Origin of the sequence: Martelella lutilitoris (genome assembly GCF_005924265.1) — a bacterium.
Lineage (GTDB): Bacteria > Pseudomonadota > Alphaproteobacteria > Rhizobiales > Rhizobiaceae > Martelella > Martelella lutilitoris.
The window spans coordinates 1-115343 of record NZ_VCLB01000007.1 but is presented as its reverse complement, the minus strand read 5'-3'; the positions used below and the strand labels follow the sequence as shown (position 1 = coordinate 115343).

The following is a 115343-nucleotide window of genomic DNA, read 5'->3' as shown; positions in this document are numbered from 1 at the left end:
GCCAGGAGCAGGTGCTCCAGCGTCGCATATTCATGGTGCCGGTCATTTGCATAGGTCAGAGCCTGATGCAGCGCCTTTTCGAGACTGGGGGAGAATGTTGGCACGATCAGATCCTCACTTCTTTTCCATGACACATTGCAATGGGTGTTGGTGCTGACGCGCAAAATCCATGACCTGACTGACCTTGGTCTCAGCCACCTCATAGGTGAAAACCCCGCATTCGCCCACGCCGTTATTGTGGACATTCAGCATGATGCGGGTCGCCGCCTCGCGATCCTTCTGGAAGAAACGTTCCAGAATATGGATTACAAACTCCATTGGTGTGTAGTCATCATTCAACAGGAGAACCCGGTAGAGGCTGGGTTTCTTCGTCTTTGGCTTGGTGCGCGCGATCACCGCCGTTCCGCGGTTCGGATTGCCCCCATTCTTGGAAGGGTCGTTCTGCATCCGGATCGACATCGCGATCATTCTTACTAACTCCGTGCGTCCTCTAGATTTTAAGCCGCGTACATCAGCCTTTTGTTGACGTTCATATCTGTATGTACCGCAACCGTTTCAAGCTCCCTGAGACTGATCCAATCTTAATGCCGATCTTCCGGGCTTGTCATTAAGAAAAAATACCGCGCGCTGGTGCGCCCTTCACCCCTCACGCCGTTGATCGTCTCCGAAATTACAATGACTACAACCCAAGGGTGACAAATCGAACAAAAACAAACATCACCCAGGGCGACGCAATTGCTGAACTTGGGTGCCGCAATACCACGAAACGTTACGCATCGAAGAGCGAAACGTTTCGTGTCGCCAAATTTGAGGCGTTGCATCGAACATATGGATCGCGAGGGTAAAGCAGCGGACGCACTGGCCGCCCTCTTTCAGAGCCCCGGCCTCGCCCGACCTTGCTCAGTTGCAGTAGGTTCTGCCGGACGAACGCTGCTTCAAATCAAAGTGAAAATGATCATCATGCTTGGGATAGCCGGGGCCCAGCACCGTGTTGAAATACTCGCATCCGCTGGCGCGGACGGATTTCAGAAGGCCCTTCTCCCGGAAGGCGAAGAACCCCTTGGGAGAAACATCGATCGTCTTGCCTGTATTGAGCGTGAAGCCGCCGATATCAATGGCATTGCCCTTCGAGTGTTCCGACATGGTGCGCGAATTGGTGCCGTTGTTCACGCGACGGCAGGAATAGCCGCCCATGGTCTCGATCGATTTCAGGCCGGTGAGATAGCGCACCCGCACGGCCGGCGCCACATCGGCCTGAACCCACTGGGCGAAGGCGAGCGCGGTCTCGCAATTGACGGTTACGTCCGGCGAGATCGCGATATTGCCCGGCAGTTTCTGCAGTTTCACCGGATAGGCAATGCCGCACTGGCTGCCCGATGCGATCGCCTCGACTTCGGAAAAAGTGACGCCCATGGCGTTGAGTTCGCTTCGGCATTGCCGCTCGGCAAGCGGCATCAGGCCCGGTATGCGGTTCTGCTTCGGCTCGGCCATGCTCCCCTGCCCTGCGTCCGTCCCCGCACCGGGGTCGACGTGGGGCAGGAGCGAAGCCGTATTGATCGGGTCGATGCCCGGATCCTTCGCCGCGTCCGTCTGCGCCTCGGCGCTCCGCGCTTCGGTGTCGGCGATGGCGGCGACGTCGGTCCTGTCTTCGGTTTCGCTGAAGCCGAGATAGCTGTCGATCGGCAGGCCGGCGGAGGTCTCCGTTTCGGCAATCAATTGCTCGATGCTCTGCGGCGGCGGATCATCCTTTGCCAGCTCCGCCGCAGAGGGCTGCGGCGCCGGCGCGGAAACCACGGCAGCAGGCTTGGCCTTGGCCGCCTCGCTGCGGGTGACCACCTGGGTATCCTTGGCGCTGGTATCGACCGAAAACGAGGTCATCAGCCCGCCGATCGAACAACCGGCAAGAACCAGGGAAATCGCCGTGCAGGAAACCGCGTTTCGCAGATGAGAAAAAGACGCCATACCGTTCATCGTGCCCAGGGGTTGAAACCTGAGGGCGAGTAAAACAGACATATGTAAACAAATGCTTTGCCGCGCCGCACTTCGAATGAGGCTGCTCTTGCGCGGGGGCCTGCGGGCGGTAAATTGCGACGAGTCTGGCCGCAGGAGAAGAATCAGTGACCGAAAGACCCAAGGGCGATCTGACGCTCAGAACCGTGGCCATGCCGGCCAATGCCAACCCGGCCGGAGACATTTTCGGCGGCTGGGTGATGTCGCAGATGGACCTTGGCGCCTTCGTCGCCGCCTCGGAACATGCCGGCATGCGCACGGTCACCGTCGCGGTCAACTCGATCACCTTCGAAAAGCCGGTCAAGATCGGCGATACGCTCTGCGTCTATACACAGTTCAAGAAGATCGGCCGCACCTCGATGACGGTGAATGTCGAAGCCTGGGTGCATCGTCATGACCGGCCGCGGCGCGAGAAGGTGACGGCAGCCGAATTCGTGATGGTGGCGATGGACGAAAGCGGCAGGCCCGCGCCCGTTCCGCAGACGAAACAGCCGTCCATCAGCGAAGTGGACAATGAGGCATGACCGACCAGACCGCAGCCCCCCAGCGCCCGCCGCGTCTGTTCCTGCGGCGTCTGGCTGCGCTTTTCATTGACTTTGTCATCTTCGGCATTCTCGCCACCTTCGCGGTCGGCGCGCTGTCATTGGCGAGCCCGCAGCTGAGGGATGGCGTCGCCAGCTCCTTCTTCCACACCCGCATCTGTCAGCCGGCGGACAGAAGCCTGCCGGTGTTTGCCGAGATCGAACAGAACTGGCCAGAAACGGAGGACGGCGACACGACAGTGAGCGCGCGGTCCTGCACGGTCGACAGCTTCTTCCTGCCGCAGAAGCGCCTGGCCATGGTCACCGAGAGCCGCACCGGCGAAGACGGCGGCACCTTCACCCGCTCGGTATCCATCCAGCTTGACGAGAACGGCGATCCTGTCTTCCCCTCGCCGCTGATCGAGCGCGCCGTCTCCACGCTTCAGCTCCTCGCCTTCCCGCTGGCGCTCGCGCTGTCGACGATCTTCCTCGGCTGGACGCCCGGCAAGCGGCTGATGTCGCTCCGCGTGACGACGGATGCGCTGGCCAAGGACCCGCCGCCGCTCTCGCCGGGCAAGACCATCACGCGGGAATATCTGAAGTTCTGGCCCCTGATCGCCAACAACCTTTTCCAGTTCGTCATTGCCGCCAACGCGCCGAAGCCCGCCTCCGTTTCCGAGACCGTCGCCCTGCTCGAAACCGTGGGGACCGACCAGCGCGCCATTGCCGACATCCTTGTGCTCAACGCCGCCACGCTTCTGGTCCTGTTCGTCTGGTGGGTCTGGCCGTTTGCCCTCTGGCGCGGCCGCATGCTCTATGACGGCTTCATCCGCGCCTATGTCGTGCTGAGGAACTAGCGAGGATCGCGACACTTGGTTGATATGCTGATCCAGAGTAGTTTAGGCGATCCGAGGTCCTATCCGGCTAATCTGCAAACCCGGTTCATCCGAGCATGACGCGTCAGTATCGTGTGATCGTCTGTTCATCGCGCTGACCTTTGCAACCTGGCGCCTCAATTACATGCAGAATATTGAAATCTCTTATGAAAAACGTCTTTTCCCTCCCGAAGGCGAGCCCTGGCTCGAAACACGGGACGGCCTGAAATACTGGCTGGTGAAACGCGAGCCGACGATCGGGCTGCAGATTTCGGTCCTCACCGAGGATCCAAGTATTTCGATGCACAGATATGGCGGTGGCGGACGAGAGGACTGTGGCAGCTTTCTGTTCTGCTACAAGGGATTTCAGATCGGCTTTATTGATCATGAGTTGGGAGAGGCGTGCTGGCCGTTGCCGCCCAAGAGTCTCCCCGAAGACGTGGAGGAGGGACGGCGGACGGGAACCGTCATTCTGAGGATTACGGCTGTCGGGACGCCGGTTTTCGATTGCTCCGCGCACTATGCGCGCGACCGGGACGGAAAACTGATCAAGGATGCTCGGGGTCGGTATGTCCGGAAGGGGCCGTACTACCGAGCCGCTACGGATTACAGCAGGGCGCCAACGGACCTGACCGGCTTCAACTGGCAAGACTTCCTGGCCGAATGGCGATACCGTTTACGCAGATCGACGGGTTTCGGGAAGAAAAGCTCAGCTTATGTCACCGGTCTCAGCTGGAAAGACTACTGCGCGGGAAAGCGCGACCGGTTCCGTTCACGCCGGCAGCAGGAAGAGATGTTGTCGATCTGGCCGAATCTGTTCACCGGTATGAGGGGGCAGCTCGAAATACTCCGTCCGGGAGCGCGCAAGACACTGCCGAATGGCCGCCCGGTGCCAAAACGAGTGATGCGCTTTTCCGACGACGTCATCAGGCAATTCGAAACGGGGGAGCTGATCGATGGCATATGCGGAGAATCAGCAGAACTGAATCCTACAAAAATCCCGTTTAAATGAACCGTGGTGATAAGGTGAAAAAAGTAATAATTCTTGCTTTATCAGTATTTTCTTTATCTTATTTCTTTTACCCATATGTTCTTGAATTTCGAGTCAGAAGAAATATTCCGCCGGGCATCAATATCGAAAAAATGGTATATTTTCATCGAGAATTTCTCAGGTGTACAGCTGCTGAAATCGATATATCTGACGATATCAAGTTCGATTTCGATAGAAATTTAATAAAAGCATCAGAGAGCGCATTAAAAGATCTTCGAAAAAAGAGGAAAGAGGAAAACATAGGTGTTTATGTGTTCCCGGATGGGAAATTCGCTTACTTTTCCGACGCCTCTCTCATCGATGTTGCAGGCCGCATTGAAATAGCGGGCGATAGAAGGCTGGGGCAGCATATATCAAATCAGATATTTTCTGGTAGATCTTGCTTTCCTGACGGAGGCGGCAATAAAGAATATTTGAGCTTTCGAACTAAATTCACCCAAGCTATGACTGACAACACGGGAATTGTCATATTTGGCGAGGGATTTCTCGGCGGCGTTATGGTTCTGTTCCCTGAGGACCGAAAACTATTTTATTTTGGCCCATAGTGGTGCGAAGAAGCACTATGCCAACGACATATGAATTGACGGACGCGAGAAGAGTCTTGATTGTCTGATCAAATCGGTTCGCCCCACCTGGGTGATCCGTCAAATGTTGCTTATTTGTTCCGATTTTCCCAGCCCGCCCCTTTTCTTTTCTGGCGTGTGGCTCCATATTCGCCCCATGGCCAGAACACCCAGGAAATTCCCCGAAAAGCCCGGCTTCGAGGAAGCGCCGCAGGCGCCCTTCGAGGGCGAACGTTATGACGGCTCGATGAGCGACTGGCTCGAAAATCTCGAGCGCGAAGCCGAGGCCGAGACAGCCGACTCACAGCGCAAGCTCGCTTCCCGCGCCGGCAAGCATCGCAAGAAGGCCGCCGAAAGCGGCGATGCGACCGCCGGGCGGACATCGCGCGGCGTCTCGATCGGCGCGTCTTCCGACCCGAAGACGCGCGCCGCCGCCGGTCTCAATCCGGTTTCAGGTGTCGATGTCTCGCTGGAAGACGCGAAAAATCTTGCTCCCGGCGCAGTGACCGCGACGGTCGATGCGCTCTCCAAGCTGATCGAAAGCGGCAATCCGCTGTTCAAGGACGGCAAGATCTGGACGCCGCACCGCCCGGACCGTCCGGAAAAATCCGAGGGCGGCATCCCGATCCGCATGGAAACGGAATACAAGCCCTCCGGCGACCAGCCGACGGCAATCCGCGATCTGGTCAGTGGCCTCAATGACGGCGACCGCAGCCAGGTTCTGCTCGGCGTCACCGGCTCGGGCAAGACCTTTACCATGGCCAAGGTGATCGAGGAGACGCAGCGGCCGGCGGTCATTCTGGCGCCGAACAAGACGCTTGCCGCGCAGCTCTATTCCGAATTCAAGAACTTCTTTCCGGACAATGCCGTCGAGTATTTCGTCTCCTATTACGACTACTACCAGCCGGAAGCCTATGTGCCGCGCTCGGACACCTATATCGAGAAGGAATCCTCGATCAACGAACAGATCGACCGGATGCGCCACGCGGCGACCCGCGCGATCCTTGAGCGCGATGACTGCATCATCATTGCTTCCGTCTCCTGCATCTACGGTATCGGCTCGGTCGAGACCTATACGGCGATGACCTTCCAGATGTCCGTCGGCGACACGCTCGACCAGCGCCAGCTTCTGGCGGACCTGGTGGCCCAGCAATACAAGCGCCGCGACATGGATTTCCAGCGCGGTTCATTCCGTGTGCGCGGCGATACGATCGAGATCTTCCCCGCCCACCTTGAGGATGCCGCCTGGCGCATCTCCATGTTCGGCGACGAGATCGACCAGATCACAGAATTCGACCCGCTGACCGGGCAGAAGACCGGCGACCTGCAATCGGTGAAAATCTACGCCAATTCGCACTATGTCACGCCGCGCCCGACATTGAACGCCGCCATAAAATCGATCAAGGAAGAGTTGAAGGGACGCCTTCAAGAGCTTGAAAAGGCTGGACGTCTTCTGGAAGCGCAACGGCTTGAACAACGCACGCGATTCGATATCGAGATGATGGAGGCGACCGGGTCCTGCCCCGGTATCGAGAACTATTCGCGCTACCTGACCGGTCGAAGGCCCGGCGAGCCGCCGCCGACCCTGTTCGAGTATATTCCCGACAACGCGCTCATCTTCATCGACGAGAGCCACGTCACCATTCCGCAGATCGGCGGCATGTATCGCGGCGACTTCCGGCGCAAGGCGACGCTCGCCGAATACGGCTTCCGCCTGCCCTCCTGCATGGACAACCGGCCGCTGCGCTTTGAGGAATGGGACGCGATGCGCCCCGATACGATCGCCGTTTCGGCCACGCCCGGCGGCTGGGAGATGGAACAGTCCGGCGGCGTTTTCGCCGAACAGGTGATCCGTCCGACCGGGCTGATCGATCCGCCGGTCGAGGTGCGTCCCGCGAAGACGCAGGTCGACGACGTGTTGAGCGAGATCCGCGACGTTTCCGCCAGGGGCTACCGCACCCTGGTGACGGTGCTGACCAAGCGCATGGCCGAGGATCTCACCGAATATCTGCATGAACAGGGCATCCGCGTGCGCTACATGCACTCCGATATCGACACGCTTGAGCGCATCGAGATCATCCGTGACCTGCGCCTTGGCGCTTTCGACGTTCTGGTCGGCATCAACCTTCTGCGCGAGGGCCTTGATATCCCGGAATGCGGTTTCGTCGCCATTCTCGACGCCGACAAGGAAGGTTTTCTCCGTTCGGAGACCTCGCTGATCCAGACGATCGGCCGCGCGGCCCGCAATGTCGACGGGAAGGTCATTCTCTATGCGGACCAGATCACCGGCTCGATGCAGCGGGCCATGGACGAGACAAGCCGTCGTCGTGAGAAGCAGCTCGCCTACAATGAAGAGCACGGCATCACGCCGGAATCGGTCAAGGCCCGGATCTCCGACATTCTCGATTCGGTCTACGAAAAGGACCACGTCCGCGCCGATATCGGCGCCAAGGGCGGCAAGGGTTTCGCCAAGGATGGACACCTTGTCGGCAACAATCTGCAGGCCCATCTGGAGGCGCTGGAAAAACAGATGCGCGATGCCGCCGCCGATCTCGATTTTGAAACCGCCGCACGGCTGCGCGACGAAATCAAGCGGCTGAAGGCCGCCGAGCTCGAGGGCATGGACGACAAGCTGGAGAAAGCGGAATCGCGCCAGTCCGAGGCTGCACCGAAATCGTCGGGCGATGAAGGCGCCTCCTATTTTGCCCGACCGTCGCTCGATGACATGGGCCCGGGCACCGACATGGCAAAGCCGCTGTTTCGCAAGAACACGCTCGACGAAATGACGGTCGGACGCACGGAAAAGCCGCGCGGCGGCGATGCGAAGCCGGTCAAGCGCGGCAAGATCGGCGCGGGCTCCTATGAGGATCCCGCCGAGCAGAAACAGCGCGGCCGGCGCAAGAGCAAGACCGGAAAACCCGGCAAGTAGTCGGGCCCGCGCTTCATCCCCGCGGCAGTTGTGCGGCATCGGCGATGCATGTACGGTTGCGCCAGTTCAATCGAAGAATGGTTTTGGAAATGACTGAAGCGAAATACGGCAATGTCGGCGAACACGTGAAAACGGCGTTTGCGAATGCCGAGGCAAATCCCGCCCCTTATCGGCATTGGCTGGTCAAGGACCTGTTTCCCGAGGCTCTGCTTGCCGACCTTCAGGCCCTTGATTTTCCGCGGCCGGATCTCGGCGGCGTTTCCGGCACGCGCGAGGTCCACAACAAGAGCCGGCACTATTTCGACCAGGAGAACAAGGCGAAGTATGACAGCTGCGCGGCCGTGGCGGCGGCCTTCCAGTCCCCGGATGTCGCCGGTTTTATCGAAAAGACCTTCGGCACCAGTCTCGAAGGCTCCAACCTCCGGATCGAATACGCTCAGGATACGGACGGTTTCTGGCTGGAGCCGCATACCGATATCGGCGTCAAGCTTTTCACCCTGCTCGTCTATCTTTCCGACGAGCCGGGGCATGAGAAGCTCGGTACCGACATCTACGCCTCCAAGGAAGAACATATCGGCCGCTCGCCCTTCGGTCCCAATCTGGCGATGATCTTCGTGCCGGCGGACAACACCTGGCACGGATTCGAGAAACGGCCGATCGAGGGCGTGCGCAAATCGCTGATCATCAATTACGTGAAGCCGGAATGGCGCGCGCGCGAACAGCTCGCTTTTCCCGAAGATCCGATCCGCACGGCCTGACGCCGCCTGCCGATCAGGCCTTGCGGCCGTGCGCCGCGAGGCCGCGCCTGATCGCCGCGGCGATCTCCTCGGTCGCATCCACCCGGTCATAAACGTAGGGGCGCAGCGGGCCATCGAAGGGCCGCGTCTGCCCGGCCTCCTCAAGGCGACTGAGAAAACCCGCCAGCTTCGGGTTGAGCGCATAAGGGGCGAGCGGAAACACCGGCTTGCCGGTGGAAAGCGCTTCGCTGACCATGTTGTGGGAATCCCCCGTCACCGCCAGCATGTCGCAGAAGCCGAGCAGCGCCCGGTAGGGATTGGCCTCGTCCGGCGACCAGATCCAGTGCGGAAAACCGGAAAGCCGATCCCTCAGCGCCGACATCACGGTTTCCGGCGTGCGGCGCGACTGGGTGACGATAATGCTGCCCACTTCATTCCTCGCGTGATCGATCTGCGCCATGAAATGGTCAAGCGCAGCACTCTCATCGCGCGTGCCGGAGACCGGATTGCCGATGAGGAGCCCGAGACGGGGGGATGGTAATTCTTCCCAGACCTCCGGGCGCTCGGCTGCCGCTTCGGCAATCGCCTCCTCAGTCAGCGGATGCGGACCGGTATCGGTCACCAGCACATTTTCGGCGCGAAACCGGTCGTGGCGCGGCATCCAGATCAGGTCCGCCGCCGATGCGCCGATGCGCGGATCCTTCAGAAACACCGTAAAGGTTTTACCGCCGGAGGCTTTCTTAACCGCCTTCAGATAGGGCACCATCCGCCTGCCGCTGGCAATCGCGACATCGGGAAAAGGCGGCGAAATCGGGCTGTCAGGCCGACCGGGCCGATGCTTCGGCGGGACCGGCCCATGCGGCATCCACCATTCCCAGGGCTTGCCGGGCTGGATCACCTTCTCCTCTGCCTCGGCGCCGAGGCGCGAGACGACGCCCAGGCACTGCACCCGGTCGCCGATCTTCCCGTCCGTCAAAATCCAGATCTTCAAAGCTTGTCCCCTGCGTCTCGGGATACGGGGCCACACGCCCTCCCCGCTTGTGGCGCGAGGGGCGGACGGCCGTCAAGGCGCGTCCGCCGCGCATGCGGGACGTTCCAGCAGCGGGTTATGCCCTCCGCGGGCAGAATTCAAGCCAGAAGCCGGTCAAAAATGGATCGCGCGAAATTATCCGCCGTATGCTCGGCGACGAAGGCCTGCGCATCCTCGCGCGAAATCGCCGGCTCGCCCTCGATCGCCCGCGCCAGCGCTTGCGGGTCGGTCGTGTCGGTGGTCGTGCCGAGCCGGTGCAGGCGCGCCTGATAGCCCATCAGGCCGGTCTCCTGGGCAATTACCGGCTTTCCGGCCGCAGCGGCCCAGAACAGCACCCCGGACGAGCCCACATGGTTCTGGTAGGGGGCAAGCACCACATCGCAATTGACGACCTCCTGCGCCAGTTCCGCGTCGGTCACGAAGCGGTCCACCAGCTCGATCGCCATGTCGGGGTTTGCGGACCTGCATTCGGAAAGCGCCGCCTCGATCTCCGCCCTGTCCTCCCCGGCGATGCGTCCGACCAAGCGCAGGGCAAGACCGCGCTGCCTCTCGGGCGCGATATGGCGGATCGCGCGCAGCAGCGTCACCACGCCCTTGCGGCGGGAGAGCGCGCCGAAGATCAGCAGGCCCCGGCGGCCGTCATCGCGGGACTTGCGGCCAGGCACCGCCAGCAGCGAGAGGTCGGGCGCGGGATCGGGCGAAAACAGCAGCCGACCGGCAGTCATCCTGTCGCGGGCCGCCGTCTCGTCGAGCGTGAACAGGAAGGGCGTGGCGCGGCGCCGGGAGGCGAAATACATGGCGCGGCGGCGCGCCGTATCCACCCTGCCCTTCAGGGACGGCCTGAGGCCGAAATGGTTCGGCGGACGGAAGATGATGCCGGTGATGATGCCGTCGACGGGCCGCCGGTCGACGCAGGCGCCGAGCAGCGCGTGGTCGAAGGCCGGAATGAAACAGACGCCCGGCCGCTCGGCAAGCAGCCGCCGCGCCTTGCCCCATTGCGCAAGGCCCCGTGCGACAAGGCTTCCCTCCATCAGGGCGCGCATCTCGCCGTCCGGCAACGGATCGATCGAAAGCGCCGGATCGCCCCTGAGGGCCGCCGGCAAACGCTCGATCAGCGCCGCGCCCGCCGCCAGCCGCACCGGCATGCCCGCCTCGTGGCGCAGCAGCCGCTCGAGCAGCCAGGTGGCCCAGATGGCGCTGTGCCCCTCGGTCTTGGGTTCAAAATAGGTGAAGGTTTTCATCGCAATGATCCACGCAGAGGGCCGCCCGAGGTTCTGGAGCGACCCGAAATCGCGACCGCAGTCAGGAAAAAGGCGAAACTGATTGCGATCGAGATGTCCAGAAAGACATAGGCCCTGAAATAAACGAAGAGACTAAATGCTGAAAAACAGGCGAGATAGACAGGTACGTTTACGAACTCCTGACGGAACAAATTATAAAAAAAGAATGATACATAAGCTACCAACAATATCAACATTACAAAAATAGAAAAGTGATAATTAAAGAAAATAAATGAATTATCCAATGTATTTCCAGCCCAAATATCTGGATCTCCGATACTGTATTTTTGACCTATCCCTCGTGGCCACCAAAATTTTTCAAAATTAAAAATATTTTTTGCGTAATAATAATAAATACGATCACCCTCACTCCTATACACCCCGTTCAATGTAGCAGCGGTTTTTAAAACGAGCTGATACTGATAGTGATAAGGTATACCTGCGGATTCCATTAGATCAGCTATTCCGTATAGAATATTTGTAACCCCTTTCTTTGACGCAAAGCCAAACATCAGCACAAGGGAGAAAACAAGTGATAACAGAAAATAAAAAATCAAAGAAAGAGCTCGACCCGTTACCCTACGCGTCAAAACAAACAAATATGCAACAGTAGCCGCAGCTGTGAGAATAAATACTTGCCTAAATGCCACAAACAAAAGCATATAAGAACATAAAATCAATGACAAGAAAACCAATTTGGAATTCCTGTATCTCATAGAAATTAATATCATTGGGAACATATAGTAAACCGGGGTAAATTGCTTCCCAGAGACACTCGCACTCTCAGCATAGCTAGGAATAATTCCCACAGATCCGACAAATAAATACAGAGCGGTTCCCGCTATCGCAAAAAAAGATGAAAAATAAATGAATTTTTCAACACTATCACTATCAGATTTGTTTAAAATATACGTAAATATAAACAGAATATACATTGATCTGACGTCAGAATACACGCCAAAAAAGGGTATCCCCTTTACAATACTAATCAAAGAAAAAGGAAAAATAAATATAAAAAACAAAATTGTAAATAAAAAAATCCTTTTTACAAAGGCAACCTTTACTTTGAAAAAAAACACGAAGTAAAGGGCGCACAAAAAAATGGGAGCTTCTGCCATATACCCAAAAGGGGTAGAGAATAAAAAATTACTGAACCTAGAGAGTACAAAGACGCCGAAAATACCACAGAAAAAAACCAAGCGGCTATCAGAATGCTCCTTGAAACCCGCATTATTGCGTATTCTGCTATGCATCAACTCAGTCATGACTTGAAAATCTATCCAAAAAGAGAATTATGCATTTGAGCGCTACGGATAGTCAGACGGATCTAACAAGTAACTTTTTCTTGTAGATCAAAGTCACCGCGAACAAATAAGGCACACCGAATATGACTGCGCTGGTCATCAGATTAACCCATGCCAAACCCGAAACGCGCATCGTCTGAGCGTACCAAGCCAGCAGTGCAACGCCTACGAGAAAAATAGATAAACGCGTCCACGCAATAAGCTTCAGGCTTGACCGAACAACATTCCAGCGCCGTTCGCTCCACCATAGGATCATTCCGACGTGAATGACACCCGAAAGAACGAATACCATTGCATACCATACAACGGAGCCGTCACCTATTTTCAAAGCAGCAGCGCCGAAGATGCAAACGAACGACAAAGTAGCCGCTGTAGTGTAGGCTATCTTACGTGCGTCACCAAGAGCTTGAAGCGCCCAAAAGAAGGGTATTACCGGGCACTGGATCAGGAAGGCAATTGCCATCAGCCGCGTCGAATAAAGCAACTCGTTTGTCGCACTTTCTCCCAACCAAACGTCCAGGAATAACTGGCTTAGTGAAAGTAGCACGATAAAACCGGGTACCACTATGACCATTTGGACAAGAATGCCGTCGCGAATCAAATTTCGTATACCGCTGGTATCGTTAGTCGTCTGAAGTTGACCAAGCCCGGGCAACAGAGCTCTCTGCGCCTGGCCTATCGAGGAGTTGATCACAGATGGAATTCTAATAGCCACAGTGAAAACGCCGAGTGCAGCTGTCCCGCCAAAAGAAGCCGATAGCATCCGCCAAGTAGGCTCCTGCGCTTTCTGCAATATGTGAGCGACGCCAAATCCTTTCGACATACTTCTGACATCACTGAAGTTCGTCTTTGACGATTTCGATACGGTCCAATCACTTAAGAACTTATAGGACAGAACTAAGTCTAGTAGTATCTCTACAAATGAACCTGCGAAAAAAGAAAACCCGAGAAAAGCAAATGGATTGTCGAAATATGCATGAAAAAAAAATATTATTACGATAGCTTGCACAAGTACGCGCGCAATCACTGTGGCGTTAAACCAAAACTGCTCGTGCGATCCGAGCCTTAGACTTATTAGCCATCCGCCTAGTACCTGTATTGCTCCAGCACAAGAAGCAAAAGCGAATCCAATCAGCTTGTCGCTGTGCTGATGCATGACGAAAGACAACAGGTACAGCAATAAAAGAACCGGAGTGACAACAGTCAAAAACCTTGAAATCAACCAACGTATTATAGGAATTGTGGCTAGAGGACCATCGATCGCCATTTTTCGAGTCAGGGCATTAATAAAACCGAAATCAAGAATTGTAATGTACATGACTACTGCGCTCAAGAGGCCCCAGATGCCGACCAGTTTAAAGCCGCCATTTTTAGTGAGCCACGAGATAAGTAAAATATTAGTCGTTGCAGTTACCAAAAAGGATAAAACAATTATAAAGGAAGATCGTAAAAAATTACGCCTTACCTTTTCCACTGTAGCTTCAATCATTATTTTTTTCCATGAAAACGCAACTTCATAATTATTTTTGTATCGAAATCCTCCTAGGAATTACAGAAGGGCAGGTCAGCTGGCAAAATTGGATTAGCGTTTTACACAAAGTATAAAACCTCAAAGGCTTTAGTCTTTCAGAAAAGCCTCATACGCATCCGCAACGCCGTCCTTCAGCGAGCGGGCGCGGTTCCAGCCCATGGCGTGCAGCCGGCTGCTGTCCATGAGCTTGCGCGGCGTGCCGTCGGGCTTCGTGCTGTCGAAGGTGAGCCGGGCTTCGTAGCCGACGACCGCGGCGATCGTCTCGGCGAGTTCGCGGATCGTCACCTCCGCGCCCGAGCCGACATTGACATGGTCATAGCCGGAATATTCCTTCAGCAGGAACACCAGCGCGTCGGCGAGGTCGTCGCAGTGGAGGAATTCGCGCAGCGGCGTGCCCGTGCCCCACACGACCACCTCCGCGGCGCCCGCCTGCTTCGCCTCGTGGAACTTGCGGATCAGCGCCGGCAGCACGTGGGAGGACTGCAGGTCGTAATTGTCGCCCGGCCCGTAGAGGTTCGTCGGCATCGCCGAGATCCAGTCGCGGCCATATTGCTTGCGATAGGCCTGGCACAGCTTGATGCCGGCGATCTTGGCGATCGCATACCACTCGTTCGTCGGCTCCAGCGGCCCGGTCAGCAGGGCGTCTTCCGGAATCGGCTGCGGGGCCATCTTCGGATAGATGCAGGACGAGCCGAGGAACAGCAGCCGCTCCACGTCCGATTCATGGGCCGCGTGGATGATGTTGCTCTCGATCATCAGATTGTCGTAGAGGAAATCGACCGGATGCGTGTCATTGGCCAGAATCCCGCCGACCTTGGCGGCGGCGACCACGACCACATCAAGCTTCGCCTCCGCCATGAAGGCGTGCACTGCCTTCTGGTCCACCAGATCGACCACGTCGCGTCCCGCGGTAACGATCTCGCATCCCTCGCCTTCAAGACGGCGCACCAAGGCGCCGCCCACCATGCCGCGATGTCCGGCAACCCAGACCCGCTTTCCCGAAAGGTCGTAGCTCATCCTCAACCCTCCAGACTGACGGGCAGATCCAGCCCGTGCGCCTTCAGGAGCGCGTAGCGCCGGGCGGCCTTGTGATCGGAGGCGACCATCTCGCGGCACATCTCGCGGGCCGTGATCTCCGGCACCCAGCCGAGCTTTTCCTTCGCCTTGGTCGGATCGCCGAGCAGCGTGTCCACCTCGGCGGGGCGGAAATAGCGCGGATCGATCCTGACGATCACATCGCCGACCTTCACATTCGGCGCGAGGTCGCCCTCGACATGGGAGACCGTGCCGATCTCGTCGACGCCCTCGCCGGAGAATTCAAGGCTGATCCCGAGGTCCGAGGCCGCCCAGGTGATGAACTCCCTGACCGAATACTGAACCCCGGTGGCGATGACGAAGTCTTCCGGCGCATCCTGCTGCAGCATCATCCACTGCATGCGGACATAGTCCTTGGCGTGTCCCCAGTCGCGCAGGCTGTCGATATTGCCCATGTAAAGGCAAGGCTCCAGGCCGAGCGCGATGTTCGACAGGCCGCGGGTGATCTTGCGCGTGACGAAGGTCTCGCCGCGGCGCGGGCTTTCATGGTTGAACAGAATGCCGTTGCAGGCATACATGCCATAGGCTTCGCGATAGTTCACCGTGATCCAGTAGGCATAGAGCTTGGCGACCGCATAGGGGCTGCGGGGATGAAACGGCGTCGTCTCGCGCTGCGGTATTTCCTGCACCAGGCCGTAGAGCTCCGAGGTCGAGGCCTGGTAGAAGCGCGTCTTCTTCTCCAGCCCGAGGAAGCGAACGGCCTCCAGCAGCCGCAGCGCGCCGGTTCCGTCTACGTCGGCGGTGTATTCCGGCGCCTCGAACGAAACGGCGACATGCGACTGGGCGCCGAGATTGTAGATCTCATCGGGCTCGATGTCGCGAATGAGCCGGGTCAGGTTCGAGGTGTCCGACAGATCGCCGTAGTGCAGCCGCATGCGCGCATGGTCGAAATGCGGATCCTCATAAAGGTGATCGACGCGCTGGGTGTTGAAAAGCGATGCGCGGCGCTTGATGCCGTGTACCTCATAGCCTTTTTCAAGCAGAAATTCGGTGAGATATGAACCGTCTTGTCCCGTTATGCCCGTGATAAGTGCTTTTTTCATTTTACCATTGATTTCCAATATTGAACGCTCAACCCGAATCCGGATCCCCGTGCTCGATACAGGGAATAGCCGAAGAATACGATCAGGATTAAAGGCGTGTTTCCCGAAAAGGATTTAGTATGAAAACGCGAGGCTTGCCGCCAGAAACCATTGCTCTTGAAATTACTGAGAATACCGTCTTTGTCCCATATTTTCGAAACACTAGCCGTTGTCCGGCCGTTTGTAAAATCAATTTGCCGCTTCGGACGCCGCGCCGCGCCTGCCCCGAGGGCCGCCCGGCGGAAAAGTCCGGCGATGAAACGCCTTAGATGAACGCTCTGCGACGATCTGCCGAATAAAGTTGACGGGCAAAGGTTTGAAACCTCTGAAAGGAGCAAACAAATGACCGACCAGCCAAACGACGGCCCAGAAGGCGGGCAAGGCCGATCCGGGGGACTTCAGTGCGGCGCTTGATCGCGCCGTTGAGACGCTCGATCGGATTTGTCGAATGAAGCCTTGCACAGTGCTGCTTGGGAAGGGTCATGTAGGCGAGCACATCCTGTTCGGCACTATCCATCGGCGCGGCGCGTTTCGGCGCCTTCGGCATGATCTGGTCGGCGACATTGCGCCATTGGGTGCGTTCTTCGGCCACATCGGCCCGTTCCAGACCTCGATGGAATCGGCAAGATCGAAGGAAAAACCGTAGTGGTTGCTGGTGACGGGATGGTTCGCGGACCAGTGAACATCGCTCGCCCTCCACATGGACGTCGTGATCCGTGATCGTCAGATAGTCGAAGCCGAGGCGCTCGGCAAAGCCAATGATCTTCCCGACCGGATTGTTGGTCGAATCGGCGCTGTGGCAGGAATGCAGGTGCCAATCCCCTTTAGCCAGACGCCCTTCCCGTCAAACCCTGAACTGTTCAATGCCACTACGGCGGTTCCCTCCTCTTCGCCGGTTGCACGGTCCCACCCGAACCGGTTTGCTTCCGTTTCAACGGCGATGATAGCCGCTGTCCGGAGCGGTTTTCCATCCCGGACAGCCGATACGGCGAAACGACCTGTGGACGACAGCGCGCGGCGCTTCGGACCGGCACGCCGCATCGGCGCGGCGGCGACCGGGACAGGCGTTCGGCTTGACATCCGCGCAGCCGGACCGCAATATCCGCACACGGAAACGGGCCGCAATTTGGCCCGCTTAATTTGTGCAAAAATATTACTTTAAAACTATTTCAGTCATATTTTGTGGAGTCGACCAAGGGCATGAATATTGCTTTCGTAGGTTGTGGATTCGTGTTCGATATTTACATGAAGACCATCCGAGCGCATCCCGAACTGCAGATTGCGGGCGTTTTCGATGTCAAGTCCGAGCGGATGCGCAAAGTATCGGATTATTACGGTTTCAGGACATATGACAGCTACGAAGCCCTGCTTGACGACCCTGACATTGATGCGGTCGTCAATCTCACCAATATCGGTTCGCATTTCGAAGTCTCCAAAAAAGCCCTGATGCGGGGCAAGCATGTCTACTCCGAAAAGCCGCTGACCACCGACCTGGCGCAATCGCGGGAATTGTTTGAGCTGGCTACCGCCCATGGGGTCCGGCTTTACGCGGCGCCGAGCAATATTTTCAGCGATTCCGTGCGCACCATATTCGATGCGGTCGAAAAGGGACGGATCGGCTCGCCGCGGCTGATCTATGCGGAACTGGACGACAACCCGATCCATCTGATGGAGTTCGAGAAGGTACGCAGCGCGACTGACGCGCCGTGGCCGGTGGTCGAGGAAATCAACGAAGGCTGCACCTTCGAGCATGTGGGATATCACCTCGTATGGATATGCGGCCTGCTCGGCCCGGCTGTTTCCGTGACCGCCTTTTCAAGCGAACTGCTTCCCGCCAAATCGCCGCTCGTTGCCGGCTTGTCGGGAACCCCCGACTACTCCGTCGCCAGCCTTTCATTTGCCAATGGCGCCGCCGCGCGCATTACCTGCAGCGTCGTCGCGCCGCGCGATCACAGGATGCGTGTCATCGGCGATGCCGGCGAGGTGAGCGCCGACAGCTACCGCCACTACCAGTCGCCGGTCTATCTCGAGACATTTTCCAAGCGAAGTCTGAGCGCGCGGAAGCTGCATACGCTGCGGGCGCACCCCCTTCTCGGAAAGCTCTTCGGCATCGGCGGCAGGCGCCAGAAACTGGTGAAGAACTGGAAGTCTGCAGCCGTTGAAAAGGACCAGCAGATGCGCTCGTCGCTGCGCCAGCGGCTGATCGAATTCGTACGCCGGCGCGAGGTTTATGCTCAGGACAAGCTCGTTGGCGTGGCGGAAATGGCCCGGGAGATCGAGGCCGACGAGAAACAGTTCCTTTCGCCGGACTTTCTTCTGCACCTCAACGAGCTGACCCTGCTCATACAAGGCGCCGGGCCGGACGGCGTGGCGGTCAAGCCCACGACAAGTTTCGAACCGATCGGATCCATTCCGGGCTCAATCCGACCGTGATCTGGAAGCCGGCAGAAATGCGGCGGAAGCTGTCAGCCCCTACTTCCACCACCTTGAAAAGGACTGGCCAATGATCAGCCTTTCGACCTTTCAGGCCGTTTCCCGCCTGTCGCCCCGGATGGTCGGCTACCACCTGAAACGGCTCGCCCGCAACAAGCTGGCGCCACGCAGGCCCGAGCACTACGCCCGCAGGATCGACCGTCGGGCAGCCGGCGTGCCGCCGCTTGCGCCCGGCAGTCTGAGCGAGCAATCACCGGCCGCCTCGATGGCCCAGGCCGTGGCCGCGTTCTACAGGGAGGAGTACCGCAACCATATCGACGATGCCGCCCGGGGTCGTTTTTCCTTTTTCGGGCAGGACGTCGATTTCGGCGGGCCAGCCACCATCGACTGGCACCACACCGTGGCGGCCGAGAACGATTTTCATCTTTGGCGCATGAAGCTCGCCCATATGGGGTTCATCTGCCCGATGCTGATCGACGGAGAGACCCTTCACCACGAAGCCGTCGCCGAAATGCTCGCCGGATATCGCGCCCAGGCGCGCTTCGACCGTCCGGGCTGTTTTTCGTCCTACTGGTTTCCCTACAGCGTGTCACACCGGATCCTCGCCCTGCTCAGCGGTTATCTCATCGCCCGGCGGCAGGATGCCTTGCCCGCGGCGCTTTGCGGCGACATCGAGCAGTTCCTGCGCTGGAACGTCGCTTTCGTGGAAGAGAACATCGAGCATGAGCTCAAGAACAACCACGTCGAGCGCAATCTTGCGGCGCTCTGCTTCTACTACACCCATGCCGCAGACGTGCCGTTCGGGCTGAAGCGGAGGCTTGATCGCGACGTTGCCGGCATCATCCGCGCCTGCATTCTCCCCGACGGTCTCCTCGCCGAACGGTCCGCCATGTATCAGGGGCTTTCCGTGATGGCCCTGCAGGTCTTCTCGCAAACACCCTTTCTGTCCGAGAAGACCCGCGGGCTTGCCGCCGAACGTCTCGAGCGCGCCAAACGGGCGTGGTCGTTCATGACCCATCCCGACGGCGAGATCGCGCTGTTCAACGATTCGTGGTTCGGCGAAGTGCCGCCCGCCCACAGCGTCATCGAACCGGCGCGCTTCGATGCCAGGGAACTTCTGCCCCAGGCAGGATATGCGAGACTGGCTGACGGCGGCATCTTCGCTCTTCTTGACGCCGGACCGATCGGACCGCGATGGAACCCGGGACACGGCCATGCCGATTTCCTCTCCGCCGAAATCGATGTGGCGGGCCTTCGCTTTGTTACGGATCCGGGGACGTATCAATACTCCACCGGTCCGCGTCGGATGTACGAACGCTCGGCGCAAAGCCATAACGGGCCAAGCTGCAAGGGACTGGAACCGGTCAGTTATTACGGCTGCTTCCGCGTCGGGCGGCTGGCCGAGGCGCGGCTGGTCGAGGCCGAAGCGACAGACGGACGCGCGGTGGCGGGAGAGCTCCAGCTTCCTGACGGCCTTAAGCTCCGGCGCGAACTGCAGCTCATTCCGAATGGGCTCGCCGCCGCGGATCGCTGGCAAGGGGTGTGCACAGACCCGCGCGTGCGGCTGACCATACCGCACGAGTGGGAGGTGAGCGGTCGCGGTCAGCGGGAGGTCGTCTTTCTCCGCGAGGATGTTCGCGTGCGCCTTGAAGTTCTGCGCGGCAGGATCGCGGATCTGTCGACCGGGCAATGGGCGTTTCGCTATCTCAAGAGCAGCGATGCCCATATTCTGGTTCTCGAACCCGAAGAGACACCGGGCGGCGCAGACCTGTCATGGCGCATCACGCACCAGATCAATGTCGCCGCCTCAACCGAAAGCGCATCCGTTCCCGCCTCATGAACCAGGTCACATCCGATATGACATCATACGCACAGACCGAGGAGCACGAAGCGCCTCCGCTCAACCCGCCCAGAATTCTCTTTCTGTCGAAGGTCCTGCCCTACCCGCCGGCCGTTGCCGGCGACGCCGTCTATTCGCGCGGCGTGATCGAAGCGATAGCGGGCGTCGCGCCGTTGACGGTGCTGTGCGCGGAAAGCGGCGCCGCGCGGCGCGCGGTCAAAGGCGTCGACTGGCACGTGGCTGGCCCGCAACGCGAAGGTCGGGCCAAATCGGTCCTCTCGCGCTGGCCGCTGATCGCATGGAAGGGCGCGACGCCTCAATGGCATGCCGAGCTGGACTCCCTGCTGACGAAAGACTGGGACGTCATCATTCTCGACAATATCGGCACGGCGCATGCCCTGCCGAAGCTCGAGGCCTATCGCAGATCCCGCCCCGCCGTGCGCCTCGTCTACCTGTCGCACGAGCAGGAGTATGAAGTCCGGCGTTCGAAATACGGAGCCTACGGTCTCAGCCCTGTTGCACGTTTCGCGGCCGCCCTCGACCTGAACAAGGTCCGCCGCCAGGAAGAGAGATTGCTGAAGCGAAGCGATCTCGTGACCGTGATCAACGAGAATGATGCGTCGGCATTCCGCAAAATAGCGCCGCGGCAAAACTACTTTCTTCTGACGCCGGGATATGACGGGCCGGTGGCGGAAGAGCGCCGCATCGATTCCGCGGTGCCGCGCCGCGTACTTCTCCTCGGCGGTCGCAGGGCGCAGCAGAAACGGCAGATATTGCTGGACTGGATGAAGGTCGGCTATCGCCCGCTCACGGAAGCCGGCGTCGAAATCGTCATCGTCGGCGACATGGACGAAGCGCTCAGCGCGACGCTGAAGGCGGACTATCCCCAGGCCCGCGCGTTGGGTTTCGTCGATGACCTGGGCGCGCTGATCGCATCCGCGCGCGCCGGCATCATTGCCGATACCGTGGGCGGCGGGTTCAAGCTGCGCCTGCTGTCACACATCTTCCAGCGCCTGCCGATCATCGGCCTCGACGAAGCAATCAGCGGGCTGCCGACGGCGCGCGGCGAAGGCTATCTCAGCGCGCCAGACCTCGCGTCCCTGAGCGACCTCATCTGCGAGACGATCGACGACACGGAACGCCTCGACGCGTTGCAACAGACCGCCTTCGAAGATTGCGCCCAGAGGTTTTCCTGGGAACAGCGCGCGCGGGATCTGCTGAAGACTTTGTCCTGAGCCGACCGGACCTTGAAGCTGCGCCAGAGCATCGGGCGATGCTGAGGAACTCCCCGATGCTCTGCAGCGCTGTGCGTAGATTCGGACGCACAAAGGACGCTCTAATCTATTGAATCGGCGCATCGTGCTTTCGGAAAATCGATTCCGATTTTCGGGCTAGCGCGCGTAGCTGGCGGCTGCACGCAAATGTTCCGTTTTCGTCGTGCCGACGAGGGTGACGGCCACATCGCTGCGGGCGACCATTTCGGGAATGCGTTCGGCCGCGAACGCGGCGACGGAAACGCTGCCGGAGATCGCCTTCGGTCCGCCCAAAACCTCGCGCGCCACAATCGCGACGCCCTGTTCCGCTGCGCGCAGCATCGCCGCATCGAAGCTGGCGTCGCCGGGATGGAGCGGCACCTGCAGCACCTCGACGCGCGGATCCGCGAGGGCGGCCATCATGGCGTCCGGATCATCGACCGACGCGCCGATCCACCGGGTCTTGCCGGCATCGCGCGCCTTCTCAAGCGCCTGCATCGCCTCGCCTGCCTTCAGAACCTCGGCAGACGGACTGTGCAGCATGTAGATGTCGAGCCGTTCGCGCCTCAGGCGTCGCAGGCTTTGTTCGAGGCTGGATGTCAGGAACGGGCCGTCCCAGCGCGTGGGCATCGGGTTCGAACGGATGCGCGCGACGCCTTCGCGGGCGCTGCCGGAGCGCCGCGCCACCTTGCGCAGCATCCCCTTGAACGGCACCAGGGCCCGCTTCGTCAGCGACAGGTATTTTCCGCCCTTGGAACAGATCACGCAATCTGTCCGGTCACCGAGAACTTCTCCGAGATAACGCTCGCTGTCGCCCTGGGCATAGATGTTTGACGTGTCGAAGAAACGCACGCCCTCATCGAGCGCGGCACGCAACAAGGCCCGCGCTTCATCGCCCGTGCTGCCGTTCACCGAGCCGAGCCTGCTGCATCCAAGGCCGAGCCGCAGTGCGTCATCAGGAATAATCGTGACCATGTCGTGCTCTCTCCTCTTTCTTGCCTGTCGATGCGATGCGCGCCATGTCCGCTTTACGGCGAAACAAAGGCCGGCTACCGCGATTTGGCGGGATTCCAGACGGCGAATGTCTTGCCGCGCATGGCGCGAAAAACGCCCTGCAATGTCGCGAGCAATGCCAGAATGATCTCCATCAGCGAGGCCACGGGGCCATGCTGGGCCTTCAGCCCCAGAACCACGAACGCGCCAAGGACGACAACGCCGGCAAGGAACAGGTACCAGGAAATCATTGCAGCCAGAACGGCGGCGATCGCCACGCCCAGCAGCAGGAAGAACCCGCCGAACCAGCGAACCATTTTCCGCGATGCATATTTGAACATGTCCAGGCGCCGCATTTTCTTCAGTTGCGGAGAAAGGAACAGATGGGTGTGATACGCACGGGCGGCGATGCGGACCTTCCGGGCATATTCCTCGCTTCGCAGGGCCACCAGGCGTTCGTAGGCGATAACGTCTTCCACCTTGATCAGCCTCTTGCCGCTGAAGACCGCGGCCATGGATACGGTGAGGTCATCCAGAACCGTATCCGGAAAGCTTGGATAAAGCGCCCGGCGCAACGAAAAGATGGAGCCGTCTCCGCCCATCACGTTGCCGGTGCGCGACTCCTCCTTTTTCAGATACTCCTCGAGCCGCCAGTACAGCGATCCGACGTTGGCCGTGGTCGAATCCGTACCGCCGAGATAATGCAGAGATCCACAAATGCCGCCCACGTCCGGATCGGCATACCAGGCCATCAGCCTGTCGATGGCATCTTCCTTCAGCAACACGTTGGCGTCGGTGAAGATCATGATGTCGCCGGTCGCCATCGCAGCGAGCCTTTTCATGCCGTGCGCCTTGCCGTTCCGCCCGCCGCCGCGAACAACCGTCAACAGGTCCTTGCGCGCATCGAGCTGCTCGAAGGTCGAATCGGACGACCCGTCGTCAAAGGCGAGAACCTCCAGATCCGGATGGCGTTCCTTCAGCTTCTCGATGTTGGCGATCTTCTCGCCGATAACCTGCGCTTCGTTATAGGCGCAGAATACCAGGGTCGCAGACAGGTTGTTTCCCTCTTCCCGCAAGATCGCGCGTGAAGGCAGGCGCCGCAGGATGAGCGGATAGATCGCATAAGGATAAACCACGAGGAATATGCATACCAAAAGCAAGATTGAAAGGATGGCAACAATCACTGATGTAAATCCTTATGAAACCTGTCCGAAAAAAAAGAAGATCGATAATCGTATATTTACTCAAATGAACCGCGCGAATCCGACTTCCACCGCTTAAGAGCCGAAGCCAGCATGTCCGGCTTGGCCTGCCCCTGCGCTTCGAGCCAGCCGGGAATGATATCGGTCGAGCGGACGAGTTTCGTCACCCTGTCGGGATGAACGCCGAGCCCCATTGTGGAGAAAGGCTTCAAACCCATCGCTACCATGCTGACAACGAAGCGCGGCAGAAGGAAAGTCCGCGCATCGTGGAACTCCACAGTCTTGAAGGTCTCTACGATTTGTTCAAGCGTGTAGCGCTCCGGGTAGCAGCCGTTGAAGAGAACATAGCGTTCGTTGAGGGAGAGCGCATAGTTGACCGAGGACAAAAGGTCCTCGACGTAATAGCACGCCTTGATCGTGTCTTTCCTGCCCGGATAGACAAAGAAGCCTTTCTTCAGCAGCTTCGCAAGGCGCGTGAAATTGCCGCCCTCCCGATGACCGAAAATGACGGCCGGCCTGACGATCACCAGACGGTGCTGTTCATTCTCCTCGAGCCAGGCCCGATGAATGCCTTCGGACAGCCATTTCGACCAGCCATAGGCCGATTCAGGCGCCGGCGCGGATTCCTCCGTCTTTGCCTCTTCACTGGGTCCGTAGACGGAAATAGAACTCGTGAAGACGATCGTCCGGCAGTTCTTTCGCCGGGCGAATGCCGTTACTTCCGTCGCGCCTCGGATATTGGTCTCGTAATATTCGTGGGTTTCGTGCCCCGGCGTGGTGTGCACGGCGGCAAAATTGTAGATGACATCCGCATCCTGGTCGAATTCAAAGCCGGACAGGTCGCGTACATCGCCGGTGATGTAGGTCACGCCCTCTGTCTTGACCTTGGGTTGCCGGATATCCACGCTATAGATATTGGAGTCTGCCTGCTCTGAAAGGGCCCTTATGAGATGGGAGCCAATGAAGCCAGAACCACCAAATACCAACACGTTTTTCTTATTCATTTCGGCTCTCCGGACGCCTCGTATCAATCACTGTTGAAGATGTCTCTCGTGAAGACCTTGTCACGAACATCGTAGATCTCATCCTTCAGCCGGTTGGCGACGATGACATCGGAGATCGACTTGAATTCATCGATATCCCTCACGACCTTCGAGTTGAAGAAACTGTCGTCGAGCAGGGATGGCTCGTAGACGACAACGTCGATGCCTTTGGCCTTTATCCTTTTCATGATGCCCTGGATCGAGGACTGACGAAAATTGTCGGAACCGGTCTTCATCACGAGCCTGTAGATGCCGACGACATTCGGCTTGCGGGAAAGGATCCGCTCGGCGATGAAGTCCTTGCGGGTGCGGTTCGCGTCGACAATGGCCTTGATAAGGTTCTGAGGCACCTCGGAGTAATTCGCAAGAAGCTGCTTGGTGTCCTTCGGCAGGCAATAGCCCCCGTAGCCGAAGGACGGGTTGTTGTAGTGGCTGCCGATGCGCGGATCGAGCCCGACCCCCTCGATGATCTGTCGCGTATTCATGTCATGGGCCATCGCATAGCTGTCCAGTTCGTTGAAAAACGCGACACGCATGGCAAGGTACGTATTGGCGAACAGCTTTATCGCTTCGGCTTCCGACGGATTGGTGAAAAGGACCGGCACGTCCTTGGTGACCGCCCCCTCCTTAAGCAGATCGGCGAATGTCCGCGCACGGTCCGAATGCTCGCCGACAATGATCCGCGAAGGGTGGAGGTTGTCGTAGAGCGCGCGCCCTTCCCGCAGGAATTCCGGCGAAAAGATGACCTGGTCCGTGGCGAGGTCCGCACGAACCCGATTGACGAAACCCACCGGAACCGTCGATTTGATGACGATCGTCGCCTGACGGTTGACCTCGATGACAGACTTGATGACGCTGATCACCGAAGACGTGTCGAAATGATCATTGCCGGGGTCGTAATTCGTCGGCGTCGCCACGATCACGAAATCGGCATCCCGGTAGGCGGAAACGCCGTCCGTGGTGGCGACGAGATCGAGTTGCCTGTTCTTGAAGAAATCCTCGATGTCATGGTCTATGATCGGGCATCGCCGCTCGTTTACGGCAGCCACCCGCCCCGGATCCAGATCAACGGCCACGACCTGATGCTTCTGGGCAAGCAAAGCGGCATTCGAGAGACCCACATAGCCGATACCGGACACTACGATTTTCATAGTCAAATCTCTTTAGCTCAAAATGTTATATTGCAGCGTAATAGAAAATACGAACCCGATCCGGGACCGGCATCAAAACTCAAGCCTTCCCGGAATGGGAAGGAAAAATCAAAAAACGCGCCGGCTGATGAACGCCTAGCCGGCCCGCGAGCTACCCCAGCCGACAAAGAACGGATTTGCGAAATCGCTGTCGGAATCCTGGTTTGTCTTTCCATAAGGCAGGCTGGCGTTGTCCAGGCCAACCGTGATGCCGCCGGCCGCACGCAGAACCGCGTCGCCAGCGGCTGTATCCCACTCCATCGTCCGGCCGAAACGCGGATAGACATCGGCCAGCCCCTCGGCGACGATACAGAATTTCAGGGAGGACCCCACCGAGGTGAAATCGGAGACCCCGATCTCCTTCATGAAGGCTTCGGTTTCCGGGCTGTTGTGCGAGCGGCTGGCTACGGCGACCAGTTCGCTGCCTTTTTCGCGCACCCTGATCGGCGCCGCCGCCGTGACCGCGTCGTCCGCGATCACGAGCTTTTCAGCCCCGTCCGCGACCGTGCGGTAGGCGACACCCTTGGCAGGCGCATAGACGATGCCGGAAACCGGAACGCCATTCTCGATCAGCGCGATATTGACGGTGAAGTCCTCGCGCTTGTTGATGAACTCCTTCGTCCCGTCGAGCGGATCGACAAGGAAGAATGATTTTCCGGCAATATCGGGCACCCGGCCGGCGGCGACCGATTCCTCGGCAACCACCGGAATATCCGGAAAAGCCCCTTCGAGATGGCCGAGGATAATCTCCTCGGCCTTTTCATCGGCAATCGTCACCGGAGAGGCATCGTCCTTGTAGGAAACATCAATGCCGTTCTCGTAGACATTCATGATCGCCCTGCCGGCCTCGAGCGCGGCGTCCAGAAAGACCTGGTCCATGCCTGCCATTGCCCTCAGTCCTTCCGCTCGAGCTTCGACAGATATTCCTCGATCCGGCCCGCCAGCTCGAACGGCTCGTGGCCGACGGTGTGCAGATGGATCTCGGGGTTTTCCGGCGTCTCATACGGCGAGGTAATGCCCGTGAAGTTATCGATCTCGCCGGCCTGCGCCTTCTTGTAAAGGCCCTTGGGATCGCGCTCGGCGCACACTTCCAGAGGCGTATCGACGAAGATCTCGACAAACTCGTCCTCATCCATCAACTCGCGCGCCAGCCGTCGCTCGGAGCGGAAGGGCGAAATGAAGGAGACCAGCACGATCAGGCCGGCGTCGGCCATCAACCGCGCGACCTCGGCGACGCGGCGGATGTTTTCCACGCGGTCTTCGGCGGTAAAGCCCAAGTCACGGTTGAGACCGTGGCGGATGTTGTCGCCGTCAAGCATGTAGGTGTGCTTGCCCTTGGCGTGCAGGATCTTCTCCAGTGCATTGGCGACCGTCGACTTACCGGAGCCGGAAAGTCCGGTGAACCAGAGGACGGCGGGTTTCTGCGCCTTGAGCTCGGCATGCGCCTGCTTGTTGACCTCGACGGCCTGCCAGTGGACGTTCTGCGCGCGGCGCAACGCGAAGTCGATCATGCCGGCCCCAACGGTCTTGTTGGAGAGCCGGTCGATAATGACGAAATTGCCCGTCGTGCGGTTGTCCTTGTAGGCATCGAAGACGATCGGGGCCTGGGTCGAGATGTTGCAGACGCCCACCTCGTTCATGTGCAGGGCCTTGGCCGCTTCATGCGCGAACGTGTTCACGTTGACGTGGTATTTCAGCGCCGTCACCGTTGCGGGCGTCGAGTCCGCCTCGGTGCGCAGGATGTAGGAGCGCCCCGGAATCATCGCGTCGGCATCGAACCAGATCATCTTGGCCTGGAACTGGTCGGCCACATTCGGGCGCTCTTCCGGCGCAACCAGGATGTTCCCGCGCGAAACCTCGATCTCGTCATCGAGCACCAGCGTGACGGCCTGCCCCGCTTCCGCGCGCTCGAGATCCCCATCCATGGTCGAGATCTGCCGGACCTTCGAGGCCTGACCCGATTTGGCCACGGTGACCGTATCGCCGACCGCGACCTGGCCCGAGGCGATTTCACCGGAGAAACCGCGGAAGTTCAGGTTGGGACGGGTGACGAGCTGGACCGGCATGCGGAACGGCTTCTCGATCAGGTCGGATTCGACCGGAACGGTTTCGAGATGGTCCAGCAATACCGGACCCTGATACCAGGGCATGTTCTGCGACGGCATGGTGACGTTGTCGCCGTAGCGGGCGGACATCGGGATCGGGACAATCGTCTCGAAGCCGAGATCCTTGGCAAATTCCAGATAGTCGGCGACGATCTTGTCATACACCTCCTGCGAATAGTCCATCAGGTCGATCTTGTTGATCGCGACCACGATGTGGCGGATGCCAAGCAGAGAGGCGATGTAGGAGTGACGGCGCGTCTGGCGCAGAATGCCCTGGCGGCTGTCGACCAGCACGATCGCAAGATCCGCGGTCGAAGCGCCGGTGGCCATGTTGCGGGTATATTCTTCGTGGCCGGGCGTGTCCGCGACGATGAACTTGCGCCGGGCTGTGGCGAAGAAGCGATAGGCCACATCGATCGTGATGCCCTGTTCGCGCTCGGATTCAAGCCCGTCGACCAGAAGCGCGAAGTCGATGTCCGCGCCCGTGGTGCCATGCTTGGCGCTGTCGCTCTCGAGCGAGGCGAGCTGGTCTTCGAAAATCAGCTTGGTGTCGTAAAGCAGGCGTCCGATCAGCGTCGACTTGCCGTCGTCAACGGACCCGCACGTCAGGAAGCGCAGAAGCGATTTCTTTTCCTGCTCGGCGAGGTATTCGATCATGTCGCCGGAAAAATCGGTCAACTCGTTCATCAGAAATACCCCTCGCGCTTCTTCTTCTCCATCGACCCGGCTTCATCCTTGTCGATCATGCGTCCCTGGCGCTCGGACGTGCGCGCCGTCAGCATCTCGCGGACGATCCCCTGAAGGTCATCGGCTTCGGATTCAACCGCGCCGGTCAGCGGATAGCATCCGAGCGTGCGGAAGCGCACCATCTTCTCCTCGACCTTCTCGTCCGGTCCGATGGGCATGCGCTCGTCATCGACCATGATCAGCGCGCCGTCTCTTTCGACGACCGGCCGTTTCGCCGCAAAATAGAGCGGCACGATCGGGATATTCTCCTTCATGATGTACTGCCAGATGTCGAGCTCGGTCCAGTTCGACAGCGGGAAGACGCGGATCGATTCGCCCTTGCCGACGCGGGTATTGTAGGTCTTCCACATTTCCGGACGCTGGCTCTTAGGGTCCCAGGCATGCTGGGCATTGCGGAAGGAGAAGATGCGTTCCTTGGCGCGGGATTTCTCCTCGTCGCGCCGGGCACCGCCGAAAGCCGCATCAAAGCCATATTTGTCGAGCGCCTGACGCAGACCGACCGTCTTCCAGATATGGGTATGGGTATTCGAACCATGATCGAACGGATTGATCTTGCCTTCCACGCCCTCCGGATTGACATGCACGAGGAGATCGATCCCGAGATCCTTGGCCATCTTCGCGCGAAAATCATACATCGCCCGGAACTTCCAGGTCGTGTCGACATGAAGGAAAGGAAACGGCGGCTTGGCCGGGTAAAAGGCCTTCATCGCCAGATGCATCATCACCGACGAGTCCTTGCCGATCGAATAAAGCATGACCGGACGAGAGAATGTCGCAGCGACTTCACGGAAAATATGGATGGATTCTGCTTCCAACCGTTGCAGATGCGTAAGGGACATTTCTATTCCTGAAATTGAAATTCAAAACCGTCTTAGGGATAGACCTTTAGAAATATGCAAAAACTCTTAAATCAACAAAATACACTGCAATTATTATAACAATGCGATGCGGGACAAGAACATCCGTATCGAAATTTCATACAAAATAGAGCGGCGTGACGCTGACAGCAAGCCAGACCGCTTTGAAAATCCGCAGAGTAAAAATCGCCTTCAAAAGAATTTGCCGTTCTGCACGGATATTTTCACATAAGCCGGGCAAACGCAAGCCGACAGGTTGTCCGGCTGTCAGGGACGCGCGGGCGAAGGCGACGGGTTCGCCCGCAACCCTCATTTCGCCTGCGGCCCAAACACGCCGGCCATGGCTTTTGCGGAGGAATTTTGATAATCCTGTGCGACGTACAGCGATAATTTATTTCAGTATTCTATTTCAGGTTGCGACGCAGTGGATCATTTCTATCTGATTTCGACGTTCATCGTCGTGCTCGGGGCGATCGTCATGTTCGCTCTCGACAGGTTTTCCATCGATGCCATTTCGCTCACCGTGCTTTCGGCGCTGCTTCTGATCTACGGCATCGTCCCCTACCAAGGCCCCGATGGCGCGACGCTGAGCCTGACGGAATTGCTCTCGGGCTTCTCCTCGCCGGCGCTCGTCACGGTCCTGGCGCTTCTGATTGTGGGCAAGGGACTGTTTGCCACAGACGCGATGGAGGGAATCACGAGCCATGTCGGCAGGCTGTGCGGCCGTCGACCGCGCATGGGCGTGGCGTTGATCCTCGTCGTGGCCGGCTCGATCTCGGCCTTCCTGAACAACACGCCGGTGGTGGTCATCTTCATTCCCGTGCTCACCTCGCTTGCCGCGACATTCCGCCTGCCGGCCTACCAGATCTTCATGCCGCTGTCGTTCATCACGATCCTCGGCGGCATGACCACAATTATCGGTTCCTCGACGAACATGATCGCCGCCGGCATCGCAGCCGAAAGTGGCGTTGAAATCGGACTTTTCGATATCTCCGGCATGGGCGTGATCCTGGCGCTGATCGGATATGTCTATGTCCTTTTCTTTCTGCCGCGGCTTTTGAGCGCGAGACAGACCGAACTGCGTACGAGCAACGAGGGTGACGGTGCCCAATTCATCGGCGAAATCGCGATTACGGCAGGAAGCCGGTTTTCCGGCCTTTTGCCGATTTCGGGCTTTTTTCCTCAACTGAGACCATTCTCCCTGCACTCGATCGTTCGCCGATCCGACGGTGAGGACAAGGTGCTTTTGCCGCCGTTCAGCGAAGAACTGAGGCTCCAGCCGGACGATCTTCTGCAGATATCCGGCAATCGCAAGGCCTTCATGGACCTGATTGCCGGCGGAGAAGCCGTCACCTTTGGTGAACCGGAAGAGGAAACGCATGCCAATGCAGGACGCAGGCAAGGGCCGCATTACCATCTGGCGGAAGCCGTCATCGCGCCGGGATCACGGTTTGAAGGCAGGACGGTTCGGTTTTGCGGCATTCAACCGCGCTTCCATGTCACGATCGTGGGCGTACGGCGCAAGAACCGCATGGGTCGCGGCCCTTTCGGGTTTTTGCGGCTTGAGGCCGGCGACACGCTGCTTCTGGGCGGGGCAGAGGAAGACATCATGTCGATGCGCGGCAATCACGATATCCTGCTGCTCGAACATTCGGCCCAGTCCGTGCCGCCCCGCAGCCGCGCCCTGACATCCTTCATCATTTTCGCGGCCGTCGTCGGGCTGTCAGCCCTCGAGATCTCGCCGATTGCCGTCAACGCCGTGCTTGGCGCACTGGCCATGATCGCGACCGGATGCCTGACCCTGCAACAGGCGGCGCGCGCCTTCGATCGGCAGATATTTCTCCTGATCGGCTCATCGATAGCGATGGCCACGGCCCTGGAAGTGTCCGGAGGCGCGGCATTGATTGCCCAGGGCGCCATCGCGCTCGCCGGCGGCTCCTCCGCCGTGATCGCGATCACCATCCTGTTCATCACGGTCGCGATCATGACGAACATTCTGTCCAACAACGCAGCCGCCGCGCTGTTCATGCCGATCGCCATCAACATGGCCCATCAGATCAACGCTCCGCCGCTGGCCTTTGCCGCAGCGGTGATCTACGCGGCGAATTGTTCGTTCGCGACGCCGATCGGCTATCAGACCAACCTGATGGTCATGGGCCCGGGTCATTACAACTTCTCGGACTTTGTGCGGGGCGGCCTTCCACTTGTCGTCATCATCGCAATCGCTTTCGCGCTTCTGGCGCCGCTCTACTATAACCTCTGAGCAGATGAATCTAATATATTGTGATTTATGATAATTCGGCCATTTCAAGTTTTGTGGTCATTGGCTGAATAGTTGCGGATCAACGGAAACGAATTTAGTCAGCGCCGAAGAGATCGCGCGTAAAGACCTTGTCAGCAACATCGCGGATTTCCTCGGCGAGCCGATTGGCGACGATGACATCCGCCCGTCGCTTGAACACCTCAAGATCATTGACGACCGGCGACCGAAAGAAATCAGTGTCAGCCAGTGTTGGTTCGTGCACGACGACCTCAATGCCCTTTGCCCTTGATACGCTTCATGATGCCCTGCACCGACGATTCGCGAAAATTGTCAGAGCCGGCCTTCATCACAAGCCGGTATATGCCGACCGTGCCCGTTTTTTTTGGCGATGATTCGCTCGGCAAAGGTCAAAGGCGCGACCTATGTGCTGGGCCGGGGCGGCAGGCCATATGAAAGCGGAGACAGCATGTCGGCCATGTTCAAGCGATGGAGCGTCGATGCGGGCCTGCAGCATCTTTCGGCCCACGGCGTGCGCAAGGGCCTCGCCGAACACCTCGCCGAGCTCGGCTGCAGCCAGTAGGAAATGGTGGCAATCCTCGGCCATTCCGAAGCAAAGGCAAGCGAGAGGTCTACACCCGCCGCGTCGAACGCTGGAAACTCGCAGTCAACGCCATGCAAAGAATCAAAATGCCCCACGCATAGTTCTGACGTGGTCCAATTCTGCACCTAACTAACTGATATAGCGATATTTAATTTTGAAAATGGTGCGGTCGAGAAGACTCGAACTTCCACGGGTTGCCCCACAGCGACCTCAACGCTGCGCGTCTACCAATTCCGCCACGACCGCATCGTGGTAGGGCCGGTTTGTGCCGGCGCCGCTGCATGTAGCAAAAGCCTTCTCAGCGCACAAGCGTCTGTGACGGTTTTTTTTCATTTCTGCGGGAGAAACTTTTGAGGGACCGATGGCCGCCGGTTTACCCCCGCGCTTTCGCCTTGCCGCAGGGTGCGAAATCTGCAAGGAGAAGGCCGAAGGACGGAGCCATGGAACGACGCGAAATCGATTTTGTGATGCATGCGGAAGCCGGCGCGCCGCCGGTAAGGTGGCGGGTTTCGGAGGGGCTTGTTCCCTATCCCGAAGCACTTGCCGCCATGGAACGGGAAGTCGCTCTGATCGCGCGCGGCGAAGCGGACGAGCTTGTCTGGCTGGTCGAGCATCCGCCGCTCTATACGGCCGGCACCAGCGCCAACGCCAGCGACCTTCTGATTGCCGACCGCTTTCCCGTCTACGAGACCGGACGCGGGGGAGAATATACCTATCACGGTCCCGGCCAGCGGGTGGCCTATCTTATGCTCGACCTGAAGCGGCGGCGGCGCGACGTCCGCGCTTTCGTCGCGGCGATCGAGGAAACCATCATCAAGACGCTCGATATGATGAATGTGCGCGGCGAGCGACGCGAGGACCGCGTCGGCGTCTGGGTGAAACGACCGGAGCGCCCCCCCCTACCCGATGGTTCGCCCGCGGAAGACAAGATCGCCGCGATCGGAATTAGGCTGCGCCAATGGGTCAGCTTCCACGGCCTGTCGATCAATGTCGAACCCGAACTCGAACATTTCGGCGGAATCGTGCCCTGTGGCATTTCCGGCTACGGCGTCACAAGTCTCGTCGACCTCGGCCTGCCGGTGACGATGGAAGACGTCGACATCTGTCTGAGGAGGGCCTTCGAGGAGGTCTTCGGCGCGACAGCGCCGGACCAGACTTGAGGCTTCAGTGCAGCGTCCGTCCACCGGTGACGGTAAAGCCGAACGGGCCGGGCCGGCGCGGCCGGGTGATCGCATCGGGATAGCGACCCGCATGGCCGACATGGTTGACTTCGATGACGACGTCCTTCAGGTTCAATCCGATCTGACGGCTGGTCGAGTGGACCTTTTCCTCATCCCCGGAAATCAGCCAGAGCGGACGAACCCCCAGATAGCCTGCGATCCTGACGAGCCGTTCCAGCGATGGCTCGGAGCGATCACACTCCCAGTTTCGCACCGTCTCGCGCGTCACCCCCAGGCGACCGGCGAGGTCCGCCAGACTTAATCCGGCGCGCTCGCGGGCGGCGAGCAGCCGTCCCCCCAGCGTATCGTCGCCGTAAAGTTCCTCTTCCATTAATTTCGGCCTTTCCATCCCGTTGGGCGTGCCGGATTGTCCGGTTCTTGCCTCCCTTCATAACCAAACGCGGGCAAAAGTGCCAGTCTGCGCGACAGCGGGGCGCGATGAACAGAGAAATGGCCGATCTCGCAGACTTGTGCTTGCGGATCAACGATCGGCCATGCCAAAGATTGACGGATAACAAAGGCGATATGGAGAGACACCGATGGATGTGCGTGCAGCCGTAGCAGTCGAAGCAGGAAAACCGCTCGAAGTCATGACCGTTCAGCTTGAAGGCCCGAAGGCAGGTGAAGTCCTGATAGAGGTGAAGGCGACGGGCCTTTGCCACACCGATGACTTCACGCTTTCCGGCGCAGATCCGGAAGGCATCTTCCCGGCCATTCTCGGCCATGAAGGCGCCGGCGTCGTCGTCGATGTCGGACCCGGCGTGACATCGGTCAAGAAGGGCGATCATGTCATCCCGCTCTATACGCCGGAATGCCGCGAATGCCCCTCCTGCCTGTCGCGCAAGACCAATCTCTGCACCGCGATTCGCTCGACCCAGGGCCAGGGACTGATGCCGGACGGCACGTCGCGTTTCTCGCTCGATGGCAAGCCGATCCATCACTATATGGGCTGCTCGACGTTTGCGAACTACACGGTCCTTCCGGAGATCGCGGTCGCCAAGATCAATCCCGACGCGCCTTTCGACAAGGTCTGCTACATCGGCTGCGGCGTGACAACGGGCGTCGGCGCGGTCATCAACACGGCCAAGGTGGAAGTGGGCGCGACCGCCGTCGTGTTTGGTCTCGGCGGCATCGGCCTCAATGTTATCCAGGGCCTGCGCCTTGCCGGCGCCGACATGATCATCGGCGTCGACATCAACAATGACAAGAAGGAGTGGGGCGAGCGGTTCGGCATGACCCATTTCGTCAATCCGAAGGAAATCGGCGAGGATGTCGTTCCCTATCTGATCAACCTGACCAAGCGCGGCAATGACACGATCGGCGGCGCCGACTACACCTTCGACTGCACCGGCAACACCACCGTCATGCGCCAGGCGCTCGAATGCTCGCATCGCGGCTGGGGCAAGTCCGTCGTCATCGGCGTTGCCGGCGCCGGCCAGGAAATCTCCACCCGGCCGTTCCAGCTCGTCACAGGACGCTCCTGGATGGGCACGGCCTTCGGCGGCGCGCGCGGGCGCACGGACGTGCCGAAGCTCGTCGACTGGTACATGGACGGCAAGATCGAGATCGACCCGATGATCACGCACCTCTTGAAGCTGGAGGACATCAACAAGGGCTTCGACATGATGCACAAGGGCGAGAGCATCCGCTCGGTCGTCGTCTACTGATGTCATCGCTCACCGTCGATATCGCCCGCATGGACGCGCTCACTGCGGGCGAACTTTATGACGTGCTCAAATTGCGAGTCGATGTCTTCGTGGTGGAGCAGAACTGCCCCTACCCGGAGCTCGACGGCAAGGACGCGGATGCGCTTCACCTGCGGCTTCTTGAGGACGGCAAGCCGGTTGCCTATGGCCGGATTTTTGCGCCCGGAACGGACAAGAAGGCGCGCATCGGCCGTATCGTCGTCGCTCCCTCCCATCGGGGCCAGAAGCTCGGCGAACGCCTGATGAGCGAAGCCATTGCGGCCTGCGAAAGGCTGGCGCCCGACGCGTCGATCGCGATTTCCGCCCAGGCGCATCTCGAGCGCTTTTATGCGGGCTTCGGTTTCGAGACCGTGTCGAAAGAATATCTGGAAGACGGCATCCCGCATATCGACATGGTGCGTGATTCTGCAAGGATCCAAGGGAAAGCCGCTGGATGATCTATGTCGATGCCGATGCCTGCCCGGTAAAGCCCGAGGTCATCAAGGTTGCCGAACGTCACGGGCTGCCGGTCACCTTCGTCGCCAATTCCGGCCTCAGGCCTTCGCGCGATCCGATGATCCGCAACATCGTCGTCTCCGGCGCCTTCGATGCCGCCGATGACTGGATCGCCGAACGCGCCGGCGCCGGCGACATCGTCGTCACCGCCGATGTGCCGCTTGCCGAGCGGTGCGTGGCAGGCGGCGCGCTCGTCACGGGGCCGACCGGCCGGCTGTTCGATCAGGCCAATATCGGCATGGCGCGGGCCATGCGCGACCTTGGCCAGCATCTGCGGGAGACCGGCGAGAGCAAGGGTTACAACGCCGCCTTCTCGCCGAGGGACCGTTCGGCCTTCCTGCAGACCATGGAACGGCTCTGCCGGCAGGCGAAATCCATTCAAGCCAAGCGAGAAGACGAAACAAAGGGAAAACCATGAATATTCTGTCCGAAAACACGGCCTTTGGCGGCATGCAGGCCGTCTTTTCCCATGATTCGGAAGCCTGCAATTGCGAAATGACCTTTGCGGTTTTCGTGCCGCCACAGGCGACCGAACGCCCCTGCCCCGTCCTCTGGTATCTCTCCGGGCTCACCTGCACCCACGCCAATGTGATGGAAAAGGGCGAGTATCGACGCATGGCCGCAGAACTGGGCCTGATCATCGTCTGCCCGGATACGAGCCCGCGCGGCAAGGACGTTCCCGATTCGCTGACCAACTGGCAGCTCGGCCAGGGCGCGGGCTTCTATGTGGACGCCACCGAAAGCCCCTATGCGCTAAACTACCAGATGGAGACCTATATCACCAAGGAACTGCCCGCGCTGATTGCCGGCAGCTTCCGCGCCGACATGGACCGTCAGGGTATTTTCGGCCATTCAATGGGCGGCCACGGCGCCATGACCTTCGCGCTGAAATATCCCGGCCGCTACAAGAGCTGCTCGGCCTTCGCGCCGATCGTCTCGCCCTCGACCTCTCCCTGGGCGCAGGGCGCATTCGAGAAATATCTCGGAACCGACCCGGATGTCTGGCGCAAGCATGATGCCTGCGCGCTGGTCGCCGCCGGCGCCCGCTTTCCCGAATTCCTGATCGACCAGGGCACGGCCGACGGTTTTCTCGAGGAAGGTCTGAAGCCCTGGCTGTTTGAGGCGGCGGTCAAGGACACGGACATCGCGCTGACGCTCAGGATGCACGAGCGCTACGACCACTCCTACTACTTCATCTCCACCTTCATGGACGACCATCTGCGCTGGCATGCGGAGCGGGTGTGAGGGGCTCGGCCGGTATTCGCCATGAAATGTCGTGACCGCGTTTCTTGAGTGCTTCGCAGCAATCAATCTCCTCCCTTGAGGGGGAGATTACGGGGCCAGACCGACGCGTCGCCTACCCCAGCGCCACGAACAAATCATGCGCGGCCTTCATGTCCTCGAACCGCTTGGCGCGGCGGCGGGCGGCTTCCTCGTCATGGCCCCAGAGCTCGATCGTCCAGTCTTCCTCGAGATTGCCAAGCGCCCAGGCCTCATCCAGCGTCAGGCGGCCGCGCGCCAGCGCCAGCGTCACCAGGGCCGAGCCGGTCAGCGTCGTCATCACATGTAAGGCGCCAAGCTCGAACGGCGCCCGGTGATGCGCAAGCGCCCTGCGGAAGGCCTCAAGGCTTTCCGCAGGCTGTTCGGCGAACATGACCCCTTCGACCAGCACGAAGCGCGCGCCATATTCCTCGGCCACCCAGTCAAGCACCGGCCCCCAGCGCTCCGCCTGCCGGGCAACGAGTTCCTCCGGACTTTCCGCGCGATAGAACAGCATGTCATTGCCGGCATAGCTGACGATTTCCTCGAACACCGCGTCGGCGTTGACGGCCACGCCGTCAATGATCGTGTTGGCAAGCCGCGTCATCGGCATCTTCGCCGGGTCGATGACCTTTTCCTGCGCCTGCCATTCGGCGCGCACATGTTCGGCGGCGGCCTCCGTCGGCAGGATCAGCGGCTTTCGCGACGGGGTCTTGACCGGTCGGCCGTCGAGCTTCACCGCAAAGCCATCGCCCTCCGGCGCGACGGTTGCCTCCGCGTAGAATTTCTTCGGCAGTTCGGCGCGCATCAGCTCCTGCGACCGGCGGATGGGATCATTGGTCATCATGCACCCTTCAGAACGAATTTCAGAATGTCATCCGGCGTCTCGGCAATCGCCGCCGCCCCCGCCAGCTTCAGCGCATCCGGCGCGCCATAGCCCCAGGAAACGCCGACAGCGCCGGCGCCGGCGGATTTCGCCATCTGGATGTCGAACACCGTATCGCCGATCACCACCGCCTGTTCCGGTCGCATGCCCGTCTCATCGCAGCATTCCAGCACCATGGCCGGGTGCGGCTTGGAGGGGCAATCATCGGCCGTGCGCGTGGTGATGAACTTGTCGGCATAGCCATGGGTCTTCAGCATATGGTCGAGCCCGCGCCGCGACTTTCCGGTGACAGCGCCGACGAGAATATCGTCCTGCAGGAAGAGATGCGACAGCATGACGGCGATGCCGTCATAGAGCTTCTCCTGCATGGCCGGGTCGCGCCGCACTTCGGCGAACAACGAGCGGTAGTAGCCCATCATGTCGCGGCATTCGTGATCGACCTGATCGCGGCCCAGGAGCCCGGCGATTGCCACGTCGAGCGTCAGGCCCACCGTGCCGCGCGTGGCGTGCTCATCGGGCGCGTCGTGGCCGAAGGCGCGGAAGGTGCGGGCCATGGTCTCCTGGATGATCGCCAGGCTGTCGACCAGCGTTCCGTCACAATCAAAAAGCACCAGCTTCATGGGAGCACTCCCGGCTCAGACAAGTTTCAAGATCTCTTCCGGATGCCAGACGATCGCACCCGCTCCGGCATCCTGCAGATCGGCGATCTCGCCGTAACCCCAGGCGACGCCGATCGCATGGGCGCCGGCCTTCGCCGCCATTTCCATGTCGAAGACGGCATCGCCGATGATCACGGCGTCGGCCGGATTGAAGCCCGCTTCCGCGCAGCATTCAAGCACCATGGCAGGATGCGGCTTGGAGGGACAGTCATCTGCGGTGCGCGAAACGGTAAATCGCGGCGCCAGTCCGTGCAGATCCAGAACATGGGTCAGGCCCCGGCGCGAATTTCCGGTGACCGCACCGATGGCGACGTCGCCGCGCGCGGCAAGGCCGTCGATCAACTCGGCAATGCCCGGAAATAGCCGCTCCATCATATTGGGATCGGAATGGACTTCGGCAAAGAGCGACTTGAACTTTACCCGGACCGCCAGAACCTCGTCGTCGATCCGGTGCCTGCCGAGCAGCCGGGCGATGGCGTAGTCGAGCGAGAGGCCGATGGTCGTCTTGGTCTCGGCAAGGGTCGGTTCGGGGTATCCGAAGGCGACAAAGGCGCGACGCATGGTCTCATGGATGCGCACGGCGCTGTCGACCAGCGTGCCGTCGCAGTCAAACAAAACGAGCTTCATGTCAGTCCCTGTCTCAATCCTTGTCGAGATCTTCGCGGTCGGCATCAAAGCCGAGAAGGTTCCAGCTCTGCACCATATGTGGCGGCAGGGGCGCCGTGACCTTCAGCCTGCCGCCGTCGGGATGGGGCACATCGATATGGCGGGCATGCAGATGCAGCCGCTTCTGGATGCCGCCGGGAAATTCCCAGTTCGGATCGTCGTCGAAATATTTCGGATCACCGATGATCGGGTGGCCGATATGAAGCGCATGGACGCGTAGCTGGTGGGTCCGCCCGGTATAGGGCTCCATTTCCAGCCAGGAAAGCGTGTGGGCCGCCGTATCGATGACACGGTAGTAGGAAACCGCGTGATCGGAATCGGGCTCGCCATGCTTGACGATGCGCATGCGGTCGCCGTCCGGCGTCTGCTCCTTGGCAAGCCAGGTCGAGACCTTGTCTTCGCGCTTGCGCGGCACGCCCTTGACCAGCGACCAGTAGGTTTTCTTTGTGGTGCGTTGACGGAAGGCCTCGGTCAGCGACTGCGCGGCGCGGCGCGAGCGGGCGACGACCAGAACGCCGGAGGTGTCGCGGTCAAGGCGATGGACGAGGCGCGGCTTCTCGCCCTTCTTGTTGGTCCAGGCCTCGAGCATCTTGTCGATATGACGGACCACGCCCGAGCCGCCCTGCACCGCCAGACCGGCCGGCTTGTTCAGCACGAAAACGCGCTCGTCCTCATGCAACAGCATGCGCGACAGAAGCTCGCCGTCGGGCGAGTGCTTGAGATCCCTGCCCGGTATCGGGCCTGACGTCTTCGGGTCGACATTCATCGGCGGGATGCGAACCATCTGGCCGGGCTCGACGCGCGTGTCGCTCTTTACCCGTCCGCCGTCGACGCGAATCTGGCCTGAGCGCAGCAGCTTCTGCAAAGCGCCGAAGCCGAGCCCCGGATAATGCAGCTTGAACCAGCGATCGAGGCGCATGCCCGCCTCGTCCTGATCCACCTTGATATGTTCAATACCCGCCATCGTGCGAAAACCCTTCATTGAAGCGTGGCTTCTATCGCATGACGCGCCGGAATGAAATGGGTTTAGAACACCATCCGGCCGATCGCGAGGCCTGCGAATACGGCGGCCAGGCCCAGCGCGACGCTGGCGCCGACATAAACGATCGCTGGCACGTAATCGCCGCGCTCGATCATGTTCATCGCATCAAGAGAGAAAGACGAGAATGTGGTGAAGCCGCCGAGAAAGCCAGTCACCATGAACATGCGCATTTCTGCAGACTGGTTCAAAAGGCGGGCCACGGCTTCGACCAGAAGTCCGATCAAAAGCGAGCCGAGAACATTGACGATAAATGTCCCCCAGGGAAAACCATGGCCGATAACGCGAATGGCGAAGACGCCGACAAGGTAGCGGCATGCTGCGCCAAGCCCGCCGCCGACGGCGGCGATCAGGGCATGAGAGACGATCTGAGGCATTGCGTTTCCTTCCAGTCCGACCGCAGCAATTCCCGCATTAAGCCGATTGCGGGCGCGGCGCATATACGCCTCCCATGCGCTCTGCCTGAATAATGTAAACGCCAGCCAGATTGCTTCAATATCCTAGCTTGGCTTTGCTTCAATTCACAAGCCTCGACGCGCGCTTCGCGGGACTTGCGCCAATTTCGGTGCACCGGCAGGCCGTGCCCTCTTGCAAAACCCGCCACAACTTGGATAATCCCTTTCAAAATTCGCGTTGGGAGAACCCGTTTGCAGAAGCGGTGCCGAAGGAGCAACTGCCCCGGAAACTCTCAGGCCAAAGGACCAGCGCGTGTTTCTGAACTCTGGAGACAAGGCCCGGCGCAAGCCGGGACCGGCCGAAGGGATAATAATCTCAGGCAAACGGGACAGAGGGGGCTCATTCGTATCGGGCATGTCGCACACGCCCGCCCCTTTGAGCCGGCGTTTATCAACGCAATCCGGAGGCACGTCTTGGTCTCGCAAGAACCGCTAGAAAAAACCCCGCTTCACGCGCTTCATCTGGAGCTCGGCGCCCGCATGGTGCCCTTCGCAGGCTATGACATGCCTGTGCAATATCCGATGGGCGTGATGAAGGAACACCTGCATACCCGTGAAAAGGCAGGCCTTTTCGATGTCTCGCACATGGGCCAGGTCTGGCTGAAACCGCGATCCGGCAATCTCGCCGATGCCGCGATCGCGCTGGAAAAACTGGCGCCGGTCGACATTCTCGGCCTCAAGCCCGGCCGGCAGCGCTATGCCTTCTTCACCAATGACAAGGGCGGCATTATGGACGACCTGATGGTGGCCAACCGCGGCGATCATCTTCTGGTCATCGTCAACGCCGCCTGCAAGGATGCAGACCTTGCCCATATGAAGGCTTATCTCTCCGACCTTTGCGAGGTTGAGACGCATTTCGAGGACAAGGCGCTGCTGGCGCTGCAGGGTCCCAAGGCCGAAGACGTGCTGGCGCCGCTCTGCGAGGCCGTGACCGAAATGAAGTTCATGGATGTGCGCGCCTGCGAAGTTCTCGGCGTCACCTGCGTGATTTCACGCTCTGGCTATACCGGCGAGGACGGTTTTGAAATCTCGGTACCGGCCGAAAAAGCCGACGAATTGGCCCGCGCGCTGCTGGCGCATGAGGATTGCGAGCCGATCGGCCTCGGCGCGCGTGATTCGCTCAGGCTGGAAGCCGGGCTCTGCCTCTACGGTAATGACATCGACACGACGACGACACCGGTGGAAGCCGCGCTCGTCTGGGGCATGCAGAAGGCCCGCAGGCCCGGCGGCGGCCGCGAAGGCGGCTTCCCCGGCGCAGATATCATCTTCGGGCAGCTTGCCGACGGCGCGAAGCGCCTGCGCGTCGGGCTGAAGGCGGAGGGCCGCGCGCCGATCCGCCCGCCGGCGAAACTCTTTGCCGATGACAAGGGCGAAACCGAAATCGGGAATGTCACCTCCGGCGGTTTCGGCCCCTCCGTCGGCGTGCCCGTTGCCATGGGCTATGTGGCGGCAGACCACGCCGAGACCGGCACGACCATCTATGCGGAAGTGCGCGGCAAGTACCTGCCCGCCACCATCACCGATACCCCCTTTATCAAACCCACCTACAAGCGCTGAGCGGGATTATTTCATCATGACCATCAAATTTACCGAAGAACATGAATGGCTTAAGATCGAGGACGGCATCGCCACCGTCGGCATCACGGCGCATGCCGCCGAACAGCTCGGCGACCTGGTTTTCGTCGAACTGCCGGAAGTCGGCGCGACCTTCGAGAAGAATGACGACGCCGCCACCGTCGAATCGGTCAAGGCCGCATCGGACGTGTTCTGCCCGCTGGCCGGCGAGATCACCGAGGTCAACGAAGCGATCACCGACAATCCCGAACTCGTCAATGCCGAGCCCATGGAGGGCGGCTGGTTCTTCAAGCTGAAGCTCGCCAACCCCGCCGACGCCGACGCGCTGATGGACGAAGCGGCCTACAAGGAGTTCATCGCCTGATGACGACGCCCGCCGAATTCCAGTTTACCGACTACCAGCCCTACGACTTCGCCAATCGCCGCCATATCGGCCCCTCGCCCGTCGAGATGGCGAAAATGCTGGAGACGATCGGCTATGACAGTCTCGAAGCGCTGATCGACGACACCGTGCCCGCCGAAATCCGCCAGGAGCAGCCGCTTGCCTGGGGCCCGGCGATGACGGAGCGCGAGGCGCTCGACAAGCTGCGCGAAACCGCCAACAAGAACAAGCCGATGATCTCCATGATCGGCCAGGGCTATAACCCGACCATCGTGCCGCCGGTGATCCAGCGCAACATTCTGGAAAACCCGGCCTGGTATACCGCCTATACGCCCTACCAGCCGGAGATTTCGCAAGGCCGCCTCGAGGCACTCCTCAACTTCCAGACGATGATGGCAGACCTTACCGGCCTCGACATCGCCAATGCCTCGCTTCTCGATGAGGCCACGGCTGCGGCCGAAGCCATGGCCATGGCAAACCGCGTGGCGAAATCCAAGGCAACGGCCTTCTTCGTCGACGAGAACTGCCATCCGCAGACGATCGCGCTTCTGAAGACCCGCTCCGAACCGCTCGGCTGGGAGATCATCATCGGCAATCCGTTTACCGATCTGAAGGCCGACGAGGTTTTCGGCGCGCTGTTCCAGTATCCCGGCACCCACGGCCATGTGAACGACTTCACCGATGTGATCGCCGCCCTGCACGAGGCGAAGGCCATCGCGACGGTCGCAGCCGATCCGCTGGCGCTGACGCTCTTAAAATCGCCGGGCGAGATGGATGCGGATATCGCCATCGGCTCGTCCCAGCGCTTCGGCGTGCCGCTCGGCTATGGCGGTCCGCATGCCGCCTATATGGCGGTGAAGGACGCCTACAAGCGCTCCATGCCCGGCCGCCTTGTCGGGGTATCGGTGGATAGCCGCGGCAACCGCGCCTATCGTCTGGCGCTGCAGACCCGCGAACAGCATATCCGCCGCGAAAAAGCGACGTCGAACATCTGCACCGCCCAGGTGCTGCTCGCCGTCATGGCCGCCATGTATGGCGTCTTCCACGGGCCGGACGGGCTGAAGGCGATTGCACAGCAGGTGCACAAGAAGGGCGTGCTGCTCGCCAAGGGGCTGGAAGCGCTCGGCTTCACCGTCGAGCCGGAAACCTTCTTCGACACGATCACGGTCGAGGTCGGCGCGTTTCAGGGGCTGATCCTCAGGAACGCGGTGGAAAACAACGTCAATCTGCGCAAGGTCGGCGACACAAAGATCGGCATTTCCGTCAACGAGCGCACCCGGCCCGCCCATGTGGAAGCGGTGTGGGAGGCCTTCGGCGGCAAGTTTACGATCGCCGAGTTCGAGGCGGATTACCGTCTTCCGAAAAGCCTTTTGCGCACAAGCGTTTACATGACGCACCCGATCTTCCACATGAACCGCGCGGAAAGCGAAATGACCCGCTATATGCGCCGCCTCGCAGACCGCGATCTGGCGCTCGACCGGGCGATGATCCCGCTCGGCTCCTGCACGATGAAGCTCAATGCCACGGTGGAAATGCTGCCGATCACCTGGCCGGAATTCGCCGATATCCACCCCTTCGCGCCGGAGAACCAGGCGCTTGGCTATCGCGAGATGATCGAGGATCTGTCGGACAAGCTCTGCCAGATCACGGGTTATGATGCCTTCTCCATGCAGCCGAATTCGGGCGCGCAGGGCGAATATGCGGGGCTTCTGACCATCCGCCGCTTCCACCGCGCCAATGGCGATGCGCATCGCGACATCTGCCTGATCCCGACCTCGGCGCATGGCACCAACCCGGCCTCGGCGCAGATGGCGGGCATGAAGGTGGTGCCGGTCAAGTCGCGCGACAACGGCGATATCGACCTCGATGATTTCGCCGAAAAGGCCGCGCAGCATGCCGACAATCTCGCCGCCTGCATGATCACCTATCCCTCGACCCACGGCGTGTTCGAGGCGACGGTGAAGGAGGTTTGCGCGATCACGCACAAATATGGCGGCCAGGTCTATCTCGACGGCGCCAACATGAATGCGATGGTCGGACTTTCGCGGCCGGGCGATATCGGTTCGGATGTGAGCCACCTCAACCTGCACAAGACCTTCTGCATTCCCCACGGCGGCGGCGGGCCCGGCATGGGGCCGATCGGCGTCAAGGCGCATCTCGCCCCGCATCTGCCCGCCAATCCGGCAACGGACCGGACAAGCGGCGCGGTCTCGGCCGCCCCCTTCGGCTCGCCCTCGATCCTGCCGATCTCCTGGAGCTACTGCCTGATGATGGGCGGCGAAGGGCTGACGCAGGCAACGCGCGTGGCGATCCTCAACGCCAACTATATCGCCGCACGGCTTAAAGGCGCTTACGACGTGCTCTACAAGTCGGAAAAGGGCCGCGTGGCGCATGAATGCATCATCGACACACGACCGCTGAAGGATAGCGCCGATGTCTCCGTCGACGATATCGCCAAGCGCCTGATCGACTGCGGCTTCCATGCGCCGACGATGAGCTTCCCCGTCCCCGGCACGCTGATGATCGAGCCGACGGAATCGGAGACCAAGGCCGAGCTCGATCGTTTTTGCGATGCGCTGCTGTCGATCCGCGAGGAAGTCCGCGCCATCGAGGAAGGCCGCGCCGACCGTGTCGACAACCCGCTGAAGAACGCACCCCACACGGTGGAAGACCTTGTGGGCGAATGGACCCACCCCTATTCCCGCGAGGAAGCCTGCTTCCCCCCCGGCGCCTTCCGCGTCGACAAATACTGGCCACCGGTCAACCGCGTGGACAATGTTTACGGGGACCGGAATCTGGTGTGCGCCTGCCCGCCGATGAGCGCGTATGCGGAGGCGGCGGAGTAAGCGAGCAAGCCACAGGGAGGAAGTCGAAGGGGTGGCGGAAACGCCACCTCGAAAGCGGTTAACGATATGAATATTTTAGCTTATTTTCATCCTCGGGTATCGCAGACGGCAAAAACCAAGTTCCACATATAGCGAAATGTAAGTACCTCAAAACCTCAGGAATGCTGCGATGCGGGTGAAATATAATAAATGCGAGCAAGATCAAAGGATCAGCCCGAAGTAACGACGGCACATGGGGAGTTTCGATGTTTGAGGCTTCCTGCTGAATATCTGACCAATTGTATGGAAATGGCATCTGCCTTGAAGTGTTTTTTCCTCTAGGTACCCGCCAAAGGCAAAACGCCCATGAGCTTTCCGGATAGAAGGCATTGTGAGAGATTCGAGTAATTTCTGGCCAAATGGCCTTGGCTAGGCTCTTTAAGTTTGACCTTACAAAACAATGTAATAGGCCTTCAGCGAAGAAAGAGGATTTTGACTGTATCTCAGTCGATAAATCCTTTCCGTTCAAATTTAGTGCCGATTTCAATTTCATACGCAGACAATCATCAATGTTATAGTAAGGAGGAAATGAGTAATTTCTATTTTTATTTTCACTTACTATCCAGTTTATGATATCAAATATCAACAAATCTGGCCGTTGCGATGCATCTTTTATCCACATACCAAAGCAGTAAGTTAAAACTTGAGGTATGGCGGCCTCGCCCCATATTTCTATTTTGGTGTGCTCGGGGCTGAGAAAATTTTTCAATGAATCCCGTTGCTGAGATGAAAGTCTGAATTTACTATCTGCTCTTTTGTCTTCGATATCGAGAAGCGACAGAAGCGATAAGGTTTTTAGCGCGCGCGCGTTCCACAAGTATCGATCAGACAATCCGCCACTCTGCAGATATATACGATTTATATCAAAATCTGAACTGCCTGCATTTGAACGAACCGCTTCAGAACGCCTTTCAACTTCGTCGAATAAATCCAATATTGCAGAGAAAAACGCCTCACGTGCTACATCGAAAGACCTCTGCAGATTTTTTGAAGGGGAAAAAGCATAGCGTTCCAGCGCTCCAGCGTAGAAAGCCATAAGCGTGACCCAGCAAGCGGCTATAGCTGTATGATTTTTACGACGAACGTAGTTTCTAATACAAAAAGAGATATATAGCGCTGACGATATTAGAGATCGCTCAAATGAAATCTTATTCCTCCCTTCATCTTTGACCGTTATGCTTAAAATTATATCAAGGGCAGATGAAATATTATCCAGCTCCGGAAGACTCTTTCCATCCACATTATACATTTTAATTATATTCTCGTGAATCGAAAAATCATTAGGCCAAAAGTTGTGTGAGTATTTTATCGCCCAACTAAGAATTTGTCCCCGAGAAATAATTTCTATTTTTTGCTTAGAGTCAAATCCCCTACTCTTTAGCGACTCATTGAAATCACTGATAGATCGTTGGACCTCCTCCTCGACCTCACCATTCGTCACGAGAAAACATCTATGGGGACCTTCCGGGATCCCCGGATACTTGAGCGGGTACTCGACAAGCTCTTTAAGCTGGGAACTGATTTCGCGGTATTGATTGAGCGTCAGCCGCCCCCCGGGATTACCTTTAAGTTGAAAGCCACAAGGTATACCATCCGGCCCTATAGTTATAATATCTTTTCCAAGTTCCATGGCGTTGTGGCGGGTCGAATGCATAATTGTATGCCCCTCGCCGATTAGCATCTGAAGGAATGCCGCTTGGTAACCTCGTTCGCCGATGCTATCCAACCAGTGTTCGATTAGATTCTCGAGCACGCCATTCCTCCTTCTTTTTTTTTTATTTTATTGAACTTTTCTATGAATTCAGGGTTATCAGATGCCTCAATAACTTCCTTAGCTCTTGCTGCCATCGTTTCGCCTACGACAAGCGTCGGCATCCTCGGTTTGCCGTTGGCATCAAATTCGATTTCGATCTTATCTAGCATTTCCAAAACTAAATCAGGTGAAAACGGTCGTTTCTTACCGTTGATCACATTGCCTGTCTTTTCGGTCGTTCTGTCGATGAGTTCAAACAAGAGTTTTGATTGATCGGCAGCCAAAGACTTGGCGACAGGCAAGAAACACCCCAATATCTCTTCAAGCGAGCCGTAGAGCAATGTTTTGGCGGGGACGGAGGTTTCTCCAGAAATAAGATGCAGTTCCTCCTCCTCTTTGTCTCCATCTTCTCGCAAGATAGCAGTTTGATGGCCTTCAAACATGCGATAGCGAGCAACTTCTCCAAGCACGGGGGAGCCAGATCTCACGGTGCTCTCGATAAACATGTTAACAATTTCATCTATTTCATTTTCGAGTACCTTTGTTGTTTCCAACATCATCGGCTCCACAAAGTCTGCTGACTATTTTCACGGCACCAAAAACTCAAACGGCGCCGCTTCCTTCATCAGCCCTGCCACATCCCCGCCCGGCACGGCCGGATCGTTCAGCCCCAGCGTCTTTGCCGGAGCTCCCTCTGAAAGATCGAAATCCGCAAGATCGACCCAGAAGACCGACGGGTTGATGACGGAGTCGAAATAGTAGCGGCGGTGTTCGTGTTCGGCGACCGTGCGCCAGAGGGTGGAGGCGATGTTGGGTTTTTCGGGGTCGGCCATGCCGAGCGGGGTCGAGATCGCGCGCACCTGCGAGAACACGGAGGCGAGCGCCGCGCGGCGGTCCTTCAGCGGCGTGGCGGCCTTCAGGTTGTAGCTGGCGCGGGCGAAACGGTCTGCGGCGGTGATCGTGCCGGGCAGAAAACTCTTGCCGCCGACAAGGTCCCAATAGCCGTTGATGGCAAGCTGTTGGTCATAGGTCGGCGAATTGGTCATCACCTTGTAGTCGCGGCCATGATGGATCGAAAGCTTGCCGCCGACGAATTCGAACACGGCGCTGTCGCCGGAGGCATCGGAGAGCGCCAGATGCACATTGGCGGGCATGCCGTTCGGCGCATTGCCGGTGATGATGGTCAGCGGATCGCCCTCCATGGCGGCAACCGCCTCGGCCACGGTGGCGAAATTGTCGAGCATATATTGCAGCCAGGCGCCGACGGAGATCAGCGGCTTGTCGCGCGCTTGCGGATCGCCATAGGACGATTCCACCAGATAGAGCATGTTGCCGGCAAGGCCCGCCTCGTTCATGCCGTCGGAAGTGGCGAGATTGTAGATCGCGACGATCACCGAGCCGTATTTGGAGGTCCAGGAGGCAGACCCCTCGCCCACCCCGCCATCGCGAGCCATCCCGCGCGGAAACACCCAGAGATCGGACTGCATTGTCACATCGCGCCAGTCCATCGAGCGGCCGGTGATATAGGTTGACGTTCCGGTTTCATAGAAGATGCGCGTGCACATGGGAATTCCTCCGCCTGACCCTGATTTTGTGGTTGACTGAGGCTAACCCGATCGTCTTCGACCGACAACGCTATTTGCGCTTTATCCTAAAAATGGCTCCGCCTGGCGACAAAGCGCGCCAGCATCGGCCCGAGCGCCATGACGAAGAAGAAGCGCGCGATCTGCATCGACATGACGAAGGCGACGTTGACATCCGTCGAGGCGGAGATGATGGCAACCGCATCCGCGCCGCCGGGGCTGGTGGCGAGATAGGCGGAAAGCGGATCGATCCCGGCGAATTCCACCAGAAGAACGGCGAACACGGCGCAGATCGCCACGAGCGCCAGAATGGACGCGAGCACGCGCGGCAGCGCCCGGCTGGCATGGCGGATGACGTCGCGGTCAAAGCGCGCGCCGATGGCCCAGCCGACCAGCGCATAGGAGACGGCAAGCAGGGGCTGCGGCAGTTCGATGGTGACGAAGCCCGAAACATTGAGCGCCGATCCGATGATCACCGGCACGATCATCGCGCCCGCCGGCAGGCCCGAGCGGCGGCCGACGCCGACGCCGATGACGACGAGCAGGAGCGTCTGCAGCAGCGCCTGCCAGTCCGGCGTCGCCAGCCAGAGGACGGGCTCGGGCGCCCCCTCGCCGCCCACACCGGTCCAGACCCGCGCGATGGTGGCGGCGACGATGGTGACGATAACGACGCGGGTATATTGCATGAAGGCGACGAGGCGCATATCCGCGCCGAAGGCGCCGGACATCAGCGTCATAACGGTGGCAGCGCCCGGAAAGGCGCCCCAGATCGCCGTCGTGCCGGGCAGAACCTGAAGGCGTGCCAGAAGCCAGCCAAGCGCCACGGCGGCGAAGACGACGGACAGGACGCCGACGACGAAGAGCGCCCAGTCGTGGCCGATCTCCTGCACCACCGGCCATGTCATGGTCCGCGCGATCAAAAGCCCGACAACGCCCTGCGCCAAATTGAACGGCAGGCGCGGCACGGCGATGCGCGCGCCGAAGAAGGAAAAGGCAATGGCCGAGAGCATCGGCCCGAGCAGCAGCGCTGCCGGCAGCCCGGCAAGCGAAAGCAGGATGACAAAGGCGACCGAGACGGCGACGAGACCGGGCCAGGCCCAAGGGGTCGCGCCGCGCGCCGTTCCGGAAGAGGCCTCAGCCTCGGGGCTTTCCTCCTCCGGTTCGCCTGCCGATGTCATTTCATACTCTGCCTTTGGTGCTGCGTCGCGCCTTATCTACACTCGGACCCTCGATCCGCCAAGGGCGATCGGCCGCGATCGCGCAGCCAAACGCCTACATGGCGCAGCCCTTGCGGCGCATGGCGATGTCGATCGCGTTGACCTTGCCCTTGGCATAGGCGATCGCGTTTTCCTGGTTGCCTGCGCCCTCGGCCGCGACCGCGCCGAGATTGGCGCCCATGACGCGAAAATCGCCGACGATCTCCTCGTCCTGCAGGCGGGAGAGTTCTTCCAGCCTGTCCTTTTCCGAAATCATGAGCGCGGAAAGCTGGTCGCAGCTCGCACCCTCATACTCGCTCGGCGAGACGGGCATGGCGCCGATCGTATCGGAACGCTGGGTGCAGCCGGCGGCAAGCACGGCGAGAGCGAGAATGGGGGCGGTCATGCGCATGAAGGTTACCTCGGTCGAAAAAGAGAAATCGGTCAATCAACGCTGCTAAACCGCAACGGTTCCGGCAGCGCCGTTTATCATAGCTAAATAGGCCCGCCGCTTGCGGAAGAAAGCGGCGGGACCGCGCTTTTTTTTCAGGCGGAGAGCGACGGATCAGCCAGAATGTCCGGGTCGAGGGCGGCGCGGCCATTCGTCAGGTCGCGCAGCAATTCGGCGAGCGGCACGAGCCTTCTGTCGGGTACGGCAAGGCGGAACACCGCGCCGTCCGCGTCAAAATCCCGCGCGGCCGTGACGATGTCGTCGAAGGCCTCCAGCCGCGATTCGACCAGCGCCAGATCGGTAAAGGCGATCGCGACGGAGAGCATGGTGGTCGGGATGATCTCTTCCTTCTCGGCCGCGCGCAAGCACTCCGCGGCACTGCCGCCATAGGCGCGGGCAAGCCCGCCCGTGCCGAGCTTGACGCCGCCGAACCAGCGGGAGACGACCACCGCGACATTGTCCACCTCCTGCCCCTCGATTGCCTGAAGGATCGGCTTTCCGGCCGTTCCGCCAGGCTCCCCGTCATCGGAGAAACGGTAATCGGCGCCAATCCGCCAGGCCCAGCAATTATGGCTGGCATCAGCGAAGGCATTCTCCGCGATGAAGGCCTTCGCCGCCGCCTCGTCGGCAATCGGCGCTGCGATGGTGGCAAACCGGCTCTTCTTGATCTCGCGCTCGGCTGTTGCGGGACGGGTGAGCTTGAACATGGCATTCCGCGTGGTGGACGTTCAGCCGTTTGAATGCCACATACGCGGTGAAGTCAAGCGCGGGCCCGGCGGGCCATGATCCGCCCGGTCACAAAGGTGCTGAGAAAGCCGGTCAGGCCGGTCGCGAACGTGCCCCAGGCCATATCGACGCCGACGACAGTCCATGACCAGTCCTTCAACGTCGCCATATTGGTCAGGTCATAGGTGCCGTAAGCGATGAAGCCGAAAGCCGCGCCGTTGACGAGACCCTTCAGCCAGGAACGCGCCTTCACACCAGGGTAGACGACAAAATAATAGATGCCGATCAGATACATGAAATAAAAACTTAAACCGGCATTCCAATTTGGCGAAGCCAAGAGCAACTGGCCGATCTCCGCCTCGTAGAAGCTGAAGGCGACCGTACCGAGCCAGATGAAATCGAGCGCGGAAAAACAGGCGGCCATGACGGCGAAGGCGATCAGGTAACGGGTCATCGACCTCTCCTCATATGCCCAGGAATGGCTGGACGGCGCGCATCATGCGGCTCTTGAACCTCAGCGGCGCATCGGTGACGATCAGACAGATACATTCGCCATCTGGCGTCACCACCGGCTCGTGAACCGTCTCCTCATCCTCTTCGTCAAGGTCTCCGGGACCAAAGGCCTCGCCTTCGCAGCGATAACAGCCCTTCAGGATCAGCGTCAGCTCGCGCCCGCCATGGCCGTGTTCGGGTAAAGGCCGCCCGGGCCCGACGCGCAGCAGCTTGACATTGAGATCGCCATCAACGGGCACCTGGTATTGCGCAGCGCCAATGCCGAGGCGACGCCATTCGACCGCATCCAGCGAACCGCCGATATAGGAGCGAAGCGGTTCCGGGATCGTCCGGTCCACGTCCTTGATCGTTCGGCGCGCCGGCTTTGCGTCGCTTTCGGGCGCTCCGGCCGGCTCGGCTTTCAGCCGCAGCAGCATGGCCTCCCAGCTTTCTCGTTCGCGCTCGGGCGTGGTCTCAGGCGCGATACTCTCCATCAGCGCGCCGCCTGCGGCTTCCATCAGCGACAGGCGCTTGCGGCAATCGGGGCAAAGCGCGAGATGCGTGGCAACCGCCAGGCTCCAGCCTTCTTCCAGCGTGCCGGCGGCATATTCAAGCAACAGGGCATCCGAGATGTGGTGGTTGATCGGGGTCATCGGTCTTCTCCAAGCGCCGCCCTCAGTCTGGAAAACGCGGCTCGGATCCGGGACTTGACAGTCCCGAGGGGCAAATTGGTCTTTTCGGCGATCATGCTGTGGGAAATATCCTCGAAAAACGACATGCGCAGAAGCTCGGCCTGTTCCTCCGGTAAGCTGGCAAGCGCCAGCCGGATCCGTTCCGCGCTTTCATCCTGCTCGAAATTGACGTCGGGCGTTTCCGGCGCATCGGGCACGAAGGCGGGGTCGGTCGGATCGAATTCGGGGCGCTTCGCCTTGCGCAGATTGTCGATCATCACATTGCGGGCAAGGGTGAAAACCCAGGCGGAGGCGTTGCCGCGCTGGGGATCGAACAGCGAGGCCTTGCGCCAGACCATCATCATGGTCTCCTGCATCAGTTCCTCGGCCAGTTGCCCGTCAAGCGCGCGTTTCAGCATGAAGCTGCGGATACGCGGCCCGAAATACACGAACAGCCGCTCGAAAGAAGCGACATCGCGAGACCGTCCGGTGCGCACCAGACAAAGCGTCATTTCTTCGGCCGACATTTCCGCCAAGGCTGGGCCTTTCGACTTTGGCTTCCGCATTCCCACAATCAAGGTCGCCGCCCTGTTTCGGGCAGCGCTGGAAACCGTGCCGGCGGCCGGCATATGATGAGCAAGGTCTGTCATGCCTGCTATAACGGCGCGGTTTTCCAACCGGATTGAAGGGTCCAACAAATTTCTTCCGATTTCAATCCGCCCGGCCGCCGAACACGTTATTCAGGCTAAAGATCAGAGGAAAACCGCGCATGCATCACACGCTGGACAAGGCCCATCGAAAATTCCGCGCCGACAGGAAGATCGCCGTCATAGGGTCCGGCATTTCCGGCCTCTCGGCGGCATGGCTCTTGAGCAAATCCGCCCATGTCACGCTGTTTGAGGCCGATAGCCGCCCCGGTGGTCATTCGAACACCGCGGACATCGTAATCAGCGGTCGCCACATACCGGTCGACACCGGCTTCATCGTCTACAACGAGCGCAACTATCCAAACCTTACCGCACTGTTTTCCCATCTCGGTGTTGAGACGGAAGAATCGGACATGTCCTTTTCCGCCTCGCTCAACAATGGCGCATTCGAATATGGCGGCACAAACATTGCCACCATGCTGGCGCAGAAGTCCAATATCCTGCGCTTCAGCTTCTGGCGTATGGTCTACGATATCTTCCGCTTCTACCGCGAGGCGCCGGCGGCCGCGAATGACAGCGCCGCGCTGGACCTGACGCTCGGGGACTATCTCGACTCAAAGGGCTATTCCAGACGCTTTGTCGAAGATCACATCCTGCCGATGGGCGCGGCGATCTGGTCGACCACGGCCGATCAGATGCGCGCCTATCCGCTTGCCGCCTTCACGCGCTTCTTCGAAAGCCACGGGCTTCTGACGCTCGTCGACCGGCCGCAATGGCGCACGGTCTCCGGCGGCAGCAGAAGTTACGTCACCCGCATGCTGGAGCAGATCAACGGCGATATCCGCCTTTCGACGCCGGTCCGGCATATCCGCCGCTTCGACAACGGCGTGCGCCTGACGCTCGACCACAACGAGGAGCAGGAGTTCGATGCCGTGGTCGTGGCCACACACGGCGACCAGGCGCTTGCCATGCTGGCGGATGCCGGCGAGAATGAGAAGAGCCTCCTCTCCGCCTTCCGCTACACCGTCAACGAAGCCTATCTGCACAGTGATGCTGCACAAATGCCGAGGCGGCGTAAGGTCTGGTCGAGCTGGAACTATCTTGAACGCAAACGCGCGGATGACATATCGCTGTGCGTCACCTACTGGATGAACCGGCTGCAGAACATTGATGAGGACATTCCGCTGTTCGTGACGCTGAATCCTGCCGAGCCGATCAAGGCGGATGCGATCCACGCCCGCTACACCTATGCCCATCCGCTGTTCGACCGCGCCGCGATCGAAGCCCAGCGGGATCTCTGGCAGATTCAGGGCCAGGGCAATGTCTGGTATTGCGGCGCGCATTTCGGCAGCGGCTTTCACGAGGACGGGTTGCAGTCGGGCCTTGCCGTGGCCGAGGCACTCGGCGGCGTCCGGCGGCCCTGGTCGGTGGAAAACGAATCCGGCCGCATCCACTTGAACCCGAACCTGGTCGCCGCCGAATGAGCTGGAACTCCGCCCTCTACAAAGGCGACGTCATCCACCGGCGCCACCGGCCAAAAACGCACCGGCTGCACTACCGCGTGTTCTCGCTGCTGATCGATCTGGATGAGTTGCCGAAGCTTGACCGCGCGCTGCGGCTCTTCGGTCACAACCGCTTCGCCCTCTTCAGCGTCCATGACCGCGATCATGGCGCGCTTGACGGCGGCGGGCTGAAATCCTGGGCGCTAGGCGAAGTCGAAAGAGCCGGCATTTCCGCGCCGGTCACCCGCGTCGAAATGCTTTGCTATCCGCGCATTCTTGGCTATGTCTTCAATCCGCTCACCGTCTATTTCTGCCATGGCAAAGATGGCGACCTCGTCGCGATCCTCTACGAGGTCTGCAACACGTTCAAGGAGCGGATGACCTATGTGATCCCCGTCGCCGATGACCATCGGCCAGTGCGGCAGACGGCGGAAAAGCAGCTTTACGTCTCGCCCTTCATCCCGATGGAATGCACCTATCACTTCTCCATCGCGCCGCCCGGCGAAACCGTTTCGGTGCGCATCAACGAAAAGGATGGCGAAGGCCCGCTTCTGTTTGCAGCCTTCAGCGGTAAGCGCGACGCGCTCTCCGACCGGAAACTCCTCTCCGCCTTTGCCGCCTACCCGCTCATGACTGTAAAAATCATTGCCGGCATTCACCTCGAAGCTTTACGACTGTTGATGAAGGGAATACCGGTATTCAAACACCGGCCATCCGCATTGCGCGTTCAAAGCGTTGTCGCGGGCGGCCCGTCGCGAAGAGACAAAGCCGATGACCGAGATGCATGAGCAGGACGCACCGCAAAAGAGCCTGAAACTGTGGCAGAAGCCGATCGCCGGCATGGCCGCCAGGATCAACACAGGCTCTCTGACGCTCCGTTTCCCCCATGGCCGCAGCACCTACGTCTCCGGAGCCAAGGCAGGCCCTGCTGCGGAAATCCGACTCAACAACGCCCGCCCGCTCTTCCGGCTGCTGAGCGAGGGCGACCTCGGTTTTGCCCGCTGCTATATCGACGGCGACTGGGACACGCCGGATCTCGGCGCGGTCATCGATCTGGCGATCGCCAATGAGGAGGAATTGTCGAAGACGCTTTCCTCTTCCTATCTGTTCACCCAGATGAGCCGCCTGCGCCATCGTCTGCGCGCCAATACAAAAACGGGCAGCAAGCGCAACATCGCCTTCCACTATGACCTCGGCAACGCCTTCTACAAGCTTTGGCTCGACGAGACGATGACCTATTCGAGCGCGCTCTACGAAGGCCGCGAACGCTCCCTGCCGGAAGCGCAGACGGCGAAATACGACCGCATCCTCGCCTGTCTCCAGGTAGGGCCGCAAGACCGGATCCTGGAGATCGGCTGCGGCTGGGGCGGCTTTGCCGAGCATGCGGCCAGAACCACCGGCTGCCACGTTACCGGCCTGACGCTTTCGCAGGAGCAGGCAAAATTCGCCCGCAAGCGGCTTGCCGACAATGGCCTTGCCGCTCAGACCGACATTCGGCTCGAGGATTACCGGGATTGCCGCGGCACGTTTGACAAGATCGTCTCGATCGAGATGTTCGAAGCCGTCGGCGAGGAAAACTGGCCTGTCTTCTTCGAGACGGTCAATCAGCGGCTGGCGCCCGGCGGCACGGCCGTTATCCAGTCGATCGCGATCGAACATCACCGCCTCGACGATTACCGCAGCAATCCGGACTTCATCCAGCATTTCATCTTTCCGGGCGGCATGCTGCCTTCCATCGAAACCTTCCGCAAGGGCGCGTCGAGCGCCGGCCTGGCGGTGAAGGACCTGTTTTCCTTCGGCAATGATTACGCGCGCACGCTGCTGGAGTGGGAGAAGCGGTTCCTGTCGGAATGGGAGGCGATCCACCCGCTCGGCTTCGACGAGCGCTTCCGTCGGATGTGGCGCTATTATCTCAACTACTGCGCCTCCGGCTTTAGCGCCGGGCGGATCGATGTCGCGCAGTTCCACCTGATGAAGCCGGCGATCTGACGGTCAGTCCGGCCGCTCCGCCCTCGGGAAGCGCAGCATGATGAAGGCTGCAAGGGCAGCCGCTCCCGTGACGTTGAGGAAGGCGAGGCTCCGCATGTCGTCTTCTTCAACCGGCATCAGCGGCGCTCCGATGCGCCCCTCAAGCGCGACAAAAAGGACAAAGATCGCCGCGACAAGCCCGCGCGAAAGCCAGACTTCCGAGCGATAGAAGGAAAGTCCGGCCAGCATCAGGCATGCGAACAGAAAAGCGAGCGTCTCGCTTTCTCCGCCGAGAATCAACGCGATCGCCAGTGTGTCAACAATGCCGACAATCACCATGCCGAGACGGGCCGCGCGCCCCTTGCCGCTGCGCGACAGATGCCAGACCGCGAGATAGAGCGGCATGGTCAGCGCCGTCAGCAGGGAGAGATGAAACGCGCTTTCGGCCAGGAACCAGACATAGAGCGGATAGACCGGTTTGTTGAGCGCCAGCACCAGGGCCGTTGCGCCGGCCGCGCTCGTCAACGGATCAGCGCGTCGGGCTCCTTCCCGACCGGGCTTAGGAATTGACGTCATTGGACTTGTTCAAACCCTTGCCAAGGCTGGATTTTCGGTCGTCTGGAAACCAGGGAAAGAAGGCGTTGACGCGTTTCTGATAAGCCTTGAAGGCCTCCCCGCGCGAGCTCTCCATGTGTTTTTCCAGATAGGGAATGCCGGAAACATGATTGAGCAGCCAATACATCATCAGCGGCGCAAGAAGCGACAGGATGAACGGCAGGATCGACTGAAAGCCGGCAAGCGCCAGAAGCGGCCAGGCGCACCACCAGGTCCATTCGAAGAAATAGTTCGGATGACGCGAATAGCCCCACAGGCCGATATCGCAGACCGTCTTGCCCTCCGGGCTTCGGCGCTTGAACTGTGAAAGCTGCCAGTCGGCTGTTCCCTCGCCCGCGATCGCGATCAAGGCCACGACGAGGGCCAGTCCGTCGAGAATGCCGGGAAAGGGCGCCGGGTTGAGGATTGCGCCATAGATCGACAGCGCCAGGACAAAGGCCGCGAAGGCCTGGATCTGCAGGAACCACAGCAGTCGCGGCCCGGCTCTATGACCCCATTCCTCAATCAGCGCGGCATAGCGCGGGTCATCCTTCTTGCCGGCGCTGCGCGTGGCGATGTGGCCGGCAAGCCGCAGGGCCCAGAGCCCGACGAGAACGCCGGCGAGCCACTTGCGCGCCGGATTGCCGCTCTCCGAAAAGACGATCACCGAGAGCCCGCCAAGGCCGGTAACGGCGGCCCAGATCGTATCGATCCAGCCGCTGTTACCGGTCAGCCTCTGAACGGCCCAGGCAACGGTCATGCCGAGGCAAAGCCCGATGAAAACGAAAATCAGCAGTGATAAAGACACGTCGCCCTCCGGAAAAATGCGGTTCACACATCTCTACGGAGGGCGCGTCAGGACGGATTGCCTTTGGAAGCTCCATCCTATTGAATCCACGCATCGTGCTTTCCGAAAATCGATTCCGATTTTCGGGCCGATGCCCTAGCCCGGAGAAAGGCCGCGCTGTTTTTCCGAACGGCGGCGCAGCAGCTCAAGCACCGTCAGCAGGATGATCGAGATTGTTACCAGGATCGAGGCGACAGCCAGGATCGTCGGCGAAATCTGTTCGCGCAACCCGGTGAACATCTGCCACGGCAGCGTCTTCTGCGAAGCGGAGCCGACGAACAGCACGACGACCACCTCGTCAAACGAGGTGATGAAGGCAAACAGCGCGCCGGAGATCACGCCGGGCAGGATCAGCGGCATCTGCACCTTGAAGAAGGTGGTGACCGGATTGGCCCCGAGGCTCGCCGCCGCCCGTTCCAGCGAACGGTCGAAGCCGACCAGCGTCGCCGTCACCGTGATGATGACGAAGGGCGTGCCGAGCACGGCATGCGCCAGAACGACGCCCCAATAGGTGCCCTGAATGCCAAGGCGCGAATAGAAGAAATACATGCCGGCGGCCGAGATGATCAGCGGCACGATCATCGGCGAGATCAGGATCGCCATGATGGCCCCGCGATAGGGCACATGGCTCTGTGACAGACCGATGGCGGCGAGCGTGCCGAAGCCGGTGGCCAGAAGCGTCGCGGCCGGCGCGATCATCACGGAGTTTCTCAGCGCCTGCTGCCAGTCGGGATTGGTGAAGAAATCCTGATAGTGCTTGAACGAGTAGCCGGCGGGATCGAAGGACAGCATTTCCGGCGTGAAGGTGAAGAAGTCCGTCGCGTTGAAGCTGAGCGGAATGATCACCAGGATCGGAAAGATCAGGAAGAAGAAGATCAGTCCGCAGATCACCCGGAAGCCGTAGTGCCAGACGCGCTGGCCGGTGGTCATGTATGGGGGCAGTTTGGCCATGGTCCTTCTCCTATCCGAGCTTCACATTGTCGATGCCGACGAGCTTGTCGTAGATGACGAAGCAGAGCAGCACCACGACCAGAAGCAGCGTGCCGAGCGCGGCCGCCAGGCCCCAGTTGAGAGAACTCGAGATATGGTAGGCGATCCGGTTGGAGATGAAGATACCGGACGTGCCGCCAACAAGTTCAGGCGTGATGTAGTAGCCGATCGACAGGATGAAGACGAGAACGGCGCCGGCGCCGATGCCGGGCACGGTCTGCGGGAAATAGATCCGCCAGAAGGCCGTCCAGTCGGTCGCGCCCAGGCTTTTCGCCGCGCGCACATAGGACGGCGAAATCGTCTTCATCACCGAATACAGCGGCAGGATCATGAAGGGCAGCAGAATATGGGTCATGGCGATGACCGTGCCCGTCGCATTGTTGATCAGCGCAAGCCGTCCGCTATCGGAGACGAGGCCTATATAAACAAGGATATCATTGATGACGCCCTGCTGCTGCAACAGAACCTTCCACGCCGAGGTGCGCACCAGAAGCGATGTCCAGAACGGCAGAAGCACGAGGATCATCAACAGGTTGGCAGAGCGCAGCGGCAAATGCGAAAGCAGGAAGGCGACCGGATAGCCGAGAATGAGGCAGGAGAATGTGATGACCACGCTCAAGACCAGCGTGCGCATGAACAGGAGTAGATAGATGCGCTGATCCTCGGGCACCATTTCAATCCCGTCGGCCGTCATCTGGGCGTCAAGCGCGGCCAGATAGTAGCCGGCGGTGTAAGCGCCCTTGAATCGATAAAGCGTCTGCCAGACATCCAGCGAGCCCCAGTCCTCATCGGCGTCGATGAATTCCTCGCGCGCGGTGGTGGCTTCGAATTCGGGAACCGCTGCGGCAGCCGTCGAAAGCAGCTCGGCCGTCGCACCGGAATAGTCGGCAGCGGCATCTGGATTGGCGATCAGGTCGTCATAAAGCGCCGCATAGACCGGATTCCATGGCTCTTCCTCGGTCGGGCTGTCATTATCTTCCGTCTGGATGACATCGGCGAAGCCGGCATAGATTTCCGCCGTGCGCGGCAGCGCTTCCTTTGCCGCCTCGGAAACCTCGAATGCGGGTTCGGCGACATCGTCATCGCCTGCAGCGGCCCATTCCGCCTGCGCCGAGATCCAGTCTTCCGATGCCATAAGGGAAACCCATGTGGCGGGCTCGACCCAGGTCTCGTTCAGGTCCTCAAACTGTTCGGTAAAGATCTCGCCGAAATCGTCAACACGGCGCCCGGTCTTGCGGAACAGGCTCGACATGCCGGTCATTTCATAGTTCAGCCGTGAGCCAAGACGGGTGTGCTGCTTGCGCTCGGCGGCAATGATCAGGTCGTCACGCAGCGCGGCGAACACGAATTCATCAGGCAGCTGATCGGAAGCCGGGTCCCAGCTTTCCAGCGCTGTCACCGTGCGCGGCAGGGTTTCGGGAACGATCTCGTTCTGCACCGAGCGGAAAAGCATGTCGACAATCGGCGCGGCAAAGGAAATCAGCACGAAAAGCAGGAGCGGCGCGATCAGAAGCAGCGCGCGCATCTTCTGGCGTCTCAGCGCCTTTGCAAGGCTTGCCTTCAGCGGCTTGCCGTCGGAGGTCGTCAGCTTCTCCGCCGTGTTGGAGGTCGTGTCGCTCATGGTCCCCGCTTCTATTGCTGGTTCGGCCTTTGGCCATCATGCTCGACCGTCTGTCGCGGCCTTGGTATGCGTGGTGCGGAAGGGCCGCAGCCGGCCCTTCCGCGCTCTCGTCAGAGCAAATGGCTCTTACTGTACCAGCCAGGCCTGGAACTTGGCGTCCAGGTCATCGCGGTAGTCAGCCCACCATTCGTAGTTGTAGACGAAGACGTTCTTCGAATTCTCCGGAGCGGTCGGCATGTGCGGCCCCATGTCGACGCCGAGTTCGGCATGCTTGCCGACGAGCGGAGCCGAGGAGTTGCGCGCCGGGCCGTAGGAGATGTAGGCAGCCTGATCGGCCAGACGCTGGGTGTCGGTGGCGAACCTGACGAAATCCTTGACCATGGCGAGACGGTCTTCCGGCAGACCTGCCGGAATGATCCAGCCGTCAAGGTCAAACACCTGCGCGTCCCACAGCATCTTGAAGGGCTGATCCTCTTCGACGATCGCCGAGAACCAGCGGCCATTATAGGACGACCCCATGACGATCTCGCCATCGGCGAGAAGCTGCGGCGGCTCGGCAGCAGCCGACCACCAGATCACATCGTCCTTGATGGTGTCGAGCTTGGCAAAGGCGCGGTCCTGACCCTCTTCCGTTTCCAGAACGTCATAGACGTCTTCCTTGGCAACGCCGTCGCAGATCAGGGCCCATTCCATGTTGTTGATCGGACGCTTTTCGAGCGAACGCTTGCCCGGATAGGTCTCGGTGTCGAACATGGCGCAGATGGATTCCGGCTCTGGCGCGCCTTCCGGCAGCAGGTCCGGACGGTAGGCGGCGGTCGTCGAATAGACGATCTGCGGAATGAAGCAGTCGGAGACGATCAGGTCGCCGAAGTCTTCCGAAGCCGGCGTGCCGTCGGGCGCATCGGCCAGAAGCTCGTCCGGGTCATATTCCATGGCAAGACCCTCGTCGCAAAGACGCATGGCGTCAGCGGCGACGACGTCGACCAGATCCCAGGTCACATTGCCGGCCTCGTTCATGGCGCGCAGCTTGGCCACGGCCTCATTCGAGGATTCGTCCCAGACAACTTCAATATCCGGATTCATTTCCATGTAGGGATCCGTGTAGGCGTTCTTCTGCGAATCCTGGTAGGCGCCGCCCCACGAAACGATGGTCATCTGTTCGGCATAAGCTGCCGTCGACGTGGCGAGCGTTGCCGCCAGTGCAAGAATAATAGACTTGGATTTCATAGTCTTTCTTCCCCTTCTTCGAGATAATTGGTCGGACCTTCAAAGTCCGGATTTTGGAGAACCGCCGATCAAGGGGACCGGCAGTTGCTGTTACGCGACGGGATCAAGAGCCTTGCAGTCGCCGGCGGCAAAGCCGATCGTCTGCTGCTTGCCTTCGTGGAGATCCCAGCGTTCGCCGCGATTTCGAACCTTGACGACGAACTCGTCGTTTCCGCACACATTCATGCGCACGCGGATATGGTCGCCAAGATAGATCAGTTCCTCGATCGTGCCGGTAATGGTGTTGGCATGATCATCGGTGGGAACGATTTCGACACGCTCCGGCCGGAGCGAAATGGTTGTGCGATCGCCGACATTGTCGACATTCACCTTGTCGGCAACGATCATCGTGCCGTCATCGAGCTTGACGGAGCATTCGCTGCCGCGAATTTCGGTCACCGTGCCGCTCAGCTTGTTGTTCTCGCCGATGAACTGGGCGACGAACGAATTCTTCGGGTCCTCATAAAGCATGGACGGCTCGGACAACTGCTGCACCACGCCATCGTTGAAAACGGCGACGCGATCGGACATGGTCAGCGCCTCGGTCTGGTCATGCGTCACGTAGACGACGGTGACGCCGAGCTGCTCGTGGATGTGCTTGATCTCGTACTGCATCTGCTCGCGCAGCTGCTTGTCGAGCGCGCCGAGCGGTTCGTCCATCAACACCAGATCGGGATCGAATACCAGGGCGCGCGCCACAGCCACGCGCTGCTGCTGGCCGCCGGAAAGCTGCGCCGGACGGCGAGCGCCAAAATTGCCAAGCTGCACCATGTCGAGCGCGCGCTTGACCTTCTCTTCCTGCTCGGCCTTGCCCATGTTGCGAAGCTGCAGCGGAAAGGCAAGGTTCTCGGCAACCGACATGTGCGGGAACAAAGCGTAGTTCTGGAAAACCATGCCGATGCCGCGCTTGTGCGGCGGCACGTTATTGATGGGCTTCTCGTTGAGAAAGATTTCGCCATAGGTGGCAGGTTCAAAGCCGGCAAGCATCATCAGACAGGTCGTCTTGCCCGAGCCGGAAGGGCCGAGCATGGTCAAAAATTCGCCCGGCGGAATATCCAGATTTAATTTCTTAACAACGAGGCTTTCGCCATCATAACTTTTTTGAACATTATCGTACTTAACCGAAGCACCCCGGTTTTCAGCCATTTTGTCCCCTTGTCATTGTGGACCTTGCGGGCCCCATTCTTGTGCGGGCCTTCTCAAGCAATCCGGCTTCATACTGCAATTCGCGCTGCCTAAATCAACCTCAAATTTTCCAATCGGACAAAGAATGGGCAGAAATCGCCCCGAATTTCAACAGGGATTTGCCTTTTTCTGGGGTTGACAGACTTTCGTCGTAGGCATTTTAGGCTGCAAGAACACGCATTTGGCACAGGAAATACAGGCGCGCCGCGACGAATTACGCGCGACGTTCAATTAAAGTCTTTTGCTTCAATCCGGATTTCAGATCGCGTTGTCGTCGACGTCGAAAGTAACGCTCAGCCCGTCGAAGGCAGGCTCCACATGGTCCGGCGTTTCGCCTGCGACCGTGGCGTAGTCGAGCGGAATATGCATATGCGTGAGGATAGCCCGACGCGCGCCAAGGCGTTCGATCCAGGACAGCGCCTGACCGAGAGAAAGATGGCTCGGATGCGGATGATATTGCAGGGCATCGATCACCAGAAGCTCGAGATCGCGTAGCTTTTCGGCCGAATCGGGAGGAAAATCGCTGACATCCGTGCAATAGGCGACATTCCCCAGCCGGTAGCCGAGCGAGATGATGTCGCCATGCTGCTGGCGGTGCGGCATGAACCGCATCCTGCCCCCCGCCCCGTCGATCTCGACGGCATTTTCAAAATCCTCGATAACATTAGCGCGCGCGATCGGCGGATAGGCGCTGCCTTTCGGCGTCTCCAGGCAATAGGCAAAGCCTTCCAGAATGCGCGCCATCGTCGCCTCATCGGCATAGACGGGGATGCGCTGGCGCTGGGCATGAAAATAGCCGCGAATATCATCGATCCCGTGGATGTGATCGGCATGGGCGTGGGTAAACAGCACCGCATCGATGCGTTTCACGCCGGCGCGCACCATCTGCTCGCGGAAATCCGGCCCGGTGTCGATCACCACCGTCGTCACGCCGCCATCGGGGGCGAACTGCTCGACGAGAAAGGCCGTGCGCGTGCGGCGGTTTCTTGGGTTTGCCATATCGCAGGCGCCCCAGTCGCCGGTGATGCGCGGCACGCCGGGCGAGGAAGCACAGCCCAGAATGGTGAAGCGGCGGCGGTAGACCAAGGTCAGACCCGCGTCATCTTCGAGAAGCAGCGGAACGCGTTCTCGGTGGTGATGTCGGCAATCTCGGCCTCGCTGACGCCCTTGACCTCGGCGAGAACCCGTGCGGTGTTGACCACGTAAGACGGCTCGTTGCGCTTGCCGCGGAAAGGCGTCGGCGCCAGATAGGGCGCGTCGGTCTCCACCAGAAGGCGGTCCATCGGCACATCGGCGGCAATGGCGCGCAGATCATCGGATTTCTTGAAGGTCAGGATGCCGGAAAAGGACACATAGCCACCAAGCTCCACGCCTGTGCTGGCAAGCGCCGCGCCGGAAGAGAAGCAGTGGAGGATGAAGGGAAACGCGCCCTCGCCCGTTTCGTGCCGAAGGATCGCGGCCATGTCGTCATCGGCGTCGCGGCTGTGGATCACCAGCGGCAGGCCGGTCTGGCGCGCGGCCGCGATATGCCGTCTCAGCCCGGTCTTCTGCGCCTCGGCCTTTTCCGGCTGGTAGTGGTAGTCGAGCCCAGCCTCGCCGATCGCCACCACTTTCGGGTGGCCGCTCAAGCGAACCAGATCATCCGTACCGATGTCGAGCTCTTCATCTGCATTGGCCGGATGGGTGCCGACAGAGCAAAAGACGTTCTCATATTTTTCAGCGATTTCAACGACCTGGTTGAATTTCTTCACGCGCGTTGAAATCGTCACCATCTGCCCGACGCCGGCATGCTTCGCGCGCGCGACAAGGTCGTCGCGTTCGGCGTCAAAGTCGGGGAAATCGAGATGGCAATGGCTATCGATCAGCATGAATTCCTATTCCTCGGGCGCAACGTAACGCGGGAAGACCGGCGACGGCTTTTCAAGCGGCGTGCCCGATTTCAACCGGCCCGTCTTTCCCAAATGCGCGAAATCGCGTTCTGTTTCCGGGATTGACACCAGGTCGAGCAATTTCGCCGCCGAGGCCGGCATGGCCGGCTGCAGCAGGATCGAGACCTGGCGCACCACTTCCGCCGTCACGTAAAGGACGGTTGCCATACGGTCCGGATCGGTCTTGCGCAGCGCCCAGGGTTCCTGCCCGGCAAAATAGCGGTCAGCCTCCGAGACGAGCCCGATGATTGCCGCCATCGCCCGATGGATCGCGAATTTGTCCATCGCCTCGCGGACCGTCTCGATGACGCCGTCGGCAGATGCGAGCATCGCTTCGTCCTCGGCCGTCAGCGGCCCGCATTCCGGGATCTTGCCGTCGCAGTTCTTGGCGATCATCGACAGCGAGCGACTGGCGAGATTGCCGATGCCGTTGGCGAGATCGGAATTGATGCGCGTGCCGATCGCCTCGTCGCTGTAGCTGCCATCCTGACCGAAGGACACCTCGCGCAGCATGAAATAGCGGATCTGGTCGAGGCCGAAATGCTCGACGAGATTGAAGGGATCGATGACATTGCCGACGGACTTCGACATCTTCTCGCCCTTGTTGAGAAGAAAGCCGTGGGCATAGACCCGCGCCGGAAGCGCAACGCCGGCCGACATCAGGAAGGCCGGCCAGTAGACCGCGTGAAAGCGAATGATATCCTTGCCGATGATATGAATGCCGGGCCAGTAGGACCACATCGGCCCGGTTTCGTCCGGAAAGCCGAGCGCGGTGATATAGTTGGTCAGCGCGTCGACCCAGACATACATCACATGGTCGGGATCGCCGGGCACCGGCACGCCCCAGTCGAAGGTCGTGCGCGAGATCGACAGGTCCTTGAGGCCCGACTTGACGAAGGAGATCACCTCGTTGCGGCGTTCCGCCGGACCGATGAATTCGGGGTGGTCGTCGTAATATTCGAGCAGGCGCTCGCCATAGGCCGACAGTTTGAAGAAATAGCTCTCCTCCTCGACCCATTCGACCGGGGAGCCGAGCGGTTCGCGGCGCACGCCGTCCTCGCCGAGCGTGGTCTCCCCCTCGTCGAAATAGGCCTCCTGACGCACCGAATACCAGCCGCCATACTTGCCGAGATAGATGTCGCCGTTTTCCTGCATACGCTTCCAAAGCGCCTGCACGGCCTTGCGATGGCGCTCTTCCGTGGTGCGGATGAAATCGTCATTTGAGCAATTGAGCGTCGCGAGCAACCCGCGGAAAACAGCCGAATTGCGGTCCGCCAGTTCGATCGGCGCGATGCCTTCCTTCTCGGCGGTCTGCTGCATCTTCTGGCCGTGCTCGTCCGTGCCCGAAAGGAAGCGCACATCCATGCCGTCCAGCCTGCGGAACCGCGCCAGCGCGTCGGTCGCGATCATGGTGTAGGCATGACCGATATGCGGCGCGCCATTGGGATAGAAGATCGGCGTTGTGATGAAATACTTGTTGTTGTCGCTCATTCCGCTGTCCGTGTGCATGGCTGTCGCGGAGCCGCTTCGCTCCGGGGACGTTCCTGATAATGCGGGCAAGCCGGCATCCGCTGGAAACCGGGACCGGTGCTTGAAATCAGACCGGTCTTAACGCCCCTCCATCAGCGCATCAAGTCAAACCTGCGTCAGGCGTCGGCGCCAGAAGGTTCGAGCGCTGTTCTCAGCCGCGACAGGAGGTCGAGCGCCAGCTGCCTGCGGTCAAGATTATAGGCATCGGCCTCAGCGACATCGGCGGCGATCTCGGAGGACAGGCCGGCCAGCCGTTCGGCGAGACTGAGATTGCCGGCAAACGCCGCCCCGCGCGCACGCACCTTGATGTCCCCGTCGACATGGCCGAGAAGAAAGTCGAAAACGGTCTCGTTCTCGCGCTTCGACACCGTGTCAGCGAGCTTGTGCATCACGAGGCGTGCCTCGGCGGACGTCCCCTTCAGCACGGCGTCATAGGCATCGATGATCTCCAGTCCGCCGTAATTGACCAGCTTCAGCGCCTCGGCCACGCTGCCGTTTGCAAGCGCCGCCATGCGCTCTTCATCCTGTCCGCGCGCAGAAAGACCGAGCGCGCCGAGCGCCGCCTTCAGGTCTACCGCTGCCAGCGGCCGCAGGCGCAGCGGCAGGCAACGCGAACGGATCGTCGGCAGAAGCCTTCCCGGCGCGTGCGAGATCAGCAGGAACATCGCGTTTTTCGGCGGCTCCTCGAGAATTTTCAAAATGGCATTGGCGGCATTGCGATTGAGGTCGTCGGCCGCGTCCACGATGACGATGCGCCAATTGCCCGTTCCCGAGGTCTGGGACAGGAAGTGCCCTGCCCGGCGCACCTCCTCCACCGTGATCGCCGTCTTCAGCTTGCCGCTCTTTGAGTCCACCGGGCGCTTCAGGTGCAGGAGATCGTGCGACGCGCCGGCGATGATCTGGCGCGTCAGCGGCGAGGCGTGATCCGGCGTGATCAATTGATCCGGCGCATCGGCGGGATGGGGAAAATGCAGCACATGGTTGGCAAAGCGAAAGGCAAGCGTCGCCTTGCCGATGCCGGCCGCCCCTTCGAGAAGAAGCGCGTGATGCCCCTTGCCGCTGCGATAGGACTGGGCGAGATAGGCTTCCGCCTCGCCGTGGCCGAAGAGATGGCGATTGCGCGAAGGCTCGACGGCGCCCTCCAGAAGAAGCTCGTCAGCCATCGGCGCCGCCCCTGAGACTGCGGGAGGCAAGCGCTTGCGACACGACCCGCCAGACCACCTCGGCAACGGTTTCAGGCGTGGCCGCGGCATCGATGACCCGGCAGCGCTCCGGCTCGGCCTCGGCAATGCTTAAAAACGCCTGTCGGCGCGCCTCGTGAATGGCGATGTCGTCCTTCTCGAAACGGTCCGGGGCACCGGCAAGCGCGGTCTCCGGCAGCCGCCTGCGTACCCGCTTCAGCCCTTCCAGGGCATCGAGGTCGAAGATCAGCGTCAGGTCGGGGCGAACGCCGCTGACGGCAACCCGCTCCACTGTGGCGACGAATTCCGGGGCCAGCACGCCGGAGGCGCCCTGGTAGGCCCTTGAGGAATCCATGAACCGGTCGCAGAGCACGATCTCTCCGGCGGCGAGCGCTGGACGGATAATTTCCTCCACGTGATCGTTGCGGGCGGCGGCAAACAGCAAAACCTCCATGCCGACGCCGAAAGGCTCTGCGGCGCCGGAGAGCAGAACGTGGCGCACGGCCTCCGCGCCGGCCGAGCCGCCGGGCTCGCGGGTGACGCGCACCTGATGGCCGAGCTTGCCGAGGCGTTCTGCGAGCAAGCGGATCTGCGTCGATTTCCCGACGCCTTCCCCGCCCTCGAAACTGATGAAAATGCCTTTTTCAGCCATGCCGCTCGCTGCCTTTGTCCCGACCATCGCCGGTTTAGAGGAATTCGGCGGCCGGAAAAAGCCCTGCGGGCGCAGGACCTTACTTTTTAAACGGAATGGGGGCGACGACGGGCAGGCTCGCATCGTCGGTCAGGATCGATTCCGCCGCCTGGCCGGCTGCGTTTGTCGGCGCGTCCGGCACGCTGTCGACGAGCGCCAGCGCCTCCTGCGGCGCCTTTGCGGAGGCGACTGCCGCGACCTTCATATTGGCCGCCATTGCCGCCGGTTTCGTCTCGGCCTTGTTGTCGACAAGGGCCATCAGGGTGTTGGAACGCTCGGCCGTCGGCTTCGTCTCCACCTGCGCAAGCTGAACCCCGCCTTCGCCGAAGCGGGCGGGATCGACACCTTCCGGCACAACCTTTTTCTCGTATGAAGCGAGAAGATAGTCCATGTCATCGGGCGACTGCGGCGCGGGACCGATATAGTCGATGCGCACATCGGCAACGCCCTCTCGGGTCATGTCGAGCATTTCCGCCGCCTTTTTCGACAGGTCGATGATCCGGCCGGAAACGAAGGGGCCGCGGTCGTTGACGCGCACGATGACGGAGCTGTCATTCTTCTTGTTGGTGACGCGCACATAGCTCGGCAGCGGCAGCGTCTTGTGGGCCGCCGAAAGGTGGTTCATGTCGTAGGTCTCGCCATTGGCGGTGCGCCCGCCGTTGAAGTTCGGACCGTACCAGGAGGCGAGCCCCTCCTTGGAATATTTCTCGACATGTTTGGGCGTGTACCACTTGCCCTTCACCTGATAGGGCTTGCCGATCTTCTGATAACCGAGACTGGTGGAAGTCGCGGTTTTTTCCGCGGCGGTCTCCGTGGCGTCCTTGACGTCATCCTTGGTCTTGTCGGATGTATCTCCAGTGGTCGTGCAAGCACTCAGCATGGCTGTCACGGCCAACATTGCGACCGAAGCGGATAACCGGAACTCTCTCATGCCAGCAATTCTTCCATTTGTCTTGACCGGCCGGCGGAAAAACCTCGCCTGAAACCGCCATCTTGAAATTTGGATATCGTCCCCTATCGAGAGACTTCGTGGCCTCTTTAAGGCGCGTAGCAAATTCGCCCGCCCCATTCAACCCGTAATTGCCGAAAGCCCGGCAGCCACAGCCTTCATCTCGGCATATTGGCACGGACGGGTTGATACGGCATTGACCGGTGCAAGAAAGCGGTGATAAAGCGCGGAACGCTGCATCGACGGTGGTCGCACAATCCGCTAACCGGGATCGCAGCGGAGGAGTGGCCGAGCGGTTTAAGGCACCGGTCTTGAAAACCGGCGTGCGTGAAAGCGTACCGTGGGTTCGAATCCCACCTCCTCCGCCATAGGACTTTCAGGCATTTTCAAAATAAGCGATAGAAAACAATTTGTTAGGTTAATATCCCCGATTTCAAAGCCTTTCATTCTTCGTTTTCGCTACACAATATGCTACACATTCCGCTCCACAATGACTACGGGAGCGCGCGATGTCGGTCATGCGACGAGGTTCGGTATTCTATATCCGGCGGCGTGTTCCGGCGCGGTTTGCTGCGGTCGACACCCGCGATGAGATCTGGCTGAGCCTCCACACCGATTCCGAGACACAGGCCAAGGCCAAGGAAGCTTTGATCTGGGCCGAACAGATCGAGGCCTGGGAGGCCCGGCTTGCAGGTGACACGGAGGATGCTGAGCTGCGGTTTCAGGCTGCCACGGAGCTGGCCCAGCGCCGTGGCTACCGCTACCTGACGGTCGAGAAGGTGGCCGCACTCCCCAGAGCCGAACTTCTTTCGCGTATTGAAACGGTCGATGCGCAGAGAAGCGAGCCGCAGGAGGCTGCGGCGCTGCTTGGCGGTGTTGCCGAGCCGGCAATCACAGTCCAACGAGCGCTGGAGCTTTACTGGCCGCTGGCCAAGGACCGTATTGTTGGAAAGAGCGAGGACCAGCTGCGGTGCTGGAGAAATCCCCGGATCAGGGCCGTCAAGAATTTCATCGATGTCTGTGGCAACCTCGCGATCAACCAGATTTCTGGCGACGATATGCTCGATTTCCGAGCGTGGTGGGTCGAGCGGGTTGATGCTGGAGAAGTCTCTCCCGATACGGCCAACAAGGACTTCACCCATCTGGGAGACGTGTTGAAGACCGTCAACCGGATGAAGCGGCTGGGGCTTGTTCTGCCATTGACGGATCTTGCGCTGAAGGCAGGCGAAGCCAAGACCCGACCCCCGTTCTCCCGGGCATGGATACGTGATGAACTGTTACGGCCGGACGCGCTTGATGGGCTGAATGAGGATGCTCGTGCAATCCTGATTGCCATGATCAATACGGGAGCCAGGCCGAGCGAGCTTGCCGCGCTGACGCGAGATGAGATCCACCTTGATGCCAATATCCCGTACATTTCGATCGAGCCCATCGGACGGCAACTGAAGAGCAAGAATGCGCGGAGAGTTATCCCCTTGCTTGGCGTTTCACTGGAGGCGATGCGGCAATTTCCTGATGGCTTCGAGCGATACCGGACAAAGTCGGCAGGGCTGAGCGGGACCATCAACAAGTATTTCAGGGAAAATGGCCTGCGCGAAACACCGGCACACACCCTTTACTGCCTGAGGCATTCATTCGAGGACCGCATGCTGGCGGCCGGCATTGACGAACGGATCCGCCGGGATCTGATGGGGCATGCACTCTATCGCGAGAAGTATGGTGCTGGCGCGAGTCTGGAACAGATGAGCGAACTACTTCAGCCGATCTCATTTTGAGCGAGCAGTAACCTTGCACGATTTACGGCACTGTTCGACGTCTTTTCTTTCTCACGCTCGATCTCCCGCTCGAGACGCTCGAAAATCGGCACGTAGACCGGGTCCGTGTCGATCAGCCTTGCCACAATCATCAGGGCGTCCTCCAGCCGGGCAAGCTCGTCCTGCCCTGCAGGCGAGCAGGAAGACGGTCGGCGATATTGCCGACCTTCCGTCCCATGCAATCGGGTCTGCTCTTCCTGTCCCTGCGCCATAGGCCCCACGCCAATGCCTTCCTGCGGCATGACTTTCGTGTTTTCTGATGAGCCGAGTCTGACGGGACGGGAGAATTTTATCCATTCCAAAATTCACGCCAAATAACTGAAAATGTGGATAGATTCCGGAATTGTTATGAATTATTCGTCGTCGAGCGAGCATGACCGTTTCTGGCCGTGAAGGGGCGTTCGCTGGGACGCGTTTCGGCGATGTCTGATATAAACCGGATACGGAGCCTAGACCTGTGCAATCTGGGCCGTTTCTCCATGCTGCGTCGGGCTATCTGACCCGACGCCGTCGCGGTATGCACAAAGCGATTCCCGGTCGTTCCGGCTGCGCACTGATTGACTGCAGGCTGTCGCGCGGCGCGACAATCAAGATGAGATTCCGCGACAAACAGAATGACATGTTGCGTTGTGGGTGTGTCTGAGGAAGGTCGTAGCCTGACCGGGGGTAGCGTCAGTCACGAACAATTTGCCCAGACGGATGAAAGGCGGACTTTTGTTACCACCGCATCCTCAACGCGTCGGCGTCGGTGGATAGGCAATTTTTCTTTCCGTTTTGTTTTTTCACAGAAATCGAGCACTTTTGATTCATCAAGGCTCCTCGCACGCCGGGGGTAAAATTCCCTTTGAACCGGAAAGCGGATGAAGTTCATGGCTGGACGCCCAAGAAAAGCCGAAGCGGAAAAGAGCAAACAGAGGGAGGTCTGGATTGCAGATTGTCGTTGGGAGGAGATCCGTAAGGAGGCAGACGATGCAGGAATGTCGATCTCAGCCTATCTCCGCCAGAGGCGTACTGACCGCCCGATCAGCGCCAGGCAGGGATTGCTGATCATCGAGACCTTGCAAGCTATCCGGGATCGGCAGGACCATCTTGTCGATGTGATTGATAGGAACGGCGGGAATGCTGAAGTGCTTCAGGCGCTTCTCCGACTTGAGCGTGCCTATGATCGTGTCGTTGACGGCTTGGTGTTCCGATGATCCTGGGATGGTCGCCGCATAGCGGAGCGGATCTGCGGAGCAACCTGATGGCAGCGATCCGGTATCTGATCGCGCAGCGCGTAACCAAGGACATGAACGGGCAGCGCCTTTCTGTTCTCCGCGACCCTGCGCCGGAAGTCCTGATCAGTGACCCGCGGCTCGTGCTGGCTGCGATGCAGCTTTTGGAGACCAAGCATCGCTATTCGGTAGCGACCCTATCCTTTGATCGCAGCGATATTGATGTCGCCGCATTCAATGCCGGTGATGCCGCCTCGCGAATGCAGGTTGGCCAGACATTGAACCTCTTCTTCAATGTGGCCTATGCCGGGCTGCCGCAGAGAGCCTGCCTTCATCCGCTTGTCGGCACGCACACGCATACCGGCCGACTGGAGGTCAATATCATGCTGCCTCGGGCGGTTTTGAAAGCAGATGGTAGCCCGCGCGCCTATAACGCCAATCCGCCCGGGAAAGTCAGTCGCGGCCTTTGGGATTCCTTTCGTGATACGGTCAATGGTCGTTTCGAGTCGGCAGACCCTCTTTCACCGCTGCGAAAGCGTGATTTCGCAATGACCGACAGGCAGCTAAAGCAAAGACGCGAGGCCGAGCGGAATGGCAATGATCCTGGCGCCGATATGCGTGACAGGATCATCGAGATTGCCGCAGCTCGTTTTGACTATACCCGCATATTTTCACGGGAAATGCTTCTTGATGCGATTGCGCCGGAGCTGTCTGAGCTCGGCATTCGCGTCAAACGCAAGAATCTTCGTACGACAACGTTCACAGGACCCGGTCTGGAACGTGATATCCGGTTGTCCGGCTATGCCTTTTCAGATCTCTTTCGCGAGGAAGACCCGCGACATAGCCTGTCGATGGGCGAGCGTCTGATCGAAAGAGCGGACGAGCTCCGGCGGGCGCCATCACTTTTGGCCGAGGGAATGGAAAGGCGTGCGGCGCTCAATCGGTCCCGGTACCACTATCCGGATACGGTGCTGGAACGACCCGGTGATATTCTACGCGGACCAGGACTTTCACTGCCGGCCTGCCATCAGGGCCATCTGGCGCTTTCCGGCACCTTGTTCAGGCAGAGGTTCAAAAGAGCTGCAAGCCATATCTGGACAGAGCGGGACGGCGAGACAGCGCCATGGTCGGAAGATCTCCGGATATCGAGCGACCTCGATATGCATCAATCACCGTTGTCCGCAGACGCCAGATCAGCGGGAACGAACAAGATCACGCGTCGGATCGGAGAGCTGTTCAGGCGCCTGCTCGGCCGCCTGATTGAACGGCAGGCGTCTCACCTTTTGGCGAAGTCGCTTTTGCGCCTTGATCAGGCACGGTGGAGATCCCTTGAAAAACGATTGGAGTCAATGAATGGAAAAGAGGAAGGAAGCGCAGGTGAACTGGGAGGAGCTCGGTCGGGACATCAAGCGCCTGACCGCGCTGATCGACCCGCTGGAAATGCTTTTGATGCAGGAGAAAAATCCGGATATCTCGGCCCGGATCGAGCGGTTCATCGACCAGATCCAGCGCGTGGCGGACCAGATGGATCGCGCGGTGACGGCGCTGGAGGCCGATCAGGAAACGCGGCAGAAAGTGAAGCATATCGAGACGCAGATCCTGGCGCAGACACAAGATATATCGGCAATGAGAAACGATCTTTCAAAGGTGTTGGCGGCGCTGGGCCAGCCGCTGGGAACGTAATAGCACCGCCGACAAGGGCAGAGCTGATCCGGAGAGTGGCGGAGGCCGCGGCACAGCGCGGTCAACCCATGCCGCGTGTCAGTTTCGTTGTCTATCAGGACCAGGAGATGCTTCGTGGACAGACCCCCGATGGCCACTTCCTATATGACGGATACCGCGTATTGGACATCGACCGCGACGGCCTTGTGCGTGAGTTGAGGGTTGGGGCAGTGGAGACGACATCACCATTCGAGAATGATGCCCCCGATTCCGCGCCTGACTTGCCGGAATTGTGATATCGGCTCTCTTGGGCAGGGTTAGTCCCCTTCGATCAATCTATTTTCTTTCTTGATGGATTGGTTCCGCCTCTGGCGGAACATTCCAGCCCCTTGCCTGGCCGCGAAGCGGAGTACTGGCTGGAAGCAGCATGCGGGGACCGCATGCTGCCGCGGCATTGCAATAACGCCCTGGCGACGCCAGCGTCGCCAGGGCGTGTCAGAACGGATGCCGCCTTCATTCCCTGAAGAAGAGGAACACGGTTTCAGCAGGATGTCTTTTCCTGGATGGGTACGTCAGCTCCCTTTTTCGTGTCATCTTCATCCGCCCTTGTTCCTTGTTGGTGTGGCGCTGAAGCCTTCGACTGTACGATGACATCGCTTAGGAGGTTTTGGAGCGGGCCACCTGTTAGCTCACGTTCATGGACCAGGTTACGCGCCATCCGCGTCAGGACCTCCTGATGGGCCGCAAGGATTTCGGAGGCGTGTTGCTCCGCCTGCTCCAGGCGGGCTCGAACGCGACGGCGCTGATCGGGATCGCGCAAGGAGATGGTCGCGATATCGCCGAGCCAGGTTGGTCCGTGTTCACCGATACCAAAATTGGTGTCGATCCGGAGGGCCAAAGCTGTCGCCTGCTCGAGATCGGAGCCGACCGGTCCACCGGCGCCCGACGACATATTGCCGAGGATCAGCATTTCTGCCGCACGGCCGGCCATCAGACAGGTCAGAGCGCTTTCGATATCGCAGATCCGCCCCTGGGTCGGCATTCGGTCGATGACGCTCACGCCGCCACCGCCCACCAGTGCCACGCGCTGGACGGTTCCCATTCCCAGCGCCTGCGTGACAATAGCGTGGCCGGCTTCATGCACGGCGATACGCCAGTCGCGTTCCAGGTCCTGCGATGCCGGGGACGGAAACACACGCTCCAGATCGGCAAGCGAGAGCGCGCGATTTGCGGCGCGCGCCAGAGTTCGTGCCTGACGCACCCCGGCATCGATGTCGGCCACCGTCATTCCGGTGCTTCTGCGCGCCAGCGCATCCAGATCCTTAGCGACTAGAGCGTCGTGCTCGAGCTTCTGGCGCAGCATGGAGAGGATTCCTTCACGATCTGGCCGTGGCATCTCGATCTTCAGGTCGAATCGTCCTGCCCGCAACAGTGCCGGATCGAGTGCGTTCGGATCATTGCATGCGCCGAGAAGAATGATACCTTCGCTTTGCATGATCAGATCGATTTCTTCGAGCAGACCGTTGATAGCCTGTCGACGGTAAGATCGGGCATGCCCGTCATCATCGAAGCGACTTCCTGCACTGTCGATTTCATCGAGAAACAGGATTGTTGGTTTGCGCGCTCTGGCGTCGGCGCACGTCTTTCGCATGGCAGCGAGAAAATCTCCGAGGTGTCCTTTGCTTTGCCATTCCGAGAAACTCGATTGCACGAAATACGCAGCCGTGCTGTTACCCATGGCGCGGGCAAGATAGGATTTTCCGGTTCCAGGCGGGCCATAAAGCAACATTGAGCGGGTCATGTCCTGCCACTGACAGTCACCAGCCTGCCAGCGTTTCAGGTCGTCAACCATCATCCGGGCCGCAGCAAGCGCCGGTGCATGGCCGGAGATATCCTCGAGCGTCGGACCGGCCTTCCGGTCAGAACGAGCGACGCTTTTCAATCGCGCAAGGGCTTCGGCAGCGGTTGCCTCGCGCAATGCAGCGCTGATGACGGCAAAGGGCGCGTCACCGATATTGTCCGGCAGTTGCAGCGCCGGATCGGCTTGTCCGTTGATACAGTCCGGATAGCGATGCCGGAAATGAGCACTCATGATGGCCCTGTCCAGGCTCGCAAGATGAACACGAGCAGGCAAGGCCGCCTGAAGGTCCGGGCTGAGACGGATCTGGTCGGGCATCAGGACCAGGGTCGGATATGCGAGATCGAGCGCATGCTGAATTTCCTCCTCGAGATCGCGGACCGCATGGCGCGCCGAAATGCTGTCGCCATCGGCTGCCGGTGCCAGCAGCAGGAAACCGTTCTCCGCCTGTTTCAGGAATGCGGGATCGGATGCCGCAAGGCGACCTGCCGGCATCATGACTGCTGTCATGATCCGCTTGATCATGCTGATCTCTCCGGGGCGCATACCGCTCAGGCAGTTGAGCGCCCGGGGAGCCAGGACCCCGTCCTCGAACGCATTCTCGCTCTCCCAGGTTCTGGCAAGGCGCAGCGCCAGCGATACCGCCCGTTGCGGCAGGTCCGGCGGCTCGATGGACGGCGCTTCCATTTTGTCAGGAATGTCGAGAGCGCTCTCATCCCATCTGTCGTGGTACTGCCGTTTGCGGCCAAGCTTTCCGGATGACGTGCCGTGAAGTCCGTCGAATTCAGGTGACACTCGCATTCTGGCAATGAGACTTTCGGCATAGGTGATCCATGCGGTCATGACATACCTCTTGAGGTTTTGGGCGGAACGTTTCCAATCCGGAACGCGCGAGCAATCATCCGGAAAGTCCGCTTCAGGGAACCGAGGATTGCTCATATGCTTTCCGGATTACCTTGCCGGCAAATCCGGAATGCGGCTGGACTTGATCCGGAATGGTCTGCGGGCGAATCCGGAAATCAGCCATTCCGAAGCGGCATTCCGGATTCAGGGAAACTTCCGGTTACCTGTTCCGGAATGGAGCATTTCCGGGTGGTTGAATGAAAATCTATTCCGGATCAGTTCTGCGTTCCGGAATTCGGCTTTCGGTTTTCGGCGGTGGATCTCACCTTTGCGCCGACCGTCTCCAGCAACGTCAGGATGTTCGGCAAGATCGCCGGCCGGTAGATCTCCGAGACGACATTGATCCAGCCGGCAAGTTCGCCTGTCGGGACAACGGCATCCGGAAAACGATGGCGGACCGTGTTATGGAGCTTCTTCTCGACCTTCTGCGCCTGATGCCCGGTCGGCATCGCCAGTTGGTGGAGGATCCGGGATGATATCTTCTTCGAAAGCCCGAGTTGCCAATGAAGTCTGGATTCCGGATTTTTCGAATAGCCCAATTTGATGTAGGTGCCCTTGTCCGGAACAACGAACTCCATGACATAGATGCTGCTGGGCGCCGCTGACCAGACCTCTCCGCAGCGAGCGCAGCCGAAACGGCCCGTCTCCAGGTTTGCGACCGCAATGCGTTGCTCGTGGCCACATCCCTCCTGGTGCCGGAACACGCGATAATTGGCGCTTCCCTCCGGATCCGGGCCGACGAGCGTCCAACCCCGTTTTGCTGCCAGCCCCGAAATCTTTGCCGTGTGGCATTCCGGGCAGCGGTAACCGGGGCGGCCGGGGACGCGTCCGTCGCGAGCCAGACGCGAAACGCGTCCGAACTGCAATGAGACAACATGACCGCACGGCAATCTGTAGGATCCGTATTTGTGGTTCGTGTCATCCCGGCCGAGCAGCGTGTAGCCGCAGGCGGCAGCTTCCGTTTGGCGGCGATGGTCAAGGCAGGCGGCACATTGCGGCCGGGCCGTTCGAACGACGTAGGCTTTCTGAAACGTCTCGGCGCCACAGGTCATGCACTCCAGCGCAACATGATAGCGGTCCCGTACGCGCCGGCTGATGATGAAGCCTTTTTCGATGGCGGCGATTTGCCAGGCTTGCGGAATTTCGTCGTCATAGGTGGACCAGGCCGATACCGGCACATGACGTGATCGGTGAGGAACATATGGTTGTTTATGTTTGCGTGGCAGACGGCCGCGGCTGTTTTTCTCGGACATCGGTGTCCTCCATTTGAATAGGCATGACTTGGCACTCCCGCGTCCAACGCATCGTTGACGGCGCGGTGTATCCGGAAAGTCCGGGTCACTTATTCGGAAAGAGGCGAAGGAGGATCTCGGAACGGCTGCCGCTAAAGCGTCGGCAGTCCGAGTGCGGTTTCGCCCGGCGGTGCGCTCAGTTCAGCGTCGGCTGTTCCGGAACGTCGGTCCTGTCCTGCAGACTGTCGGGCTGCAGGCGATAGAGCTCAAGCTGAAGCAGTCTGGACAGTACGTCCCGGCCGTGCCTCGCCAGCGCCATATCGGAGGCGGTGCGATGAGGCCCACGAAAGCCGAGTTCCCCGGCATATCGCAGAGCATTGCCGCGGGCGGCATATCGCCCTGCCATTGTCTCGGCCCCCATAAGGTCATCGAGAATGAAGGCGAGTTTCTGCGGCATCTCATCCGAGGGATGGGTGGCCGTAAGAGCGATCATCTCGCGGACGGTATCGGAGAGCGTATCGCCGGCAGCTTCGGCATCATGCAGCCATGCTGCGAATGCCGGATCGAAAACGGCTTTGCCCTCGATCGCGCTTTCGGTCTTCACGACCACGCTCATATGCTCAAGAAGCTTGGGGAAAAGCCGGGTGATTGGTGATGCGCCCCGAGCGCATGCATCTTCATTCGCCGAAGCCGGCGTGCTACGAGCTTTAATAGCCATTTGAACCTCTTACTCAGGTTTAGTGGTTAGGACGCTGGTCGAGGGCGGGAACCCTTGCCAGCGTCCGCAGTTTATGACATAACGACTTAATGATGTCAACATCAATAAGTGAGAGTTTTATGGCGCCACCCAGAAAAGACAATGCTGTTATGACGCTGCGACTATCGCAGGCGCTCTTGAAAAAGATTGATGACCGCCGCCGCAATGAAGCGGATATTCCCACTCGGCCTGAAATGGTTCGGCGAATACTCGAGCATTATTTCAAAGGCTCATGAGGGGGCTGCCGGAATGTAGGACCGCGAAAAGCTTGCGCGGCCTTTGAGGCGATCCCCTTCACGCCTGTCTACCGAACGAACGAAGCAGGTGCCTATGCATTTTTGGTCAGAGTGAGCCCCTGCCTAACAATGAGAAGGCGGTGTCGAGCGACTAATGGCGAACTGCTGCAAAGTTTTCCATTGCTGCGCCGAGGTTCTCTACTATTTCTTCAAGCAGAATGTCAGGCTCTGGCAGGCTATCGAGATCAGTCATTGAGCTATCTTTCAGCCAGAAGACATCGAGGCTTGCTTTGTCTCGCGCGAGCAGTTCCTCACGACTGAAGGCGCGCCAACGGCCATCGGGGTTCTCATCTGACCATGTTGCGGTCCGCTTATGCCGGTTGTCCGGGTTGTAGCAGGCGATGAAATCCTGAAGGTGGGTATAAGTCATCGGTTTCTGCTTGAGCGTATGGTGCACATTCGTCCGATAGTCGTAGAACCATACCTGTGAGGTCTGAGGGTTCTTGCTGGCAGCCCTGTTGTCGAAGAAAATGACATTCGCCTTCACGCCCTGCGCATAGAAAATTCCTGTCGGCAGGCGTAGAATCGTATGCAAGTCGGTGTTTTGCAGAAGTTTCCGGCGGATGGTTTCACCGGCCCCGCCTTCAAAAAGCACATTGTCCGGCACAACGACCGCGCCGCGCCCTGTGGTCTTCAGCATTGTACGGATATGCTGAACGAAATTGAGCTGCTTATTCGAAGTCGTGGCCCAGAAATCCTGACGATTGTAAGTCAGTTCCTCGGTTTCTTGCTCCCCTTCTGCATTCGTGAATGTCATCGAGCTTTTTTTGCCGAATGGAGGGTTGGCCAAAACCAGGTCCACGGTGTCAGAAGGTGATGAGATAAGAGCATCAGCAGGCGACACACTAGGCTCACCCGACATCTCTCCAATGCCATGGAGGAACATGTTCATCAGGCAAAGGCGTCGCGTGCCTGCGACAATCTCGTTGCCGCAGAATGTATCGTTTTTCAGGAATTCTTTCTGTTCACGGTTGAGCGCATAGTTCTCCGGATCCGTTAGGTAATCATGCGCAGCCAGGAAGAATCCGCCCGTTCCGCAGGCCGGATCCGCAATCGTTTCGCCTGGCTTGGGCTGCACACATTCGACCATCGCCTGAATGAGCGAACGCGGCGTGAAATATTGCCCCGCTCCAGATTTTGTGTCCTCGGCGTTGCGTTCCAGAAGGCCTTCGTAGATATCGCCTTTCACGTCGGCACCCAGCATGATCCATTTGGTGCCATCCACCATATCGATCAGCCTGAACAGCTTGGCAGGATCCGTGATTTTGTTCTGCGCCTTGGTGAAAATCTGCCCCAGCATGCCTTTCTGCTGACCCAGTTCGCGAAGCACTTTCACGTAATGTGCTTCAAGGTCGGCTCCGCGCAACGCTGTCAGACTTCCCCAGCTATAGACCTCCGGCACGCCCACATCGCGATTGTATGGCGGTTTCGAGTATTCGTCGGCCATCTTCAGGAAGATGAGATAGGTCAGCTGTTCCAGATAATCGCCATAGCCAACGCCATCGTCACGGAGCGTTGTGCAAAAGGACCAGACCTTTGAGATGATCGGTGCGGTATTCACTCTGTATCCTTTCACACGAGTTCGTCGTGATCCGTTCCCTGCGCAGAAGATCTATCCGCAGCCGACTGGTCGAACTGTGGGGCTTTTTCCATGGCGAGCTCAACCAACTCCAGAAGCTTTGCCTTCCTCGCGGAAAAAAAGCTGGCAAACGCATCGGACCGAAGCTCCTGCACCGGAATACGGTGTGAGTCGAGGATGGCATCCATCTCCGCATCATCGAGACCAACATTCTCATGTGCCTGGAGCGAAACAAGGTATTCGGAAGGAGCCTTGCGGCCGATCATTCGGTTGGCCTTATAGGAAATGGGGGTCTTGTTGACGATAGAGTTAAAGATGTTTGGGGAAATGCCGGCATCTTCACACCATGCTCGCGGAAAGATATGATGAATATCCAAGGCAATATCTTCGCCGTCGAGCTCCTGAATGCTCGCTTTCCAGAAGAAGTCCTTGGCTCCTTCCCGAAGAATCAGAACATTCAATCCCTTGTAGGCGGCGCTGTTTCTTGATCGAAGGGTATCGAGGCGGCTTTCCTGGAAGGCAGCATCACTAATGGTGCGCGGAATGTCGCCGGCTTCCCCTCCATCAATTACCCACCGCATCAGTTCTTCATAGTCGTTGGCAATACGTGTTTCGACGGCACCGCCATAAAGCTCCCCCAGGACCCCGCACCAGAACCAGCGGGACAAGCGGTCGTAGACCTTGGGCTCAAGCCAACGGTTCTCGATCTGCGAAAGAACCGCGGCCAATGGCACCAGCTGTGTACGATAAGGTAGTTCGTGTCCGGCGAAGAAACACTGCTTGCGCATGAACTTGGCAGCCAATATGAAGCCACTTTCGACAGCTGGACCCCACGTCTGATAATCGCTCAGCGACAATGACAGGACTGCCGCCCTTTTTGCGCTGACGGCAGACACCTGTTTTCCGGTCTTACCCGCGGCGATATCTGCTTTTCGACGTTCGGAACTCTGCAAGATCGAAATCGCCTGCAGAAAATCTGTCGGTTCGATCCCCTTGAGGATCGGTTCCCTCGACAGACGTTCTGCCTTGCCTTCGACGTTCCTCAGAAGGCTACCGTACCAGTCATCACGGAGATTAAAATTCTCTGCCGCGAAGGTCGCGGTCACCAGCTCGAAAACCGACAAGGGAACGCCTCCGGTGTTCACCTTCTCGAAGACAAGGCACACCGCTTCCTTCGAGGTGGCCTTGCCCAAGGTAATCGCTGGCAGCTGGTAGCTGCGGAAAGCCGCCAGGACTTGCTTGCGAAACTTCATGAACTCACCGAAACGTTCAGGAGCGTGCTCATGCAAAGCCTCCTCCCACTCGTCCGAGCTCAGGATTTGGGAGCAGGGAAAGTGGAAGTTCTTGATTTCCAACTCCGTGGACGACAGATCCATCACGATATCTCTGTCGAAATTCTGTTTGATCTTACGGTCAGCGGGAACCGAGACAAATGCGTCCTCGATGCGGTCTTCCTCAAGCGCCAGGGAAATGTCGATGTAGTAGTGCCGATCCATGCGCCTGCCCTTCGCATCGAAGGTTTTCACTGGCTTGTCCAGGGCCAGGACCTGGGTGAGCGAGGTCAGGCGTTGCTGTCCGTCGAGGATTAGCTTTTCCGGCTCTGGCAATTTTCCATTGAACTCGACATTCTCAACCGGTCGCACCTGGAAACGCACTTCGCCCCCTGTATCCAGCATCATAACAGCGCCGACCGGAAACGAGCGGGCGATCGAGATTAGCAGCGATCGCACATGCTCGTCGTCCCAAACCCATCCGCGCTGGAAATCAGGAAGCTGGATGACCCCATCGGTGATGTCCTTGAGGACCTGAGGAAGCGGAAGTTTTGTGCTGTCGAATGTACTCATTCTATGTCCCCCCTTCGCGCGCAGCTGAACAGACTGCGAAATTTCTTATCAAATATTTGTTTCTTCAGAGACCGCCCGAAGCTGTGAAGCTTCCCAGTCGCCGTAGTTCTGGTGTGTGCCCTCAAGAATCCAACTCTTGGGGCCGGAGGCTGGACGGCCGGAAACGACGGCGGCCGCCGCGCTGGTGCTGTTGAAGACATAGCTTCGTGAAAAAACGCGCATCGAACCTTGTGGCTGCAAAACACCCTGATCAACCAGTTCACCATACAATTCCTCGTAGGTGGCGTGTTGCGCCGTGCTGGTCCATTTGCCGCGCGCCAGAGAGCCTGCTTCAACAATGAACTTGCCGTCCTCCCATCGCGCACGGGCTTTCACCCCATGGCGTGGCACTTCAAAGGTGAAGTACACGGCGCTCGCTTTGGTCGGCGCCGGTGCGGCTGGGCTGTCATCCTTGGTTTGCTCGGATAGGAAATCGAACCGCAGCGCAGGCAGCACCAGATAGATATTTTCCAGAAAATCTTCCATATGAGCGCGGGCGGCCTCGCTCAGCGGGCTTGCCGTGGCGCCCTGCCCGTTTTCCAGCGCGATCTTGTTGATTTCCCTGGCGTCTGAAAGCATCCGATGTTCAAGATATCGGGCATGGGCCTTGTTCAAAGGCTCCCCGCCTGATGTGATCAGGATCGCCACATCCCACCAGTCCTTTTCCGAGGCGTGCTGGGTCAAGCGCTTTTTTAGCTCGTCGGTTTCGCCGATATAGGCAGTTGCCCTACCATCCTTGTCGCCAACAAGGATGTAAACGCCCGTGCGCCCCGCCTCCGGGCGCGAGATCGCCTCTTTCAGCTGCGTGCGCTGCGTTACCAGAACATGGCCGGACCACTGGAATGGTATCGCGGCCGTGACCATGCCGTCGGGCGTGCCGTCGACGAAGAACAGCTCGATGGAGCGACCTTTCTTCTTGCTCATGCGATTGCCTTCGTTTTACGGGTCACCTTCGCTCTTGTGATCTTTTCGGCCTTGATGCGGGCGAGAAGGTCAGCGGCGGGCTCATCATTCGGGTCTTGCGGAACGAGCTTGCCGGAAAATGCCTGTTTCAGGATGGACTGGCGCAGAACGTCGGCGCGGTTGAGGCCAGCGTCGATCTCGGCCTCCAGCGCATCAGCGGCGGAGAGACGATCGTCGAGGATGCGGGTGATCTCGGCTTGTTCTTCGACACCATAAAGCGGCAGAGGCATCTTCCTGATGTCCTCCAAATGAAGATGCCTCACCGCGACGCCCTTTTCCGCATGGGAAATAAAATAACTGTTTGCAATATGATATACAGCGTACGCGACAAACCGGCTCTGCATTGGCGGCAAAACGGGGATGTTGGCAACACTTTCGAAGAGAGAGAATGACGTCGCAGTATCAACCACTGCGACCCGACCGATTGCTCCACTTTTGGTCAGAAGCACATTGCCCATTTCAACATTGCATCTCTTTGACATTTCAACGTGCTGCGTCTTATCGACAAAACGTGTACTGGAGAAGTCAACCTTGAAGTCTCGGATGTCCTTGGCGGAAATAAAATGGATCCCCGTGTCTGTATATGTAGGGGTCTTGTGAGTGCCATCCGAAATCTGGCCTGACAACTGATTGCAAGCGACCCACGATGTCGATCCAGGAAGCTCTGGCAACTTTTCCAGCCATTCCTTATCCATGAAAGCTTCTGCTTGTCGCCTCGGCTTCGCGGGTCTCTTCCCCTTTTCGCCGTGCTCGCGCCAGTCGGACAGGGCATTTTGCCAGTCGTCGAGGGCGGCTTTGTAGCGGGCGTCGCGTTCAGATCGGATGCGGGCCAGAAGGGTTTCCGGGCTTTCAAGCTTATCAGCGTTGCGGGCGCGCCAGTCGGCGGTCAGGCGGCCCTCAAAAGCGGATTTGAGCAGGGATTGGCGATAAAGGCCAAGGGACGCCCTCGCCTTCTTCAGGTTCTCCACCCCATGGTCGATCTCGTCGAACATCGCCTCGATCCGCTCCACGATCCGGCGTTGTTCGTTCATGGGCGGGACAGGAAACTTGCAACGTTTGAGGAAACCGAAGTGGCGGGAATACCCACGGTTCGGGAGCCTGATCGCAAAATAGAGATGATAGGCGTAGCGGGGCTCGATACCATCTTTTGTTAAAAGGAGTTTCGTCCCATCCGCGCCAGGCGCAAAAGCCCCTTTGACAAACTTCATGCAGCGCGTGTGATCCCCGAACACCAGAACTGGCTTTGGGGACCTGATGAGCGTTGTTTCATCGTCTGTGAAACCACCGATGAAGTCGGCACCCTGATCGATTACTGGCCAAGTGCCAGACTTCAGGTAGTTCTTTGCAGGGACCTTCTTTCCAGTTGAGGCCACGGTTTCGAAAAACTCGTCGAAATTGGCGATTGCCCAGTGATCTGCAACCTTGGGTGTGACAGGTGTCCACTCGTCGGCGACGAGGTCTTCGGTATTCGTCATGCCGACAGCGCCTCATTCATCTCGGTCATGACATCCTCCATCTGATCCCCGAAGAGTTCGTACATCTGCCCCATCCCGCCTTTGGCGTCAAAGGGGGAAAGCTCCAGATCATCACGCTCGATGGTGAAAGAGCTGATCAGGTGATCGCGGATCATGTGCAGCCAGTCCATCTGGGCATCGGAGAACTTCGTCCCCGCACCGGAGTGCCGCTGCATGATCCAGTTCTGGAAATTGCGACGCACGCGGTCAGAGTTGCGGGTCAATGTCTCATCCAGCCCCGTCACCCGCCGGATCAGCGCGACCAGCGCGGTCAGGTCACCGGTTGGCGTGCCACCCTTGTATTCGTCCAGATGCGCATAGGCGCGCCAGACATTCAGCGGCGCAAGGCGGGGACGATCCTCGGTCAGCTTCTTCAGCACCACCTTGATCATCGACAGCGTAACCTCGGAACGCCTTGCCGGTGTGTTGAAGTAAATCGTCAGCGCCTCGATCTCGTCGCGGTGTTCGTTGAGGTAATCCTCGAAGTCCTTGGCAATGGCTTTGGCGTTCTCATCGGCATCGCCGGCCCACGCGGCGGTGATCACCTCGTCGAGCGTGTCATGGTCGATGGTCTGTTCGGTGTCACGGCGGATGGTATCAAGCGTATTGATCAGCGGACCGGTGAAGACGTTGGCGGCCTCCTTGATGCGGTTCTCCCGCGCGGTATTCATGGCAGCGTCATCGGGCTCCAGGTGGCCAGCAGCCTTGGCGTCGGCCTCGACCTTGTCCGGGTCGATGGCATCGAAAAGATCGCGGATAATGGCGGACAGGGACTTGCCTGCAATTTCGGTGACCTTTTCCTGATCCTCGATGGTCAGCTTATGATCCAGCCGCGACAGCCGCCCGGCCAGAGAACTGACGGTTTCCTCCGATCGATCGCCCATCATCAGGTTCATGGCCAGATCCTTGAACGGGATCGAGGGCTTGCTATCGAGCGGCTGGCTGGCGGTTTTCACCGATTTGGTGACGCCAACCGCATCGACGATGACATAATGGGTTTTCGCCTTTGCCGAGGGCGAGACCTTTTTCAGATCATCGGGTTTGAGCACACGGGTGCCCCTACCCTTCATCTGCTCGAAATAGTTCTTCGATTTCACGTCGCGCATGAAGAGCAGGCATTCAAGAGGTCTCACATCGGTGCCCGTGGCGATCATGTCGACGGTGACTGCGATGCGCGGGTAATATTCGTTGCGAAACGCGGTGAGCGACGATTTCGGGTTCTTCGCGCCGTTGGTGATCTTGCGGCAGAACTCATTGCCCTCGCCGAATTCCTCGCGGACGGTCTGGATGATATCATCGGCGTGACTATCGGTCTTGGCGAAGATCAGGGTTTTCGGGAGTTCATCGCGCTCTGGGAAGATGTCGCGCCATTGATCGCGGAATGTGCGGATCACCGTGCGAATCTGGTCGGGCGCCACAACGGAACGGTCAAGTTGGGTGGCTGCATAGGCCTCGTCCACATCCTGGGTTTCCCACCGCTTGGCGCGGGTGGCCCGCTCGCGTTTTTCAACCAGCTGTTCGGCCTGCACGGTCCCGCCGCCCCTGGTCACTTTCGTCTCGATAACATAGACATCATTGCCAACATTCACCTTGTCGGCGACCGCTCTTTCATGCGTATATTCGCTGACCACGTTCTTCTTGAAGAAACCGAAGGTGCGGTTATCCGGGGTCGCGGTCAGCCCCACAAGGAAGGCATCCCAGTATTCGATCACCTGACGCCACAGATTGTAGATCGAGCGGTGGCATTCATCGATCACCACGACGTCGAATGTTTCCGGTGGGAGCTTGGGATTGTAGACAACGGGCTTCGGCGTCTTAGGCCGAAACGCCTGCTCGGCAGGGTTTTCCTCTTCAAAGCTTTCGTCGAGGTCTTCGCCTTTCAGCGTGGCATACATGCGCTGGATCGTCGAAATCACGACCTGCGTGTCACCGGCCATCGAGGGAGATGTGAGACGCTGGACATTGTAGAGCTCGGTGAACTTGCGATTGTCGTCATTGGGAACATAGGCCATGAACTCCTGTTCGGCCTGTTCGCCAAGGTTCTTCGTATCGACGAGGAACAGGATGCGGCGCGCGCCTGCGTGCTTAAGCAGGCGATAAACCTCAGTGATCGCCGTAAATGTTTTGCCGGACCCGGTCGCCATCTGAACCAATGCACGAGGCTTACCGGCCTGAAGCGAGGCTTCGAGATTGGTGATCGCAGTGATCTGACAGCCGCGCAGGCCGTCGGTGTTCAGTTCAGGCAGGTGACTCAAGCCGGTGCGGAAGGAAAACGGGGCATTCGACCAGGCTTTTAGCGTTTCCGGGCGGTGGAATGTGAAGACTTCTCGTGATCTCGGAGACGGATCGCGACCATCGGTAAACCGCGTGATCGTTCCTGTACTCTCGTAAACAAAAGGCAGCGACTTTGAATTACTGACCCATTTCAGCTCGGCGTTGGCATAACCAGCGGACTGTTCCTCCACCGTGGTCAACTTCTCTCCCCAGGATGAGGGCTTTGCCTCAACAACGCCAACTGCCTCTCTATCGACAAACAGCACGTAATCCGCCGGACCAATTTCGGTTTGATATTCACGAACAGCAACGCCAAGGCCCGCATTGAAATTCAGGTCGGACTTGTCCTGTACCACCCAGCCAGACTTCGAAAGTTGCTGGTCGATCGCGTCACGAGCGATCTGTTCCGGGGACTGATTAACGGACGTGGTCATTGTACACCGTAGGTAACTCAAGCTGCACAATGCTATAGACGCACAACCTTCGCAAGCGTCTAAGACCGAAGTTACTGAAAAGCAGCGCTAAAGCAGGACCCGCTTTGGAAACGAAAATGCCGCAAGATCCGATATCAAATGGTCCAGTGTTCAGAGAGCAGAGCAACGGTCGAGCACGATGATGCTGCGAAACCCGCATCAGTCGGACAATAGAAAGTCTGGCCACAAGGAGCGGTCCGGAAGACTTGCGGTTGGAAGGCTCGGTCTGGCCAGTTTATCTTCGGACCTCTCCATGACAATGAGAGCAGCGTCGTGCGCGGAGAGCAGGTTCTCAAAGTCGCTCGGATTCTTCGCACACGCAATCACCACGCTGCTTCCGCCAGCCTTCAACGCAACACGCATGATATCGTTGCGAATCATTTCGAAGGCCAGATCTTCGCGCCCCTCCAGTGCGTCGAACTGGCCCCCTTCCTGCGGCTCCTCAGAACCTTTGACGAGCCTGTCATGCAATAGATGCAGTTCACTTTCATCACTTTCTTGGGGCCAGAGCACACTGTCGGCGAGGTTGCGCTTGCTGCGCATCAGGTCCTGCAAAAGACAATCGAAAGAGCCGCGACCAAGCTTCGGGTGGATGGCAAGTGGGATGTGAACGGTCACCGGCTTAGTCTGTCCAATACGATGTGTACGATCGTTGCATTGCTCTTCCTCAGCAGGCCGCCCGGCCACTGGCGGTGATGAGCGCGCCGTCCGGAACACAGCCGCGAAGCGCGCGACAGCGTGAAGACATGAACATTTCAGCGTTAAAAATGGCGATATAAATCAACACCATCCAAAAAATGGCTAAAATATGGCAATTTTAGGTTGTCAGTAAAGTTAACATATGCTGAAGTATAGATACATTCATAAAAGAAGCTAATTGATATTCATGGAGTTAAGGCCGCTTTACGGTTTTTTCGGAGGAATATTTTGCTTAAAATAAATAAGATGATTTTGTGCTTTTGCCTCACAGGGTGCACGCTTTCCGATGCCGTTCAATACGATGTGTCGGCCTTAAACGGGGCTGAGCGCGAAAAAAACGCGCTTTATTGCCGGAAGAATCCAGCTCCCTCTGGGTCAGAGAAGGGCTCGGATGCTGCGGGGACGGCCAGCAAAAAGACATGTGAAGACCCGAACAAACGGGCCCGTGATGACGAGATAGAATATATGGCGGTGATAAAACAGGCCAATCTGCTTGCCACGGAATATCGGCGCGGCGCGGCCGCAGCCGCACGGGGGCAGGATGTGGGCGCGGTCGGTATTATACTTTCAGCCGGCACCGCCGCCGGCGGCCTGTTGTTCGGCTCCAGTCTGAATTTGGTGAAGGGCGCGGGGCTCGGCGCGGGGTTGATGAACTCGAATATGTCTTATTTTAAGCCTCGCCGAGCACAGATCTCTCTGCTGAGCGCCGCGGATCAGGCCAATTGCGTCGCGGACGCCGGCTCGCCGAAGCCACTTAACGATGCGGACCTGGCCGCAGGACGGCTTAAGATTGAAGCGGCGCTTGGCAAAATTCAAAACGCGCTCATGCTTTCCCTTGTGAAAGATACGCCTGACTATGATGCGTTGGTTGATGCGCTGTACAAGATCGGCACAGCCGGCGCCAGCCGCCAGGCGATCACGGCAGCCGAGAAAACGGGTAACTCGCTCAATGCACTGAGTGCGCGGATCGATGCCTGTTTGTCGCCGATCTGACCGGGCAGCCTCATCCGTCACAAAAAAAGCAAGGCGCGTGCGTAGCGCCGGGAATGCCGCATCTGTCAGAAGAAGAGGAATGGAGCAATGGCATTTCAGTATTTCATGACCCATAAGGGCACGACGCTCGAGCGCGATGTGCAAGCGGATGTCTACCGGTTTAAAACCGATCATATGAGCATCGATGCCGATGGCGCGCCCAATTGCTATCATCCCAATGATGTCAGCGGGCTGGATAAACTGTCATATTCCGGCTATCCGGACGACTGGTCCGGCGTCCTTGTGCCCGACCCGGCCGATCGGACGAAGCCTTATACTCAGAAGAGGGGAACCTATAAAGGCTTCTTTGTATCGCAGACCGCGCTTTGCGATCCCGCAAAGGACGAAACCGATCCGGCCCGCTATGTCGATGCCCGCCATATTCCCTATTGGGTTTTCCCGCCGGAATTTCCGCCCATCAAGGGTACGGGCCGGCTTGGCGATGTCGGTGTTGCCAAAAACATGACCACCGGCGTGACATCGTCCTTCATCATCGCCGATGTCGGCCCGCCAAATCATCCTCTGGCTGAAGTCTCGATTGCGCTGGCCCAGGCGTTGGGCGGCAACCATGTCAATCCGCGCAATGGCGCGGGCAAGCCGGCTGGCGAAATGGCCTATGCCGTCTTTCGCAATGCGTCGGCCCAAACGGGCGGCTGGCCGCTCACGACTGCTCAGATCGACACCATTGCCGTGAAACATACTGCGCGCTGCGGCGGCGTCGGTCAGCTTTTTGCGGGGCTTTGAAGCGCATGTTGTCCCGTAAGGTTTGTTCTTTGTTCTGCCCTCACGGGCGCACCCTGAAGCCGGGCGGCTTTGCATTTCGGTGAAACGGCGAAACCGCTTTGCCACGATCTGAAAGCAACAGAGGGGAATGGTAATGAAACATGCACACAAACAGCAAATGAACCGGCCATTCACGATGGCGCGGCGGTGTTCCGGCCCTTCAGGCTATACGCCTCTCATGCCCTTTCTTCGCGTGCCCGCTCTTGCTGCAATTGCCTTTGCTGCAACCGCCTGCGTCCAAATGGCCGCCAGCGCCGCGGACGAACAGATCATCGCTCCCGAGCAGTGGCATCCCAGGGGCTTCGATGAGCAGGCATACGACTATTTCGGAAATACAGGCGATCATGTTCTTCTGGAAAATCGCAGTGGCGGTGCGATGGGCGCCGTCATCAATCCCATCCTCATCGGCCGTTCCGGGGTCTTTGTAGGCAGGATCGACTGGCGCTACGGTCATGATAATTTTGCCGAAGACAAGCGCTTGTGCGGTCCGGCCTATCAGAAAAACGGCGTCAGCCAGAAGAGCAACAGGTTCGCCGTTGATGCCGGCGACACGGTCACGGTCGCCTTTGCCTGCGAGGCAAGCACGCGCCCGCTCCTCGATGAAGAGGGCGAGGCGTATGGCTTCGCGCGGTTTTACGCCGTTATTGATGCCGCCGCTTACAGGGTTGAGGTGGCAGGGCCCGCCTCGGCGCAGGCGCAGGCAACCATGCCTGAATTGCTGTACTGCCCCGCAGCCACGCCATCCGGCGGCCCTCTGCCGCGCAATGCGCCGCCTGTGAGAAAAGCGACGACGAAGGAACAGGATGCTCAGCCCGTGCCGCGCGATGTGGGTGCTTATGCCCTGGCGATTGTCGGCTTTATGGAGGCAGGCGGGGCCAATCCCTATGCAAATGTCAGCACGCATGACGACCTTTCGCTTGGCTATTTTCAATGGAATGCGGGAACGAGTTCCCTCTACGATGCATTTCTCGCGCGGATGACGCCGGCCGACATTGCGCTTGCGCCGCAGAGCGTGCGAGGCGGGCTGGAAACGCTTTATGCGGTTGCCAAAGGGCGTGCCCGGCGCTCTGAGGGCGCTCGCGTCATTGCCGGCTGGCGCAGCGGGGCGTCCGGGAGCCTCAGTGAACAGGCGCGTGCAGGCCTTGCCACATGGTTGGTCGAGCCCCAGATCATTGCGGTGCAAAACGCGCTGGCGGAGGGCAGAAACAGCAGGCTTGCCTATGCCTATACCCGTCAATGGTTCGCCGAGCAGGGCATCACCGCGCCCACGAAAGCCGAGATCCGCACCACCGACAGTTTTTTTCTCAATCTCATGGTCTACAATGGCGGACGAAAAAAAATGTGGTTCAGGCATGCCCGTGTATTCCGCGAAGGTTTTTCGGACGACGCTGCAATGCTTAGCGCCATTACCGGCTGGCTGGAGAAATGTGATAACTATACCGATCCGAAGACGGGCCAGTCTCTTTACAGCGTGAAGGAGGCAAGGGCCAATGCCGCGAAGTACGCCGGCATGGCAGCGCGCAATCCGGATCGCTTTTCCGACAACCAGTATAATCTCTACAGTCTCGGCTTTCTGCTGGCTACCCGCTCGATGGGCTCTAACGGCGATGTCGGTTTTCCCGGTATTTTCCAGGCCGACGTCCTGCTGCGCTACGGCGTCATCGCATTCGAAACGGGAACGATCCGCCGCGAGCCCTATGAGGCGCTGGCCCGTAAGGCTGCGCGCGCTGCTGCCGCCTCTGCAGGCGACTGAAATGACCCGATCGTCTCACACGCCGGGTAAAGCTGGCGCGGCGCGAGGTCAGAGAGTTCTGCAGAAGGAATGATCGATGAACAGGAGAAGGACATGGCTCTGATCAGAACCAATAATTTCGCTGGCATTCCGCTCTTTTATGATCGCTTCAAACCGGGCGCATACGGCCAGGAAGCTGTCCCGGTGCGCCCATATATCGACCCCGATTTTCGTGTTGCCTGCGATGCCTGCTTTTCAGACATACAGAATACATTCTCAGGGAATGGCTTTCACATCGATCAGATCTGGACCGGCGGCGTCGGACGAGAGGGAAGTGGCAGATCATATCACCACACCAATAGAGCATTCGATCTGGACTGCCTGATATTCAGCGATAAACCGATGTGGGTCGCGACCAGCTTTCCGGCCAGACCCTATCTTTATCTGGCCATTGAATCACTGCTGCGCATACACTTTGGAACGGTCCTCAATTATGACTACAACCATGCTCACGAAGACCATTTTCACTTTGACAACGGGACGAGCGTGGGCTTCAAAAAACACGCGAGAAGCCACGTTATTTTTCTCCAGCACACTTTGGAAAAACTGTTCAACAAGGATGTGGGGGCATCGGGCGTTGACGGCGTATGGGGCGGAGATACGGAAGCGGCGCTGCGTCAGACGCTGAAGGAACTGCGCCTCGGCACTCTCTCAGACAACCTAAATTGGATAAAATACCTGAAAACATGTGCCGACCTTGCGCTGGACACCGAGCAATCCATTGTTGGCGTAGCCGGTGTATAGCTGCTTTGCAGCCCGCCCGCCAAACGGCGCCCCCGCTTGCGGGCACCAGCGGCGTGGCGGGCAGCCGATATGCGAATTGCTCGGCAGACCACGAGTCAGCCCAAAAAGGGCCTCCTGACATGGCCTCGCAGCCGATTTGCGCGGACAGCTAGCCTTCAACTTGCAATGACAGGCTGACAACGACAATTCAATCTGGAGGTATCATGGCAGACGACGGTGAAGACCAAAACACTGGGGCCAAGCGTGCGTGGTGGCGACGCATCTCTGCCCGCCTTCCCTCATTCCGGCAAGTTGCAAAGGGCCTTGGTCTGCTGGCCGTTGCAGTTTTTGTATTCCTGGCCGTCGTGTCCGTCTATAACAGCTCCCAGGCTGTCGATGATTATATCCCCAGGAGCTGGAACGCGGCGATCGAAAAGCTGGGCATTGTCCCGCTCTATCCTCCACAGGAGGATGTCTATGTCGGCGATGTCTTTCTGGCAGTTGAGCCCTCAACGCAGCAGTTCAAGAAACTGCCAAACAACCTGCGCGACGAGGCCATGATGGGCCGCTCGGTTAAAATCGGCCATATCGATCTTTCATCGCACATGGACCGTCCAGACGATACGCGCTATTTCGGCGATACTAAGCTCGAAAAGGATGGCACTCTGTCGATGACGCAGCCCAGGGTCGCCGTCGTGCCGGACCCGTTGGAAGCAGGCAGGGTCGCGCTCTCAAATCTCGTTTTCCCCGCGATCAGCCTTAACCACGGGGCTTCGGCATCGGGCCTGTTGGGGGCCCTCGGCCTTTCGGCCGCCGGTGGCTCTGCAACAAAAATCGTTTTGTCACATGTGCAGGCCTATGGCGCCAATCCGTATGCCGCCCTGGTCAAGCTGGACATGTTTTGCAAGGATGATCTGACCCGCGGCTTCTGCATTGAAGAAATTGCGCGCGCTCATCTCGCCTATATGGTTGGCGATGATATTCTGAAAACTGCCGTGCTCAAGACAGGCGGCAAGGATTACATTTTCGAGATACGGATTTTCATCGTTTACCGCGCCTATCTGACAAGAAGTCTTCAGGTTGGCCGTGCTGATGGTGCCGAAACCGGCCTCTTCTCGGCCGTCCCGGAACGCAAGGATGATGACCAGGCGCCGCTCGACATGACGATAGAGCAGCCGGAGGCCCAAAACGACGGTTCGCAGGTCGCTACTATCGCAGTCTCCGCCGCGAACAACACATCAGCGGTCGAGGCAGGGCGGGGCAGCAAACGGAACTATTGGGTCAACGAGAAATTCATCCGGCCGTTGGTTTTCGGGTACCGGTCGGTTTCCATGAAAATGCGGTAAGAGCCGTGATGAGAAGAAGAGACGCCATGTTCAAGGTCGAAATCGCCTGTTTTCTCGCCGCCTTTGCAGCTACAGGCGCATGGGCTCAAAGCCAGGATGCGCCGCCTATTGAGGATAAAATTTCCGAAGACTGCAAGAGTGATTTTGGAGGGCTTCCCCGGCCGGACTGCCTCTCGTTGCTGAACGAGCCGAGTTCATCTGGCGGCGGCGCCTTCATGGACAAAACCATCAATCTCAACCAGTCTATCTATCTCGGTCTGCCAATAGAGCAATTAAAGGCTGAATCTGGCCGCCAAAGTATCCTGGTCGCGCCTGATCTTGCGCCCGCTGCGCAATAGCGCATTTCGCGCTCAAACGGTAAAGCCGCCACCCGAGAATGAAAACACGGCGACTAGCAACAAAATAGACCATTTTCGCGATTTCTAGGCGTTCATGGAAATGACGCTAAAAGAGTACAGAATGCCAACCAAACATCATCCATATCTGCTCTGAGCACAGCCTCGCTAATACTTTTGCCCGACTGAACGGGTCAGTCGTGCGATTCCTGCATGCAACCAAAGCTACAACTATGTCTATGCGGGCCCCAAGATAGCGCTCGGCATGATAAGCAAGCGACCAAGTATCCCGGATCTACCACGGCTGAGGACCACCGGCCTGAAGCGAAGCTTTGAGATTGGTGATCGCGGTGATCTGGCAGTCGGTAACCGGTGTTCTGGCCCCACCTACCGCGCGGCGTCCTGATCTGAGATTGGTTCTTTGGGAGTGGATCAGGAAGGAGTTTCTCCATGGATGCTACATTGGAGGTTCTCACGGAGGATGGAGGCCGTCGGCGCAACCGCAAATGGCCTGATGCGGTAAAGGCGCGGATCGTGGCCGAGACGTTGCGCCCGGGTGCGACGGTTGCTGCGGTCGCGCGGCGGCACGGGGTCAAGGCAAACCATCTGTCGGCATGGCGGACCTTAGCCCGGCAGGGCAAGCTGATGCTGCCAGCTCCAGAAGACGAGGTCGAATTCGCGGCGATGGTGGTTGCGGCCCCCTTACCGGATGCCGAGCCAAGCGTGGACGAGCCCGTCGAGATCATCGTGGGAACGGTCACGATCCGGTTGGCGGCGGCGACCTCGGCAACGCGCATCGCAGCGATCGCTCATGCGTTGGCACAGACGGCATGATCTTTCCGTCGAACCGCGTCCGGATCATGATCGCGACGAGGCCGGTGGACTTCCGCAAGGGACACGACGGCTTGGCGGCGCTGATGAAAAACGAACTGCGCAAGGAGCCGTTCACCGGAACGGTCTTCGTGTTCCGCGCCAGGCGGGCAGATCGTCTCAAGCTGTTGTACTGGGACGGGACTGGACTGGTGATGGCCTACAAACGGCTGGAGGAGCACAGCTTTACCTGGCCCGCGATCCGGGATGGTCTGATGACGCTGAACCATGCCCAGTTCGAAGCGCTATTCTCGGGGCTCGACTGGCGCCGCGTTCGGGCCGTTGAAACCCGCGCTCCCGAGACGGTGGAATGACTGCGGCACAATGACTCGGGCGTGGGTTTGCGCGCGCCTCCACGGAGCAGATCTGATAGATTGTGCCCATGCTGAATGCCGCCGATCTTCCTGATGATATTGCCGCTCTGAAGGCAATGCTGGTCGCCGCCGAGGCGCGCGACCAACGCAAGGACGTGCGCATCGAGCGCTTGGAAAAGCTGGTGGCCGCGTTCCGGCAAGCCGTCTTTGGCCACAAGTCGGAGAAGCGCGATCCGGAGCAGTTCGAACTGGCGCTCGAAGATCTCGAGGCGGCAATCGCCTCGGTCCATGCCGAGGAAGATGCGGATGTGCCCGCACGTAAACGAAATACCGGTCCGCGTGTTGCCAATCGCGGATCACTGCCCAAACATCTGCCTCGCATCGAAGACGTGATCGAGCCTGAGAGTCTGGTCTGCGCGTGCGGAGGCTGCCTGCACTGCATCGGCGAAGACGCTTCGGAGCGGCTGGACGTGATCCCGGCGCAGTTCCGCGTGATCGTCACCCGCCGCCCGAAGTACGCCTGCCGCGCCTGCACTGACGGGGTTGTCCAAGCATCGGCGCCCGCGCGGCTGATCCCGGGCGGCCTGCCGACCGAGGCCACGATCGCGCATGTTCTGGTTAGTAAGTACGCCGACCATCTTCCCCTGTATCGCCAAGCACAGATCATGAGCCGCCAAGGCGTTGATCTCGACCGCTCCACCTTGGCTGACTGGGTCGGACGGGCTGCTTTCGAGTTGCGACCGGTCTTCAATGCGCTGATCGCGGATCTGAAACGCTCGACCAAGCTGTTCATGGATGAAACGCGCGCCCCGGTGCTCGACCCCGGGCGACGGAAGACCAAGATCGGATACTTCTGGGCATTGGCGCGGGATGACCGTCCCTGGGGCGGCGGCGCGCCACCCGGCGTGGCCTTCACCTACGCCCCCGGGCGTGGCGGTCAGCACGCCGAGCAGATCCTGCATGGCTTCAAGGGCGTCCTGCAAGTCGATGGCTATGCCGGCTATAACCGTTTCCTCAAGCCGGGGCATGACATCAGCCTCGCCTACTGCTGGGCGCATGCGCGGCGCAAACTGGTGGAGATTGCCCGGACCGGCCCTGCGCCGATCGCGGAAGAGGGTGTGAGCCGCATCGGCGAGCTCTATCGCATAGAAGCCGATATCCGCAGCTTCGATCCCGCTTACCGCCTTACGGCAAGGCAGGAACGTTCAGCGCCGATCATCGGCGACTTCGAGGAGTGGCTCACCCAGCATCGTGCCCGTGTCGCAAGGAAATCGCCTCTCGGCGAAGCTCTTGCCTATATTGCCAAATATTGGGACGGACTTTGCTTGTTCCTGATCGATGGCCAAATTGAACTCGACAACAACACCGTCGAGCGCGCCATCCGACCCATAGCGCTGAACCGGAAGAACGCCCTCTTCGCAGGTCACGACGCGGGCGCCGAAAACTGGGCCGTCATCGCCTCGCTAATCGAGACCTGCAAACGCAACGCCGTCGATCCGCACGCCTGGCTGGCAACGACTTTAACGGACATCGCTGGAGGTCACATGCAGAGCAGTATCGCCGACCTCATGCCTTGGAATTACGTCGCCAAGGTGTGATCGGAACACCGGTTACGGCAGTCGCGCAGACCGTCGGTGTTCAGTTCAGGCAAGTGACTCAGGCCGGTGCGAAAGGAAAACGGGCCCTTCGACCAGAGTGTTAGCGTTTCCGGGCGGTGGAATGTGAAGACTTCTCGTGTTTTGGGGGATGGATCGCGACCATCGGTAAACCGCGTGATCATTCCTTTGCTCTCGCTAACAAAAGGCAGGGTCTTCGAATTACTGACCCATTTCAGCTAGGAATTCGCATATCCTGCGGACTGCTCTCCCACCGTGGTCAACGTCTCTCCCCAGGATGCAGCTTTTGACTCAACGACCCCGACTGCTTCTCTATCGACAAACAGCACGTAATCCGCCGGACCAATTTCAGTTTGATATTCACGAACAGCAACGCCAAGGCCCGCATTAAAATTTAGCTCGGATTTATCCTGTACCACCCAACCAGACTTTGCGAGTTGCTGGTCGATCGTGTCGCGGGCGATCTGTTCCGGGGACTGATTAACGGACGTGGTCATTGTGCACCATAGGTAACTCAAGCTGCACAATGCTATAGACGCACAACCTTCGCAAGCGTCTAAGGATGTAGTTACTGAAAAGCAGGTCTTGAACGTGGGGGTTTCGGCTCCCTAACAAACGGGAATTCCTCGGCGGGGTGGTATGTGCCATTGCGATATCGTTCCGGGTTTCAGTTCCCTACCAAACGGGAATGCCTCGTCGGGTGGACCTCTGTAAATATGCTTTTTTGTTTGTCAAAAAGCAATATATTCCATAGACTACTTTCCAATAACTTGCTGAATATCAGTTTTTCGACGGAACGATTGATATTTCGATTGAAAAAATAATTGTATATCATGCGGTTATTTTATTTTCCACGAACCATGGTGAACTGAAAGAAAGCCGCATTTGCCATGACGGAAAAACTGAAGGGGCTGTTCTTAAAAGCGATTGACGAAGTCAGTCTGGCAAGCGCCTTTGCCCGCGTCAAGGACAACGGCGGCGGAGCGGGCGGCGACGGGGAAACAATCCAGGCTTTCGAGCGCTCGCTGTGGCGCAACCTGCAGACGCTCTCGCGCGAACTCTTGCAGGATGACTATGTGCCCCGGCCGGCCCGCGTCGTGGATATCCCCAAGCCTTCCGGCGGAAGGCGACGTCTGCGCATACCGGCAGTGCGCGATCGCGTGATCCAGACAGCCTCGGCCAGTCTGCTCGGCGCGGGGCTGGAACCGTCATTCAACGCGCTCAGCTTCGGCTATCGCCCCGGCCGATCCGTGCAGCAGGCAGTGGCGGCCGTCGACCGGCTGCGCCGCGAGGGTTTCCGTTGGGCAGTGGATGCGGATATTCATGCCTGTTTCGACAGTGTGGCGCATGAACGTCTCATGACGGAACTCGCGCGCTATGTCGATGATCATTACTTCATCAACCTGATCAGCCTCTGGCTCGAGCATTACGGCAGCGGTGGCAGGGGTCTTGCCCAAGGCTCACCGATCTCGCCCGTACTGGCAAATCTCTATCTCGACCCCCTCGACGATGCCTTCGAAAAGGGTGCCGACCGGCTGGTCCGTTACGCCGATGATTTCGTGATCCTCTCTCAGAGCCGGGTTGCGGCGGAGAAGGCGCGGGACAAGGCCGGCAGGCTGCTTGCCCGGTTTGACCTTGACCTGCACCCGCAAAAAACACGGATCGTCCATTTTGACGATGGCCTGCGGTTTCTCGGCCATCTGTTCGTGCGCTCGCTTGTGATCAGCGACCCGTTTGACGCGCCGGACAACCTCAATGCGCTGCCCGAGCCCGAAACCGAAGAGAGTGAAGGCAGCCGGTTTCGGCCTCCCGCCAGGCGTACGCTCTACCTGGCAACGGACGGCACATCCGCACAGATCGGCAGCGGCGAGGCGGTGAACATTGCCGAAGCCGGACAGCTACGCGCGCGCATCAAGCCGGCCGCAATCGACGATATGGTCGTGTTTCCCGGCGCCGAGGTATCGCCACAGGCTTTGCGCACCCTGATGGGCCATCGGATACCGGTGCATTTTGTCGGCTCGGACGGCCGGACCATCGGTTCGGCTCTTGGGAACACGGCTCAGCACGGCAAACGACATCTGGCCCAGGCCGCGGCCATTCTGGATGAAGACCGACGCCTGATGCTGGCGCGACAGTTTGTCGAAGCGCGCGTGCACAATCAACGCGCCCTGTTGCGCCGGCTCAACCGTAAGCGGAAAGACGTCGCTGTGATCCGCGCCTGCGAGGCGCTGAACAGAATTTTGCGAAAAACGACAACGGCAGACGACATACCCGTGCTCATGGCATACGAGGCGCAGGGTGCAAAGGCTTACTGGGCGGTCCTTGGTCAACTTCTGCCCGATGACTGGCGTTTCGAGCGCCGCACCCGGCAACCGCCGAAAACCGGTTTCGATGTGATCCTTTCCATGACCGCAAGCCTGCTGACGGCGGAGATGGGAAACGCCGTGCTTTCGGCCGGGCTGCATCCGGGCTTCGGCATCCTGCACCAAACCGCGAACCGACCAAGCGTGGCCGCCACCGACCTTGCGGAAGAATTTCGCGGGCCCGTGGCCGAAGCCCTCAGCGTTACCCTTGTGGCCCAGCGGGCGCTGATGCCCGGCGACTTTGAAACTGAAGCTGACGGCACGGTAACCGCTGCGGCCGGCGCTACGGCCACCATCATCCGCCACTATGAGCGATGGACACAGCGCCCCGTGCGCGACCCGGGAGATACAGCGGAAAGGCCGGACAAGATCAGTTGGTCCGAATTGATGCAACGCCAGGCACGGCGGCTGGCCGAAGACCTTGAAGGCGGTCAGGGCTACAAAAGCTACAGAATGGACTACTGACATGCCAGAGCAGCGCCATTTCACAGTTTTTTCCTATGACATCAGCGACGACCGCAAACGTCGTAATGTTGCTGCCATACTCGAAGACCACGCCGTGCGCGTGCAATTTTCCGTCTTCGAGGCCTTTCTCACGCACCAACAATGCCAGGCGTTGGCCGAACGGCTGGAACGGCGGCTTGATCGGGGCGACAGTCTGCGCGTTTATGTGGTGACGGCGACTGGGCTCAAGCACAGTCGCAGCTTCGGCGGGCCGGCGATTGTCGATGACAGCGCCCCGTTTCTTTTGTTCTGATCTCTGCTGGAAAGGCGCAATTCATGGAAAGCCGCTACGACGCCCTTTCGGCCAAACTCGCACGGATGGATGGCGCCGCGCTTCGCGCCTTCCTCGCGGAAGTCCAGACGCCGGCCGGCCCTGAAGACCTGCTTGCCGGCTTCACATGGACCACACTGAGCTTTCTCGTCGAGGGACGTTTTTTCGACTGGCAGGGACATGATATCGCCCGCAAGCTGCGCGGCGCGCTCTGGCCGGTTCTCGTGCAAACTGCAAGCGCCGGGGCCATAGCTGGAAAGCCCTGCGGCAACACGCCCCCTAGCCTGCTCGACCTTCTGTGGAATGATGCCGGGCGGCTGCGGCGCGGGAGGGCGATCCCCAAGCCATGGGTCATCAGGGCCGGACCACCGGTCAGGATGGAAGACGGCGTGACCCGCACCGTCATAGAGGTGCAATTGTTCGGCCTAGCTGCCGCGCTTCACGCAGCCATGCGCGATGTCGTCTACCGAACGGTCTCCGGCGGCATCGGCAAGGGCCGTTTCGCAACACGCTGGCGGATTGTCGATGATGCCGTAACGACCCATGAGGGCCTCGCCTGCGAGACCTTCGGGACGGTACTCGGCCTGCAATTGCTGTCACCGCTCAGGCTGACCAGCGACGGCAGGGCGAGCTTTGACTATTCGGCGATGTTGCCAGGACTGATCGACAGGGTCGAAGGTCTCGGCCTCTGGCAGGGCCGCAGGCTGGATTGCGATTTCGGGGCGCTCAGGGCAAAGGCCCGCGCGATCGCCATCGATACGGAAGACAGCAGCATCTACGCCTGGGAACGCCGCTCGACCCGCGCCAATGGCAAAATTCCAATGGAAGACACGCGCGGCATGCTCGTCCTCACCGGAGATTTTTCTGGGCTGGAGCCGTTTTTATCGCTTCTTCCGGTCGTGCACGCCGGCAAGGACACCCGCCATGGCCATGGCTGGTGCGCGCTGCTCTATCCCGCAGACTGAGCGAACATTCAAGCCATTTCCATCACCAGCACGCATCCGGTATCGCCTGAGCGCGACTCCTGCTCCCTTCCAAACGGGAATGTCTCGTCGACAGATGAAGGCGATGGCCTCAATTTCTGCGGGGTTTCAGTTCCCTTCCAAACGGGAATGTCTCGTCGACCGACTAACCAGAAGCCTTTGAACTATAGCCGCTTTTTTTATGGCTTTCCACCCGATCCTGGTTCTCAATACCTCCTCCAACAAAAAAACCTTCTTTCCGGCTATTCAATCTGATAATTTATAATTAACTTTCAAGTATATAGAGAATTTTCCACGAACCAGATCGATGCCAACCGGATGTCGCTAGGCCGGTGCGCGCCCTTAAGGTCGCCTTTCCGCACCCTTGCGCCGGGAGGGACGGCCGGCGCTGAATGCTTCCAAACGCGCGCCATAACCCTCCATTTCCTCGGCGCTCAGGTCCTGACCCCGGCGCTCAGCCGGCACTTCCATGACCAGATGCCGGTAACTTGCCCCACGCTCAGTAATGTCGGCGATCATATTCACCGGCAGCGTGCCGATGACCAGATCGCCCTCCCGAACGGTCTCGATGTCGAGATGAGCAAGCATGTCGATGTCTTAGTAACCCTGACGTTCAAGCCAGTCCCTCGCGCCGGGATGGCGCGAGACAAACAACGTCCGCTCCGATTTCGGCGTGCCGATCCAGTTCTTCGGCGGTCCATCATACCAGGCGCTTGCCAGGCTTTCCCTCGGAATCTTGGAGAAATCGATGACAATGCGACCACAACCGCGGCGCAGCCGCCGCTTCAACCAGGAGTGTTGAGGCTCCTCCATAACAAACCAGCCGTGTTCTTCCGCATTCTTGATCGTCCGCCCCTTTATCAGGCAGGCGCCGGACACGACGCTTTTGACGAATTTCCACAACTCGAAACGGCTGTTGCGGAAGCGATGAGCCTCTTCAGGGACGATCGCCTGCTCGGCGTCACCATAGCCGCGCATCTCCAACACCCAGCCGCGATCCGGGAGCGAGAGAACAAGTCGGACAAGCAACGTCAACCCCGCGGAAACGGCGCCAGCGCCCACGGAGAAGATCAGCCAAGCAAAGAAATTGTCCTCGAACCAGCCGTCCTGAAAGATCATCAGGCCGTGTTGCGCGACCTCAGCCGTTACAGGTTCCATCGATCCATTCCTTGTAAACGAGCCTCGTTATTGTCGAAGTCCCCGGTGTCTCGTCGGCCGACCCGCTTGCGACAGTCTCGGTCCACCCAGTCTCCGCAGTTTCAGAAAGACTGGCAACTTCAGCGACGATCCCCTCTTCTGCCCCTGTCTTTCTCTCTGCCATCGGGCCATGCGGTCAGGCCCTCATCACCGGAGAGCCGACCGAGCGATTGCGCTCGCTCTCCCTTTTTTAGGTTTTCCTGAAACCACCTAAAGGTCTCGCCGTCGGCTGCCTGCTGCCCTTCCAGGCGCGGATAATGGACAGGGTTATCATATCCCTTTGCTGCTTTGAGAAAGGCCGCGATAAAAGGGATGCTCTCGAAGACCTTACCGTCGCCATAGGCGCCCTGCATCGCCTTTTTGAACTGTGCCGTGAGTACAGGCTGGTCGCCTGTCGGCTTTGCCTGTCCGAACACACTGCGGATTGCCGTACGCTTTTCAGCTGCCCGCCAGAAATGCCCCTCGCCTCTTACCTGAAGCGAGCCGAAACCGAGCGGCTTGCCACCGCCAAACCGGTGATAGTGATCTTCCGGCAGGTTAAGCAGCCACAAGAGCGCGCCAAGTTCCTCGCAAGTAAGGTTGCTGAAGGACATTCTGGTTGTGAAAACCGTTCCTGGCCTCACCCAATCCTTCATGGAACGGTTCTGTGAATCGCGCTGCCCCCCTCTGGATTGCTGTCTTTTCGGCCTGCGCCGTACATATTCCCTCTCCTGAGGGCCGTTGTCTGTGCTTGCATCCCGAAGCGCCTTCGCCGCATCCCAATAGCCGTCAATCTTCGAGTTGCCGCGATGATGCGGATAGACCTTCCGGCCACGCAGCCCCTCACCTTCGCGATAGCCCGGCCCGCGTTCCCCATCCGGATAGCGTTCACCGGCAGTATTTCTGGCGCCATAAAACCGCCATTGCTGCGGCTTGGGCTGCCCGAGAATCGCGAGCGGCAGCGAAACGCCATTCTGGTTGCCAAAACGCTCAACCCCGCCCTTTTCGCATGTAATCGGCGCAATGCGAAGCTGTCCGCGATAGGCCCCGTCTCCGGCCTCGTTCGCCCATCCAAACACCCGATCAGCAGGCGAAAGCTCATCAATCTTGGCAGCCGGGTGCAGCTTTTCCGGCAGGAGGTCACGCGGCGACCGCTCAAAAAGCTGGCGCGAGACCAGCACGGGAACCAACCCCTTGATGCCACGCGACAGGTTAGCCGGATCGACGACATCCACGTACAGCATCATGCCTTCCCTCAAAACAGGCGAGCCGGCACCATCGGTGTCGTACACGTGACGCGAAAGAGCCGGGTTGCGGCTGTTGATGTAAGCGTCCGGTTCTCGTCTTGAGCTTTCCCGATCTCGCAGAACCTTTTCGTTTGTCGCCTGGTAGTTTCGTACAAGCTCCGACCATTTCATCTCTATTTCAGCGTTGATTTCGACCCACCGCGGACCTTGATAACTGCCATCGTCGAAAAAGACTCGCTCGTCATGTTTTGTCGAGAAATTCTGATTGGTTCGATAGACATACGCGGGGCAATTCAAGATCGGCGCCGAAAGGGTGGCGTGCTTTCTCGATTGCCATGTTGCGGTCTTGGTCGGTTGACCGTTGGCCTCAGCAATACAGAGGTCTGCCACCCTCCAGAAATCAAAGTCGATCTTTTTCCCATTCTTGACGTCGCTGTAGTGAAGATACGCCAGATTTACACGAACACGCGCGCCGGTTTGGGGCTGCCGCCACGTCTCATTGCCAAAGGCCGGCAGCCACGCGTGCGCCGGCTTGAGGTCGCCCGCTGCATTCTGGTGGATGAAAAGCTCAAGTCCCAGCTTCCCGTCCTTCTTGCTTACCCGAGCGGGGAACCGCGTGTCGGCAGCATCGCGCGCGGCATTGGTGCTTTCCCGGTAGGCGAGCCGTTCCTTGCCATCCATGATCGCGAACCGCGAATTGGTGACGGCTTCGTAGGCGCTGCGCAGCATGCCCTTGAACGCGGTGACGGGCATGACCGGTCTGCCTTCGGCATCCACGCGCGTGCGGAATGTCTTGTGCTCGTTTTGCTCTTCGACATCAAAGGGTTCGGGAATAAGAAGCGGCGTCATCGCTGTCATGGTGACATCGAAGTCGCCCGACCAGAGGCCGTCAATCCAGGCGTGATGACCGGCAGGATGCTTCTGTCCCAGCCCGGCGGCATTTTTCGGCTCGGGCGCCGGAATGAAGTTGTAGGGATTGTGGAAGTCGCGGAGCGTTGTTCGTTGGCGCGGCGCAGCCGATCGATTGCCTTGCCGCGCGTTACGGTCGGCTGCGGCGTTATGCTGCCCGATTTTTCGGATATTCATAGCCATTTTCCGCGCGCCTCCCCCGCTGACCGGATCATCGAAGGTGACCAGTTCCCCGTCGGAGAAGCCAGTGCCGTCGAAATCCCAGTCGACCTTCAGGCGCTCGACACCGGTGTCGATCTCAAATACCGGCTCCTCCGGATCAGGATCAATAATTAGCAGCTTACCGGTTCGCGACATCAGTTCAGGCCTCCCGGTTTGTGTTCTATCGCTTCAATTCTCGAATACGTTGTTCCCAGAAAGCGCGAATTGCCGCATCGATCAGTGTCCGCCGCAAACCACGCCTGCGACATCAAACGCGCGCGTTGCCCATCGGCGATATCGGCGGGCACATCCAGCGTTCCGATGCGGGCGCTGGTCAGCCGTGTCCAGCCGTTTTCAGCAGGTGCAGCCGGCTCGCCCCACAGCAGATGCGGCACAGGGATGTGGAATGCAGCCTCTTCGTTTTCACCCAAGACCGGGGTCATCAGACAGGCACTACCGCTGGCACCCGAGCGCACCCAGCGCAACGTCATGCCACTTTCCGCGAAGGCCACTGCCTCAAATGCCATTGCCGACACATCAAGGCTTGCGCCGTCCGCTGCAAACGCTTCGCCGTCCCGGAAGCGGACAAAACGATAGGCCGTCGGGGCAAAGAAAAATCCTGTCCCTTCAAAGGTGTCTCCGAAAGCGGAACGAACAGCTTGCGCGAAATCGAGGTCGGAAAATCGGCTTCGCACAAGCCTCCCCGCCAGAGCGTCAGGTCTCATGAGCCACCTCCCCTTGATCAAGATAGACGTTCCAGTCTCTCAAGATCGTCGGCATTTTTTCAGCCATGTACGTTGCATCCGCAGCCGCGCGCACCACTTTTCCAAGTTCGACCAGCTCCGCAACACCGGGCAAAGCTTCCGGGACACTGCCATCCAGTCTGAACTCGATCTTGTCCAGGGCTATCCAGCCATGACCCCGCGTCGCGCCATAGCCCAACGGGACTGCCTCGAGAAACATCTCGTTGAACACGCAAAGCAGCAACGCAAGAGCGGCATTTGCATTATTGCCGCACGCCGTTTCAAACCGATCCAAGGCCAGATCAATGCAGATCGGTTCAAACTCCATCCTGTCGAAGGCGAGTGCGGAGAATAGCTTTCCCTCCGCCGGCGCTGCGGTGAAACGGTCAACGGCAACATGAGTGGCGGGAGACGAGGCCCTGAACAAGGCGCCACCGCCGTTGGAAGAAAAGTTCTCTTGTTCAAGCAGTTGATCCCAGTCAGCGCGGGTTACGGAAAAACGCCCTTCAGCACGCACATCATGAAAGTTCAGGGCCGATTTCCCGCAGGCAGGCTTTTTTTTCCATCATAGCCTCAGCTTCCTCGGGCTCCCGGTCACGGCCGAAGAGGGCGACAACCAAGTCGTGCCGGGCAATATACGCTCGAAAACCCTCCCTATCGTCTTTGCCGTATTCACCTTCCTCCGCCAATGTTGCCATGATGCGTTCGGCGGCAGCCCGGAGCGCGCCCTTAACAGACGAGCCCGGCAAGGTCGGTACGACGCGCCCAGAAACCGGCGAGGAAAACGGGTAGGCACCGAACACAAGCGTCTCACCGCTCTCCTTCACCATGACGGAACCGAGCGGCCTCCAATTTAGTTTGATTTCCAGCCGGCCCGGACGGCTCAGTCGTTTCAACCGACCTTCAAGACCCGAGGCCAAAAGCCATTCGCCATTTTCAAATGCGTCAAGAAACGCGGCTGTGTCGTTGAGCGGGAGCTTGCGCCAGTGCAGCTCTTCTGCATGAACCTGCCCCATGCCGCGCGAACTGGCAGCGCCAAGCGCAATCCGCCCCGATTTCAAAGCTTCGGCAATCATGAAGAAAGTGTCGCGGACCGCATCCGCAAACGCCGGATCCGCTGGTATCTCCGCGACCAGGCTGAAACCGAACCGGTTCCCGGACAAAACCGTCTCCCGATCATACTTGATATTGGAGGAGGCTCTTCCCTCAACCCGGTCGATCCACACACCGTCACGCAGCCGCAAGACGGTCTCACCATTGCCGGGCTTCAACAAACAATCATCGAAAAGCAGAAAGCTCGTATAGTCGCCTTCTTGAGAAGACTTTGAACTGCGACCACGAATATTGCCCCAAATGCGATTATGGACCGAGTTGTGAGCAAATGCCGCGCCAGAGTACTCGAAATAGCTGCGCACCGCGCCCGCCAGAGATGAAGCCGGAATATAGACCGTCCCGTCGCCCGATCGCGCTACAGGCTGATCGGAGACCCAGTCATCGGCGCCACCCCAGGTCGAAAGGTCGCTGTCGAGCACAAGATCTCCCTCGAGCCGCCATTTCTCGACAAGCTCACGCGCCATCGGCCACCTCCATCTTAACACCGGGTTCGGATTGCTGCAGGACATGAAGCTGCAGACCTGCGAGAATGAGGGCTGTGCTGGCCCACGAACGAAGCTGTGCTCGCACGCTATCCGCGGCCCCTAGATCGCCAGGTGGCGCCTCCATCTTCGATTCAATCCAGGACATGACATCTCTGTCTGGAAAGTTCCCTATGCCCAAAGCCGCGCCGCTTGCAATCTGCCAAAACTTGCCTGCGGTCGCCGGACCAAGTTTCTCCGTCATGTCATCGCTTGGGCCACCGTCTCGCCGCACGTCCCTCTGACGTCTCTGTCTGCGCAAGATCGTCATTAGGGCTTCCGCCCGCTGCTCTTCCGGAGCAAGGAATATGGCAGATCGAATTCGTCCCAGCATTGCATTTGATGGCTTGCTCGCGTGACCGCACTCAAACCCAAACAGCGATTTGAACAAATCTCGATCGGCAACAACAAGTTCGATCGCCTCCAGGATCGCTTGGCGCCACGCCGTAACTTCTATTCGTCTGGCAGTCTCGCTTTCCTTCCCCTTCACAACTGCCGAACCGTACTTCTGTCGATAGGAAGCACAATCAATGGCCGGATAGAGAAGCATGCCTTGCGCTTCGGCCAAAAAAGCCGGATCGACCGATACGGCTCCAAATCCCTCGGCCTTGCGTTCGCCAAGTCCCTCCTCCGCGATTTTGACGATAAAGTCATTCTTAATCGGTTTGGTGAAACGGAACTTGATCACTGACCCGGCGCCAACGGCCGCGAAGGCCGGCCTAGGCAGGCCAGCTGCGATTGAGAATCCCTCCACATTCACGGCCCGGATGAAGCTACGGGTCGCGGCGTGGTCGCAGAAGGCCGACAGCGTGGTGCCGGCGGCATGATCAATCGCTGCCAGCACCGCCTCGTAATTGGCTGCCGGCGCGAAACTATCGTCTCTCACAATCGCATCCGTATGAAAAAAAAGATCAAATCCGGTGCATTCCCCTGCCCTTTCAGCCGCCGAATTGCCGTTGCCTGCAAGCACAGCAGTGGTTGTAACCCGTCCGTAACCTGAGGCCCGCGCCCGTCCGATGCGAACCTGCCCCGAAAGTGAGCGCAAAAGGCCTTCCTCATCGCCGGCGAGCGACGATCGGATTTTCACCTGGCCACGAAAAACCTGATCTTCCGCGAGCGCCTCATAAACATAGACGCCGCCGATGGCAGATGTAGGCCTCTGGCGCTCATCATCGATTGTATTGTGCGTGAGCATGATCTTTTGGGTCCGGACGGGTACCAGCGCCTTGCCGGCATAGGAAAGGAAGCCATTCCCGAGCGATTTCCGCTGCACATTTGATTGTTCTGCTGCATCTTCCCCGACCACGTAAATTTTGCTGGCTTCGGGGTCTGGCGGATCTTTCGGCCGTTCGAAGCAGGCCGGAGCAACAATTGTGGTATCGCTGCTGCCTGCGGGATAGGCTGGCAAGACGCGAATATCACCCGCAAAGATCGCCTGATCGACGTCGCCCGGCACTTTTAGCATTCGTTTTATTGCCGGCAACAACAGGCTCCCAGGAAGATATGATAGGCTTGTGATGACATTACCCTCGATCCGCCCGGCGGCGAGCAAGGGCTCAAGCAGACGATACTCCACGTCGACTGTCGTCCATGCGCCGGCTTTTGGTTCGCAAGCGTTTGTCAGATTTGCCCTCAGCCCCGGCTCCACCCGTTCTGCCTCCGGCGGCGGTCTCTCAAGCCGTTTTCGGTAATCACCGGCCCGCTTTGAACCGTTCAACGAGAGTTGGACCCGACCGAGGCCCCGGCGCCGTTTTCCGCCGATACGCTCCAGCACGAAACAGGCTGCAGCCAGAAATGCTTCAGCTGCTTCAATCTCTTGTGTGCCTGACAAAGCGACGGTGATCTCTGCCTCGAAGCGCAAGCCGCGCCGTGCAATTTCGTCGAAACGAAGCATGTTCTCGGCTGCCGTGCCGCTGTCCCGGTCGATTTTCACGCCTGGCTTGGCAAATGTCATTGCCTGAACCAACCGCTCACGCGAAGGCTCGGCGGCAATGGAGAAAATGTGCTCGCGCAATACGGGCGACAGGCGCGCGGCAGAAAAATGGACTACGCCTGAGACGGGCCGCTGGCGATCCCCCGAATGCGCCGCTTGCCCCTCAACCACCGGCTGACTTCCGAAAAGATGCGCCGCAAACTCCGCCCAGGGCCCATTGCCTTCCTGATCCAGGGCGCTGGCGACGGTCTCCGCCGCATCGCGCAGCATGCCTTTCAAGGTTGAAGCCGGAATAAACGGGAAGCCATCACCATCGCGCGCTACACGCGAGTCAAGCGCGCCATAGCGTCCGCCGCCTGTCCCGATGTGCCAGTCCGACAGCATCTCGATGCTTAGCCTCAAAGTTTGCGCAATCATGATCGCCCTCCTTGCATGGTTTTGGGCGAAGACTGGTTTTCCGGTATCTGAGTGTCCATGATAGCCATCGCATCCAGAAACATTGTTGCGCGTCCATTCAGCCCGGCCAATTCGTAGAAGAGCTCTGCCAGCGGTTCCGAACTGCGCGCATTGAAACGTTGGCGCGCGGCCTCGGCGACGTCAGGACCCAGCATCACAGCTTCGCGCATTCGATGCGCCTGTCCGCGCGGAACCGCGTCGCCGTGCAGCGTCGCCACGCAACTTTCGAGATCGCACATCGAGCGGAACGCAGCGTGTTTCTCGAGAACATAGGGACCGCCGTGAAGAGCGAAATTCTGATTTCCATTATGATTGCGCAATTGCCCCAGATCGGAGATGCCATCATAGGAAACGTGGAAATCAAGCGCGGAAAGGCCTTGCTTCTTGGGCTCGCTTTTGGCGCTGTCGGCCAGGGCAGCGGCAAGTTCGTAGGCGCGATAGAAGGGATGATGCGGCTTGACGACGGCAATCCCCCCGCCCATGCGAACCCCCGAAAACGCCCTAGAAACGCCGCCAATATCACTGTCGCAAATCAATTGATTGATGGCCTTGTTCTCGGCAGAGGCTTGTCTGAATTTCTCGACAAACGCCCGTGCAAAACGGATCGCGCGCGTGCCATCACAAATGACAGTCAGATCATCGCCGGCAAGCACCAGCGGCTTGATCGGAATCGACGTCCTCGTGCGCGCTGCACCTTCTGCCGCGAAAAATCCCGCCCATGTTTCGCGCGTCGCATCATGCACGGCCTGACGATTGACCTGATCCAACGCTTCCGAGAAGTCCACGTAGTAGCGCCGGTAATCGGCCTGGCTCTTGCCTCCGGCGCGGGCGACGAATTCATCGAACTTCAGAAATATCTGGCCGATTCCGTTGCCGTCGATGTGGATGACCGCGCGCCAGTTTTCGTCCCATCCCTCGTCATCCTCGCCGGTATCATACTGGTGCTGATCGGTTTGCTTGAGACCCAGTACCGCGCGTAGCTGATCCAACGCCGACGGACGGAAAGCGCGTTTCTGAAGTACCGAAAGCGAAAAATCGCGAACGAGCCCTTCGCCTCTCCAGGCCGGATCATTGGCATCGAAACCGGATGCGCCTGCCCCGGAGGAATGACAATCCGCCGCAAAGGGCAACCGCTGCAAATGGGCGAAATCCGGAGGAGCGGCAGCGCGGAGCTGAGCGAGCCTGAGGTGCACGGCCTTCAACGCGCGATGAAAGTCTGCGACACCCGTCTGCGGGTCGTCGTCAACGAGTGCGACATGGGCACCGACAAGCCCCAGTCCGGGCGCCTCGACGAGGGCTCTGCGAGAAACTGCAGCCACAAGCTTCTCGGCGTCGGCGACACTCGCGGCAACAAACAGCGCCTTTCCGGAGGTCAGAAGAACCGGTTCAAGAACCGCCCCCCCCGCATTGATCCGCATAGCTTCTTCGTCGGGCCAGACGCAGCCCGCAAGACGGACCTGCTCCGAGGCACCGGTCATTTCACGCAGTCGGTTCGTTGCAAAGATATAGGCTTGATTTGAAAGCGTTTCGATCAAGACCAAGCGTCTGTCGCCACAGCCTGCCTGCATAAGCCATCCCCTGCTCATTCGAACCCGCAAAGAATACTTTATGGCAATTTCGGGATTGTAAAGAAAAAAAGTTGCAGCGACAGATTGTCGCCCAAAGCGGTTTTTGCCGGAAGTGCCGCTGCGAGCGGCGCAACATCCGCAAGGCCCACGAGAAAACTATTGCTCGACAGACCTTAGTCGCGAAACGAACTGCCCTTCCAGACGGAAGGTCCGTCAATCCCACACTCTCGCTCAACGCTTTGCCGGAACACCAGCGTTTCAGTTCCCTTCCAAACGGGAAGCCCCTTCAAACTTGAGGACCCCTCTCGTCGAAGGAAAGCCCGTTAAGTTTCAGTTCCCTTCTAAACGGGAAGCCCCTTCAAACCGACTAACTATAAACTATTCACAGATCAGCATAAAAAGCAACACTTTCCACATAACACTGATTGTATCGACAGAACGTCTGAACAGTATTCGCTGAATTTCTTCTGAAAAAGAGAATTTATTTAAGAAATAATATGCTTAAACAAATATCCACGGACCTGCCCTTGTCCCCGCCGTTGTTCGGCATGAGCGGCATTGGCGTTCGTGAATACTGCACCTCGGTTTATTCATCGTCCGAGACGCTTGTCGTGTTGATACGCCCACGTTTCAGAGCACGGGAACAGACATGACAGCTATTCAGGAAAAGCTTTTTTCAGCTACCTTTCTGCCGCAACTCTTTTATTCTTGTCGTCAGGGCTGGCATGCGTCAACCCCCTTCAATAACAAGAATAAAACGATATATTAAATAAGTGTGCAATTCGCACCTGTGCTTCGGGATCGAGGACAGCGTTCATTCATAGTTGTACAGTGTCAGTCGGGGGTCAACGTGGAGACAATCTTCACCAACCGGAAGCTTCTCGTCGCGGCATGCCTTCTTGCGCTGTCGGCCATCTTCATCGGCTTGCTGAGCGAGGCCTTTATCAGACTTGTGTTCGAACACGTTTTCACGCCACAGACCACGACGGGCCTCGGACTTGTCGCGCTCGCTCTGCTCTTTCTTTTGCTCTTCCTGCCCGTCGCCCTGCTTACCATGCGCCAGGCAAGCCGCATCGTCGGCAGCACGGTCACAACACTTCCCGATCGCCGAGAGCGGCAACTGAGTTACCTTGTAACCGGGTACTCGCCTATGCCCTCAGAAGCAATCAAGCAGGCGTTGGGTGCGGCGGCGGTCATTGCCGATATCTTGCCCAAACCGCAAGAGCAGTTTTCACGGGCTTACGCTGACCGATATAACGGAAAGGAGGCGCCGAAGTGGAACTGGCAGCAAAATGTGCGGGCCGCGGCGCGACACGGCAAAGCGCTTAAAGCGATTTATGTTTTAAACCCAGACACAGACCAGTTTGGCAAGTTCGAGAAGTTCATGAAACGGGCGCTCGAAGGCACGGAATGCCAGCCGGAGATCATCTGCATCTCCGATGAGCAAAACCCCGGTGATTATTTCTGCCCGACGGATGGGGGCGGCCGCGCGATACCTCCAAGCTACGAAAATTACGACTATGTCTATGCGGGCTTCAAACGAGCGCTCGACCTTATCGGCGGCCGATCCGATATACCGAATCTGCCGCGGCCGCGAACCGTCTTTTTCGGGTCAAAACGCGACGCCATGATTGATCGCGAAACGTGTATTGATATCACACCAGGACCCAAACCTTACTCGGTCGCAGCGGCAATCCTGACCCTCAACCGGGATCTGAAGTTCAGCTATGTGACGAAAGAAGGGGAAGTCTTGTTCTACGACACGCATGTCAGCTTTTCCGGCGAGTGAGCAACGATTGCCCTCGGGTAACCGATCTTTCTTCGCAGCATCTAGCAGAGGCGCCAAACTGACCCTCTAAATGTGGCAGAAAGCCATTGATCGATACCCAATCACCTGCGAGAAGCCCCTTTTGGCGAAGTTAAATGTCGGAAACGACTGCAAGCCATTTTGGCGAACTATCCCACGAGTTACTCCATATCGCCGACCAATTTCTGCACTTGCAGACTGCTACACATAAAGCTACACAATTCGCTCAGACATAAAAAACTATATATTTGTTTTTAAAGTGTTATTTTATTTTTACCTATCTTTCTGACGGACACCTCCTCCGCCATCTCTGCTTGCGCTTTGCCACCCTCCAACCCAAAGCGCATTGGCTCCAAGTTCGAACTTCGACCTTCACTCTCCGCCATCACGGTTGGCCTGCGTTTTCTGAAACGTTGCGCTGCGCTCTACGCGCTGCATACGCTGGTCGGTGTACCGGCACTTCAAGTCTCCCCAACCCGTCATTGCTATTTGTCGTTCATGGCCCCAGAGTCGGGCAACGATCCGAAAACTTACGAAACCGGGATTTGTCGTGTAGGATGTCAAAAAGCGGTATGAGACGAAAACTCGTCTCGCGGCTTGCCATAAGGCTTTTCTCCAACGGGAATGAACACATGAACGAATTCGACTATATGGTCGAAGCTGCCCTCTATCCCGGTCGCAAGGCCAAGGGAAACCGCAGCCCGCGCTACAAACGGTTTGAGACTGCCGCGGACGCGGTGCGTTTTGCCGTGGAAGAGCGAGAGGGCTGCAAGCTTCGGGGATCGGTGCTGGAGATTGACGAAAACCGCTACGACGACAAGCAGATCCGGATGCTGTACGACGCGCCGGATTACCCGCTTGCGCGCAGCGAAAAGTGATGGAAGCGCTCGCTCCCAAGGGGCTATCCCGGCACTGTCCGCGCGACTGTGCAGGTGTTGAATGACGACCTTTTCGGTGCGCCATCTCACCGTCTATCGCTATCGACGGCCGGTCGGTTTCGGGCGTCATCGATTGATGTTCCGGCCCCGCGACAGTTTCGACCAGACGCTTTTGAGCTGCACTCTGAACGTTCGCCCGCAGGACGCGCGCATTCATTGGATCCATGATGTATTCGGCAATTGCATCGCGCTTGTCGATGTTGACGTTGCAGCCCCGGAGCTCAGCTTCGAGACCACGATCGAAATTGATCATACGGCGCACATCCCTCTCGATCTGGAGATGGACCAGAGGGCAACCGGCTTCCCGTTTTCCTATGATCCCGAAGAAGCCATCGATCTTGAGAAGACCATCGCGCGGCACTACCCCGACCCCGGCGATGAAGTCGGTCGGTGGGCGAAACGCTTCGTGCCCTATGGCAATACGGCGCGCACCGGCCATGTGCTGATGACGCTCTGCAACGGCATCAGAGAGAGTTTCAGCTATGTCCGGCGCAGCGAATACGGCACCCAGACGCCCGGCGAAACGCTTGGGCTTCGCAGCGGTACCTGTCGCGACTTCGCGCTCCTGATGATGGAGGCAGCCCGATCGCTCGGCCTCGCCGCCTCTTTCGTGACCGGCTATATCTATGTGCCGGACCGCGACGGTTCCGTGACGCTGGGCGGCGGCTCGACCCACGCCTGGTGCCAGGTCTATCTGCCCGGCGCGGGATGGGTGGAGTTCGATCCGACCAACGGCATCGTCGGCAACCGTGATCTCATCCGCGTCGGCATCGCCCGGGACCCGAGCCAGGCGGTTCCGTTGTCGGGCAGCTATGATGGCGGGGCGCTCGATTTCGACGGCATGGAAGTGCAGGTCAATGTCACCACGCAGCCGGATGATATCTGCGCGCCAGTCTGACCACGCCACCGTGGCGGCTTGCAGAGCCGACGCGCCAACGTTCCGGCGAGGACATTGCGAAGTGGGCCCGATTTATTCTGCCGTTCGACCGGGCGGAACGCCGTTATGCCGCGTTACGTCTGTAGACGTGATCGATCAATCAATCAAAGCAAGGGACAGGTACGACATGAAGATACGCGCTGGCTTTCATATCGGCTACGACTGTGAACATCCGACGCCGATGCTGCTGACCCTCAATGTCTTCCC

General features: G+C 59.0%; 103 protein-coding genes, 2 tRNA genes, 2 pseudogenes and 1 riboswitch (1 of these 108 running past the window's edge). Of the genes and pseudogenes, 42 read left to right on the top strand and 65 right to left on the bottom strand.

Annotation, left to right across the window (positions count from 1 at the left end):
- The 3 genes from clpA to FF124_RS13490 form a co-directional block, all read right to left on the bottom strand.
- A protein-coding gene (gene clpA / locus FF124_RS13500; RefSeq protein WP_138749018.1) for an ATP-dependent Clp protease ATP-binding subunit ClpA crosses the window boundary here: on the bottom strand, positions 1 to 104 show its beginning. It extends 2296 nt beyond the left edge of the window; only the first 104 of its 2400 coding nucleotides appear in the window; its start codon is at positions 102 to 104; its stop codon lies beyond the left edge, outside the window.
- Positions 105 to 114: 10 nt separating this feature from the next.
- Entirely contained in the window at positions 115 to 468 is a 354-nt protein-coding gene (gene clpS / locus FF124_RS13495) for an ATP-dependent Clp protease adapter ClpS (RefSeq protein WP_024707881.1), read from the bottom strand.
- Between the two features lie 432 nt (positions 469 to 900).
- Positions 901 to 1962: an extensin-like domain-containing protein gene (locus tag FF124_RS13490; protein WP_187326936.1), complete on the bottom strand. Its 1062-nt coding sequence runs from the start codon at positions 1960 to 1962 to the stop codon at positions 901 to 903.
- Positions 1963 to 2162: 200 nt separating this feature from the next.
- Between FF124_RS13490 and FF124_RS13485 the strand changes: the two genes are divergently transcribed.
- From FF124_RS13485 to FF124_RS13460, 6 genes are all read left to right on the top strand, one after another.
- The gene (locus FF124_RS13485; RefSeq protein WP_425462537.1) at positions 2163 to 2534 is read left to right on the top strand and encodes an acyl-CoA thioesterase; all 372 of its coding nucleotides are present in this window, start codon (positions 2163 to 2165) and stop codon (positions 2532 to 2534) included.
- On the top strand, positions 2531 to 3388 hold the full coding sequence (locus tag FF124_RS13480) for an RDD family protein (RefSeq protein ID WP_138749015.1): 858 nt from the start codon (positions 2531 to 2533) through the stop codon (positions 3386 to 3388). The genes FF124_RS13485 and FF124_RS13480 overlap by 4 nt, the downstream gene beginning before the upstream one ends.
- A 163-nt stretch (positions 3389 to 3551) precedes the next feature.
- Entirely contained in the window at positions 3552 to 4418 is an 867-nt protein-coding gene (locus tag FF124_RS13475) for a hypothetical protein (RefSeq protein WP_138749014.1), read from the top strand.
- Positions 4415 to 5002 carry a hypothetical protein gene (locus FF124_RS13470; protein WP_138749013.1) on the top strand — a complete coding sequence of 196 codons (588 nt, stop codon included), beginning with the start codon at positions 4415 to 4417 and terminating at the stop codon, positions 5000 to 5002. The genes FF124_RS13475 and FF124_RS13470 overlap by 4 nt, the downstream gene beginning before the upstream one ends.
- A gap of 175 nt (positions 5003 to 5177) precedes the next feature.
- A complete protein-coding gene (gene uvrB, locus FF124_RS13465) occupies positions 5178 to 7949 on the top strand; it encodes an excinuclease ABC subunit UvrB (protein ID WP_138749012.1) in 2772 nt (923 codons plus the stop codon).
- 89 nt (positions 7950 to 8038) lie between these two features.
- Positions 8039 to 8707: a 2OG-Fe(II) oxygenase gene (locus tag FF124_RS13460; RefSeq protein ID WP_138749011.1), complete on the top strand. Its 669-nt coding sequence runs from the start codon at positions 8039 to 8041 to the stop codon at positions 8705 to 8707.
- Between the two features lie 13 nt (positions 8708 to 8720).
- On the opposite strand, the gene FF124_RS13455 is transcribed toward FF124_RS13460, so the two are convergent.
- From FF124_RS13455 to FF124_RS20925, 7 genes and pseudogenes are all read right to left on the bottom strand, one after another.
- Positions 8721 to 9677, bottom strand: a complete 957-nt coding sequence (locus FF124_RS13455) for a mitochondrial fission ELM1 family protein (protein ID WP_187326935.1) — start codon at positions 9675 to 9677, stop codon at positions 8721 to 8723.
- Positions 9678 to 9814: 137 nt separating this feature from the next.
- Positions 9815 to 10957 carry a glycosyltransferase gene (locus FF124_RS13450; RefSeq protein WP_138749009.1) on the bottom strand — a complete coding sequence of 381 codons (1143 nt, stop codon included), beginning with the start codon at positions 10955 to 10957 and terminating at the stop codon, positions 9815 to 9817.
- On the bottom strand, positions 10954 to 12261 hold the full coding sequence (locus tag FF124_RS13445; RefSeq protein WP_138749008.1) for a hypothetical protein: 1308 nt from the start codon (positions 12259 to 12261) through the stop codon (positions 10954 to 10956). The genes FF124_RS13450 and FF124_RS13445 overlap by 4 nt, the downstream gene beginning before the upstream one ends.
- A gap of 52 nt (positions 12262 to 12313) precedes the next feature.
- Positions 12314 to 13789, bottom strand: coding sequence for a lipopolysaccharide biosynthesis protein (locus FF124_RS13440; protein ID WP_138749007.1), 1476 nt, complete (start codon positions 13787 to 13789; stop codon positions 12314 to 12316).
- A 129-nt stretch (positions 13790 to 13918) separates the two neighbouring features.
- The gene (fcl, locus tag FF124_RS13435; protein ID WP_138749006.1) at positions 13919 to 14848 is read right to left on the bottom strand and encodes a GDP-L-fucose synthase; all 930 of its coding nucleotides are present in this window, start codon (positions 14846 to 14848) and stop codon (positions 13919 to 13921) included.
- Between the two features lie 2 nt (positions 14849 to 14850).
- A complete protein-coding gene (gmd, locus tag FF124_RS13430; protein ID WP_138749005.1) occupies positions 14851 to 15969 on the bottom strand; it encodes a GDP-mannose 4,6-dehydratase in 1119 nt (372 codons plus the stop codon).
- 433 nt (positions 15970 to 16402) lie between these two features.
- A pseudogene (locus FF124_RS20925) lies at positions 16403 to 16603 on the bottom strand (transposase); the annotation flags it as partial.
- A 105-nt stretch (positions 16604 to 16708) separates the two neighbouring features.
- Between FF124_RS20925 and FF124_RS13420 the strand changes: the two are divergent.
- From FF124_RS13420 to FF124_RS20805, 4 genes are all read left to right on the top strand, one after another.
- Positions 16709 to 17170, top strand: a complete 462-nt coding sequence (locus FF124_RS13420; protein ID WP_138749004.1) for a hypothetical protein — start codon at positions 16709 to 16711, stop codon at positions 17168 to 17170.
- A gap of 38 nt (positions 17171 to 17208) precedes the next feature.
- On the top strand, positions 17209 to 18441 hold the full coding sequence (locus tag FF124_RS13415) for a Gfo/Idh/MocA family protein (RefSeq protein ID WP_138749003.1): 1233 nt from the start codon (positions 17209 to 17211) through the stop codon (positions 18439 to 18441).
- A 70-nt stretch (positions 18442 to 18511) separates the two neighbouring features.
- Positions 18512 to 20281, top strand: a complete 1770-nt coding sequence (locus tag FF124_RS13410; protein ID WP_138749002.1) for a heparinase II/III family protein — start codon at positions 18512 to 18514, stop codon at positions 20279 to 20281.
- A gap of 17 nt (positions 20282 to 20298) precedes the next feature.
- On the top strand, positions 20299 to 21516 hold the full coding sequence (locus tag FF124_RS20805; protein WP_246072426.1) for a glycosyltransferase family protein: 1218 nt from the start codon (positions 20299 to 20301) through the stop codon (positions 21514 to 21516).
- A gap of 156 nt (positions 21517 to 21672) precedes the next feature.
- Here the strand turns inward: FF124_RS20805 and FF124_RS13405 are convergent, their stop codons facing one another.
- The 7 genes from FF124_RS13405 to cysD all read right to left on the bottom strand — a co-directional run bounded on the left by FF124_RS13405 (position 21673) and on the right by cysD (position 29659).
- A complete protein-coding gene (locus tag FF124_RS13405) occupies positions 21673 to 22509 on the bottom strand; it encodes an aldo/keto reductase (RefSeq protein ID WP_138749001.1) in 837 nt (278 codons plus the stop codon).
- A gap of 74 nt (positions 22510 to 22583) precedes the next feature.
- Complete coding sequence (locus tag FF124_RS13400; RefSeq protein WP_210237471.1) at positions 22584 to 23663, bottom strand: glycosyltransferase; 1080 nt, start codon at positions 23661 to 23663, stop codon at positions 22584 to 22586.
- Positions 23664 to 23767: 104 nt separating this feature from the next.
- Positions 23768 to 24733 (bottom strand): NAD-dependent epimerase/dehydratase family protein, encoded by a 966-nt coding sequence (locus tag FF124_RS13395; RefSeq protein WP_138748999.1) that lies wholly within the window; start codon positions 24731 to 24733, stop codon positions 23768 to 23770.
- A 23-nt stretch (positions 24734 to 24756) separates the two neighbouring features.
- Entirely contained in the window at positions 24757 to 25923 is a 1167-nt protein-coding gene (locus tag FF124_RS13390; protein WP_138748998.1) for a nucleotide sugar dehydrogenase, read from the bottom strand.
- A 135-nt stretch (positions 25924 to 26058) separates the two neighbouring features.
- On the bottom strand, positions 26059 to 26850 hold the full coding sequence (cysQ, locus tag FF124_RS13385) for a 3'(2'),5'-bisphosphate nucleotidase CysQ (protein WP_138748997.1): 792 nt from the start codon (positions 26848 to 26850) through the stop codon (positions 26059 to 26061).
- Between the two features lie 5 nt (positions 26851 to 26855).
- On the bottom strand, positions 26856 to 28754 hold the full coding sequence (nodQ, locus tag FF124_RS13380) for a bifunctional sulfate adenylyltransferase/adenylyl-sulfate kinase NodQ (RefSeq protein WP_138748996.1): 1899 nt from the start codon (positions 28752 to 28754) through the stop codon (positions 26856 to 26858).
- The gene (gene cysD, locus FF124_RS13375) at positions 28754 to 29659 is read right to left on the bottom strand and encodes a sulfate adenylyltransferase subunit CysD (RefSeq protein ID WP_138748995.1); all 906 of its coding nucleotides are present in this window, start codon (positions 29657 to 29659) and stop codon (positions 28754 to 28756) included. Before cysD ends, nodQ begins: the two co-directional genes overlap by 1 nt.
- A gap of 436 nt (positions 29660 to 30095) precedes the next feature.
- Here cysD and FF124_RS13370 point away from each other — a divergent pair, with 436 nt between their 5' ends.
- Complete coding sequence (locus FF124_RS13370) at positions 30096 to 31934, top strand: SLC13 family permease (RefSeq protein ID WP_187326934.1); 1839 nt, start codon at positions 30096 to 30098, stop codon at positions 31932 to 31934.
- A gap of 94 nt (positions 31935 to 32028) precedes the next feature.
- On the opposite strand, the gene FF124_RS20705 is transcribed toward FF124_RS13370, so the two are convergent.
- Both FF124_RS20705 and FF124_RS13355 read right to left on the bottom strand, forming a co-directional pair.
- Entirely contained in the window at positions 32029 to 32196 is a 168-nt protein-coding gene (locus tag FF124_RS20705) for a hypothetical protein (protein ID WP_210237470.1), read from the bottom strand.
- A 500-nt stretch (positions 32197 to 32696) separates the two neighbouring features.
- A tRNA-Leu gene (locus tag FF124_RS13355) sits at positions 32697 to 32781 on the bottom strand.
- A gap of 194 nt (positions 32782 to 32975) precedes the next feature.
- Between FF124_RS13355 and lipB the strand changes: the two genes are divergently transcribed.
- The gene (lipB, locus tag FF124_RS13350) at positions 32976 to 33695 is read left to right on the top strand and encodes a lipoyl(octanoyl) transferase LipB (RefSeq protein WP_138748994.1); all 720 of its coding nucleotides are present in this window, start codon (positions 32976 to 32978) and stop codon (positions 33693 to 33695) included.
- Between the two features lie 4 nt (positions 33696 to 33699).
- On the opposite strand, the gene FF124_RS13345 is transcribed toward lipB, so the two are convergent.
- A complete protein-coding gene (locus FF124_RS13345) occupies positions 33700 to 34086 on the bottom strand; it encodes a helix-turn-helix domain-containing protein (protein WP_246072424.1) in 387 nt (128 codons plus the stop codon).
- Between the two features lie 208 nt (positions 34087 to 34294).
- Between FF124_RS13345 and FF124_RS13340 the strand changes: the two genes are divergently transcribed.
- From FF124_RS13340 to fghA, 4 genes are read left to right on the top strand one after another with little or no spacing between them, the layout of a single operon-like run.
- On the top strand, positions 34295 to 35422 hold the full coding sequence (locus FF124_RS13340; protein WP_138748992.1) for an S-(hydroxymethyl)glutathione dehydrogenase/class III alcohol dehydrogenase: 1128 nt from the start codon (positions 34295 to 34297) through the stop codon (positions 35420 to 35422).
- Positions 35422 to 35898 carry a GNAT family N-acetyltransferase gene (locus FF124_RS13335; RefSeq protein ID WP_138748991.1) on the top strand — a complete coding sequence of 159 codons (477 nt, stop codon included), beginning with the start codon at positions 35422 to 35424 and terminating at the stop codon, positions 35896 to 35898. Before FF124_RS13340 ends, FF124_RS13335 begins: the two co-directional genes overlap by 1 nt.
- Positions 35895 to 36374 carry a YaiI/YqxD family protein gene (locus FF124_RS13330; RefSeq protein ID WP_138748990.1) on the top strand — a complete coding sequence of 160 codons (480 nt, stop codon included), beginning with the start codon at positions 35895 to 35897 and terminating at the stop codon, positions 36372 to 36374. The genes FF124_RS13335 and FF124_RS13330 overlap by 4 nt, the downstream gene beginning before the upstream one ends.
- Positions 36371 to 37201, top strand: a complete 831-nt coding sequence (gene fghA / locus FF124_RS13325; RefSeq protein WP_138748989.1) for an S-formylglutathione hydrolase — start codon at positions 36371 to 36373, stop codon at positions 37199 to 37201. The genes FF124_RS13330 and fghA overlap by 4 nt, the downstream gene beginning before the upstream one ends.
- A gap of 112 nt (positions 37202 to 37313) precedes the next feature.
- Here the strand turns inward: fghA and FF124_RS13320 are convergent, their stop codons facing one another.
- From FF124_RS13320 to crcB, 5 genes are all read right to left on the bottom strand, one after another.
- Complete coding sequence (locus FF124_RS13320; protein WP_138748988.1) at positions 37314 to 38060, bottom strand: ATP12 family chaperone protein; 747 nt, start codon at positions 38058 to 38060, stop codon at positions 37314 to 37316.
- Complete coding sequence (locus FF124_RS13315) at positions 38060 to 38722, bottom strand: HAD-IA family hydrolase (protein ID WP_138748987.1); 663 nt, start codon at positions 38720 to 38722, stop codon at positions 38060 to 38062. Before FF124_RS13315 ends, FF124_RS13320 begins: the two co-directional genes overlap by 1 nt.
- A 15-nt stretch (positions 38723 to 38737) precedes the next feature.
- Positions 38738 to 39388 carry an HAD-IA family hydrolase gene (locus FF124_RS13310; protein WP_138748986.1) on the bottom strand — a complete coding sequence of 217 codons (651 nt, stop codon included), beginning with the start codon at positions 39386 to 39388 and terminating at the stop codon, positions 38738 to 38740.
- A gap of 13 nt (positions 39389 to 39401) precedes the next feature.
- A complete protein-coding gene (locus FF124_RS13305) occupies positions 39402 to 40391 on the bottom strand; it encodes an RluA family pseudouridine synthase (RefSeq protein ID WP_138749213.1) in 990 nt (329 codons plus the stop codon).
- A gap of 62 nt (positions 40392 to 40453) precedes the next feature.
- Complete coding sequence (gene crcB, locus FF124_RS13300) at positions 40454 to 40843, bottom strand: fluoride efflux transporter CrcB (protein ID WP_138748985.1); 390 nt, start codon at positions 40841 to 40843, stop codon at positions 40454 to 40456.
- A gap of 247 nt (positions 40844 to 41090) precedes the next feature.
- Positions 41091 to 41180, top strand: a riboswitch (glycine riboswitch).
- A 155-nt stretch (positions 41181 to 41335) separates the two neighbouring features.
- Between crcB and gcvT the strand changes: the two genes are divergently transcribed.
- Genes gcvT through gcvP form a run of 3 tightly spaced genes read left to right on the top strand, consistent with a single transcriptional unit; the run spans position 41336 to position 45724 of the window.
- Complete coding sequence (gene gcvT / locus FF124_RS13295) at positions 41336 to 42478, top strand: glycine cleavage system aminomethyltransferase GcvT (protein WP_138748984.1); 1143 nt, start codon at positions 41336 to 41338, stop codon at positions 42476 to 42478.
- A 16-nt stretch (positions 42479 to 42494) separates the two neighbouring features.
- Positions 42495 to 42860, top strand: a complete 366-nt coding sequence (gene gcvH, locus FF124_RS13290) for a glycine cleavage system protein GcvH (RefSeq protein WP_138748983.1) — start codon at positions 42495 to 42497, stop codon at positions 42858 to 42860.
- Positions 42860 to 45724, top strand: a complete 2865-nt coding sequence (gcvP, locus tag FF124_RS13285; RefSeq protein WP_138748982.1) for an aminomethyl-transferring glycine dehydrogenase — start codon at positions 42860 to 42862, stop codon at positions 45722 to 45724. The genes gcvH and gcvP overlap by 1 nt, the downstream gene beginning before the upstream one ends.
- A gap of 58 nt (positions 45725 to 45782) precedes the next feature.
- On the opposite strand, the gene FF124_RS13280 is transcribed toward gcvP, so the two are convergent.
- The 9 genes from FF124_RS13280 to FF124_RS13240 all read right to left on the bottom strand — a co-directional run bounded on the left by FF124_RS13280 (position 45783) and on the right by FF124_RS13240 (position 53162).
- Positions 45783 to 47516: a hypothetical protein gene (locus tag FF124_RS13280; protein WP_138748981.1), complete on the bottom strand. Its 1734-nt coding sequence runs from the start codon at positions 47514 to 47516 to the stop codon at positions 45783 to 45785.
- Positions 47501 to 48073 carry a hypothetical protein gene (locus FF124_RS13275; RefSeq protein ID WP_138748980.1) on the bottom strand — a complete coding sequence of 191 codons (573 nt, stop codon included), beginning with the start codon at positions 48071 to 48073 and terminating at the stop codon, positions 47501 to 47503. Before FF124_RS13275 ends, FF124_RS13280 begins: the two co-directional genes overlap by 16 nt.
- A 30-nt stretch (positions 48074 to 48103) precedes the next feature.
- Positions 48104 to 49081: a linear amide C-N hydrolase gene (locus FF124_RS13270; RefSeq protein WP_138748979.1), complete on the bottom strand. Its 978-nt coding sequence runs from the start codon at positions 49079 to 49081 to the stop codon at positions 48104 to 48106.
- Positions 49082 to 49167: 86 nt separating this feature from the next.
- Positions 49168 to 50277: an AbrB family transcriptional regulator gene (locus FF124_RS13265; protein ID WP_138748978.1), complete on the bottom strand. Its 1110-nt coding sequence runs from the start codon at positions 50275 to 50277 to the stop codon at positions 49168 to 49170.
- A gap of 94 nt (positions 50278 to 50371) precedes the next feature.
- Positions 50372 to 50743 carry a hypothetical protein gene (locus tag FF124_RS13260; protein WP_138748977.1) on the bottom strand — a complete coding sequence of 124 codons (372 nt, stop codon included), beginning with the start codon at positions 50741 to 50743 and terminating at the stop codon, positions 50372 to 50374.
- 98 nt (positions 50744 to 50841) lie between these two features.
- Positions 50842 to 51453, bottom strand: a complete 612-nt coding sequence (locus FF124_RS13255; RefSeq protein ID WP_138748976.1) for an IMPACT family protein — start codon at positions 51451 to 51453, stop codon at positions 50842 to 50844.
- 53 nt (positions 51454 to 51506) lie between these two features.
- Positions 51507 to 51926: a DUF2177 family protein gene (locus FF124_RS13250; protein ID WP_138748975.1), complete on the bottom strand. Its 420-nt coding sequence runs from the start codon at positions 51924 to 51926 to the stop codon at positions 51507 to 51509.
- Positions 51927 to 51936: 10 nt separating this feature from the next.
- Entirely contained in the window at positions 51937 to 52617 is a 681-nt protein-coding gene (locus tag FF124_RS13245) for a ChrR family anti-sigma-E factor (protein ID WP_138748974.1), read from the bottom strand.
- Positions 52614 to 53162: a sigma-70 family RNA polymerase sigma factor gene (locus FF124_RS13240; RefSeq protein WP_246072453.1), complete on the bottom strand. Its 549-nt coding sequence runs from the start codon at positions 53160 to 53162 to the stop codon at positions 52614 to 52616. Before FF124_RS13240 ends, FF124_RS13245 begins: the two co-directional genes overlap by 4 nt.
- Positions 53163 to 53404: 242 nt before the next feature.
- Between FF124_RS13240 and FF124_RS13235 the strand changes: the two genes are divergently transcribed.
- The 3 genes from FF124_RS13235 to FF124_RS13225 are packed head-to-tail and all read left to right on the top strand — an operon-like array spanning position 53405 to position 56773.
- The gene (locus FF124_RS13235) at positions 53405 to 54766 is read left to right on the top strand and encodes an NAD(P)/FAD-dependent oxidoreductase (RefSeq protein ID WP_138748973.1); all 1362 of its coding nucleotides are present in this window, start codon (positions 53405 to 53407) and stop codon (positions 54764 to 54766) included.
- Positions 54763 to 55572: a DUF1365 domain-containing protein gene (locus tag FF124_RS13230; protein ID WP_138748972.1), complete on the top strand. Its 810-nt coding sequence runs from the start codon at positions 54763 to 54765 to the stop codon at positions 55570 to 55572. The genes FF124_RS13235 and FF124_RS13230 overlap by 4 nt, the downstream gene beginning before the upstream one ends.
- Entirely contained in the window at positions 55556 to 56773 is a 1218-nt protein-coding gene (locus FF124_RS13225) for an SAM-dependent methyltransferase (RefSeq protein ID WP_138748971.1), read from the top strand. The genes FF124_RS13230 and FF124_RS13225 overlap by 17 nt, the downstream gene beginning before the upstream one ends.
- Positions 56774 to 56776: 3 nt before the next feature.
- Here the strand turns inward: FF124_RS13225 and FF124_RS13220 are convergent, their stop codons facing one another.
- From FF124_RS13220 to FF124_RS20920, 12 genes are all read right to left on the bottom strand, one after another.
- Positions 56777 to 57277: a hypothetical protein gene (locus FF124_RS13220; protein ID WP_138748970.1), complete on the bottom strand. Its 501-nt coding sequence runs from the start codon at positions 57275 to 57277 to the stop codon at positions 56777 to 56779.
- A 34-nt stretch (positions 57278 to 57311) separates the two neighbouring features.
- Positions 57312 to 58154 carry a DUF1295 domain-containing protein gene (locus tag FF124_RS13215; RefSeq protein ID WP_138748969.1) on the bottom strand — a complete coding sequence of 281 codons (843 nt, stop codon included), beginning with the start codon at positions 58152 to 58154 and terminating at the stop codon, positions 57312 to 57314.
- A 135-nt stretch (positions 58155 to 58289) separates the two neighbouring features.
- A complete protein-coding gene (locus FF124_RS13210) occupies positions 58290 to 59144 on the bottom strand; it encodes an ABC transporter permease (protein ID WP_138748968.1) in 855 nt (284 codons plus the stop codon).
- Positions 59145 to 59154: 10 nt separating this feature from the next.
- A complete protein-coding gene (locus FF124_RS13205; RefSeq protein ID WP_138748967.1) occupies positions 59155 to 60804 on the bottom strand; it encodes an ABC transporter permease in 1650 nt (549 codons plus the stop codon).
- A gap of 126 nt (positions 60805 to 60930) precedes the next feature.
- Positions 60931 to 62031: an extracellular solute-binding protein gene (locus tag FF124_RS13200; protein ID WP_138748966.1), complete on the bottom strand. Its 1101-nt coding sequence runs from the start codon at positions 62029 to 62031 to the stop codon at positions 60931 to 60933.
- 90 nt (positions 62032 to 62121) lie between these two features.
- On the bottom strand, positions 62122 to 63216 hold the full coding sequence (locus tag FF124_RS13195) for an ABC transporter ATP-binding protein (RefSeq protein ID WP_138748965.1): 1095 nt from the start codon (positions 63214 to 63216) through the stop codon (positions 62122 to 62124).
- A gap of 297 nt (positions 63217 to 63513) precedes the next feature.
- On the bottom strand, positions 63514 to 64341 hold the full coding sequence (locus tag FF124_RS13190) for an MBL fold metallo-hydrolase (protein ID WP_138748964.1): 828 nt from the start codon (positions 64339 to 64341) through the stop codon (positions 63514 to 63516).
- Between the two features lie 2 nt (positions 64342 to 64343).
- Positions 64344 to 65123 (bottom strand): TatD family hydrolase, encoded by a 780-nt coding sequence (locus FF124_RS13185; RefSeq protein ID WP_138748963.1) that lies wholly within the window; start codon positions 65121 to 65123, stop codon positions 64344 to 64346.
- Positions 65124 to 65129: 6 nt separating this feature from the next.
- On the bottom strand, positions 65130 to 66674 hold the full coding sequence (gene metG / locus FF124_RS13180; RefSeq protein WP_138748962.1) for a methionine--tRNA ligase: 1545 nt from the start codon (positions 66672 to 66674) through the stop codon (positions 65130 to 65132).
- Positions 66675 to 66829: 155 nt separating this feature from the next.
- Complete coding sequence (locus FF124_RS13175) at positions 66830 to 67876, bottom strand: DNA polymerase III subunit delta' (protein ID WP_138748961.1); 1047 nt, start codon at positions 67874 to 67876, stop codon at positions 66830 to 66832.
- Complete coding sequence (tmk, locus tag FF124_RS13170) at positions 67869 to 68546, bottom strand: dTMP kinase (RefSeq protein ID WP_138748960.1); 678 nt, start codon at positions 68544 to 68546, stop codon at positions 67869 to 67871. The genes FF124_RS13175 and tmk overlap by 8 nt, the downstream gene beginning before the upstream one ends.
- 79 nt (positions 68547 to 68625) lie before the next feature.
- Positions 68626 to 69465 carry a septal ring lytic transglycosylase RlpA family protein gene (locus FF124_RS20920; protein WP_281285279.1) on the bottom strand — a complete coding sequence of 280 codons (840 nt, stop codon included), beginning with the start codon at positions 69463 to 69465 and terminating at the stop codon, positions 68626 to 68628.
- Positions 69466 to 69812: 347 nt separating this feature from the next.
- Between FF124_RS20920 and FF124_RS13160 the strand changes: the two genes are divergently transcribed.
- Positions 69813 to 69902 (top strand) — tRNA-Ser (locus FF124_RS13160).
- Between the two features lie 141 nt (positions 69903 to 70043).
- Positions 70044 to 71309, top strand: a complete 1266-nt coding sequence (locus tag FF124_RS13155; protein ID WP_138748958.1) for a DUF6538 domain-containing protein — start codon at positions 70044 to 70046, stop codon at positions 71307 to 71309.
- On the opposite strand, the gene FF124_RS13150 is transcribed toward FF124_RS13155, so the two are convergent.
- Positions 71291 to 71590, bottom strand: coding sequence for a hypothetical protein (locus FF124_RS13150; RefSeq protein WP_138748957.1), 300 nt, complete (start codon positions 71588 to 71590; stop codon positions 71291 to 71293). The genes FF124_RS13155 and FF124_RS13150 overlap by 19 nt on opposite strands.
- A gap of 627 nt (positions 71591 to 72217) precedes the next feature.
- Here FF124_RS13150 and FF124_RS13145 point away from each other — a divergent pair.
- The gene (locus FF124_RS13145; RefSeq protein ID WP_138748956.1) at positions 72218 to 72544 is read left to right on the top strand and encodes a plasmid mobilization protein; all 327 of its coding nucleotides are present in this window, start codon (positions 72218 to 72220) and stop codon (positions 72542 to 72544) included.
- 47 nt (positions 72545 to 72591) lie between these two features.
- The gene (locus tag FF124_RS13140) at positions 72592 to 74520 is read left to right on the top strand and encodes a hypothetical protein (protein ID WP_138748955.1); all 1929 of its coding nucleotides are present in this window, start codon (positions 72592 to 72594) and stop codon (positions 74518 to 74520) included.
- Positions 74521 to 74765: 245 nt separating this feature from the next.
- Here FF124_RS13140 and FF124_RS13135 read toward each other — a convergent pair whose 3' ends face one another.
- From FF124_RS13135 to FF124_RS13095, 9 genes are all read right to left on the bottom strand, one after another.
- A complete protein-coding gene (locus FF124_RS13135; protein ID WP_187326932.1) occupies positions 74766 to 76925 on the bottom strand; it encodes an AAA family ATPase in 2160 nt (719 codons plus the stop codon).
- Positions 76926 to 77200: 275 nt separating this feature from the next.
- Positions 77201 to 78238: a GIY-YIG nuclease family protein gene (locus tag FF124_RS13130; protein ID WP_138748953.1), complete on the bottom strand. Its 1038-nt coding sequence runs from the start codon at positions 78236 to 78238 to the stop codon at positions 77201 to 77203.
- Between the two features lie 175 nt (positions 78239 to 78413).
- Positions 78414 to 78821: a hypothetical protein gene (locus tag FF124_RS13125; protein ID WP_210237469.1), complete on the bottom strand. Its 408-nt coding sequence runs from the start codon at positions 78819 to 78821 to the stop codon at positions 78414 to 78416.
- Positions 78822 to 79361: 540 nt separating this feature from the next.
- Complete coding sequence (locus tag FF124_RS13120) at positions 79362 to 80831, bottom strand: class I SAM-dependent DNA methyltransferase (RefSeq protein WP_138748951.1); 1470 nt, start codon at positions 80829 to 80831, stop codon at positions 79362 to 79364.
- Between the two features lie 11 nt (positions 80832 to 80842).
- Positions 80843 to 82693 (bottom strand): GmrSD restriction endonuclease domain-containing protein, encoded by a 1851-nt coding sequence (locus tag FF124_RS13115; RefSeq protein WP_138748950.1) that lies wholly within the window; start codon positions 82691 to 82693, stop codon positions 80843 to 80845.
- A gap of 48 nt (positions 82694 to 82741) precedes the next feature.
- The gene (locus tag FF124_RS13110) at positions 82742 to 83656 is read right to left on the bottom strand and encodes a GIY-YIG nuclease family protein (RefSeq protein WP_138748949.1); all 915 of its coding nucleotides are present in this window, start codon (positions 83654 to 83656) and stop codon (positions 82742 to 82744) included.
- Complete coding sequence (locus tag FF124_RS13105; protein WP_138748948.1) at positions 83653 to 85170, bottom strand: restriction endonuclease subunit S; 1518 nt, start codon at positions 85168 to 85170, stop codon at positions 83653 to 83655. The genes FF124_RS13110 and FF124_RS13105 overlap by 4 nt, the downstream gene beginning before the upstream one ends.
- A complete protein-coding gene (locus FF124_RS13100; RefSeq protein ID WP_138748947.1) occupies positions 85167 to 87917 on the bottom strand; it encodes a type I restriction endonuclease subunit R in 2751 nt (916 codons plus the stop codon). The genes FF124_RS13105 and FF124_RS13100 overlap by 4 nt, the downstream gene beginning before the upstream one ends.
- Positions 87918 to 88115: 198 nt before the next feature.
- Positions 88116 to 88574 (bottom strand): hypothetical protein, encoded by a 459-nt coding sequence (locus FF124_RS13095; RefSeq protein ID WP_187326931.1) that lies wholly within the window; start codon positions 88572 to 88574, stop codon positions 88116 to 88118.
- Positions 88575 to 88883: 309 nt separating this feature from the next.
- Here FF124_RS13095 and FF124_RS13090 point away from each other — a divergent pair, with 309 nt between their 5' ends.
- The 9 genes from FF124_RS13090 (at position 88884) to tnpC (ending at position 97448) form a co-directional block, all read left to right on the top strand.
- Positions 88884 to 89648 carry a flagellar brake protein gene (locus FF124_RS13090; protein WP_138748945.1) on the top strand — a complete coding sequence of 255 codons (765 nt, stop codon included), beginning with the start codon at positions 88884 to 88886 and terminating at the stop codon, positions 89646 to 89648.
- An 87-nt stretch (positions 89649 to 89735) separates the two neighbouring features.
- Complete coding sequence (locus tag FF124_RS13085; protein WP_138748944.1) at positions 89736 to 90431, top strand: glycoside hydrolase family 75 protein; 696 nt, start codon at positions 89736 to 89738, stop codon at positions 90429 to 90431.
- Between the two features lie 133 nt (positions 90432 to 90564).
- A complete protein-coding gene (locus FF124_RS13080) occupies positions 90565 to 92223 on the top strand; it encodes a hypothetical protein (protein ID WP_138748943.1) in 1659 nt (552 codons plus the stop codon).
- A 93-nt stretch (positions 92224 to 92316) separates the two neighbouring features.
- The gene (locus tag FF124_RS13075; RefSeq protein WP_187326930.1) at positions 92317 to 93006 is read left to right on the top strand and encodes an extensin family protein; all 690 of its coding nucleotides are present in this window, start codon (positions 92317 to 92319) and stop codon (positions 93004 to 93006) included.
- A 203-nt stretch (positions 93007 to 93209) separates the two neighbouring features.
- On the top strand, positions 93210 to 94331 hold the full coding sequence (locus tag FF124_RS13070) for a hypothetical protein (RefSeq protein WP_138748941.1): 1122 nt from the start codon (positions 93210 to 93212) through the stop codon (positions 94329 to 94331).
- A 26-nt stretch (positions 94332 to 94357) separates the two neighbouring features.
- Positions 94358 to 94669 (top strand): hypothetical protein, encoded by a 312-nt coding sequence (locus FF124_RS13065; protein WP_138748940.1) that lies wholly within the window; start codon positions 94358 to 94360, stop codon positions 94667 to 94669.
- A 447-nt stretch (positions 94670 to 95116) separates the two neighbouring features.
- Positions 95117 to 95500: an IS66-like element accessory protein TnpA gene (gene tnpA / locus FF124_RS20915; protein WP_138748939.1), complete on the top strand. Its 384-nt coding sequence runs from the start codon at positions 95117 to 95119 to the stop codon at positions 95498 to 95500.
- The gene (gene tnpB, locus FF124_RS13055; protein WP_138748938.1) at positions 95497 to 95850 is read left to right on the top strand and encodes an IS66 family insertion sequence element accessory protein TnpB; all 354 of its coding nucleotides are present in this window, start codon (positions 95497 to 95499) and stop codon (positions 95848 to 95850) included. Before tnpA ends, tnpB begins: the two co-directional genes overlap by 4 nt.
- A gap of 68 nt (positions 95851 to 95918) precedes the next feature.
- Entirely contained in the window at positions 95919 to 97448 is a 1530-nt protein-coding gene (gene tnpC / locus FF124_RS13050) for an IS66 family transposase (protein WP_138748937.1), read from the top strand.
- Between the two features lie 236 nt (positions 97449 to 97684).
- Here the strand turns inward: tnpC and FF124_RS13045 are convergent, their stop codons facing one another.
- On the bottom strand, positions 97685 to 97963 hold the full coding sequence (locus FF124_RS13045) for a hypothetical protein (protein WP_187326929.1): 279 nt from the start codon (positions 97961 to 97963) through the stop codon (positions 97685 to 97687).
- A 564-nt stretch (positions 97964 to 98527) separates the two neighbouring features.
- Between FF124_RS13045 and cas1 the strand changes: the two genes are divergently transcribed.
- The 3 genes from cas1 to FF124_RS13030 are packed head-to-tail and all read left to right on the top strand — an operon-like array spanning position 98528 to position 101569.
- On the top strand, positions 98528 to 100294 hold the full coding sequence (gene cas1, locus FF124_RS13040) for a CRISPR-associated endonuclease Cas1 (RefSeq protein WP_187326928.1): 1767 nt from the start codon (positions 98528 to 98530) through the stop codon (positions 100292 to 100294).
- Position 100295: 1 nt separating this feature from the next.
- Entirely contained in the window at positions 100296 to 100586 is a 291-nt protein-coding gene (gene cas2 / locus FF124_RS13035) for a CRISPR-associated endonuclease Cas2 (protein WP_138748935.1), read from the top strand.
- Positions 100587 to 100609: 23 nt separating this feature from the next.
- Positions 100610 to 101569: a hypothetical protein gene (locus FF124_RS13030; RefSeq protein ID WP_138748934.1), complete on the top strand. Its 960-nt coding sequence runs from the start codon at positions 100610 to 100612 to the stop codon at positions 101567 to 101569.
- Positions 101570 to 101929: 360 nt separating this feature from the next.
- On the opposite strand, the gene csx16 is transcribed toward FF124_RS13030, so the two are convergent.
- The 8 genes from csx16 to FF124_RS12995 all read right to left on the bottom strand — a co-directional run bounded on the left by csx16 (position 101930) and on the right by FF124_RS12995 (position 111421).
- Entirely contained in the window at positions 101930 to 102175 is a 246-nt protein-coding gene (csx16, locus tag FF124_RS20695; RefSeq protein ID WP_210237468.1) for a CRISPR-associated protein Csx16, read from the bottom strand.
- 9 nt (positions 102176 to 102184) lie between these two features.
- Entirely contained in the window at positions 102185 to 102745 is a 561-nt protein-coding gene (locus FF124_RS20690; protein ID WP_210237467.1) for a hypothetical protein, read from the bottom strand.
- 119 nt (positions 102746 to 102864) lie between these two features.
- Entirely contained in the window at positions 102865 to 105276 is a 2412-nt protein-coding gene (locus tag FF124_RS13020; RefSeq protein ID WP_138748933.1) for a TIGR03986 family type III CRISPR-associated RAMP protein, read from the bottom strand.
- Positions 105276 to 105845 carry a type III-D CRISPR-associated protein Csx19 gene (gene csx19 / locus FF124_RS13015; RefSeq protein WP_138748932.1) on the bottom strand — a complete coding sequence of 190 codons (570 nt, stop codon included), beginning with the start codon at positions 105843 to 105845 and terminating at the stop codon, positions 105276 to 105278. The genes FF124_RS13020 and csx19 overlap by 1 nt, the downstream gene beginning before the upstream one ends.
- Positions 105835 to 106380 (bottom strand): hypothetical protein, encoded by a 546-nt coding sequence (locus tag FF124_RS13010; RefSeq protein ID WP_138748931.1) that lies wholly within the window; start codon positions 106378 to 106380, stop codon positions 105835 to 105837. Before FF124_RS13010 ends, csx19 begins: the two co-directional genes overlap by 11 nt.
- Before the next feature lies 1 nt (position 106381).
- Entirely contained in the window at positions 106382 to 107440 is a 1059-nt protein-coding gene (locus FF124_RS13005) for an RAMP superfamily CRISPR-associated protein (RefSeq protein ID WP_187326927.1), read from the bottom strand.
- Entirely contained in the window at positions 107430 to 109847 is a 2418-nt protein-coding gene (locus FF124_RS13000; protein WP_138748929.1) for an RAMP superfamily CRISPR-associated protein, read from the bottom strand. Before FF124_RS13000 ends, FF124_RS13005 begins: the two co-directional genes overlap by 11 nt.
- A complete protein-coding gene (locus FF124_RS12995) occupies positions 109844 to 111421 on the bottom strand; it encodes a Cas10/Cmr2 second palm domain-containing protein (RefSeq protein WP_138748928.1) in 1578 nt (525 codons plus the stop codon). The genes FF124_RS13000 and FF124_RS12995 overlap by 4 nt, the downstream gene beginning before the upstream one ends.
- An 883-nt stretch (positions 111422 to 112304) precedes the next feature.
- Here FF124_RS12995 and FF124_RS12990 point away from each other — a divergent pair.
- The 4 genes and pseudogenes from FF124_RS12990 to FF124_RS20685 form a co-directional block, all read left to right on the top strand.
- Positions 112305 to 113243, top strand: coding sequence for a hypothetical protein (locus FF124_RS12990; RefSeq protein WP_138748927.1), 939 nt, complete (start codon positions 112305 to 112307; stop codon positions 113241 to 113243).
- A gap of 650 nt (positions 113244 to 113893) precedes the next feature.
- Positions 113894 to 114139, top strand: a complete 246-nt coding sequence (locus FF124_RS12985) for a hypothetical protein (RefSeq protein WP_138748926.1) — start codon at positions 113894 to 113896, stop codon at positions 114137 to 114139.
- A gap of 61 nt (positions 114140 to 114200) precedes the next feature.
- Complete coding sequence (locus tag FF124_RS12980) at positions 114201 to 115097, top strand: transglutaminase family protein (RefSeq protein ID WP_138748925.1); 897 nt, start codon at positions 114201 to 114203, stop codon at positions 115095 to 115097.
- 61 nt (positions 115098 to 115158) lie between these two features.
- Positions 115159 to 115343: pseudogene (locus tag FF124_RS20685) on the top strand (hypothetical protein); the annotation flags it as partial.

Bases quoted from the DNA above. Each gene is read 5' to 3' on its own strand.
- FF124_RS13105 (WP_138748948.1), bottom strand. From the start codon at position 85,170: ATGACGAATACCGAAGACCTCGTCGCCGACGAGTGGACACCTGTCACA.
- FF124_RS13230 (WP_138748972.1), top strand. From the start codon at position 54,763: ATGAGCTGGAACTCCGCCCTCTACAAAGGCGACGTCATCCACCGGCGC.
- FF124_RS13335 (WP_138748991.1), top strand. From the start codon at position 35,422: ATGTCATCGCTCACCGTCGATATCGCCCGCATGGACGCGCTCACTGCG.
- tmk (WP_138748960.1), bottom strand. From the start codon at position 68,546: ATGGCTGAAAAAGGCATTTTCATCAGTTTCGAGGGCGGGGAAGGCGTC.
- FF124_RS13020 (WP_138748933.1), bottom strand. From the start codon at position 105,276: ATGTCGCGAACCGGTAAGCTGCTAATTATTGATCCTGATCCGGAGGAG.
- FF124_RS13445 (WP_138749008.1), bottom strand. From the start codon at position 12,261: ATGACTGAGTTGATGCATAGCAGAATACGCAATAATGCGGGTTTCAAG.
- fcl (WP_138749006.1), bottom strand. From the start codon at position 14,848: ATGAGCTACGACCTTTCGGGAAAGCGGGTCTGGGTTGCCGGACATCGC.
- gcvP (WP_138748982.1), top strand. From the start codon at position 42,860: ATGACGACGCCCGCCGAATTCCAGTTTACCGACTACCAGCCCTACGAC.
- uvrB (WP_138749012.1), top strand. From the start codon at position 5,178: ATGGCCAGAACACCCAGGAAATTCCCCGAAAAGCCCGGCTTCGAGGAA.
- FF124_RS13225 (WP_138748971.1), top strand. From the start codon at position 55,556: ATGACCGAGATGCATGAGCAGGACGCACCGCAAAAGAGCCTGAAACTG.
- cysQ (WP_138748997.1), bottom strand. From the start codon at position 26,850: ATGGCAGGCATGGACCAGGTCTTTCTGGACGCCGCGCTCGAGGCCGGC.
- FF124_RS13250 (WP_138748975.1), bottom strand. From the start codon at position 51,926: ATGACCCGTTACCTGATCGCCTTCGCCGTCATGGCCGCCTGTTTTTCC.
- FF124_RS13275 (WP_138748980.1), bottom strand. From the start codon at position 48,073: ATGTTGGAAACAACAAAGGTACTCGAAAATGAAATAGATGAAATTGTT.
- FF124_RS13485 (WP_425462537.1), top strand. From the start codon at position 2,163: ATGCCGGCCAATGCCAACCCGGCCGGAGACATTTTCGGCGGCTGGGTG.
- FF124_RS20690 (WP_210237467.1), bottom strand. From the start codon at position 102,745: ATGGAACCTGTAACGGCTGAGGTCGCGCAACACGGCCTGATGATCTTT.
- FF124_RS13460 (WP_138749011.1), top strand. From the start codon at position 8,039: ATGACTGAAGCGAAATACGGCAATGTCGGCGAACACGTGAAAACGGCG.
- FF124_RS13135 (WP_187326932.1), bottom strand. From the start codon at position 76,925: ATGACCGCATGGATCACCTATGCCGAAAGTCTCATTGCCAGAATGCGA.
- FF124_RS13085 (WP_138748944.1), top strand. From the start codon at position 89,736: ATGGCATTTCAGTATTTCATGACCCATAAGGGCACGACGCTCGAGCGC.
- FF124_RS13000 (WP_138748929.1), bottom strand. From the start codon at position 109,847: ATGATTGCGCAAACTTTGAGGCTAAGCATCGAGATGCTGTCGGACTGG.
- FF124_RS13395 (WP_138748999.1), bottom strand. From the start codon at position 24,733: ATGAATAAGAAAAACGTGTTGGTATTTGGTGGTTCTGGCTTCATTGGC.
- FF124_RS13415 (WP_138749003.1), top strand. From the start codon at position 17,209: ATGAATATTGCTTTCGTAGGTTGTGGATTCGTGTTCGATATTTACATG.
- FF124_RS13030 (WP_138748934.1), top strand. From the start codon at position 100,610: ATGGAAAGCCGCTACGACGCCCTTTCGGCCAAACTCGCACGGATGGAT.
- FF124_RS20920 (WP_281285279.1), bottom strand. From the start codon at position 69,465: ATGCTGAGTGCTTGCACGACCACTGGAGATACATCCGACAAGACCAAG.
- csx16 (WP_210237468.1), bottom strand. From the start codon at position 102,175: ATGCTTGCTCATCTCGACATCGAGACCGTTCGGGAGGGCGATCTGGTC.
- FF124_RS13195 (WP_138748965.1), bottom strand. From the start codon at position 63,216: ATGGCTGAAAACCGGGGTGCTTCGGTTAAGTACGATAATGTTCAAAAA.
- FF124_RS13075 (WP_187326930.1), top strand. From the start codon at position 92,317: ATGGCTCTGATCAGAACCAATAATTTCGCTGGCATTCCGCTCTTTTAT.
- tnpA (WP_138748939.1), top strand. From the start codon at position 95,117: ATGGATGCTACATTGGAGGTTCTCACGGAGGATGGAGGCCGTCGGCGC.
- cas2 (WP_138748935.1), top strand. From the start codon at position 100,296: ATGCCAGAGCAGCGCCATTTCACAGTTTTTTCCTATGACATCAGCGAC.
- tnpB (WP_138748938.1), top strand. From the start codon at position 95,497: ATGATCTTTCCGTCGAACCGCGTCCGGATCATGATCGCGACGAGGCCG.
- FF124_RS13005 (WP_187326927.1), bottom strand. From the start codon at position 107,440: ATGGCGCGTGAGCTTGTCGAGAAATGGCGGCTCGAGGGAGATCTTGTG.
- nodQ (WP_138748996.1), bottom strand. From the start codon at position 28,754: ATGAACGAGTTGACCGATTTTTCCGGCGACATGATCGAATACCTCGCC.
- FF124_RS13115 (WP_138748950.1), bottom strand. From the start codon at position 82,693: ATGAGTACATTCGACAGCACAAAACTTCCGCTTCCTCAGGTCCTCAAG.
- FF124_RS13145 (WP_138748956.1), top strand. From the start codon at position 72,218: ATGGCTGGACGCCCAAGAAAAGCCGAAGCGGAAAAGAGCAAACAGAGG.
- FF124_RS13270 (WP_138748979.1), bottom strand. From the start codon at position 49,081: ATGTGCACGCGCATCTTCTATGAAACCGGAACGTCAACCTATATCACC.
- FF124_RS13080 (WP_138748943.1), top strand. From the start codon at position 90,565: ATGAAACATGCACACAAACAGCAAATGAACCGGCCATTCACGATGGCG.
- FF124_RS13320 (WP_138748988.1), bottom strand. From the start codon at position 38,060: ATGACCAATGATCCCATCCGCCGGTCGCAGGAGCTGATGCGCGCCGAA.
- clpS (WP_024707881.1), bottom strand. From the start codon at position 468: ATGATCGCGATGTCGATCCGGATGCAGAACGACCCTTCCAAGAATGGG.
- csx19 (WP_138748932.1), bottom strand. From the start codon at position 105,845: ATGAGACCTGACGCTCTGGCGGGGAGGCTTGTGCGAAGCCGATTTTCC.
- FF124_RS13245 (WP_138748974.1), bottom strand. From the start codon at position 52,617: ATGACCCCGATCAACCACCACATCTCGGATGCCCTGTTGCTTGAATAT.
- FF124_RS13440 (WP_138749007.1), bottom strand. From the start codon at position 13,789: ATGATTGAAGCTACAGTGGAAAAGGTAAGGCGTAATTTTTTACGATCT.
- FF124_RS13305 (WP_138749213.1), bottom strand. From the start codon at position 40,391: ATGGCGGGTATTGAACATATCAAGGTGGATCAGGACGAGGCGGGCATG.
- FF124_RS13265 (WP_138748978.1), bottom strand. From the start codon at position 50,277: ATGACATCGGCAGGCGAACCGGAGGAGGAAAGCCCCGAGGCTGAGGCC.
- FF124_RS13255 (WP_138748976.1), bottom strand. From the start codon at position 51,453: ATGTTCAAGCTCACCCGTCCCGCAACAGCCGAGCGCGAGATCAAGAAG.
- FF124_RS13045 (WP_187326929.1), bottom strand. From the start codon at position 97,963: ATGACCACGTCCGTTAATCAGTCCCCGGAACAGATCGCCCGCGACACG.
- FF124_RS12985 (WP_138748926.1), top strand. From the start codon at position 113,894: ATGAACGAATTCGACTATATGGTCGAAGCTGCCCTCTATCCCGGTCGC.
- metG (WP_138748962.1), bottom strand. From the start codon at position 66,674: ATGAGCGACAACAACAAGTATTTCATCACAACGCCGATCTTCTATCCC.
- gmd (WP_138749005.1), bottom strand. From the start codon at position 15,969: ATGAAAAAAGCACTTATCACGGGCATAACGGGACAAGACGGTTCATAT.
- gcvH (WP_138748983.1), top strand. From the start codon at position 42,495: ATGACCATCAAATTTACCGAAGAACATGAATGGCTTAAGATCGAGGAC.
- FF124_RS13155 (WP_138748958.1), top strand. From the start codon at position 70,044: ATGTCGGTCATGCGACGAGGTTCGGTATTCTATATCCGGCGGCGTGTT.
- FF124_RS13470 (WP_138749013.1), top strand. From the start codon at position 4,415: ATGAACCGTGGTGATAAGGTGAAAAAAGTAATAATTCTTGCTTTATCA.
- FF124_RS13210 (WP_138748968.1), bottom strand. From the start codon at position 59,144: ATGGCCAAACTGCCCCCATACATGACCACCGGCCAGCGCGTCTGGCAC.
- FF124_RS13070 (WP_138748941.1), top strand. From the start codon at position 93,210: ATGGCAGACGACGGTGAAGACCAAAACACTGGGGCCAAGCGTGCGTGG.
- FF124_RS13490 (WP_187326936.1), bottom strand. From the start codon at position 1,962: ATGGCGTCTTTTTCTCATCTGCGAAACGCGGTTTCCTGCACGGCGATT.
- FF124_RS13140 (WP_138748955.1), top strand. From the start codon at position 72,592: ATGGCAGCGATCCGGTATCTGATCGCGCAGCGCGTAACCAAGGACATG.
- FF124_RS20805 (WP_246072426.1), top strand. From the start codon at position 20,299: ATGACATCATACGCACAGACCGAGGAGCACGAAGCGCCTCCGCTCAAC.
- FF124_RS13065 (WP_138748940.1), top strand. From the start codon at position 94,358: ATGTTCAAGGTCGAAATCGCCTGTTTTCTCGCCGCCTTTGCAGCTACA.
- tnpC (WP_138748937.1), top strand. From the start codon at position 95,919: ATGCTGAATGCCGCCGATCTTCCTGATGATATTGCCGCTCTGAAGGCA.
- FF124_RS13175 (WP_138748961.1), bottom strand. From the start codon at position 67,876: ATGGCTGACGAGCTTCTTCTGGAGGGCGCCGTCGAGCCTTCGCGCAAT.
- FF124_RS13240 (WP_246072453.1), bottom strand. From the start codon at position 53,162: ATGTCGGCCGAAGAAATGACGCTTTGTCTGGTGCGCACCGGACGGTCT.
- FF124_RS13480 (WP_138749015.1), top strand. From the start codon at position 2,531: ATGACCGACCAGACCGCAGCCCCCCAGCGCCCGCCGCGTCTGTTCCTG.
- FF124_RS13150 (WP_138748957.1), bottom strand. From the start codon at position 71,590: ATGCCGCAGGAAGGCATTGGCGTGGGGCCTATGGCGCAGGGACAGGAA.
- FF124_RS13450 (WP_138749009.1), bottom strand. From the start codon at position 10,957: ATGAAAACCTTCACCTATTTTGAACCCAAGACCGAGGGGCACAGCGCC.
- FF124_RS13235 (WP_138748973.1), top strand. From the start codon at position 53,405: ATGCATCACACGCTGGACAAGGCCCATCGAAAATTCCGCGCCGACAGG.
- FF124_RS13130 (WP_138748953.1), bottom strand. From the start codon at position 78,238: ATGTCCGAGAAAAACAGCCGCGGCCGTCTGCCACGCAAACATAAACAA.
- fghA (WP_138748989.1), top strand. From the start codon at position 36,371: ATGAATATTCTGTCCGAAAACACGGCCTTTGGCGGCATGCAGGCCGTC.
- lipB (WP_138748994.1), top strand. From the start codon at position 32,976: ATGGAACGACGCGAAATCGATTTTGTGATGCATGCGGAAGCCGGCGCG.
- FF124_RS13310 (WP_138748986.1), bottom strand. From the start codon at position 39,388: ATGAAGCTCGTTTTGTTTGACTGCGACGGCACGCTGGTCGACAGCGCC.
- FF124_RS13340 (WP_138748992.1), top strand. From the start codon at position 34,295: ATGGATGTGCGTGCAGCCGTAGCAGTCGAAGCAGGAAAACCGCTCGAA.
- FF124_RS13475 (WP_138749014.1), top strand. From the start codon at position 3,552: ATGCAGAATATTGAAATCTCTTATGAAAAACGTCTTTTCCCTCCCGAA.
- FF124_RS12980 (WP_138748925.1), top strand. From the start codon at position 114,201: ATGACGACCTTTTCGGTGCGCCATCTCACCGTCTATCGCTATCGACGG.
- FF124_RS13330 (WP_138748990.1), top strand. From the start codon at position 35,895: ATGATCTATGTCGATGCCGATGCCTGCCCGGTAAAGCCCGAGGTCATC.
- FF124_RS13315 (WP_138748987.1), bottom strand. From the start codon at position 38,722: ATGAAGCTGGTGCTTTTTGATTGTGACGGAACGCTGGTCGACAGCCTG.
- FF124_RS13405 (WP_138749001.1), bottom strand. From the start codon at position 22,509: ATGGTCACGATTATTCCTGATGACGCACTGCGGCTCGGCCTTGGATGC.
- FF124_RS13200 (WP_138748966.1), bottom strand. From the start codon at position 62,031: ATGAAATCCAAGTCTATTATTCTTGCACTGGCGGCAACGCTCGCCACG.
- FF124_RS13420 (WP_138749004.1), top strand. From the start codon at position 16,709: ATGGACGTCGTGATCCGTGATCGTCAGATAGTCGAAGCCGAGGCGCTC.
- FF124_RS13110 (WP_138748949.1), bottom strand. From the start codon at position 83,656: ATGAGCAAGAAGAAAGGTCGCTCCATCGAGCTGTTCTTCGTCGACGGC.
- FF124_RS13185 (WP_138748963.1), bottom strand. From the start codon at position 65,123: ATGCTGATCGATAGCCATTGCCATCTCGATTTCCCCGACTTTGACGCC.
- FF124_RS13100 (WP_138748947.1), bottom strand. From the start codon at position 87,917: ATGACCACGTCCGTTAATCAGTCCCCGGAACAGATCGCTCGTGACGCG.
- FF124_RS13410 (WP_138749002.1), top strand. From the start codon at position 18,512: ATGATCAGCCTTTCGACCTTTCAGGCCGTTTCCCGCCTGTCGCCCCGG.
- FF124_RS13205 (WP_138748967.1), bottom strand. From the start codon at position 60,804: ATGAGCGACACGACCTCCAACACGGCGGAGAAGCTGACGACCTCCGAC.
- crcB (WP_138748985.1), bottom strand. From the start codon at position 40,843: ATGCCTCAGATCGTCTCTCATGCCCTGATCGCCGCCGTCGGCGGCGGG.
- FF124_RS13345 (WP_246072424.1), bottom strand. From the start codon at position 34,086: ATGGAAGAGGAACTTTACGGCGACGATACGCTGGGGGGACGGCTGCTC.
- FF124_RS13390 (WP_138748998.1), bottom strand. From the start codon at position 25,923: ATGAAAATCGTAGTGTCCGGTATCGGCTATGTGGGTCTCTCGAATGCC.